Here is a 112298-nt window from a genome sequence, read left to right on the forward strand (position 1 = left end):
GCAATGCGGCACAGCCACGAAACCATCGGGGAAGGGACCGTACTGCGCATTACGTTGGTGGTGGCCGCCCGACGCCATCGTGGCAATGGTTGTGCCGTGATAGTCGCGTTCGCGGAACAGGATCTTGTTCTTTTTCCCGCCATAGCGCTTGTGCGCGATCTGGCGGATCATCTTGTAGGCTTTCTCGTTCGCCTCAGAGCCTGAGTTGGAGAAATAGACGCGGCTCATGCCCGGCATCTTTTCTATCAGGCGGGCGGCAAAGGTCGCCGCCGGGATCGAACCTGCCGCTCCGGCAAAATAGTTCATCTTGACGAGTTGGTCGCGCACGGCATCTGCGATGCGTTCGCGGCCATAGCCGACATTGACGGTCCAGACCCCGCCAGAGACTGCATCAATGTGCTCTTTTCCCTTCTGATCCCACACGCGCATGCCCTTGCCCTCGACGATGATGCGCGGGTCAACCGTTTCGAACGGGGCGTGTTGGATAAGGTGGTGCCAGACATGGGCGCGGTCGTTTTCGACCACATGGCTCAGATCGTTTGCAGGGAAGTTTCCGTCCATCATGGGTCCAGCTCCGGAGAAAAACAGCGTCAATTGAGTCGATGGGAAAGCATAAGCCGGAACATTTCACCAAGCTATAGGGCCAGTGTAAGGGCGCCTGTGTGTCCAATTGTGCCGGATCATTCCCGAAACGCATCTAAGTAGGGCAAACCCGCACAAAAATACGGTCATGGAACAGGCGGTTTCAAAACTCACCAAAATTTGCCCTTTTTCCAAAGCGCCAAACATGCTTGGCTGCGCCGGCACGGCGTCGGGTCTGCACGTCAGGACCGGCAAAGACAGCTGCGGAGCGTGGCAAACACGCACGTAAGAAACGACACGGGAGAAACCAAATGAAAAAACTCATGATGAGCGCAGGCGCGCTTGCTATCACGGCTGGCCAGGCGTTTGCGGGCGGTCACGGCGAGATCACCGTCGGCTATTTCCTTGAGTGGCCGATGCCATTCCAAGCGGCCAAAGTTGCTGGCACCTATGATGAAGAACTGGGCGTCAAGGTGAACTGGGTCGCATTCGACACCGGCACCGCAATGTCGGCTGCGATGGCGTCAGGCGACGTCCAACTGTCGGTAAGCCAAGGTGTGCCACCTTTCGTGGTTGCGACTTCGGCCGGTCAGGACCTGCAAATCGTCGATGTGGCTGTGAGCTACTCGGACAACGACAACTGCGTCGTGAACTCGGCACTTGAGATCGACAAAGACAGCGCAGGCGAACTCGCCGGCAAGACCGTCGCCGTTCCACTCGGCACGGCCGCGCATTACGGCTTCCTCAAGCAGATGGACCACTTTGGCGTGGCTCTGGATAGCTTGACGGTTGTTGACATGGCTCCTGCAGAAGGTCAGGCGGCACTGGCGCAAGGCTCTGTCGACATGGCATGCGGCTGGGGCGGTGCACTGCGCCGCATGAAGGAATCAGGCAACGTTCTGTTGACCGGTGCTGAGAAGGAAGAGCTGGGCATTCTTGTGTTCGACGTGACGTCGGCGCCATCCGACTTCGTGGCCGAAAACGGTGATCTGGTCGCCAAGTTCCTCGAAGTGACCGCAGCGGCCAACGCCCAGTGGGCAGACGGCAACCCAGTCGAAATGCTGGCAGCTATCGCAAAAGATGCCGGCATGAGCGAAGAAGATGCAGCCGGGTCGCTGGCGACATTCGTCTTCCCGACGACCGAAGACCAGCTGTCTGAGAAGTGGCTGGGCGGTGGCGCTCAGGAGTTCATGAAAGGCGTGGCCGACGTGTTCGTTGCAGCCGGTTCGATCGACGCGGCGAAGGCGTCCTATGCGGACAACGTGAACACCGGGCCGCTGGCAACTGCGAACTCGATGTAAGAACTTTGGTGGGTGGACGGGCTGTGCCCGCCCACCCACCCTTCTTTGGGGGGCGTTGCCCCCCTATCCCCCCCCAGAGTTTTTTCGGAAAGATGAAGAAAGAACCTGGGAAACAAGCCAACAGTAGGGGCTTTGGCCCTGAGGGGAGTAAGCGGATTTGTCCGGTCTACTAATCAATGACATTTCAATGCGGTTTGATCTGCCCAACGGTGGACATGTTCAGGCATTGAAGAACGTTTCGCTGGATATCAAATCCGGCGAATTGATGAGCGTGCTTGGCCCGTCGGGCTGCGGGAAAACCACGCTCTTGAATATCGTCGCGGGGTTTCTGGCCCCGACCGAAGGTGAGATCACGCTGAATGGAGACAGGGTTGTCGGCCCCAGCCCAGAACGCGGGATGGTGTTTCAGCAAGGTGCGCTGTTCGAATGGATGAGCGTGCGGGACAACGTGTCCTTTGGCCCTGATATGAAAGGCATGTCGCGCAAAGAAAGCGCTGCAAATGTCGATCACCTGCTTGAGGTCGTCGGCCTGCAGGATTTCAAAGAAAAGGCGGTTTATGAGCTATCTGGCGGGATGCAGCAGCGCGTTGCGCTGGCACGGTGCCTGGCCAATGAGCCGGATGTGATCCTGATGGATGAACCGCTTGGGGCGCTCGATGCGCTGACGCGGGAAAAAATGCAATCGCTGGTGCTCGACCTGTGGAAAGAGACCGGCAAAACAATCATCCTGATCACCCACTCTGTGGAAGAGGCTTTGCTGCTTGGTGAGCGCCTGCTTGTGATGGCGCCGCGTCCGGGCCGGGTTCACAAGGAATACCGTTTGCCTTTTGCCGATCTGGGCGTGGGCAATGACCTGCGTGAGGTCAAAAAACACCCCGAATACAACAGCACACGCGAAGAGATCCTCGAAATGATCTGGAACATGGAAGAGGAGATTATGGGCCGTGCGGAGGAAAACGCATGAGCGGGTTCATGATCCTTGTTCTATATCTTGTTGCGTTCTTCGGAAGCTACCTGATTGCGTCGAACCTGCTTCGCGGGCTGTTTGAGAGCAAGGGCTTCAACAAGCTGAAGACGGTCACTTTCGGCGATGAAAGCGCGGTGGTTGCCAACCGTCTTGCGTCGGTCATCTCGGTTGTGACGGTGTTCTGGTTGTGGGTGGCTTTCACGAACTCCACGATCCCGCTGCCAAAGATGCCGGGGCCTTATCAGGGCGATGTTGAATTCACCTATACGCTGACGTTGCCCGATGGGACCACGGATGATGCGACGGTGGCTGTGCGCGTCTATCGCGAAGATATTCAGCAGACCCGCGATGCCGATGGTAATCCAGGTCGCATCCCGGAAGCGCCAGAGATCGACGAAGGGGATGGCGCGGCGTTGAATGATTCGCTGACGGTCGCGCGCTATGGCTTTAAGGTCATCAACGTCTGGCAGAATGATGCGGTGGCCAAGCGGGACGGGTCGGTTGTGACCCATCTGAATGGCCGACCGGTTGAGCCGGGCGACAAGATCACCATCCCCGAAGGCGAGATTGGCCTGACAGACAAAGGCACGCCGACCTTTGAGCCCAAGACCGGGTTCCGGATGGCCCGGCTGTATTTGCCTGCGCCTGAGGTGGTGCTGGAGCGGTTCTTCCGGCTGAATGAAGAAGGCTATCAGAACTTTACCCTGTGGGAGCATACATGGATTTCGCTGCAGCGGGTCTTGCTTGGCTTTTTCTTTGGTGCGCTTTTGGGCATTCCGATTGGGTATGCGATGGGGCTGACCAATTGGTCGCGCGGGTGGTTTGACCCGATTGTCGAATTCATGCGGCCGGTGCCGCCTCTGGCGCTGATCCCGTTGATGATCATCTGGTTCGGCATCGGGGAATTGTCCAAGGTCATCCTGCTTTTCCTTGCTGCGCTCTGGATCATGATCATTGCAGCGCGGGCGGGTGTGTCCGGTGTGGCCATCACCAAGGTACACGCGGCTTATTCTCTGGGCGCCAGCAAGATGCAGATCCTTTGGAAGGTGATCATCCCGAACTCATTGCCTGAAATCTTTACCGGTGCTCGGGTTGCTATGGGCGTTTGCTGGGGCACGGTTGTGGCGGCGGAACTGGTCGCTGCGGAACGCGGCATCGGCATGATGATCATGGTCGCGTCCAAGTTTCAGCTGACCGACATCATTATCGTTGGGATCATCGTGATCGGGATCATCGGGTTCCTGATCGATATGGGGATCCGGCGGTTGGAGGGCTGGCTGGTGCCGTGGAAAGGCAAAGTCTGATCCAGACTGAAACAGGTCAAAGGCCCCGGCATTGTCCGGGGCCTTTTCGTTTCTAACGCGCCATGAAATCCGTGAGGCGTTTTCGCTGACGTCCGTTCTGGTCGAAGTTGTCCGAGGCTAGCCAGCTTGTGAAAGCGGCCTTGATAAGCGGCCATTCGGCGCGAAGGATGGAAAACCATGCGATATCGCGCTGCCAGCCATCGACGACGGCAGCGTTGCGCCAAGTGCCCTCATGCGTGAAGCCAAGGTTGAGCGCCGCCCGAAAGGACCGTTGGTTTTGAGCCTGACAGCGCCAGACCAGTCGTTCGAAGCCATGGTCGTCCATGCCGAGGCACATCAAAAGAAACAGGGCCTCCCGCGCCGCGCGGGTGCCTTGAAAGCCGGGGGCGAACCAGATGCTGCCAATTTCAAAGGCGCCGTCATCTGGATAGACGTCGCAGATCGAGAGCCACCCCTGTGCGTGTCCGGTCTCATCCGTGGCCATCCAGAAAGGTTGATCAGCGCGTGTGGAAAGGTCTGACAACAGCCGGGCAAGCTGCGATTGGTCTGCAAACGGGCCATATCTGAGATAGGTGAAGCTATCTGCCGCGTCTGACACTACGGGCCAGAGGGCTTCTGCTTGATCGGGCGAAAGTGGGACAAGCTGAGTATATTGGCCCGCCATGATCGCCTTGGGCGGCGTTGACCAGCTCTTGCGCGATATGGGGCGGCCTAGGTCGCGGGACATATGGACAGGTCCTGAGAGTGTGCTCTGACGAGACGTGCGTCGGGTTGCGGCCTAATAACTTGTCTCTTTCAGACGATCCCATGCGGCACGTTCGGCAGGCGATGGCATTTCGTTGAGACGATTGGCCGTCAACTTCATCCGCAGGACCGGCAGATCAGGGAGTTGCACAATCTCGCGCCGTTCCAAGGCACGTTGCGCAAGCGATTGCGGCACCCATGCAAAGCCAACCCCCGCGCGGGCAAGTTCGAGGGCGGCGGTGGTCAACGCCGTCTCGGCCTTGCGTTCGACGGTCAGTCCGGGAAGCAGGTCGCGTTCGCAGAGTTGGCCCAGATAGACGTCCTTAGGATAGGCAATCAGGCCAAGTGGACCGTCTGGCATGGCAGGACTTGCCACCGGGATAAGCTTGTCTGTGCCAAGGTCGGTTGTCTGGAAGAAGTCAGGTTTGCCGGGCATACGGTCCTTGGACGTGCGGAAGGTCAGGGCAAACTCCGCGCCATGCGTCATCAGCATCGCGTAACAGTCATCAAGGTTGGCGGAGCGCAGCCTTACGTTCAGCCCCTCGGACTCGACCAAATCCTCGATCACGCGCGGGGCGAGCGAGGTCGCGATCGCATGTTGCGCGACCAGTGTGATCCGCCGTTCTGCGGTGGCCGACTGCGCACGCAGGTCGTTGACGAGGATCTTGAGGTCCGCCGTGAGGTCGCGAATGCGGCGTTCCTGAGCCGCGGTGGCAGCATTCAGTTGGACGGGCTTGCGTGAGCGATCGAAGAGTTCGACACCGACGTGATCCTCAATCATGCGAATTCGGCGCGAAAAGGCGGATTGAGTCAAAAAGCGCCGCTCGGCGGCCTCGCTGAATGACCCGGTTTCGACAACGGCGAGGATATCTTCGAGCCATTCCAGTCGCATGTGCAGACCCTATTGTGCAATTTCTGCAAGTCATAGCGATGTTTTCGCATTTGCCTAGGCATTTTGGGGTCGCTACGTTTCAGTATCCGCATATTGCGCCCATTCCGAGTCAGGAGCCTTGTCCATGCATCTTGCCCGTTTTCCACGCCTTCATCTGGCGCATTTGCCAACGCCTTTAGAGCCGATGGAGCGGCTTTCGAAAGAACTTGGCGGGCCCAAGCTTTGGATCAAGAGAGACGACTGCACTGGTGTTTCGACGGGCGGGAACAAGACCCGCAAGCTTGAGTTTCTGTTTGCTGAGGCAGAAGCCGAAGGTGCAGATATGGTGATGACGCAGGGCGCGACGCAGTCGAACCATGCGCGGCAGACGGCGGCTTTTGCGGCAAAGCTGGGGATGGAGTGTCATATCCTGCTGGAAGACCGGACCGGCTATAACAATGCGAATTACAACGACAACGGCAACGTATTGCTGGATCACCTGCATGGGGCGACCACGCAGAAATTCCCCGGCGGACATGACATGCCGGGCGAAATGGAACGTGCGGCAGAAGCCAAGCGCGCCGAAGGCAAGAAGGTTTATACCATCCCGGGCGGCGGTTCGAACCCGACAGGTGCGCTGGGCTATGTAAACTGCGCCTTTGAGCTTCTGGGTCAGGCGAATGAACGTTCGCTTAGGATGGATCATATCGTAACCGCCACCGGGTCATCCGGAACGCAGGCGGGGCTTGTCACCGGACTTGCCGCGATGAATGCCAATATCCCTCTGTTGGGCATTGGGACACGTGCGCCGCAACCCAAGCAAGAGCAGATGGTGTTTGATCTGGCGGTTAAGACGGCAGAGAAGATCGGGGCTTCTGGTGCTGTGACACGCGAGATGGTGAAGGCCAACACGGATTACGTGGGCGAGGGCTATGGCCTGCCGACGGAGTCAGGCCTTGAGGCGATCCGGATGTTTGCGGAACTTGAAGGCTTGTTGCTGGATCCGGTGTATTCGGCCAAGGGCGCGGCTGGCCTTATCGATCTGATCCGCAAGGGCCATTTCGACAAGGACAGCAATGTTGTCTTCCTGCATACTGGCGGCTCGGTCGGTTTGTTTGGCTATGACTTTGCCTTTGACCACACGGACCGGCGGGTCAGCATCGGCTAGGAGAGCATCGTGCGCACAATCGGCGTTCTGGGCGGCATGGGGCCAGAGGCGACCATTGCGCTGATGGCGCGTGTGGTAGCGGCAGTGGACGCCAGCGATGACGCCGATCATATTCCGCTGATTGTGGATCAAAACACGCAGGTGCCGTCACGCATCAAGGCGTTGATCGAAGGGACGGGGGAGAGCCCCGGTCCGGTGCTGGGCGAGATGGCTGCACGGTTGGAGGCGGCTGGTGCCGAAGCGCTCGTCATGGCGTGCAACACCGCGCATCACTATGCGGATGCGATCACCAGTCGGGCCGGCATTCCGTTTCTGAACATAGTTGATCTCTCGGTGCGGGCTGCCGTTGCGCGCAGCGACGGGGCGATTGGCGTTCTGGCCTCTCCGGCTGTTGCGCAGGTTGGGTTATATGACGACGTCGTGCAGGCGGCTGGTCGAGAGATTTTGCATCCGGACGGCGATGCCGCCTTGGCGGTGATTAAGGCGGTGAAGGCTGAGGGGCCAACTGCGGATGCTGCGCGGGCGTTGGAAGCTGTGGCGCAGGGCTTGGCGGAGAAAGGCGCTGCGACGCAGATCGTTGCCTGTACCGAGTATTCATTGCTGCTGGAGCAGATTTATGTGCCGGATGTGACGCTGATTGACGCGATGGATGTGCTGGTGGACGAAATCGTCGCGTTTGCCAAAGGCTGAGCCTGTTTGAGAGGGCGTGCCCGCCCGCCTCCCTTCTGCGCGCTTTGCGCTTGAACCCAAGGGGGCGCGCACCTTGCGGTGCGCGTACCTCCGGTGGAAGTTTTTTCAGCAAGAAGAATAGGGGGCGGAGCCGTTCGCCCACTTATATCTTTGATCAGACGTCTTTGTAGCTGACGTCTTTTTCGTCGTAGCCGACGTCGGTTTGTTCGCGGCGTACGATCAGGCGGTTCAGCGCGTTGACGTAGGCTTTGGCGCTGGCGACAACCGTGTCAGTGTCGGCTGACTGACCCGTTGCGATACGGCCTTCTTCGTTCATGCGCACGCTGACGGTGGCTTGGGCATCGGTGCCTTGGGTCACTGCGTGGACCTGATAAAGCTCCAGCCGCGCGTTGTGTGGGAACAGCATCTTGACCGCGTTGAAGGTCGCATCGACTGGGCCGTCGCCGGTGGCGTCGATGGATTTGTCTTCGCCGTCGATTTCGAGCGTCAACTCTGCCTCTTGCGGGCCGTCGGTGCCGCAAACAACGCGCAGGCGTTTGACCTTCAGATACTCGTTTTGATCATCTGCGGCTTCGTCACGCATCAGCGCGATCAGGTCCTCGTCAAAGACTTCCTTTTTGCGGTCGGCCAGAGCCTTCATCCGGACAAAGAGGTCGTTCAACTGGTTGTCGCCCAGATCATAGCCCAACTCGTCCATCTTGGCGCGCAGCGCGGCGCGGCCAGAATGTTTGCCCAAGGGCAGGGAGGTGCCGGACAGACCGATATCCTCTGGGCGCATAATCTCGAAGTTTTCGCGGTTCTTCAGCATCCCGTCTTGGTGGATACCGCTTTCATGGGCAAAGGCGTTCTTGCCGACGATGGCCTTGTTTGGCTGAACGAGGAAGCCAGAGACGGTCGAGACGCGGCGCGAGATTGCCATGATCTTGGTCGTGTCCACGTTGGTGTGGAAAGGCATGATGTCAGAACGCGTTTTCATCGCCATCACGACCTCTTCTAGCGCCGTGTTACCCGCGCGTTCGCCCAGGCCGTTGATCGTACATTCGATCTGACGCGCGCCACCTTCGACAGCGGCGAGGGAGTTGGCCGTCGCCATGCCCAGATCGTTGTGACAGTGGGTGGCAAAGATCACGTCTTCTCCGCCTTCGCATTCCGCGATCAAACGGCGGATCAGGTCTGCGGATTCAACAGGGGCGGTGTAGCCGACGGTGTCCGGGATATTGATGGTGCTCGCGCCTGCCTTGATCGCAATCTCCACCACGCGTTTCAGGTAGTCCCACTCGGTCCGCGTCGCATCCATGGGCGACCACTGCACGTTGTCACACAGGTTGCGGGCGTGAGTGACCGTGTCGTGGATGCGTTCGGCCATTTCGTCCTGTGTCAGGTTCGGGATGGCGCGGTGCAGGGGTGAGGTGCCGATAAAGGTGTGAATGCGGGGCTTGCCTGCGTTCTTCACGGCCTCCCAGCAGCGGTCGATATCTTTGAAATTCGCGCGGGACAGGCCGCAGATCACGGCATCTTTCGATCGGCGGGCAATTTCGGAGACAGCGTTGAAGTCGCCTTCGGAGGCAATGGGAAACCCTGCCTCGATGATGTCGACGCCCATGTCGTCCAGCATTTCGGCGATTTCGAGTTTTTCTTCGTGGGTCATCGTCGCGCCGGGGCTTTGTTCGCCGTCGCGCAGGGTGGTGTCGAAGATGACGACGCGGTCAGTCGTGGTCATGGCATTATTCCTAGATATGGTCTTTGGCGGCGGGTGGTTGTCCGCTGTCGCCTGTATTGGGTTCCCCTGCCGGTTCGATCAGCAGGACATGGCATTCTTCTACCGCGCGCGGACGGTGGACAGCCTGCGCCGGGACAACGCAAAGCTCGCCCGCGCGCACCCGTAGCGGGTCACCATCCTCGCGGTCCATGAACATCTCGCCCTTGAGGACGAGAAAGAAATCGTCGGTGTCGTCGTGTTTGTGGAACGGAAACTCACCTTGGAATTTCACGACCATCACGTCATTGCCATTGTAGCTGGCGACGACCTTTGGGTCCCAGTGGGTATCAAACAAGGCCAGCTTGTCAGCCAGATTGATCGTTTGCATGTCGGGTATCTTTGCTTGGGTCTGTTCGGGTTCGGCGCTGTTCCTGACTGAGCGGACGCGCCGAAGGGCACGCTCAGGAGCGGCTAAGAAGAAGACCCAGTAGGGCGCGGAGTGCAATACGCTGCGTCATGCGGATGTTATTGCGCATGTCGTGGCGTTTGGGAACCGGAAAAATTCGCCGCGCTTGCAGTCTAGAACATGAGGCATGCGTCGCCGGACTCATCAGGCGCGGTTGTGCGGACGCCGGGCAGGTAGTCGAACACAGCCAGAAGCGAGCCTCCGTCAAAGCCCACCCACATGGTGCCTGTGTCGGCCTGAATGGCGATACCCTCTGCGTCGCGACCATAGGCCGACAGAGGCACGATGCTAACCAAGGTACCGTCAGGCGCAAATTCAAAGATCGAGTTGCTGCCCTCGTTATCGTCGACGACATAAAGCGCGCCGGTGCGGCGGTCACGCGCGATGCCCTGTGGTTCGACCATGGGCGGCGACATTTCAAAACCGCGGATTTCCCAGATCAGGTCACCGGTTCGTGTTTCGGCCCAGACGCGGGCGTCGTCATCCTGTGTCATGATCAGCGAACCGTCTGGGCGCGCGATCAGGCCTTCCACATCCCATGTGGGGGTCTTCAGGCGGAATTTGTCGCCGATGGGGTCGCCGTCTTTGGTTAGCCGTTGGAAGCCACCGAACCCGTCCGAGATCAAGAGATTGTCGCCATCGGTGCTTATGGCCTTGGCGGTGAAAAGGTCTGTCTCAAACCTGCGGGTAATGTCGCCGGTCGGACCAAGCAGCGCGATCTCACGGCCTTCATTCACGATCCAGAGGCCGCAGAGGGAGGCGTCGAAGTGAAGTGACGAAGGGCGGTGCATCTGGACCGCGTCGCGCAGGGTCAGTTCAAGCGCTGAACCAAGGGTTGGTATCACGCAGAGCAAGCTTACGATGAGGCGGTAAAAGAAAGCCATCCCACAGAAATGGAGCACGACGCTTTGGCGGCAATAGTCGCGGCGCGCCATTGAGCCGAGCGCGGCTCAGGCTAGGTCGGCGTCAATGAAGAATGTTTTGGTGATCGGCGCGTCGGGTGGAATTGGCTCGGCGTTTGTAGCGGAACTCGGGCGGCGCGGCGCGGCAGTGACCGGTATGTCCCGGTCTGCGGATGGGCTGGATATGGCTGATGCGGCGAGTATTGAGCGCGTTCTGGGCGCCTTGCCGGGCGACTATGACGGTGTGATCGTCGCGACAGGCAAGCTTGATGGCGCGGGCAATGCGCCAGAGAAATCGCTTAAGGCTTTGGAAGCCGAAGCGATGCTGGACCAGTTTCAGATAAACTGCGTGGGGCCTGCGATGGTCCTGAAATTGCTGCCGTCTCTGCTGACGCGGGACGAACCGTCCTGGGTTGGGGTTTTGTCGGCGCGTGTGGGGTCTATCGGGGATAACGGTTTGGGCGGTTGGTATTCTTATCGCACGGCGAAGGCCGCGCTGAACCAGATGGTCCACGGCGCAGCGATTGAAATTGCCCGAACACATCCGCAGGCGATCCTTGCCGCGCTACATCCCGGCACCGTCGCGACGCAATTCACCAGCGGGTTCACAGGGCGGGACAAATTGGAACCGGCGCAATCTGCGGCGCGTTTGATCGACGTGCTTAGCGGGCTTGGACCACAGGACAGCGGCACATTCCGCGATTGGAAAGGGGAGGTTGTGCCATGGTGAAACTGGTTCTGGTGCTGGGGGATCAGCTGTCGCCAAACATCGCCGCGTTGAAGGCTGCGGACAAAGACACCGACGTCGTTGTGATGGCCGAGGTCGGGGATGAGGCATCCTATGTCCCCCATCACCCCAAGAAAATCGCCTTTATCTTTGCTGCCATGCGCAAGTTCGCGCAGCGGCTGCGCGATGATGGCTGGACGGTTGAGTACAAGAAGCTGGATGATGACGGCTCGGACAGCATCTGTGGCGAGCTCATGCGCCACTATAAAACCCATGACGCGGATGGCGTGATCGCCACGGAACCCGGCGAGTTCCGGTTGATCGAAGCGCTGCAGAACTGCCCGGTAAAGGTCGACATCCTTGAAGACGATCGCTTCATCTCCACCCACAAGGAATTCGAGGAGTGGGCCAAGGGGCGCAAGCAGTTGCGGATGGAGTATTTCTATCGCGACATGCGCCGCAAAACCGGGCTGCTGATGGATGGCGACGATCCGGAAGGCGGCAAGTGGAACTTTGACCACGATAATCGAAAGCCTGCCTCAGACGACCTCTTTAAAGAAGGGCCATTGCGGCATGAGCCGGATGAGGTGACGCGCGAGGTGCTGGGTCTTGTGGCCTCACGGTTTGACAACAACTTTGGCGATCTGGAGCCGTTCTGGTTTGCAACGGATGTCGACGGCGCTGAGGCGGTCGCAGACTATTTTGTAGAAAAGCTGCTGCCGACATTTGGTGACTATCAGGATGCGATGGTGGCGAATGATCGGTTCCTCTATCACTCGCTTGTTTCGCTATACATCCACGTTGGGCTGCTGGACCCTTTGGATATCTGCCGTCGCGTGGAAAAAGCTTACAAAGATGGCCACGCGCCAATCAACGCGGCGGAGGGGTATATCCGTCAGATCATTGGATGGCGTGAATACATGCGGGGTATCTATTTCCTCGAAGGGCCGGATTACCCAAACCGCAACGCGCTGAACCATCAACGCAAGCTGCCGGGGTTCTATTGGTCCGGCGAAACCGAAATGGCCTGTCTGAGCCACGCGATCACGGCGACTAAGGAAGAAGGCTATGCCCACCACATCCAACGGCTGATGGTGACGGGGAACTTCGCCTTGTTGGCTGGCATAAACCCCCAAGAGATCGCGGAGTGGTATCTGGCTGTCTATGTCGACGCCTATGAATGGGTCGAGGCACCGAATGTCATTGGCATGAGCCAGTTTGCCGACGGCGGGATCGTTGGCTCAAAACCTTACGTTTCATCGGGCGCGTATATCAATAAGATGAGCGATTACTGCAAAGGCTGCCACTACTCGGTGACAAAGAAGACCGGAGAAAAAGCCTGTCCATTCAATCTGCTCTATTGGCATTTCATGGACCGGCACCGCGAACGGTTTTCCAAGAACCCGCGCATGGCGCAAATGTATGCAACGTGGGATCGGATGGACGAAGACCGCCGCAAAACTGTGCTAAGTGAAGCGGATTCTTTTCTAAACTCTTTGTGAACGCACATTTTTTACGCAACTCGCTTGCCGCACTCCTCTGACGGTTTAATTGTCTCGGCATTGATTTTCTGGCGAAACGGGGAGTGTTCAATGGAAATCACAAACCTCCGGGTTCGCTTGCGCCATGATCTTTCTCAGGCGCATCAGACACTTGATGATCTGGTTTCCACTTTTGACCTCGCAACGTACCAGGGTTTTGCCGCGTTTCTGTTGATGCACGAAGCGGGATTTCGGGCCATTGGCGGCAGCGCAATAGGTCGGGATCGGTCGATGGTGTTTGACCTGCAAGATCGTGCAGCGCGGGACCTCAAGACACTGGGTCTCGCTCCTTTGGCACGTCCCCAAGACACCAAAGCTGAATACGCGCCAGAGGCAGTAACCTATGTGGTCGGCGGCTCGCGTTTGGGTAGCAAGGTCTTGCGCAAACGGTGGGCGCGGTCGGATGACGTGCGTGTGCGCGCGGCGGTGTCATATTTCGCGGCTCCAAGTTACGCGGACACATGGCGTGAATTCGTTGACGTGGCAGGCCGCGAGCCTTCACAAACTGGCCGAGCATCTCGGATCGTGGCCGATGCACAGCGGTTGTTTGAGCTCTTCGCCAGCCTCGCGCGCATCAGTGACCCTACTGGGGGCGTTGAAAGGACGTCGGCATGAATACACCTCAAGCCCTGCTTAAGCCCGGCGAAGACGTAGACCTGACAAGCTGCGATCGCGAACCGATCCATATCTTGGGCAATGTGCAGGACTTTGGGTGCTTGATCGCCATGTCGTCGGACTGGATCGTGGCACATGCTTCAGTGAACTGCGGCGATGTGATCAACCGTCCGGCGTCTGAAATGATCGGTAAACCGGTCTCGGCGGTGTTCGAGGAAGAGACGGTGCATTTCCTGCGAAGCCGTCTTCAGGTGCTGAGCTATCAAGAAGGCGCAGCGCGTGTATTTGGCTTTGATTTGCTCGGGGATGGCCGTCTTTTCGACATTTCCCTGCACCAGATGGGGCGGTTCTTTATCTTTGAGTTCGAACCGGTCGTCGCAGGCGGATCTTCGTCAACCGCATCAGAAGATGCGGCGAGTGTTCAGGCACTTCTGGCGCGGCTCAAGCGTCACGACCAAACCGATAAGATGCTGAACGAAGCCGCGCGATCCATGCGGGCACTGACGGGCATGGACCGTGTCATGGTCTACAAGTTTGCCGAAGACGGCTCCGGCGAGGTTGTGGCCGAAGCACTCGCCTCCGGACAAGAACCCTATCTTGGCCTACGCTATCCGGCGAGCGATATCCCCAAACAGGCGCGGGCGCTCTACGAAAAAAGCGTCCTGAGGATCATTGGCGATATCGACGCGCCGGTACACGCCATCCACCCGGAATTCGGCGCGGATGGAGAACCGCTTGATTTGTCGATGGCAGTGACGCGAGCCGTGTCGCCGATCCACCTTGAGTATCTGCGCAACATGGGCGTGCAGGCTTCGATGTCGGTTTCAATTCTGCGCAAAGGCAAGTTGTGGGGGCTTTTTGCGTGCCATCATCGCACACCGATCAACATCAGCTATCAGCGTCGCAGCGCCGTCGAATTGTTCGTGCAACTCTTCAATTACGAACTTGCTCAAAAAGAGACCGAGACCGAACTGGCGGATCTTGAAAAGTCGCGGCTGGTCCATGACCGGTTGATGTCTCAAATCTCAAGCGGGCGCACGCTGCATGACGTGTTTGAAACGGTGGCCGACGATATCGCCGACATCATCGCCTTTGACGGGATCGCGATCTACTCTGAAGGAACCTATCGTTCGGTTGGGTCTGCGCCGACAGAAGAAGAGTTCCTTGGTCTTGCGAGGTTCCTGAATACTGCTGAAACGTCCAGCGTCGTGGCCATGGATGAACTCAGCGCGCGCTATCCGCCAGCGGCGGATTATCTGGATCGTGCAGCTGGATTGCTGGCCATTCCGATTTCGCGCCGACCGCGCGATTACCTTGTCTTGTTTCGGCGTGAAGTGGCTCGCTCTGTGCGCTGGGCCGGAAACCCGGAAAAGCCTGTTGAAGTTGGGCCAAATGGCATTCGATTAACGCCCCGCAAAAGCTTTGATGCGTGGCGTGAAGTTGTTCATGGCAAATCAGCGCCGTGGCGGAAGGCCGAAATGAAAGCGGCGGATGCTTTGCGTGTGACGCTGCTTGAGGTGGTGCTGAAGCTTGCGGATGAAACCAACGCCACACGCCAGCGGGCGCAAGAACAGCAAGAGTTGCTGATTGCCGAGTTGAACCATCGGGTACGCAATATCCTGAACTTGATTCAGGGACTGATGAACCAAGGACGCGGTGACGCTGTAACGATTGATGATTATTGCCGTGTGCTGGATGATCGCATTCGGTCCATGGCGCGCGCGCATGACCAACTGACCCAGACCGAATGGGGCTGGGTGCCGTTTGAGCGTCTCGTAAAAACAGAAACCGAGGCGTTCATTTCTAGCAAAAACGCGCGTGTGACCTTCGAAGGCGACGCGGTGGCTCTATCGCCCAATGGCTTCACGACCATGGCGCTTGTGGTGCATGAATTGATGACAAACTCAGCCAAGTATGGAGCGTTGAGCGACGGTTCAGGCGGGGTGCAGCTGTCGGTCCGGGCAAATGCGGATGGGTCTGCCAATATCATATGGGCGGAATCCGGCGGCCCGGCGGTGCAGGCCCCTACACGTAAGGGTTTTGGCACCACCATCATCGAACGTTCGATCCCCTTTGAACTCAAGGGAACCGCCAAGGTGAACTATCGAATGACGGGGCTCGAGGCAGAATTCTGGCTGCCGTCGACCCATGTTCGAGAGGTTGAGGAAGAGGAACTGGTGGTGCAAACGACTGCGGAAACCGAAGTGGCCAATGCCCGCACTTTGAAGGGTGAGGCGTTAGCCGCCGAAGACAACATGATCATTTCGATGGATGTGGTTGATATTCTCGAAGAGCTGGGCGCAAGCCGCGTGCATGCCGCTCCAAGCGTTCGAGATGCCCTGCGTATTCTTGAAAACGAAACGATCTCTTTCGCCGTGTTGGACGTCAATCTGGGCACCGAAACCTCGATTGCAATTGCCGAAAAATGCAAGGAGCTTTCGATCCCGTTCATCCTCGCGACGGGCTACAGCGGGACAGGCGGCGTCTTGGATGAATTCCCCAAGGCGAAAGTTATCCAAAAGCCCTATTCCCTTGCTGATGTTCGCGCGGTGTTGCCAGAAGAAGCCTGCACATAGCGTCGCGGTTTCAGGTGCAGGTGGTCATTGATGGGCGGTGATTTGCGCCAATAATTCAGGCGTAGACTGGGCGGCTGATACCCGTAAAAGTCGAAAAATGTTGACATTGGGCGCCTGTGCCAAAACCCTGTAGGTCTGAAACAGCTGCGGGGTAGACTGTGATGAATGCACTGGCGACACGATTTACCGGCCTTGATTTTGTGAATCCATTCGTGCTGGCCTCGGCCCCTCCGACCGAGAGCAAACGCAAGATTTTGCGTGCGTTTGAAGCTGGCTGGGGCGGTGTGGTGACAAAGACGATCGGACTGCATCCGGTTGAAAATGTGGCAGGCCCCAAGACGATCTTTCAACGCACCAGCGACGTGGCCCCTTATGTGTCGCGCAACAAGCGGCCTGACACGGTCTCGCATTCTTCGTGGAACTGGGAGCTAATTTCAGACCAGCCTTTGGACCTGTGGCTCCCGGATCTTGAGGAAATCAAGACAACCTATCCCGACCGGATGCTCATCGCTTCGATCATGGCAGGCGCAGGCGGCGAGGAAGAGATGGAGAACTGGCGCAAGCTGGCGCGCGCCGTGGTGAATGTTGGCTGTGATGCCATTGAGTTGAACATGTCCTGTCCACACATGGATCGGAAGGATATGGGCGCGCATATCGCCAATGACGAAGACATCATTCGTTCGATCCTCAAGGCAGTGAAAAGCGCCGTGGATGTGCCGATCTGGGTCAAGCTGACGCCAGCGACATCGACCTTGGTCGACGCAGCTGGTGCCGCCTACGAGGCGGGGGCAGCATCGATTTCTTTGTGCAATACGTTCCCGTCGCTGCCGCTGATGGACCCTGAGACGATGAAATTCGAAGTCGAGGTCGATGGGCTTGTGACAAGTGGCGGTTTGGGTGGCCTGGCGATCCTGCCTCAGGCGTTGCAACGGGTGTCCGACATTAACAAAGCCTACCCTGACGGGGCCGTCTCGGGGATTGGGGGCATTCGCGGATTTCGCGAGGCGTTCAACTTCATTGTGCATGGCGCGGGCAACCTGCAGGTCTGCACGGCGGCGATGGAGGAGAAAGGCAGCGGTGGTGTGGGCGTGAAGCTCATTCAGGAACTGACTGACGACTTGAAGGACTACATGGAGCGCAAGGGTTTCTCGTCTATCGAGGATTTCCGCGGCATCGCCCGCGACCGCATTGTTGAACACTCTCAAGTTCGCCGCAAAAGCGACGAATACAACGGCGGTTACAAAATTTCGGCTTGATGAGCACGCGCCCGGAACGGACACGCGGATTGAGCGGGCAAGCTGGCTTTCAATCTGTAATTCAGCGCGCTACGTCTGAGACGACTGGGATATCGGACATGAGTTGTGTGTGTCTCTGATCCATTGACGTCAGGGCGTGCTTTCGTTGACCGATGATTTCGACATTCTGATCACCGCAGAACAGGCATGGCCCGCCTTGGAGCGGGCGGTCCTGAAAGCCGAGCATTCGGTGACTGCGGGCTTTCGCATCTTTGACATGGACACGCGCCTGCGCAGTGAAGAAGGCCGCGCCGTGGGAGACACGTGGTTCGACCTCTTGGCGCATGTGCTGGGCAAGGGCGTGCGCGTGACGCTCAGTGTGAGCGACTTTGACCCGGTGATGGCCCCGGATTTGCACAGCCTTTCGATGCGCACTGTGAAGCAAGGAGAGGAACTGGCGGTGGCAGTCAATCCAAAGGCAGATCAGTTGCGCGTCGCCGCGCATTTGCACCCCGCCAAAGCTGGCATGTTGCCTTGGTTGGGGTTTCTGCCTTTCGTGAAAAAGAAACAGCTCGAAGCGCGCAAAAAGATAAAGAAGGCAGGTGCGGACGGTGAACCGTCCAAGCGGCTTTGGCATCGGATGCCCGCCATGAACCCGGCGACGCATCACCAAAAGGTGGCGGTAATAGACGACGATATTCTCTACATTGGCGGCCTGGATTTGAACGAACGACGCTATGACAGCACAAACCACGACCGCCCCGCTGCCGAGACGTGGTCTGATATTCAGGTGCTTCTCCGCGGGCCAGAGGCAAAGGCCGCGAAGCGCCATCTAGATACCTATAGATCGGTCACCGAAGGCCGCGCGGCGGTTCCGGACTGTCCGGGTCTCAAGCGGACGCTCTCTGCCCCGCGACGGTTCCAAATGCCGTTTCTGTCGCCCCGGACGCTCTTGAACGAAATCGAAGAGGCGCATGTCGCAGCGTTCAAACGCGCAAAGAAGCTGATCTATATTGAAACGCAATTTCTACGGTCGTCAGTGATCGCAGAGACTTTGGCCGAAGCCGGGGCGCGGTCGCCAGACCTGACATCTGTGATCGTCTTGCCCGCTTTGCCGGAAGATGTGGCTTTTGATCGGTCGGATAGTCTGGACGCCAAATACGGTCTGTCACTCGCGGAGGATGCGATCCAAACGGTTCAAGAGGCCTTTGGCAGCCGCTTGACGCTCGCTGTGCCCGTGCAGCCGAGACTTGCCGACCGGGACAGCTTTGAAACTCTGGCCGGTTCGCCGGTGATCCACGTCCACAACAAGGTGCTTGTTCAGGATGATGCATACGCGTTGATCGGCTCGGCCAATCTGAACGGACGTTCTATGCGCTGGGATACCGAGCTGGCGGTTGAGATCACTGATCCATCCCGTGTGGACCGGGCGCGTGCGGGTCTGTTGCAGCATTGGTGGCACCAGCCCTTACCAAAAGAGGCCATGGACCCGACAACGCTCCAGCCTTGGTGGGCCGAACGCATCAAACGCAATGGTGTAAGTTTGCCGGAAAACCGCAGCGGTTTCCTTGTCCCGTTCGACGTCGAACAGCACGCGCGTATGGGACAGCCGCTTCCCGGTGTGACAGAGGACGTGGTCTAGACGGCTACGCCGATCAGCCGTCTTCTGACTCAGGAGCTTCTTGTTCGTTCACGACACGGCGGGCTTCGGTCAAAGCGCCATCATCCCAAGTGCCGCTCGCGACCTGACCGTTGGCATAGCGCATGGTGCCGTCTCCCTGACGACGCCCTGCGCGGAATGTGCCTTCGTAGACATCGCCGTTCGCGTAGGTGGCAACGCCGGTCCCTTCAATTTCGCCCACCGCCCATTGGCCTGTGTATTTGAAGCCGTCGGACATCACGATTTCGCCTTGTCCGTGGCGTTGGCCGTTCAGGAATGCACCGGTGTAGACCGTGCCGTCGGCGTAAGTCGCCGTGCCCTGACCCTGACGCTGGCCTTCGAACCACTCACCATCGTAGCGATAGCCGTCTGCATAGGTCATGACACCGCGCCCATGGTTGCGGGCGTCTTTGAACTCGCCCTGGTAGGTCACGCCGTTGGCGTAGGTTGCGATGCCTTCGCCTTCGATGACGCCATCGACCCATTGGCCTTCATAGGTGGACCCGTCCGTGTAGACGATTTTGCCAAAGCCGTTGGCAAGATCATTCGCGAATTGCCCTGTATAGACCGATCCATCTGGGTAGGTGACTTCGCCTGTGCCAGAGACCTGACCGTTTTCCCAGCGACCGACATAGACATAGCCGTCAACGCCGCGGAACGTGCCCTGTCCGTGACGAAGGTCGCTGAGGAACGCGCCTTCGTAGGTGTCGCCGTTGGCATAGGTGACGGTGCCGGTTCCCTCGCGGCGGCCCGCAACCAGCGTGCCCTGATAGACGTCGCCGTTGGGTTGGGTCAGCGTGCCTTCGCCGGCGATCTGGCCGTCTTTCCAATCGCCTTCGTAGATCAGGCCATCGGGCATGGTCAGTTTTCCTTCGCCCTCGCGCACGCCGCGCAGCATCGCGCCTTCGTAGATGGCTCCGTCAGGATAGGTGATGCGGCCGCGACCTTCTTTGACGCCGTTGATCCAGTCTCCGTCATAGACATAGCCGTCAGGTGTCCGCAGGACGCCCGTGCCATGGTGCATGGCGGCGCGGAAGGCGCCCTCGTAAATGATTCCGTTCGCGTAGCGCGCAATGCCTTCGCCGGTGATTTTGCCGTCCGACCATTCACCTTCGTAGGTGCCGCCGTCGGCAAAGGTGATCATGCCGCGACCTTCGGGTTTGCCCTTGGCAAACGCGCCCACGTAGACCGACCCATTGGGGAACTTGGCGGTGCCTTGGCCAAGGATTTCTCCATCGACCCATTCGCCCGTATATTCATACCCGTTTGGAAGGGTGTAGGTCCCCTGACCGTGTTGTTTGCCGTTCTTGAACGCGCCTTTATAGACGCCGCCATCGTCATACTGCTTGGTTGCGACCTGTTGGGCCACAACCGGAGAGGCTGCAAAAAGTGATACACAAAGCGCTGCCGCAAGTGTGCCGCGAACCTGCATGTCGAACCCCCATACCGGCCTTGCCTTGGTTTATCCTGATGGTGGGGTCATGCGGCGGATTGTCGGACTTCCGACTTGTGGCCGACGACTCCCTTGGCCGGGTCACGGAGTAAGCTAATTGAGGTAGGGCACCCGGGCAACATCTATATGTGGTGTTTGAACGGGTGTGAGAGGGTTGTGAACAGGGTTTCGCCTACGGCTGGGTCTGTTAAGGACATGGCTGGTTTCACACCTGAGTACTGAGAAGGTCTGGCATGGCGCGCACTCTTCGTATGACATTGGCGCAATTGAACCCCACCGTGGGTGATCTGGCTGGAAACGTGGCCAAAGCGCATGCCGCGTGGCAAGACGGCAAAGCCGCCGGTGCCGATATCGTCTATCTGCCTGAAATGTTCATCACCGGGTATCAGGTGCAGGACCTGATCATGAAGCCGGTTTTCGCCGAAACGGCGATGCAGGCCGTGCATGATCTTGCCCGAGACTGCGCCGATGGGCCGATGCTTGGCATTGGGGGCCCGATGCGCAGCGAGGCAGGGTTGTTCAACGCCTATTTCATCTGCGACGGCGGCAAGGTCACGGCCACCATACTGAAGCATGAACGTCCCAATGACGGCGTGTTCGACGAGGTCCGCCTGTATGAGCAAGGGCCGATCCACGGACCATACTCTGTCAATGGCGTGCGCGTGGGGACCCCGATCTGCGAGGACGCTTGGCATCCGGATGTGGCCGAAGCGCTGGCTGAAACTGGGGCAGAGGTTCTCTTTGTGCCGAATGGGTCGCCTTATCACCGCAACAAGTTTGACGTGCGGCTGAGCCACATTGTGGCGCGTGTCCGTGAGACGGGGCTACCTGCCGTTTATCTCAACATGGTGGGCGGTCAGGATGATCAGGTCTTTGACGGCGGGTCCTTTGCGCTGAACGCTGATCTGACGATGCCCGTGAAATTGCCTGTCTTTGATGAGGTGATCACCCATATCGACCTGCAAGAAGGCGACGGCGGTTGGCATGTCGTCGCGCTGGATCACGCTGCACACCCGAATGAGTGGGAGCAGGACTATCGCGTGATGGTCGAGGCATTGCGCGATTACATGGGCAAGACCGGGTTCAAGAAGGTGCTTCTTGGTCTGTCCGGGGGTATCGACAGTGCGATTGTTGCGACGATTGCCGTAGATGCTCTAGGGTCTGAGAATGTGCGCTGCGTGATGCTGCCGTCCGAGTACACATCGCAAGCTTCGCTGGATGACGCTGAGGACATCGCCAAGCGGCTCGGGTGTCGGTATGACTATGTGCCAATCTCGGGGCCGCGTGCGGCGGTGACTGAGGCGCTGGGGCCACTCTTTGAGGGGCTTGAGGCAGATATCACCGAAGAGAATATCCAATCGCGCTTGCGCGGGCTGCTCTTGATGGCGCTGTCGAACAAGTTTGGTGAGATGCTGCTGACGACCGGGAACAAGTCCGAGGTCGCGGTAGGCTATGCCACGATTTATGGCGACATGTCAGGCGGCTACAATCCGATCAAGGACATGTACAAAACGCGGGTGTTTGAGCAGTGCCGCTGGCGCAATGCCAATCACCGCGACTGGATGGCGGGGCCAAGCGGCGAAGTGATCCCTGTTTCGATCATCGACAAACCTCCGACTGCCGAGTTGCGCGAAGACCAAAAGGACGAGGACAGCTTGCCGCCTTATGAGCTGCTGGATGGTATCCTGGAAATGCTTGTGGATCGCGAGGCGTCCGTCGCAGATTGCGTTGCCGCTGGTTATGACCGCGAGACGGTCAAGCGGGTCGAGCATCTGATTTACATCAGTGAATATAAGCGGTTCCAGTCTGCGCCCGGTGCGCGGTTGACCGAAAGGGCATTCTGGCTGGATCGTCGTTATCCGATTGTGAACCGCTGGCGCGATCCAAGCTGATCCTCGCCGGGGTTCTGGCACCCAACAGATTGGATGGGTGCCAGTGATTGCTTAGCTTCGCGCAGTCATTTGGTATGTCACCGGAACCCAGCGGAAGCCGTCTTCGCGCGTCTCGACATAGCCTGCGCCGGGGAACGGCATGTGATAGCCCAGCATCGGAATGCGTTCAGACGCCAGCATTCCCAGCACGCGGCGACGGGTGGCTGCTGCGGCGGCTTTGTCCATGTCAAAGCGCACCTCCCAATCGGGGTAGGCCAGCGACCAGACATAGTGGTTGGCCAGGTCGGAGGCGAGGTAAAGCTGCTGTCCGCCGCTATCGATCATAAAGTTCAACAGGCCGGGTGTGTGGCCAAAGGCGGCCATCGCGGTGATGCCGCCGCGTACATCCTGACCGTCTTCGAGGAAGGTCATTTGATCGGCAAACGGGATCACATTGGTCGACATGATGTCGTAGATGCGATTGCCTTCGCCTTGAGCGGCCCAGAAGTCATATTCTGCGCGGCCTGTAACATAGACAGCGTTGGGGAAGGTTGGCGCGCCGTCTGTCACCATGCCATTGATGTGGTCAGGGTGCATGTGGGTGATGACAACGTGGGTCACATCCTCTGGCCGGATGCCTGCTTCGCCCAGCGAAGTGATCAGGCCGCCTTGGCCCAAGCCAGTGTCAAACAGGATCGTCTCACTGCCGGTCTCGACGACAACCGGGGTGAAGAAGCCCTGAAAGCTGTCGGACGGGATGAAGTTCTGTGCGGAGACGTCGGCGAATTCTTCCTCGGAGACATTCATGCCAAAGATACCCTGAGGGTTATCGTTCGCACCGCTTGCGTCGAGCAGGGTCGTGACGTGAAAGTCACCTACCAAAAAGCTGCGCGCGCGCGATGTCACCATGGCGCCATGCCCACCGGCGGAGGCTGTCGAGGCAAGGGTCGGGATCAGTGGCGCGGCAGCCGCGCCGGCGAGAACAGAGCGGCGGGAAAAAGAAGTCATCGGTCAGTCTCCAAGATTATGGTAGTCTGGGACATAGCGCTGTGGGTTCGAAAGCTACTGCTTCCGCGAACACCTCATTGTGCATGAATGGAGACCCGCAATGGCCGAGAACAAGACGAAACCGACCGAAATTGCGGTGTCAGACTTCCTTGCCGGGGTGGATCATCCGACGCGGCGAGCCGACGCGGATCGGTTGATGGAGATATTCGCGGAGGTTACCGGATGGGAGGCCCAGATGTGGGGCCCAAGCATTATCGGCTTTGGTCGATATGATTACACCTACGACTCCGGGCGGTCAGGCAGCATGTGCGCCACCGGCTTTTCCCCGCGCAAATCGAACCTGAGCCTCTATATCATGCCGGGCTATGCAGATTTTGCCGCACTGCTTGATCGCTTGGGAAAGCACAAAACCGGCGCGGCTTGCCTGTACATCAATAAATTAGCGGATGTAGACCACGCTGTCCTGAAAGAGCTTATTTCGGCAGGGCTGACGGATTTGCGCAGCAAGTATCCGGTGTTTGAGGCCTAGACTTCGTGCCGTGGCGGGACAGGTGTGGACAACGGCGCGCGCATTTGGCAATCCGCGCGGGTTGATAGGAAGGCACCGGCCATGACCGTTACACGTTTTGCTCCGTCACCGACGGGTTACCTGCATATCGGGAACTTGCGTCCCGCGCTGATGAACCATCTGATCGCCAAACAGGCGGGTGGGACATTCATCCTGCGCATTGATGACACCGACGCGGAACGGTCCAAGCAGGAGTATATCGACGCCATTCAGGAAGACCTTGATTGGTTGGGCATTGCTTGGGACCGGATCGAGTATCAGTCCAAGCGGCTGGATCGCTATGCAGAGGCTGCCGATAAGATGCGCGCCATGGGCCGCCTCTATGAGGCCTTTGAGACGCCGACCGAGCTGGACCTGAAGCGCAAGAAACAGCTGAATATGGGCAAGCCACCGGTCTACGACCGTTCGGCATTGGAGTTGAGCGACGCCGAAAAAGACGCACTGCGTGCAGATCGCGCGGGCCATTGGCGGTTCAAACTGGATTGGGAACGCATCGAGTGGGCTGATGGAATCGTTGGCGACATCTCGATTGATGCCGCGTCCGTTTCGGACCCGGTTTTGATCCGCGGCGACGGGCAGGTCCTCTACACGCTGGCGTCGGTTGTCGATGACACCGAGATGGGGATCACCCATGTCGTGCGTGGGTCGGACCACGTGACGAACACTGCCACGCAAATTCAGATGATCCGCGCGTTGGGCTTTGAGCCGCCGATCTTTGCACATCACTCGCTGTTGACCGGTCCACAGGGCGAGGCACTGTCGAAACGTCTTGGCACGCTATCGCTTCGCGATTTGCGGGCGTCGGGTGTTAAACCTATGGCGTTGCTGAGCCTGATGGCGAGGCTGGGCTCGTCCGATGGGGTTGAATTGCGGATGGCGATGGACGAATTGGCAGAGCATTTTGATCTGTCCAAGTTTGGCTCTGCGCCGACCAAATTCGACGCGGATGACCTGTATCCGTTGACGGCGCGCTATTTGCAGGCGCTTTCGCTGCAAGATGTGGCAGCCGATGTCGCCGCGGCAGGTGTGCCCGCTGATCAGGCCGAGGCGTTCTGGGACGTTGTGCGCGAGAATATCACCACCCTGAACGATCTTGAGGGATGGTGGTCGCTGATGCGCGACGGGGCGGAGCCTGTGATTGCAGAAGATGACGCAGAGTTCGTTGCGACCGCGCTGGGCATGATGCCTGCGCGGCCATGGACGGACGCGACATGGGGCGAGTGGACATCTGCCGTGAAGGCCGAGACAGGTCGCAAAGGTCGAGGCCTCTTTATGCCGCTGCGCAAGGCCCTGACGGGGATGGATCACGGGCCGGATATGGGGCGTCTGTTGCCGCTGTTGCAGGTCGTCAAAGCCAAGGGCTGAGGCGCAGCCCATTGCCAGACTGCCGATGATCGGCCACGGTCGCCAAAAGATCGGAGGCCCAGATGGCTGAGCAGGCAAAATTTCTAGACGGCAACTTGTTCCGCCACATCAGCGTGATGTCGTTCACGGCTGCCACGGGGCTGATGGCGGTGTTCTTCGTCGATCTGGTCGACATGCTGTTTATCTCGATGCTGGGGAAAGAGGAGCTGGCCGCGGCCGTAGGCTATGCGGGGGCCATCCTGTTTTTCACGTCAAGTTTCGGGATCGGTATGGCGATTGCCTCTGGTGCTTTGGTGGCCAAAGCCTTGGGTGCGGGTGAAGATGATCTGGCGCAGCAGAAGGTTGCGACATCGCTCTTTTGGGGTGTTGTGTTTGGGTCGATCTTTGCCGGCGTGGTCTGGCTGAATATCCCCGCGCTCGCCGCGTTGATGGGGGCGTCGGGCGAGACGCTGGAACTGGCCTCAAGTTACTTGCGGATCATCATCCCGTCGCTGCCGCTCTTGCTGATTGGGATGGTCGGCGGGGCAATCCTGCGGGCGCATGGGGATGCACGACGGTCGATGAATGCGACACTAATGGGAGGCGCCGTGAACGCGGTGCTGGACCCGATCCTGATCTTTGGGCTCGACCTCGAACTGACAGGGGCGGCGATTGCCAGCGTTTGCGCGCGGGTTGCCATTGCGACATGGGCTTTGCTGCCGATAATCCGACATCATTCCGGGATCATTCGGCCCAAGGTGGCGCAGTTGATGGCGGATTTGCATCCGCTTGCCGTGATCGCCTTTCCGGCAATCCTGACCCAGCTCGCGACGCCGATCGGGCAGGCCTATGTCACGCGGTCAATGGCGGCGTTTGGCGAAGAGGCCGTGGCCGGGATGGCGATTGTCGCGCGTATCACGCCGGTGGCTTTCGGCATCATCTTTGCGCTGTCCGGAGCCATCGGGCCGATCATCGGACAGAATTACGGGGCCAAGAAGTTCGACCGGGTCGAACGGGCATTCCGCGACGGTGTTGTCTTTACCGCTCTGGTGGTCGTTGTGATGTCGGCGCTGCTGTTCCTGCTGCGCGGTTTCATTGCCGATGTGTTTTCAGCCGAAGGAATCGCGCGGACGCTGGTGTTCTTGTTCTGTGGACCGCTGGCGCTGATGTGGTTCTTCAACGGGTTGATCTTTGTCACGAATGCTTCGTTCAACAATCTGGGCCATCCGTTCTATTCGACCTGGATCAATTGGGGGCGGCATACTCTGGGTACGATCCCGTTCGTGATCCTAGGTGCGGCGTGGTTTGGCGCGCCGGGGGTGCTGATCGGTCAGGCTTTTGGTGGGATGATCTTTGCAGCCGTGGCTGTGATCATGGCCCGGCGCGTTATGCGGGTGGCGCGGGAAGAGGCGGTCGAAGGACCTGCCGAGTTTCAGAGACAAGCGCGGCTATTGCAACTGTTTCACCATCGGCGATGATCCAACACGCCTGCGGCGGGCGAGTATTTGTGAAACATAGAAGGATGCGCGTCAGCGCCAGTAGGTCGACGTGAGTGCGTTGACCATGGCGATTTCGTCGTCGCTAAGTGACTGTGCGCGCGGATAGCGGGGCACGGCACGATCGTCTGTGATGCCGATCTCCCAGCCGTCGGTCGTCTCCATGAAATGCGCCGGTCCGTCCGGGCCAAAGACGTGCAGATAGCCTTGCAGGACAACGTCTAGGTAGCTGAGCCAGATGCTGTGATCGCTTAAGTCGGTTTTTGAGTGATGCGGCACGGAATAGACCACCGTCTGTGCGGAAAACTGGAGCGAGACGTCGATGCGGTCATAGGCGGCCTCGCGTTGGTCGAGGTCAGCCCAATTGGTGCCGGGCACCGGGGCAGTGACGCCCATGAGCGTGGTATCAGGATCGGGGTCAACGGACAGGAAGGCCGCGTCACGATGCGTCGTGGCGCACCACGTCCTGCGCCACCCGCTCAGGTGGGCTGGAGTCGCTATGAAGTCATGTGTACGGCTGTTGACGAGGGAGCCGTAGCCAAAGAAGGCGCGTGTCATTCCCGATTGCGTAGCACCTGAGCGGGGCGCGCGGCCAGAGGCCCCCAAGAAAATGCGAGGCCCGCCAGAAGCGTTGTCGCGATGCCAGCCGCTATGATGGTGAGCGCCGAAGGCCATATGATCTCGAAGCTGGTATCAAGCACATAGGTGGCGACCGCCCAACCGCCGAGACATCCGGCGAAGAGAGCCACACTTCCTGCCGCGAGCCCCATCAGGGCAGATCTCAAGGCAAAACTGCCAAGGATGGTCCGGCGGGCAGCACCGAGGGTTTTGAGAACGGCGGCTTCATAGGTGCGGGCGCGCTGACCTGCGGCGGCGGCGCCGATTAGGACAAGGAAGCCCGTAAGCAGGGTCGCAGACGCGCCGTATGATGTTGCGGCGGCGAGACCGGACAAGAGGCCCGAGACACGGTCGATTGCGTCGCGCACGCGGATCGCAGTGATGTTCGGGAACTGGTTGGACAGATCGCGGAGGATGGGTGCCTCGGCCTTTTCCTCGGCATAAACGGTCGCAATATGGGTGTGCGGTGCACCTGCGAGTGCGCCGGGATTCATCGACAGGATGAAGCCAATTCCAGCGTTCGAGAAATCCACCTCGCGGAAGCTCGCGATGGTGCCGGTGATGTCACGGCCAAGGATATTGAGCGTGAGTTCATCGCCGATGCTGAGGCCCATTTCGACGGCTTCTTCTGCCGCGAAAGAGATCAGCGGTGGACCTGAATAGTCCGCATCCCACCACTCGCCTTCGGTGACGCTGGTATTGCCGGGGACTTCGGTTGAATAGGTGATGCCCCGGTCCCCTTCGAGCACCCAGTGATCACCGGCCACGTCACGTGCGGGCTGACCGTTGATGCGGGTGATGATCCCGCGCAGCATGGGTGCGGTATCGACCCGGCTGACCTGTGGGTCAGTGTCGAGGCGTTCCCGGAAACCGGGCAGTTGGTCATTCTGGATGTCCACGAAGAAATAGGATGGGGCCACGTCTGGCAATTCGCCGTTGATCGCGCCACGCAGATTGCCGTCGATTTGCCCCACAGCGGCAAGGACGGAGAGACCGAGGCCGAGCGAGAGCACAACAGAGGTGGCTTCTTCGCGCGGGCCGCCGATGGCGCCGAGCGCGAGGCGGAGCGAGGTCTTGCCGCGTGTGGCCTTGAGCCGGGTGGCGCGCGCGGCGAGGAAACGGGTCAGGAGGGCGGCGGCGGCGAGGACCACGAGGCTGCCGATGATGCCCCCTGCGGTCCATAGCGTCAGCATCCATGTTTCAGAGAAAAGAGCGGCGGCTGTGATCAGCAAGGCTGCGAGCGCTATCGTCCCCAACAAGTAGCGCGGAGCAGGCAAGATACGGCCAGCACCAAGAGCATCGCGGAAGAGGGCGGCGGCGCGGACTTCTTCTGCGCGGGCGAGAGGCCAGAGGGTGAAGATGGCTGCGGCAAGGGTGCCGTAGATCGCGGCTTCGACCAGTGGGCCGGGATAGATGCCAAAGGCGGCCGGGATGGGCAGTTGCGCTTCGATGATCGGCGCAAAGAGCAAAGGCAGTGCTGCGCCGAGGACCAGCCCCAAAACGAGGCCGATGGCGGTCAAGACAGCGATCTGGAAGACATAGGTCAGGAAGATCGTGTTGCGGTCTGCTCCGAGTGTCTTCAGCGTGGCGATGACCGACGTTTTGCTTCCAAGGTAGCTGCGCACAGCGGCGCTGACGCCGACACCGCCGACGGCTAGGCCTGATAGGCCAACGAGGATCAGAAACGCGCCAAGTCGGTCGACGAATTCGGCAATGCCGGGCGCGCCGTTGCGGGCATCGGTCCAACGCGCACCGCTTTCGGCGAATTGTGTTGCGACCTCTTGGCGGGTGGCGTCGAGGTCTGCGTCCGTGGGGAGGTCTAGGCGGTATTTCGTGGAAAAGAGCGTGCCGGGTTCCAGCAGGGTGGAGTTTTCGAGATCAACCGTGCGCACGATGGTGCGCGGGCCAAGCCCAAAGCCACCGGCGCTGCTGTCGGGTTCAACCTCAATCAGGGCGGTCAGGGTGAAGTCCTGCGTGCCAAGTCGGAAGGTATCGCCAATGCTCAGGCCCATACGATCCGCCAAGACCTGCTCCATCACGCCTCCGGGGTTTGCGTCACCGGCCAGTGCCTGATCCAGTGGAATATCGGGGCTGAGGACCACGCGCCCGATCAATGGATAAGCGTCGTCGACGGCTTTCACCTGTGTCAGGCCACGTTCGGTGACACCGTCCAATTCGGCCACGGCCATGGAGCGGAAATCAACGATTTCAGAAACGGCCTCCGCCGTTTCGGCCATCCATGCCGCCTCGGCGTCATTGGCAAAACGGTAGGTCAGTTCGAGTTCGGCGTCACCGCCAAGGAGGGCTGCGCCTTCGCGGGCAAGGCCTGCTTCGATGGATGCGCGGACAGAGCCGACGGCAGCAATGGCCGCGACACCGAGGGCAAGGCATGCAAGAAAAATGCCAAAGCCGCGCAATCCAGTGCGCAATTCGCGGCGGGCAAAGCGGGTGGCGAGGGCGATGCTGCTCATGAGCTTACTGCGCCGCTTGCATCTGCGTTTCTTCTGAATCGACGCGTCCGTCGCGCAGGCGGACGACCCGAGAACAGCGCTCGGCCAGTTCCATTGCATGGGTCACGAGGACCAGCGTCGCGCCATGTTTTTCCTGCAGGCCAAACAGAAGGTCTACAACCGCAGCTCCGTTTGAGCCGTCGAGGTTTCCTGTCGGTTCGTCGGCAAGAAGAATCTCGGGTCGTGGGGCCGAGGCGCGAGCAAGTGCAACGCGCTGTTGTTCTCCGCCGGACATTTGGGCCGGGTAGTGGTCCATCCGGTGGCCAAGGCCGACCGTTGTTAATTCTTCGGCTGCACGATCAAAGGCGTCGGCGTCGCCCGCCAATTCCAAAGGAACAGCCACATTTTCCAAGGCCGTCATCGTCGGGATCAGGTGGAAGGATTGGAACACGACCCCCATATGTGCCCTGCGAAAGCGGGCCAGCGCGTCTTCGTTCATCGGGCCTAGGTCCTGCCCAAGGGCTATGATCTGACCGCTGGTGGCGCGTTCAAGCCCGCCCATCAACATAAGGAGCGATGACTTGCCTGATCCCGATGGTCCAACCATCCCAACAGTTTCGCCGGCATGGATATTAAGGTCGATGTCATGCAGGATATCGACAGGTCCGGCGTTGCCCCTGAGCGAGAGTGATACAGATGACAATGACAGGACGGCGGATGTGGACATGGTGGCCTCGGGTGCTTGGTCTGTCTGGCGATATGGGGTGAATGTTATGAGGCGCAACATCTTGGCGGCGGCTTTTTGCGGGTTAGGCAGCATTGCCATTGCCGATACGGTCACAATTGCAGCGCTCGGCGATAGTTTGACGCAAGGCTACGGCCTGCCCGAGGCAGAGGGTTTCGTGCCACAGTTACAGGGCTGGCTGGATGATCAGGGTCTGGCTGTGCGGATGATCAACGCGGGCGTGTCCGGGGATACGACACAAGGCGGGCTGAGCCGCGTTGCGTGGACACTGACGCCCGAGGTGGATGCGATGATCGTGGCTCTGGGCGGCAATGATCTTCTGCGTGGGATCGTTCCAGAGACGTCACGGGCAAACCTGAGGGGTATCCTTGAGGTCGCGGCAACTCAGAATGTTGAGGTCTTGCTCGTAGGGATGGAGGCGCCCGGCAATTATGGCCCTGAGTTCAAGACTACCTTCGACAGCATTTATCCGGATTTGGCCGAAGAATTTGATGTGGCGCTGTATCCATCGTTCTTTCAGGCCTTTGATGGCGAGGCGGACGTGCCGGCGCAATTGGGTGAATTCATTCAGCCGGACGGGATACACCCGTCGGCGTCAGGGGTTGCGCGCATTGTAGAGGCTATGGGGCCGGCCGTAGCAGACCTTGCGGCGCGCGCAAGTGATGAGACAGGGTAATGCCAGGGCGCTATTTTCTGACAACGCCGGTGGGCGAAGTTGCGGCTTGGATGGGGCTCGACACAGGGTCTTGTGATAACCAGCCGCCGCGCAGGAACGTCGCGCCCGGGGAAGAGGTGGTCGTCGGCGTGCCGGAAGGTCTGCGCATGATGCGGTGGGGTATCATCCCGGTTGGCCGCAAGAACGCGCGCGGCAGGCCGGTCATGGAAACGCTGATCAATGCGCGGTCAGAAACTGTGTTCGATAAATCCGCCTATGAAGGTGTGAACAGGGCGCTGATCCCTGCCGATGGCTGGTATGAATGGACCGGCGAAACTCGAAAGAAACAGGCATGGCGTATCACGCCGAAGGATGGCGGGCTGATGGCCTTTGCCGCGATCTATGATGTGTGGCAGGCACCCGGCGGTCTGGAGGTGCCACAGGTGGCATCGGTCACCTGTGAGCCGAATGGCGACGTGCGCGACATTCATCACCGGATGGGGGTGATCCTGTTTCCAGAGCAGTTTGATGTGTGGCTCAACGGGTCACAGGAAGACGCGGCAGCATTGATGCAGCCGTTGACCGATGGGTCATTGCGCGTCGAGGTCGCAGATGATGTGAATTGGACCGCGCCTTAGCTTGGGCCCGATGGTTCAATGCATGCTTGGGCAGGCCGATCTTACTCGGCTTCGTAATCCAGCAAGTCCTGATAGGTATAACTGATCGCGATTTCGCCATCGGCTCCTTCGATAAAGTCAGGGTCTTGTGCCAAACACCCTAGACCGCAGATCTGGCGCACGATCATGTCGGTTGTGTCCACATACCAAAGGCGACCGCCGGGCGTTGCCACAAAGCCGTCGATACCTTCGTCTTCGTCTGTTTCAATATCGCTGACGCTGGGCACCTCAGAGGCGTAGTCCGGATCAAAAGCCGCATGTGTATGGTAGGACAGAACCATGACATAGCCGTCCTCCGGCCCGTCATAGGCGCAACTGTCACGGTCGCCTGTGCTGGCTGGTGTGGCGACCAGATTTTCATCCGCGTCATAGGCAAGATAGCCGCAATATTCGCGGTTTTCCTCAAACGAGGGACCCTGCAACGCACCAAGCGTTGCGCGGGCAATGGCGATTTCCTCCGCCGATTGGGCAAGGGCAGCGGTCGGCAGCAGGGCCAGTAGGGTAAGGGCAAGTCTCATGCGGTGCATGATGTCATAATCGCATCAAAAGAGAAGCACCCCAGATGTGCGTTTGCGCATTTAGATGGGCGGGTGGCGGTGTTAGCCGAACAGATGACCAAGTGTTTACCAAAAGGGGCTGCCATGCGTGCCGTGATCTTTGCCGTTCTGATTGCCTGCGCCAGCCAGACGTCTGCCCAGCAGGCGGCTGTTGCGGATCAAATCGCGAAACCCGTGAACACGATCAACGGCCATGTCCCGCCGGGAATCCTTGCACCATTGGACGATGTCCGGGTGATGATTGATACGATCGACGCGGATGGAAATCGTCTTGTTGTCATGCAGGGCATTCGCCGCGCGGGAACGCGTGTCGGCATCCATGTGCATGAATACGGAGGCCACACCTGTGTGCTGTCCGGCGCGATCACCGACTTTGTCGAGGGACAGGGCGCGATGCGTTTCCCCGCGGGAACATGTTATTACATGCCGCCCGACACACCCATGACGGCGGCCAATCTGGGGACAGAGGACGCGGTACTGATCGACACCTTCATCCTGCCTCCGGGCAGCCCGACCATCACGATCCTTGAGCCGGGATACCCCGGCTACAAGGAATAGCCGGAACTAGGGTTATCTGAGGCATACAGGCGGACTGTCGGATTTCCCGGCGGGATCAGTTCAGCATTGCGGCGATTTGATCCTTGAGCCGGATGCGTGTCTTGCGCAGGTCCAGTTCATTGACGTCCGACATTGGCTCCACATTCGTTTCGGCGCGATGGATGGTGCGGTTCACCTCGTGATATTCGTCAAACAGCTTGGCGAAATGCGTGTCCGAAGTCTTGAGATCGTGAATCCGCTGGACCTTGTCGGGGAATTCTTCGGCCAGTTCATGTGGGGTGTGGGACATCCCTGTGCTCCGTTCTTGGTGAGTATGGAGCAAGTCTAGGGGGACGCGGGTGACCTCGCTTTGACGCAGGTCAAATCGGTGCGTGGTCCTGCAAGTGCAGTTTATCCCAACCCAACCCTGCAAAGATTGGGCCATGACTGGCCTCGGAGAATTTTATGTCGGCGTGTCCCGTATTCGCTTCGAAGAACATGATGCCCTCGTCTTCTGTCACCGCCACGTCCCAGCCCATGTACCTTGAGGATGGGAAATGAGCATGTTCTGTGCGGCAAAGATCGCAGGCCTCAAGGAAAGAAGGAACGCTTCGCCCCTTGAACTCAACCATTGTGTCGGGGTGCCCGCTGACCGGGGTCCAGTTGGCGAGGTAGCCTTCCTCACCTAAAACGCCGGTGTCGAGCGCGACATTGACGCGAACATGGCTCTCGCTTTTCACATGGCCATCTTCGCCGCTGCCAAAGCGCATATAGGCGGCAACCACGCGGCTTTTTTCGGCTATATGGACCGTCGTGATCCGCAGTGTCGGGGTTGCATGAGGGAACACCATGCTCAGGTCCGGATGAATCGTCAGCGGTCGCTGGATGATGCCACCGGTGCAGGTTGCGATTTCTTGCGCGAGCGTGTTTCGGTCGCATCGCAGGACGCCGCGGCCCTGAGAGCTTTGCGTTTTCTTGAGATAGACAAACGGGTGCTCGGACAAAATTTTACCGTTGATGTCATCTGCTGCGATCGGTGTTCCATCAAGGCCGTATGCCTGTCCGTAAAACACGTAGGCGAGATCAGGAAAACGGTCCTGCGAGAAAAGCTTTCCATTGATGGCGCTTGGCAAGCCGTTCAACGCGGCGTTGGCGTGTGGGACGACGTAGAAACGATGATAATTGTCGGGAATCCAGCCTTCGACAAAGGTACCGCGATGGGCGGTGTAGGTTTCCAGCCACGGGCTGAAGAATACGCTTCCGAGCGTATCGGCTGCATATTCGCGGATCATCTTCACCGTGACCCTGTCCAGCGCCCGATCAGGCCGAGCCGTTTCGATGGCGGTTCGAATGCTTGCTGCCTTGCTGTTGCTACGGCGTGATAGGCGTTCAATGCGCCGATCCGTGGGCGTCCAGAATTTGCGCGCGAACCGGTGGCATGTCCGGTCGAACAGGCCCGTTCCGGGGTGAAGATTGCTCCGCATTTGCCAACAATGTCCCTGTGTTTTGCCCGCGACGCGTAGCAGAGGAAACGAGGCCGGGACAGAGGGCTATAGGTGGTTGGAAATCCTTTGAGGTTGGCTGCTGGATTGCGGTTCTCGAAGTCCTGAACGCTGGCGGCGACGCTGGTCATTTTTTGCAGGGGCGAACGCAGAGAAGCATAGGGTCGCCGAGCGGGCGGTGGATTGGCTGTATTCTTCGATCCAATGGGATTGGCGGTTGGGGCGGGGGTAGGCGGTGTGGTGTGGGGAGGTTCAGGCGTTGGAGTTCGGTGAGCCGTAGGGTGCGCATTGCGCACCGCGGTTAGGGATAGGGAATGTTATTGGTGCGCGGTGCGCGCCGTACGCTCGTTTGTTGATCGCTTAAGGATTGTCCCAATACTGCAATACCAGAGGCCGTGTATCTGTTTGGGGGCTGCGCATGATGTCATCGTTGTTTTGGTAGAATTTGGTTGCACTGCGTAACCATCGTTTCTGAGTTTTGCGAGATTGCGAAGGGAGATCTGGAAAAACTGGTTCGTGTCCAACTTCCTGAAGGTGCAGCGGCGAAATTTTCTCGGGATAGAGATCATAATACCAAGCCAGAAAGACTTGTGCAGCCAAAGGAAGACCACGACCGCCGTTCATATAGTCAAACCATACGACAAATAGCATGTGATCGTTTTGCAGATCGTTGAATCCTTCGAGGTCAATAGCAAGCCTTCGCTCTTGCCCGCTGTGATCTTTGGCGTGCTTGATCGGGTTCCAATACTGGTTTCGAATTTTTCGAATGGTCTTCAACTCTCGGTCCGGAAAAACTGCCTGTACGTGATCATTGAAGGTGCGACCGGTTGAAGCTTGCGATATCAGAGCGGCATGTTCGGCGGCGCTGCACGCAAGACAATGAACAGAAACAGGATCTAGGTCCTGAGCAAACAAATGTGTTGCAGTGCCAAGCAATCTTCGCGCGATTTCTGCGTTGGCGTTCAATTCCTTGGTCATTGTGTGCCTTCTGCTAACTTTTCTGCACAGCAAATCACTTCTGAGCGCAGGGACTTGGAAGCCATTCCTGCCTCAGAAAGCAGTGGTGTTCGGCCCGCTCTACAATTCAGCCATTGACCCTTTTCTGGACCGAGTGCTGCTCTCGCCGCATTTCTTCGAAACACAGCAGCCGCGCACGGCCCTAACCCAAACGTAAGCCCTAGAAACCCGCCCTAGCGGATGAATTTCTTGTGCTTCAAACGCTTAGGTTCAGCCGCATCCGCCCCCAACCGTCGCTTCTTATCTTCCTCGTAGTCCTCAAAGTTCCCTTCGAACCACTCGACATGGGCCTCACCCTCAAACGCTAAAATATGCGTACAAATCCGGTCTAGGAAGAAGCGGTCGTGGCTGATGACCACGGCGCAGCCTGCGAAGTCGACGAGGGCGTCTTCAAGGGCGCGGAGGGTTTCGACGTCGAGGTCGTTAGTGGGTTCGTCGAGGAGGAGGACGTTGCCGCCCGAACGAAGCAGTTTGGCCATGTGCACGCGGTTGCGTTCACCGCCCGACAGCATTCCCATTTTCTTTTGCTGGTCGCCGCCTTTGAAGTTGAAGGCCGAGCAGTAGGCGCGGCTGTTCATTTCGGCGTCGCCGAGTTGGATGATGTCGAGGCCGTCTGAGATTTCCTCCCACACGGTTTTGTTGTCATCCAGCGCGTCGCGGGATTGGTCGACATAGGCCAGGTCCACGGTGTCGCCATAGGTGACAGAGCCTTCGTCCGGGGCCTCTTGGCCGGTCAGCATTTTGAACAGCGTCGATTTACCCGCCCCGTTGGGGCCAATGACGCCCACTATGCCGCCCGGGGGCAGGGCAAAGGTCAGGTCTTCGATCAAGAGCTTGTCGCCCATGGCTTTCTTCAGGCCATCGACCTCGATCACTTTCCCACCCAGACGTGGGCCGTTCGGGATGATGATCTGGGCGCGGGACAGTTTCTCGCGCTCGGACTGGTTGGCCAGTTCGTTATAGGCACTGATGCGGGCCTTGGATTTGGCTTGGCGGGCCTTTTGGCCCTGGCGCATCCATTCCAGTTCGCGTTCCAGCGTCTTCTGGCGGCTCTTGTCCTCTTTCGCCTCTTGTTCGAGGCGTTTGGCCTTTTGCTCCAGCCATGAGGAATAGTTGCCCTCGTAGGGGATGCCGCGGCCGCGATCCAACTCAAGGATCCAGCCGGTGATGTCGTCGAGGAAGTAGCGGTCGTGGGTGACGACAAGGATTGTCCCTTTGTAGTCGATCAGGTGCTGCTGCAGCCACGCGATGGTCTCGGCGTCGAGGTGGTTGGTCGGTTCGTCGAGCAGAAGCATGTCAGGCGCTTCGAGCAGGAGTTTGCAGAGCGCGACGCGGCGGGCCTCACCACCAGACAGGTTCTTGACGTCTGCGTCGTCGGGCGGGCAGCGCAGGGCCTCCATCGACACGTCGATTTGCGCGTCGAGGTCCCAAAGGTTCTGGGCGTCGATTTCATCCTGCAGCTTGGCCATTTCGTCGGCAGTTTCGTCCGAATAGTTCATGGCCAGTTCGTTATAGCGGTCGAGGATCGCCTTCTTCTCGGCCACGCCCAGCATGACGTTTTCGCGGACGGTCAAGGTTTCATCCAGCTTGGGCTCCTGCGGCAAGTAGCCGACCTTGGCGCCTTCGGCCGCCCATGCCTCGCCCGAGAAATCCTTGTCGAGGCCGGCCATGATTTTCAGCAGGGTCGATTTACCCGCGCCGTTGACGCCGACAACGCCGATTTTCACACCGGGGAGGAAGGACAGACGGATGTTTTCAAAGGTCTTCTTGCCGCCCGGATAGGTCTTGGACACCCCGTCCATGTGGTAGACATATTGATAAGCGGCCATGGGATCCTCCGATAAGCTGGTGGGTTGGTTTTAGGCAGGCAGCAGGGGGATGCAATAGGCCGATGCATATAGGGGGCTCGAGATGACACCGATGCAAGAGATGATGGCGCGCGTGGCGGGGCCAGGTGTTGTGGAATGGATTGGTCTGCGTCCGGGGCGGCGTGAAGACATGCTCTCAGCGAACCGGGCGCAGGTGGATGAGAGCGGACTTTGGGGCGATCGGTCTGGGGGTGGCAAACGTGCAGTGACCTTGCTGCAGGCCGAGCATTTGCCGGTGATTGCGGCGTTGGCCGGGCTAGAGGCTGTCACGCCGGAGAGGTTGCGTCGGAACGTGGTCGTCCGAGGGATCAATCTATTGGCTCTTAAAGGCCGGCAAGTGCGGATCGGGGATGTGGTCTTAGAGGTGACCGGGCCGTGTCATCCCTGTTCGCGCATGGAAGAGGAACTGGGTCACGGAGGCTACAGTGCCGTGCGCGGGCATGGTGGCATGTGCGCACGGGTCGTTGAGGCTGGGTCAGTCTCGGTCGGGGATCAGGTGGAGCCCGTGTAAGCAGGCAACAGGCACGTTTCGCGTCTATTGCCCCGCTTCACGCAAGCGCGCGCCAAAGACGGAAATGCGAGCCGCATATTCGCGTTCTATACAGGTCGGATCTGTCAGGCATGTGTCGCGGCGTTGGCGCAACCAAGCGATTTGATCGGGGCTTTGCGCTTGGACGCTGCCGTAGAGCGCGGCCATGGCGGCATCAAGATTGGCCAGTTGCGGGATCGCACAGATAGTTTGTTCGGTTGGATTGAGGCTCGCCGCGTCGCACCATGGACGCAAGAGAACGACTGGGACGGCGACCGCAGCCCGCAGTACCGCGATCCGTGACAGGTAGGCGTCCGAGATACAGATGGTATCGCGCCCGCACGCGTTGCGCGCCTGCAGCCACGTGCGCTGCGTGGCACGTTTATTGGCGATGTCGGACGCGCTGTAGGCGTCGGTCAAAAGTGTGTCGAGTTCACCCAGAAACGGGCTGGAGCAGATTGTCTGCTCTGTTGCGTTCAGTGTTGTGGCTCCACACCATGATTGCGCATTCGCCGCGCCGGGCGAGAGGGCATAAAAGGCGGTGACAAGCGCGGTGAAGGCGGCGAAAACAGGGCGCATGAAGAACTCCGATCAATACTGCGTTAGCTTGCCCGATGATTGCCAATCCGTCGAGGGGGCAGGGGATGTCTAGGCCCCATGCCCGAGGGGGTCAGCGGATTGGTCTTTTGGGTGGATCGTTCGACCCGGCGCATTCGGGCCATGTCCACATTACCAAACATGCATTGCTGCGCTTTGGGCTGGATGCGGTGTGGTGGCTGGTGTCGCCGGGTAATCCGTTGAAAGATCGCGGGCCTGCGCCGATGAAGGCGCGGCTAGAGGCGGCGCTGGCTGTGATGGATCATCCGCGCGTCGTGGTGACGGATATCGAGTGTGATTTGGGCACCCGCTACACGGCGGAAACATTGGACGCGTTGTTGCATCGGTATCCTGGGGTGCAGTTCACGTGGCTTATGGGAGCAGATAACCTGTCTCAGTTCCATCAATGGCAGGATTGGCGCGCGATCATGGATGCGGTGCGTGTGGGCGTGATTGCGCGGCCGGGAAAGCGGACGGGTGCGCGGGTGTCCCCGGCGGCGCGGCTTTATCGTGCAGCGCGTTTGTCCGGGCGGCAGTCTCAGCTTTTGGGTGGGGCGGAAGCGCCTGCGTGGTGCTTTATCAACGTGCCGATGAGCGATGTGTCATCCACGGATATTCGCGCGCGTGGAGCGTGGGGCGCGCAGGAACAAAGTGGCGAAGCCTGAGAGCAGGATGACGGCAATTCCAGCGGCGCTAAGCGCATCGGGCAGTTCCGAAAAGATCACCGCGCCCAGAACTGTTGCCGCGACGATCTGAAAATAGACGAACGGGGCCAGTCGGGTGCTGTCGGCCAAAGTGAATGCGTAGATCAACAGCAAGTTGCCGGCCATTGAGAACAGCGATGAAAACACCGTGAACGTGCTGAGTTGGAATGTCAGCGCGGGGATCGCCATAAGACCAAAGGGCGCTGTGAAGACCGCGCTTAGGGCGAGTTGCGAGAAGAGCAGGGTCAGAGGCGGCGCAAGGCCTACCACCCATTTCGACGCGGTGAGGAAAGCCCCGTAGAAACATCCGGCGAGGACCGCGAACAAGAGGCCGGGGCGCATATCGAAGCCCGGCTGCACAACCATCAGAACGCCGACGAAGCCGATCAAGAGCAAAACCGTGCGCAGAGGCGACGCGGTTTCGCCCAAGAGCCACGCGGAGAGAGCGTAGGATACGACTGGGCCAATAAAGAACGCGCCGAATACGTTGGCGATGGGCTCTGTGCTGAGTGCTGTCAGGATTGACGTGATGCCGCCTGTGATCAGCGCTGCGCGCAGCCAGAGTTGCCAGTGGCGCAACGCGGCAAAGGTGCCTTTCGGCAGGAATGGCAACAGTACGAACGACGCAATGGCGAAGCGTGTGAATGCGACAAAGATCGGTGCAACGCCCTGGGATGTGAGCAGTTTGCCAAAGGTATCGCCCGCAGGAATGCAGGACATGGCAATACACATAATCAAGACGGCACGAAGCATGGAACGCGCCTAGCAGTTGGTCGTGTAAGGGAAAAGGGAATTGGTACACTCGCGGCACTCTGTCATTTTGTACCTTGTGCGAAGGAAAGGGGCCGAATGTCGGAGCTCAGGAATTATCAGTCTGCATCGGGTCGGTTGGAACCGGTCTGGACCGTCGAGGTTCAGTGTCTGGAGCAGGATACGGATCGCATTTTGGACGCGGTCATGCAGGTTTTTCCGCTGTCCTATGGGCGCTATCAGCGCAATGCGAGCATATCGGCGACGGGCAAGGAAACGGCCCAGCCTGAGCCTGGATCGACCACGACAACGCATGTGGAAGGATTTCAGGCGGGTCAAACCGAGACCTATCCGATGGTGGAACTCAAGATGACGGTGCCACGTGATCTGGACATTTTGGAGCCTGTGATGCGTCAGATCATCTGGGCGCATCACTATGAGGAACCGGTGATCTTTGTGCGCGAGGATTGGGTCAGCCGCGCGGCCTATGACCCGCACAGCGACAATCCGAACCGTTGGTGGAACAACGGCAAGGGGCTTCCGGAGAGGTTGGAGTAAGCTGGCCAGTCACATCACTGGATTGTGGGCTTGGCCTATTGCGAATGGCCTGCTTATTGTTCGGGCATGGTTCGCGATATTTCGAGACGATTTCTTTTGGCCGGATTGGGCTCTGCCCTGTCTGCGTTGTCTGCGCCTGCATGGGCAAACGCGCCCCTAAGCTCCCCTCGACCGTTTCCGCGACCCGGGTCCGCGCCGCCACCTCCACCGCCGCCATTGGTCAGCGTCGAAGATATTTTGACCAAGGCCAATTTGGGCGGAGTGACGGCTTTTGCGCTGACGCGACTGGATGGAACAGTGGTTGAAGCCCGTGAGGAAACGCGCGCCTTGCCGCCTGCGAGCGTCGCAAAGTCTTTGACGGCGCTCTATGCGTTGGATCATCTGGGACCGGGGGCGTCGTTTGAAACCCGCGTGATTGTGACCGGGCCCATTGTGGATGGCGTCGTGCAGGGTGATCTGATCCTGCAGGGAGAGGGTGATCCGCTGTTGGACACCGATGCGCTGGGTCGGATCGCAGAGGCGATTTCCGATCTTGGTGTCACCGGCGTGACCGGCAAGTTTGGGATCGATCCATCCGCATTGCCCCAGATTGATTTGATTGATCCGAGCCAACCTATACAGGTGGGCTACAATCCAGCGATTTCGGGACTGAATCTGAATTTCAACCGTGTCCATTTCGAGTGGAAGCGGAATGGCGGCAGCTATGACCTGACCATGGATGCGCGTGCTGAACGGTATCAGCCGAGGGTGCGGGGCAGCCGGATGCGTGTCGCCGATCGCAGCCTGCCTGTTTACACGCATGCGCTGGCGGACACACATGAAGACTGGACCGTGGCGCGCAGCGCCTTGGGGAGCGGCGGGGCGCGATGGCTACCCGTGCGGCGCCCTGCGGTCTACGCCGGGGAGGTGTTCCGAACCATCGCCGCGTCCTTGGGGATCAGACTGCCGGTCGCAGAGGTCATGACCGGTGGGACAGGCGCAGTTCTGGTAGCGCGGCGGTCGCCCAATGTGGGGCCGATGATTGGGGGGATGCTGAAGTTTTCGACCAATCTGACCGCCGAGGTGCTGGGCCTGCATGCGTCGCAGGCGCGTGGAGGGGGTCCGCAGGATTTGAAGACGTCGGCCACCACGATGTCAGACTGGGCGCAACAGAGGTTTGGTGCGGGCATGGCCATGCACGATCATAGCGGCCTGATCGACACGTCGCGCATTTCCGCCCTGTCACTTTGCAAGGTGATGGCAGGTGCCGCGCGGGATGATCTGTTCCCGGGACGTTTGCGTGTCTATTCGCTTAAGAACGAGGCGGGTGAGCCGATCCGAAACAATGGCATCCAGATCAGGGCAAAAACGGGCAGCCTGAATTTTGTCAGCACGTTTGCGGGGTATCTGGATCTGCCCGAGCAAGAGCCCCTTTGTTTTGCGATTATGTCAGCTGATCTGCCGCGCCGCGCGGCGCTTGCCCTCGGTGACCGCGAGCGCCCGGCCGGTGGCAAATCCTGGGCAAAGCGGTCACGAACGATGCAGAATGCACTGCTGACGCGCTGGAGCGGGCTGGCCTCGGCTTGATACTTTAAATCTTCATGAACCGCGCACGCGCACCACGCTCAATCGCACCCGCGTGCAGGCGGTCAAGGGCCAGTTCGTACCGGATTTCTTCGAGAAGGCGCAGTTCCGGTTGGTTCAGACTGCCGTCGGCAGCGGCCACATCACAGGCCAAAGCATAGGCAGTTTCATGCAGGTGCTCTGGAAGATCGTCGCGGATCAGGCCAAAGAGCGCGTCCAGGCCTTCGTCGACGCTCAGTAGATCAAAGACGGTACCTGCGATGGTGTTGATCCGATCGGTGTCATACTCCGAAAAGATCGGCAGCGTGTTCACGATAGACTGAATGGTGACGAGTTCGGATGTACGGATTTCCTCGTCCGAGGCCGAAACCGCGATCATGATTGCCACAAGGCAGTCTTGGGGGCTGAGAGGGTGTGGATCGTTGGCCATTGCGGCCTCCTATACGCGTGCTTGTCTTGACCTTCGTTCTATGTGTGCGTACCGCGCCTCGCAAGAGAGCCGGGGCCATTGTGATCGCGGAAAGCCAAGAAAGGATCAGATATGTCGGATATGCGCGAAGCTGCCATGACATCAAAAGCGTGGCCGTTCGAGGAGGCCCGCAAGATCCTGAAACGGTATGAGAAGGCACCACCTGAAAAGGGGTATGTGCTGTTTCAAACCGGGTATGGGCCATCGGGTCTGCCGCATATCGGGACGTTTGGCGAGGTGGCGCGCACGACGATGATCCGCCGCGCGTTTGAAGTGCTGAGCGATATCCCCACGCGGATGATCTGTTTCTCGGACGATCTGGATGGGATGCGCAAGGTTCCGGGCAACGTCCCGAACCAAGAGATGCTCGCCGATTACCTTCAGATGCCACTGACTAAGGTGCCAGACCCGTTTGGCACACATGAAAGCTTTGGCCATCACAACAACGCCATGCTGCGGCGGTTCCTAGATACGTTTGGGTTTGAGTACGAGTTTATCTCGGCAACCGAATTCTATGGGTCGGGTCAGTTCGACGAAGTGCTCTTGCGCGCGGCTGAGAAGTACGACGACATAATGAAAGTGATGTTGAAGTCTCTGCGCGAGGAACGGGCAGAGACCTATTCGATTTTCCTGCCGATCCATCCTGAAACGGGGCGTGTCCTGTATGTGCCTATGAAGCATGTGGATGCGGCGAACGGGACGGTGACCTTCGATGATGAAGATGGCCGCGAGTTCACGGTGCCGGTCACGGGCGGCAATGTAAAACTGCAGTGGAAGCCGGACTTTGGCGCGCGTTGGGCCGCTCTGGGCGTGGATTTTGAAATCTACGGCAAGGACCACGGCACCAATGGCCCGATCTATGACCGCATTTGCACAATCCTGGGGCAAAAGGCGCCAGAGCATTACGTCTATGAGCTGTTCCTTGATGAGAACGGGCAGAAGATTTCCAAGACATCTGGCAATGGCGTGTCGATTGACGAATGGCTGACTTACGCGTCCGACAAATCGCTCAGCTATTTCATGTATCAGAAGCCGCGCACGGCGAAGCGGCTCTTCTTTGATGTGATCCCAAAGGCGGTGGATGAGTATCATCAGCAATTGCGCGCCTACGCGGATCAAGACATCGACAAGAAGCTGGCGAACCCGGTGTTCCATATCCACGGGCACAACGTGCCTGAGTCTACGCTGATCGTTCCGTTTGGGATGCTCTTGAACCTTGCTTCGGTATCCGGGGCCGAGACGAAAGACACGCTTTGGGGCTTCCTGCAACGCTATGCCCCGGATGCCACGCCCGAGACCCATCCTGACATGGATGAAGCCGCCGGATTTGCTGTGCGGTACTACAATGACTTTGTGAAGCCGGCGAAAGTGTTCCGCGCGCCGACGGATCAAGAGCGCGAGGCGCTTGAGGCGTTGCGGGCGGAGCTTGTGGCCTATGACGGGCCGCTGGAGGATGAAGCGCTGCAATCCATTGTTTATGCCATGGGCCGCGATCGCTTTGACCCGCTTCGTAACTGGTTCAAGGCGCTTTACGAAATCCTGCTGGGGGCCTCGCAGGGTCCACGGTTTGGCGGGTTCATCGCGCTTTATGGTGTGGATGAGACCGTTGCGCTCATCGACAAGGGGCTGGCCGGCGAGCTTGGTTAAGTGTGGCGGTGCGTGTGAACACGCACCCTACACCTGCCTATTTGTAGGTGCCCGATGCCTCGCAGCACGAGGCCGTGATTTGACGGATGCAACACACGCGTTAGCCTTCTTGGGATATCCAGGAGGTTCGCCAATGTTACGTTTTGCTCTTTTGATCGCCGTGTTTCTGGGATTTGCCGCGCCTTTGGCCGCGCAAACGCAGTCTGATTCAGACGGGATCCAATCCACGATCACCGCGCAGATGGAGGCGTTCAAGGCCGATGATTTCGCGCAGGCGTTTAGCTATGCCGCCCCGAATATCAAAGGGATGTTCGGCACTGCTGACCGATTTGGCATGATGGTCCGCAATGGCTATCCGATGGTCCATCGCCCGGCGGATGTGCGGTATTTGGAACTGCGCGAGCTGGGCGGGCGGCTTTGGCAAAAGGTCCAAGTACAGGACGCTGACGGCACGTTTCACTATCTGGACTACGGGATGGTTCCCACAGACCAAGGCTGGCAGATCGCTGCCGTTCAATTCCTGCCAGCGCCGGATGTAGGTGTTTGAGGCACATTCAGCGTTACGCACCCCCTACGTGTGATTAACCAATAGGGCGTACCCCTGCGCCCCATCGGCGCGGCGTTTGCTGCGCGACACTCAAAACTGAGCCTCCGTCGGTCGCGGGGGCGGTCCGTCTTGGGGCCGAGAGCGACCGAAGGGGACCTTCATGAGCATTACACTTACCCAAGGCGTGACGATCATGCCGCCAGCGTTCGAGGATGGGCTGGACGTTTGGTCGAGCGGGAACGGGCGGCCATCAGACCCGACCTATGACACGGCCACCAACGCGGCTTTTGTGCCCGCGGATCAGGACTTTGGCGGTTGTCTCGAAATTCAGAAACAGGCAACGACGACCAAGCTGCGCTACACAGGTGAGACGCCCATCCTGCCGGGGTGTTATTTTCAGATCCGGGCGCGGGTTAAGCTCATCAGCGGGATCTTTCCATCCGTACGTGTGGCAGCATGGGCCGGTGCCGCAGGGGGCGCACATGTCGTCAGCGTCGATCAGACAGGGCCGTCTACCTTGCTGAGCACTTATGGAAAGGTGGTTGAGGTCAGCGCGATCGTCGGGACCGGAGATCGACCGGGCGTAGACATGCCGTGGGGGCGCGAGCCTCTCTTTGGTCACTTTGGGATTGATCTGACAGGGCCAAACGGCGGCGTTGTGCGGGTCGATGACCTTGTGATTGAGGATGTGACCAACCTCTTCCAAAATAGCCTTCTGGGGCGGGTCGACGTGTTGGATTACGGCGCCGTACCAGACGGCACCACAGACAGTCGTGATGCGTTCGAGGCGGCCGATCAGGCCGCTGAGGGTCGCGAAGTCTACATTCCTAGCGGCGAATTCTTTATCGGCGATCACCTGACGCTGGACAACAAGGCCGAGTTTCATGGCACGATCACGATGCCAACGGACAAGCGGCTGATCCTGAAAAAGAACTACAACCTTCCTGCTTATATCGACGCTTTTGGCGATGAGGTTCTGGCCTTCAAAAAGGCCTTTCAGGCTCTGATCGGGTTCAACGATCACTCTGCGCTCGACATGGGCGGGCGGCGGATTTTCTTGCAAGAGCCGCTGGATATGCAGGCCGCGGTTGCAACGTCTGATAATTTCACGGTGCGGCGGGCGATCCGGAATGGACAGTTCAGCTGTCAGGCCAGCCCGGCATGGGACACAGATTTGCAGACCTCGCAGGCGACTTACAGCGTGAGTACGCCCAAAAAGCTGACCAATGTGACAAACGTGGCGAACATACCCATCGGGTCACTGGTCGAAGGTGTGGGCGTTGGGCGGGAAGTCTATGTTCAGGACCGCGATTTAAGCAATCAGACGATCACCCTGACGCAAGCGCTCTATGGCGCGGCGGGCACGCAGATATTTACCTTCAAGCGGTTCAAGTATGCTTTGGATTTCAGCGGCTTTGACGAGTTGTCGAAATTCGTGATAGACGAGGTGGACCTGAGCTGCAACTCGACCGCGAGCGGCATCCTTTTGCCGCGCAATGGGTCCGCGTTTCAGCTGGTGAACTCTGCCATGACACGGCCCAAGGACCGGGGCATCACCTCTGCCGGTCGGGGGTGTCAGGGGCTGACGGTGCATTCGACGCGATGGACTTCGTCAGAAGTGAATGTACCGGTACCGGACCGCGTGTCGATCGGTCTGAATGTGAATTCCAACGATGCAATCATCCGCGATAACCTGATCATCCGGTTCAAGCATTTCGCGGTCATTGGCGGCGGCAGTTCGATCATCAATGGCAATCACTGGTTCCAAGGGGACGGGCAGGCCAACGGTGTGCGTGAGGGCGGCATCGTGTTTTGTTCGACGAACATCACGACCTTGGTCACCAGCAATTACATCGACAACAATTTTATCGAGTGGACGAACGAGTACGAAGCCGAACCTGAGAATGCCAACCAGTTCAGTTTCGGTGGGCTGACGATTACGGGTAATTTCTTTGTCTGTAGCGAGGTTGCACCCTGGTTCCGCTTTATCGTGATCAAGCCTTATGGTCCGGGACACCGCATTCGCGGCCTGTCTGTGATCGGCAACGTGTTCCGGGCGATTGGCGGCCGGATTGATCGGGTGGATGGCGTCGATACGACATTCTCTGACCTGAATTATACGGCGATGAAGAACATCACGTTTGAGGGCAATTCCTTTGATAACGTCGATGCGCCGGTGAAGAATCCCTTGCGCGGGTCACATGAGGAAACGTCGGACCAATCCACGTGGCGGATCGGGCTGTCGCCGAACCTGCCTTTTGGCGGGCATGCTCGCTGGGTTGAAAGCCTGCAACCGATTGCGCGGATTTCCAATGGGTCGGGGCAGCGGGTCAAGGAATTGCCCTATGCGTTGACGGGGCAGGGGCCGGATGACGATGAGCTTCACATCAAATGGTCAGAGGCCTGCAAAGGCAAGGTCACCTATGTCGCGCGGATGGATAACCCGGAGTGATCACATCAGGTCTTTGGGGCTGAGGCGGAAGGCCTTGCCAAAGCCGCCATTGAGCATGCCGTGTTGGATCGAAAACTGAACAACACGAAAATCGGTAAAATCATAGTAGAGCTGCGCCTTTGGGCGGTGGGCAAGGTAGGCGTCGCGCAGCGCTGCCTTGTCCGCGACTGTGGCCTGCGCGGACAGGGTGAGCCGCGGGTGGGTCAGCGGGTCACCCTTGTCGCCCGGAACACCGAGCAAGAGCGAACATCTAGGGTCCGCATCAAGAGCCTGAGTGTGATCGGAGAGCGTTGAAATCAGACTATAGGCTGCGCCATCCATCCACAAAAACGCGATCCGGGTCACGTTGGGTGCCCCTGTTTCGTCTAGCACTGCGAGCGCCGCGTGCGTTTCGGTCAGGAGACGGGCGGTCAATTCGCGTGCTTCATCATCGACCGGGCGGAAGGGGGATGTCTTTTCAGCCATGGGTGATGTCCATGCGAACCTGCGCCACGGGTTGTGGAGTGCAGGTGCGGAACGGCTGCATTGGGGCATCCACTGCGCTTAGGTCGAATGGAACTTCGCGCCCGGCGAGAGACGCGATGGCGGTTTCGTTAAATTCCATTCCGTTCAGCACGTTGCCAAAGCCTCGGTCAACGACTGTGACGGCGCGATTGTCATCGCTTAGCACGTGCTGGTTCGTGGTGATACGAAGAGGATTATCGCCAATGAACGCGATTGTGAAAACAGGTCCTTCTGGCCATGGCGTAGGCGTGGTGATGGTGATCGAATAGATCGGGCCCTCTGGATCGTGGGTGAGAGTAACAGCCACCTCTGATTGCTGATCTTCGAGAACGCATATCGGGCCGAGGCTCACATCCCATGCGGCAGCGGGCGTTGCGCAAAGCGCAAAAAGGCAAGCAATCATTCGCATAACCAGAGGGTAGCGTTCGGGATAGCGATGCCAAGACTGATTGGCTGTCTTGATGGCAGCACTACGTTGCTGCGCTCAGTCATCTTCCGATTAAGGATCACGCTCATGAGTTTACCGCCTGAAAACGTGCAGGACTATCCGAGGCCGCCATTGGTTGAGCCGTTTGATGGCCGCATTCAGGTGACCTTGGGTGGTGTTGAGATCGTGTCGACGACTGATGCATGGCGCGTGTGTGAAACGCATCATGCGCCGACCTATTACATCCCGCCGGACGCCTTCGAGAATGTCGAGATGCTACCAGCGCGGGGGCAAAGCTGGTGCGAATGGAAAGGGCAGGCGCGATACGTATCCTTGCGCGCGGGCGGTATCACAGCACAACGGTGCGCGTGGGCCTATGATCGACCGACCCCGCGATTTGCAGGGATTGCTGGATTCTACGCAATTTACCCTGAGACAATGGAGCAATGCCGCGTTGCTGGCGAAATCGCGATGCCGCAACCCGGCAGCTTTTATGGTGGCTGGGTGACGTCGAACCTGATTGGGATTGTGAAGGGCGGGCCCGGAACCGAAGGCTGGTGACCGGGCCCGTCCTGTTCACGCGTCCGCGATAAATCGACTGCGTGCCGCGCTCCAGATCGCAAGGCCGACAAGTGTCAGCGTCGCCCCGGACAGCGCGACCACCAGCACACTAGCCAGCGCCGCCTTTAGACCATAATCGGCCCATTCAGCGGCGCTGTGTGCGCTTACCGGAAGGGCGAACATGATCAGGACCGCCACGACCTGAAGAACGGCGCTACCGCCCAAAAGAAGGGTCGCAGCGCCACGTTTATCCTGCCAACTCAGAATGGCCGAGCCCGCAAGGGCAGCAACGCTGAGCGTGGCCAACGTAGAAAACGCGATCCCACCTGTAGCAGTTTCAATGGCACTGGCAGCCTGCAAGGCAACTTCCGGGTCACCTGACGGCAAACCCACGCCAATGATCCATAACCAAAACAGATTTCCGCCGAACCACACAGCGGCGATCAAAAGAGAAAGCGCCAAAGACAGGCGCAGCAGTATACCCATTAGCTTGGCTCCTTTGATATGTGGGTCGTCGCAGGTTCTGTGCCGGGTTCAATATGAGAGACGCGTATTCGGCGGCATTGCCGTAAATTGTCAGAAAAAACGCCAAAAGATTGCCCGTTGGCTCGGCCTAAGCGCGAAAACTGGTCACCCGGTTAAGCCGAGAGATGCCATGGTGGCCTGCGGGGGGTGATCCCCAACGATACCGTTATGATCAGCGCCCTACTTCCGGTAGCGCTTCTTATTGCCGCCCCTTTGACCGGCCCGGCCAGCGGTGCTGCGCCCGGACGCTTTTTGCGCGTCGTCCACCGCCTTTTCGACGGCGTATTGCCGGGCCAAAGGATCGTCGGCGACGGCGAGGTCGACCGTTTCGAGACGTTTGACTTCGTCTCGCAGGCGCGCGGCCTCTTCGAATTCGAGGTTTTCGGCGGCCTTGCGCATGTCGTCGCGTAGACCGTCAAGCACCGCCTGAAGATTGCCACCGGCCAATTGCGGTTCGATTTTCGCCGTGACGCGGGATTGGTCCGTGTCGCCCTGATAGAGCCCGGCCAGCACGTCCTCGACGTTCTTTTTGACGGTTTCAGGTGTGATCCCGTGTTGTTCGTTATAGGCTAACTGCTTGGCGCGGCGGCGGTTGGTTTCTGCCATCGCGCGTTCCATCGACCCGGTGATCTTGTCCGCGTACATGATCACGCGGCCTTCGGCGTTCCGGGCAGCGCGTCCGATGGTCTGCACAAGTGAGGTTTCCGACCGCAGAAAGCCTTCTTTGTCGGCGTCCAGAATGGCCACCAACCCGCATTCGGGGATGTCTAGGCCCTCTCGCAGCAGGTTGATCCCGACGAGGACATCAAAGGCCCCGAGCCGCAGGTCGCGCAGGATTTCGATCCGCTCGATCGTGTCGATATCGCTGTGCATGTAGCGGACGCGGATGCCCTGTTCGTGAAGGTATTCTGTGAGGTCCTCTGCCATGCGTTTGGTTAGCGTCGTGGCGAGCACACGCATGCCGTTCTCGGCAACGCGGCGGATTTCATCCAGAAGGTCGTCGACCTGCGTATCGACGGGACGGATTTCGACCTCGGGGTCCAAAAGTCCGGTTGGGCGAATGACCTGTTCGGTAAAGACGCCGCCGGTTTGCTCCAACTCCCACGCGGCGGGGGTGGCCGAAACAAAGACGGATTGCGGGCGCATCGCGTCCCATTCCTCGAACTTGAGGGGGCGGTTGTCCATGCAAGAGGGCAGGCGGAAGCCGTGTTCGGCCAGCGTGAACTTGCGTCGGTAGTCGCCCCGATACATCCCGCCGATCTGGGGCACGGAGACGTGGCTTTCATCCGCAAAGACAATCGCGTTGTCTGGGATGAATTCGAACAGCGTTGGCGGCGGTTCGCCCGGCGCGCGGCCGGTCAGGTAGCGTGAGTAGTTTTCGATGCCATTGCAAACACCCGTCGCCTCTAGCATTTCGATGTCAAAATTCGTGCGCTGCTCAAGCCGCTGAGCCTCCAGCAGTTTACCTTCGTTCACCAACTGGTTCAGTCGCTCTTTCAGCTCTTTCTTGATGCTCGTGACCGCCTGATTCATCGTGGGGCGCGGGGTCACATAGTGACTGTTGGCGTATACCCGGATACGTTCGAACGTATCCGATTTCTCGCCAGTGAGCGGGTCAAATTCAGTGATGCCCTCAAGCTCTTCACCAAAGAACGACAGCTTCCAAGCCCGATCTTCAAGGTGGGCGGGCCAGATTTCCAGGCTGTCGCCGCGCACGCGGAAGGTGCCACGTTGGAACGCCTGGTCATTTCGGCGATACTGCTGCGCAATCAAATCGGCCATGACCTTGCGTTGATCATATTCCTTGCCGGCATAGAGATCTTGCGTCATCGCCCCATAGGTTTCCACAGACCCGATACCGTAAATGCACGATACCGACGCCACGATGATCACATCGTCACGCTCCAGCAGCGCCCGAGTGGCCGAGTGGCGCATCCGGTCGATCTGTTCGTTAATCTGGCTTTCTTTTTCGATGTAAGTGTCCGAGCGCGGCACATAGGCCTCGGGTTGGTAGTAGTCGTAGTAGGACACAAAGTATTCGACCGCATTGTCGGGAAAGAAGCCTTTGAATTCACCATATAACTGCGCGGCCAGCGTCTTGTTCGGGGCAAGGATAATCGCCGGGCGCTGGGTTTCTTCGATAATCTTGGCCATCGTGAATGTCTTGCCGGTGCCGGTCGCTCCCAGCAAAACCTGATCGCGTTCACCAGCCAGCACGCCTTGCGACAACTCTTCGATTGCGGTTGGCTGATCGCCCGCGGCCTGAAACTCCGTGTGCATCTTGAACTCGATGCCGCCTTCCAGCTTTTCGCGCGCGCGCACGTCGCCTGACGGGGCATGCGTCAGGGCGGGCATCGACTCGGGGGAATTGTTGTGCATCAGAGCTCTCCTTGCGGATGTCACAATTTGTGAGTCTTTGAGGCGTTTGCAACCCGGAACAAAATTCTCGCTATTTTCGGGGAGGTTGGGCCGGTCGGCGAAACAAGTTTTGTCTATTTCTCAATGACTTGCTGATTTTGGTCGCGGTCGGCCGATGCGGTAAACAACTTTGACGTGCATTTTAGGTTTGTGATTTCTCTTTTTTGGCTTACTACTTGTTGGGCAAGCAGCACTGTAGGTGTCCGATCCTCACGCACCCCACTCCACCACCCTCGCTTCCGGATCGGACACTTGCATCTTTGCACTTCCCGTCATCCTAGATTTGTCCGCAGCCACCTTGGCGCCGGGACAATGTGCCTCTTGAACAAGGCGGCACATTTGCGGATATCACACACAGCAATGATGAGGGTGTGATGCGCGCACGAATTTACCAGCCAGCTCGGACAGCGATGTCCTCGGGGACTGCCAAGACCAAGGAATGGGTGCTGGATTATGCCCCGGCATCAGCACGTGATGTGGACCCATTGATGGGGTGGACATCATCGTCGGACACGCAAAGCCAAGTGCGGTTGAAGTTTCCAACCAAGGAAGCGGCGCTGGACTATGCCAAGGAAAACGGCATCGACGTGATCGTGCAGGAACCAAAGAAGCGCTCGGCCAATATCCGCCCGGGCGGCTACGGTGAAAACTTTGCCACGAACCGCCGTGGAGCGTGGACGCACTAAGCGCTTTCTGTTGCGCCGTCATCGCCTTGGTTGGCGCGGTCCCACATCTACCTGACAAGAAGTGTGGCGAGGTGACACCCCCGCCCGTTTTAGTCCGCGGCCGCGTTGGTCCCGGCGCGGCGTCCGAATACCGCGCCTGAGGTTAGGCCAGAGCCACCGGGATAGCCTGCGAAAAATACGCCGCCGACCAGTTCACCGCACGCAAAAAGGCCGGGGATTGCACCCTGTGATCGGTTCAGGACACGGCCAGCCTCATCAACTTTGAGCCCGCCATAGGTAAAGGTGATGCCGCCCGTGACCGGGTAGGCGCGGAACGGTCCCTGATCAAGCTTTTGTGCCCAATGCGAACGAGGCGGAGTGATCCCGACGGCGGACTTGCCGTCGAGTACGGTTGGATCAAATGGCACGGACTCATCCACGGCATCGTTGAAGGACATGATTGTGCGTTTGGCGGCCTCTGTATCCACGCCGTCCAGCATAGGAATGAGATCGTCCAAGCTGTCGGCCTCGACGAAATGCGCATCGTGGAACCGATATTCCGCGTAGAGCAGGTCGAAGACCTTGCTGTCAAAAATCTGCCAGGCAAACTGTCCGGGTTGTTCAAGGATCGCTGCGCCGTATTGGGCGTAGGTGTAGTTGCGGAAATTCGCGCCTTCGTCGACGAACCGTTCACCCCGTGCGTTGAGCATCACGCCGAGGAAATAACAGATCTTGCGGTAGTTCTTGCGTTCACCGTGCGGCAGGTCGAGGCCGCCGAAATCGGCCATGTGCAAATCCATCGGCGTTGCATGACCCCCGGCATAATACCCATAGTCCATGGCGCCTGCGTCCATTGCCATTTGCAGACCATCGCCAGTGTTGTGGGGCGTACCGCGCACTTTGGCGGCTTTCCATTCCGGGCCCATATGTTTGACGCGCAACTCTTCGTTGGCCTCAAACCCGCCAGACGCCAGAACCACGGCATCAGCGCGCAGCTCTTCGTCGCCGACCCTAACGCCAACGACGGTCTCGCCTTCCATGATCAGCCCCGTGACACCCGCGTTGTAGCGCACGGTGCCGCCGAGGCGTCTCACGGCGGCAAGTTCCATATCAAAGAGACCCACACCTTCGTTCCGCGCCGCTAGCGTCAGCCCGCCCCAAAAGACATGACGCCCGTCCTTTTCGAAACTCTGACGGCTATAGATCGGCTCAAACGTTACATCGTGCGTGGCCAGCCAACGCATCGTGTCGCCAGATTGAGCAATCAGGTCCTGTTGTTCGCGTGATAGCGGGCGTCCGTCGTTGAAGCCGAGCAGGTCATCAGCAAATTTCTGGGACGTGTAGCTGCCAAAATCGGTGTTTTCCAAACGCGGATCATTCGGGTCGCTGAGCAGCGGCAGCAAATCCTCTGCCCCGTCATAGGCAAAGCGCATCGCTCCTGCCGTGTATTTCGTGTTGCCACCGGCCAATGCCTCGTCGGCCTTTTCAAGCATTGTCACCTGCGCACCGTTTTCCAGCGCTGCGATGGCGGCGCATAGCGCGGCATTTCCTGTTCCGACAACGATGACGTGCTTTGGCATTGGCTTTTTCTCCGCATCATGCAATTGTATCCGCGTGGATACAATATGGTGGCAGTACTGTGGTCGCAAAAGAAATGCAAGAGTTGTCACAAGGCGAAGCCGCCTATGCAAAGCTGCTGACCGCGATCCGGGAAGGCACGTATATGCCGGGCGACCGTCTGCGCGAGGTCGAGGTTGCCGGGCGGTTGTCCTTGTCGCGCACGCCCGTGCGTGAGGCACTGCGCAAGCTAGAAAGCGACGGCATCGTGGAGCATCGCCCGCGTATTGGGGCGGTCATCCGCCAGTTGTCACAAGGTGAGGTCGTCGAGCTTTATGAGATGCGGCTCGTGCTGGAACGCACGGCGGCGGAAATGGCGGCCAAACATGCGAGTGCTGCCGAAATCGACGCCCTTGAGGCGCTAAACGAAGAGATCGGCGCAGCCACGGATGATGCCGCTCGGGCGGCGGCATTGAACCAGAAATTTCATCGCGGCATTTACCTGTCCACGCGCAATCGGTTCCTGCTTGAAGCTGCGCGGGCGTTGAACAACGCGCTTTTGTTGCTGGGCCCTACGACGCTGGCCGATGAGGCACGGATCACGGTGGTCTATGATCAGCATCGCGGCATTCTTGCCGCCCTGCAGGAAGGCGATCCGTCCCGTGCCGGCGCTGCCGCTGCCGAACATCTGCAAACGTCGCTGCGGCACCGCTTGAAGGTCATGCAGGCATGATCGCCACTGTCTCGTCCTTTGCTGTTGCGCTCTTGGGGGTGTTGGCCTTTCACATTTTGGCGCTGCCGCTCCCTTGGCTCCTTGGGCCGATCTTTGCGTGTCTCGCAGCGGCTTTGTTGGGCTTGCCCATGCGCGGGATCAAGGTCGTCAACGAAGCAATGCGCACCATCCTTGGCGTTGCTGTCGGGGCAACCTTCACGACCAGCTTGCTGGTCTCGATGGTGGGCATGTGGCCCACGCTTCTGTTGATCCCGCTCATGACGGCCTCGATCGGCGTCGTCGGGCTTTTCTATTTCAGGCGGCTCTGGGGGTTTGACTTTCCCACCAGCTATTACTCGGCCATGCCAGGGGGGCTGCAGGATATGCTGGTGTTCGGCGAAGAGGCCGGGGGCAATGTGCGGACCATGTCGCTGATCCACGCGACCCGTGTCATGGTGATCGTCGTGGCGCTTCCGTTCCTGCTTGTCTGGGTTTGGGACGCCGATTTGACAACCCCGCCCGGTGCGCCCTTGGCGACGCTGGGGTGGGATCAGCTTGCCTTGATGGTGTTTTGCGGGCTTGTCGGTTGGCAGGTCGCCAAGCGGATCGGCATGTTTGGTGCATCCATCCTTGGGCCGCTGCTGCTGGCTGCTGCGCTGGCGTTGCTTGGGGTGCTGGAACATCGTCCCCCGGCCGAGGCGATATGGGCGGCACAGTTCTTTATCGGCATGGGCGTTGGGTGCAAATACGTTGGGGTCACCATGCTCGAAGTGCGGCGTGACCTGACCGCAGGGTTGGGGTTCTGTGTGCTACTATTGATCCTGACGGTGATCTTTGCAGAAGCCATCCATTTGGCAAATCTCGCGCCACCACGCGAAACCATTTTGGCCTTTGCGCCCGGTGGTCAGGCCGAGTTGACAGTGCTGGCGTTGATCGTTGGGGCCGATATGGCCTTTGTGGTGGCGCACCATGTCTTGCGGATATTCGTCGTTATTCTGGGCGCACCACTATTTGCCCGACTGTTTGATCATGAGGATCAGGCATGACAGATGAACTGCGCAGCCTTGCCACCCAAGGGGTGCTCCGTGCCGCCATCAACATCGGTAATCGGGCGCTTGTTCAATATGATGGCACGCACCTGTCTGGTGTGAGTCCGGCATTGGCGCAGCGTCTCGCGCATGAGATTGGCGCGTCTTTCAAGCCGGTGATCTATGACGGTGCAGGCAAGGTCTTTGCCGATGCGCATGCGGATCGGTGGGACGTGGCCTTTCTTGCTGTGGATGCGATGCGCGCCGAAAAGGTCGCGTTCACGCGTCCCTATCACAGCATCGAGGCCACCTTTGCGGTTCGGGCGGGACAACGGATCGAAACGATTGATCAGGTCGATCAGGATGGCGTTCGGGTCCTGACTTCGACAGGGTCCGCATATGACATGCATCTGACTCATAACTTGGCGCACGCCGCGCTGGAACGCTCTGGCGCGCCACGCGAGAGCTTTGTCGAGTTTCAGCATGGACGTTGCGACGCAGTGGCTGGGGTGCGCGCGTCACTTGAGGCCTTTTTTCGGGACGATCCTGATATCCGCATTCTGCCCGGTGCGTTGACGGCTGTGCATCAGGCCATGGTGCTGCCGCGCAAGGATGATCCGCGGATTACAGCACTGGATGCCTTCGTCGCCAAGGCCGTCTCAGACGGGTTTGTCGGCGCCCATTTGTGACAAGACATCCGGGTTGATCATGTGGATCGGATCACCGTCTGCATAGGCGTTGATCTGATCGAAAATGTCCGAGAACTGCAGGTCGAATTCATCTTCGGTGACGTAGCCAATATGCGGCGTGGCGATCACGTTCGGGCTGATCAGAAGTGGGTTCTTGGTATCGGTCAAAGGCTCGGTGTCGAAGACATCGACTGCGGCATGGATGCGGCCTTTAGCAATTTCGGCCTCAAGTACTCCGGGGCTGATCAGGCCTGAGCGTGACGTGTTCACCAGCAAGGACCGAGGCTGCATGGCCGCAAGATCATCGGCGGTGATCAGGCCGCGCGTGGCCGGTTTCAGGCGCACATGAAGGCTGACGATATCAGAGCTGGCAAAGAAATCCTCGCGGGACTCTGGCACGGTTTCGCCTGCCGCCAACGCGCGGAGGCGGCCCTCTTCAGAGCCCCAGAACTGTACCTTCATGCCAATCGCACGCGCGTATTCGGCCACGGCGCCTGCGATACGTCCGTACCCATAAAGCCCAAGCGTTCGGCCCCGCAGGGTCCGGCCCACACCGGCCTGCCAGTTGCCCTCTTTCAGCGACGAGACCTGTTGCGGGATTTGGCGATACGTTGCGAGGATCAGCGCCAATGTATGTTCGGCGGCGGCATAGGACGGCGTGTCGGAATGCATGTTGGAACACAGCAAGACACCATTCGCGGTGCAGGCCGGGACATCGATATGCGGATAGACACTACGCTGCGAAATCAGTCTGAGATTGGGCAAACGCTCTAGCAAGGGCGCGCCAATTGCCGTGCGCTCGCGAAACAGGACGATCGCCTCCGCATCCTGCACGCGCTCTGCCAGTTTCGCGGGGTCGGGTTCGTGATCGGTCCAGACGGTGACGTCATGAGCCGCAAGTTTTTCAAAGCAGGGCAGGCCGCGCAGCGTGTCGAACCAGTCGTCGAGAATGTGAACTTTCATCGCGCACTACCTTCCTGACCAGACAGAGGCCGGAACAAAGACCTTGCCCTCGGCAAGTTTGCGCGCGGTGCGCACCAATCCGGCCGATTTGATTGCAAAGCCGGCCTCGGTCAAATCGTAGTCGACAACCACGTCAATTTGACCCGAGGCGTGCTCCAGTGTGATCTTGGACGGAGCCTGATTGGGACGCGCAACCATGCCATCGGCCACCGAGCCGGGTGTCAAAACGCAGGATGCAAGGCATTGAGCCCCGGTGACCGCCATGGTCGGGTGGCATTTCCACGGCATGAAATAGCGTGTTGCGATGGTCCCGCCGTCGCGCGCCGGTGCCAGAAGGCCGAATTTCGGTGTAACCGACTTGCTGACGTCGCCCATCCCCATCCGCTTGCCTGCCGCGATGCGAATGGCCTCCATGCGGCTGTAGAACTCCGTATTCGCGTCTAGCTCCGCCGCACTTTCATAGCCTGTCAGGCCAAAGCTTTCTGCGCGGGCGATGACAAGCGGCATCGCGACATCCATGCAGGTGACTGTGATGCCGTCTATTTCGTCGATCAGGTTGCCTGTCGGCAAAAATGCTCCGGTGACACCTCCGACGGTTTCCATGAACTGCAGGGCCACGGGTGCGGCGGTGCCGGGCACGCCGTCAATCTGCGCATCGCCCTCATAGGCTACTGCGCCGCCGGGGGTTTGAACGGAGGCGGCGACCTTTGCGCCTGTGTTGACGGCTCGGATATTGACGGGCGTCTCGCCGTTTTGGGCTGGCACCAGACCCATTTCGATGGCGGCAGGCCCAACACCTGACAGGATGTTGCCGCAGGTCGGTTTGAAATCGACCAACTGATCTTCGACGCTGACTTGTGCAAAGAAATAGTCCACGTCCGCCCATGGATCGTCGGACGCAGACAGCATTGCCACCTTTGTTGTGACCGCCGCACCGCCGCCAATCCCGTCGATATTGAGCGGATGACCAGAGCCGACCATCGCAATCAGCACCTTGGCCAGTTGATTGAGATCTTCAGGCAGATCGGCACGGTTCAGGTAAGGGCCGCGCGATGTGCCGCCGCGCATAAAGAGAAAAGGGATCGCAGTCTGGGTCATGTCAGTGGCCATGGTAGGTCAACGTATTCTTGCAAGAGTCCGGGTGGGAAATCGCGGTTCAAGAGCCACGCCATGCCCATCATGAAGCCAATGCCTGCCACCGTGTAAAGCGCGGCGAACGCTGTGCTCACGCCGGCCCGGAGCCGCATGAAGGCAAACAGGAACAGCGCGAGCGCGATGATGAACCCCCATAGCGACGTCAGGATCAAAAGTCCGGCAAACCAAGCCAGCGTCGACCATAGGCTGTGGGTGGCGCTTGCATCATCGCCTTCCCGCTCGCGGTCGGCAAAGATTGTGTCGGTCTCGGGTCGGAGCATCATCCGGATGATCAGAACCGCACATCCGACAAGGCAAACGCCTGCCACGAACATTGGGAATGTCCGATCACGGCTGTAGCTCGGGATCGAAGCGGCATCGTAATAGGCGTAAGCGATGTAGGCAGTGACCGCGAGCATGAAGATGAAAGGCGCGCGTTTCGACCCGGACTGAACATCCCCCTCAGCGAGGATGTTCTTGGCCTGCCGCAGGCCCACGACGACCGACAGGACGGTGATGATCAAAAGTACGATCACAATCGGTGTAAAGATGTATTCCAGCCCTTCGCTCATGCCGCTGCGGAACCGTGACTGCGCGATCTGCACGGCTTGGTTGGCATAGGTCTCGGCAGGATCAGACAGAACAAAGCCGATCAGGAACGCAGGCCGCGACCAGTCGAAGCGACGCATCAGGATGCCAAGCAGGCCGATGGCAAAGAGCGCGACAAGGTCCATCAGGTTTTGCCCCGACTGGAAGGCGGCAAAGCTGATGATCATGAAGAGGAAGGGCGCGAGCAGAGCGAAACGAATTGTCGTCAGCTTGGCGATGCCACCTGACGCCGCGATGCAGATCAGGGTGCCCACGACATTGGCAAGCGCCAGCAGCCAGACGATGGAATAGGTGATGTCGAGGTTGTTTTGCAGCATGGCCGGGCCGACTTCGATCTGACCGGAGCCCAAGAGCGCAATGGCTCCGACGAAGATCGCCATCGAACCTGATCCCGGTATCCCAAAGAGCAAGGTTGGAACAAGGCCGCCGCCTTCTTTGGCGTTGTTCGAGCTTTCTGGCCCGATCACGCCGCGAACCTCGCCGCTGCCAAAGTTTGATTTGTCCTTTGTCGATTGAACAGAGTGACCATAGGCGATCCAGTCGACAACCGAGCCGCCAAGTCCGGGAATGACACCGACGACGACGCCAATGATCGAACAGCGCACCGACAGCCAGATATTGGCAAACCAGTCTTTGACCCCGTCGAGCCACCCGCCACCAAGCTGGGTTGTTTTGCTGATCGCGCGGTCCTGACGGAGCAACGAGATGATTTCAGGGATCGCAAAGATACCCAAACCCACGATCACCAGCTTCAACCCGTCTGTGAGGTAAGGAAAATCGTAGGAGGACATGCGCAGGTCGCCCGAGGACGCGCCTTCGCCGATGGTGCCGATCAGCATGCCCAGACCCGCCGCGACGATCCCTTTGATGGCCACCCGGCCCGCGAGGATACCGACCATCGACAGGCCAAAGATGGTAATCATCAAAAGCTCGGGCGTCCGGAATTCCAAAACGACAGGGCGCGCGACCAGAATGAAGATCGTCAGGAATGATGCACCGACCAACCCGCCAAACAGAGAGGACGCAAAGGCCGCTGACAGCGCGCGCGCGGCCATTCCTTTCTTGGCCATGGGAAATCCATCCAGAACCGTAGCCTGCGATGCGGAGGACCCCGGAATGCCCATCAGTACTGAGGCGAAGGTATCAGATGTAGGTACAACCGCGACCATCCCGACCATCAGCGCAAGGCCAAGGATCGGGTCCATGCCAAACATGAAGGGAAGCAGCAGCGAAAGGCCCGCAATGCCGCCAAGTCCCGGAAAGACGCCGATGCACAGGCCCATGACAACGCCCAGCACCAGATAGCCCAATACGATGGGCTGAAGGATCAGGCCCCACGCATCACCCAGCGCGGGCAATGCCTCGGCTAGAATCTCCATGAACAACTCCCCTTGCTTGACTAAACACCCCGCCCGAATGGACGGGGTGCTCGGAAAACAAGGATCAGTTGTTCAGCGAAACGCCGTACTTTTCCTGCAGCCAGTTCACGACAAAGGCTTTCGCTTCTGGCGAGACGTTTGTTGCGCTCTCAAGTGCGGTTTGCGCGGCTTCGCCGGTCATTTGTGGGTATTTGCCCAGACGCTTTGCCGAAATCTCGGCAAAATCGGCGCGTGCCTGAACCTCTTCGAAGGCTTTCGTGTAGGTCACGATCGCATCATTGGAGGCACCATTTGGCAGGAACACCATCTTTTGTGCTGGGAAACCCGCGATAAAGAAGGCTTTCCAAGCGTCCCATTTCTCGCCCGAGGTTTCGCACCCATCGGTCGCTTCGCAAACTTCCTTGAAGGTCGGCATGTCTGGGAATGTTGGATCGCGTACGATGTTGCCATCATCATCCAGCGAACCCCATGTCATCATCGGCACGGCTGTCCCGGCTTCGACCAGCGGCGTGACGCCGGACAAGAAGGACGAAGAGGTTTGATAGTCGATGTTGGCTTCGCCACGCTCAAACATCAGGCGCCCATCGCCACGGCCTTTGATGCCCATGACGGATTCGACATTCAGGCCCAGCATTTCCCATGCCAGCGTTGGCACGAGGTCCAGACGCGTTGCGCCTTGGTTGCCGTAGATAAAGCTTTCGCTTTGCAGTGGAGCGGCGTTCAGCCCGTCCATCTTGGCGGCCATTTCAGGCGTCAGGTAGGCAACACCACCGGTGCCCGATGCCAGTACGACGTTCCAGTCGGCATAGTCATATTTGACGCGTGGATCACCCAGCAGGAACGGGAACTGCGTGGAGCCCGAGGAGCCGAAGATCAGCGTGCCTTCACTGTCGTCATAGGACTGTTCCTGAAAGAAATTTGCCCCTTTGGTGGAGCCTGCACCTGGCATGAATTTCACGACAACGGTTGGCTGACCGGGCAGGGCTTCGGACAGAAGCGGAGCATAGAAGTTGGCCCATTTGGCCGAGCCGCCGGTTTCCGAGAATGGAATGATCCACTCGACGGTCTTGCCGCTCAGGTCAATGCCATGACCGCCTGCGTTGGCTTGGACTGCAAAGGTGGCAGCGGCTGCGGCCACAAGCCCAGCGGCCACGCGGCGCGTGGTTTTCAGTATCGACATAATTTCCTCCCAAAAGTGCCCCGACACATGCGGGGCGTCGAAACATAAGGGGTTTTCCCCCTGTTGCGGTGGACTGTATGACCTGCGAACCTTGCATGAGACTTGCATGATCAGGAAAAACCTCATGCGCATCGCTTTGATCGAAGACAACAGCAGCCTTGCCAAAGGCATCAGCTACCGGCTTGAGGATGTGGGGCATGCTGTTGACGTCTTGACCGATGGCGATGAAGCGGCGCGTTTTCTGCGCAGCGAAGCTGCCGACCTCATCATTATGGATATCAATCTACCGGGCGTGGACGGCCTGACGATCCTCAGGGATTTGCGCCAACGTGGCGATACGCGCCCGGTCATCCTCTTGACGGCGAAGGCCGAAACACAGGATCGCGTCATCGGGCTTGATGCTGGTGCAGATGACTATCTGATCAAACCCTTTGAAATGGCCGAGCTAGAGGCGCGTGTGCGCGCCCTGTTGCGGCGGCGCGCGCAACCGCATCAGGCCCGCAGGCAATTTGGTCGCCTGACCTATGATCAGGGCACCCGACAGCTTTATGCAGGTGGCGTCGAGATTGATCTGCCACGGCGTGAGATGTCTGCCTTCGAATGTCTCTTGGAAGCCGAAGGTCGTCTTGTGTCGAAATCCGCGCTCTTGGATCACATCTATGGTGTCGGTACGGATGTCGAGGAAACGGTCATCGAGGTCTATATATCGCGCTTGCGTAGCAAGCTGGGCGATTATGGGGTTCAGATCAAAACGCGCCGTGGCTTGGGCTATCACATGACAAGCGAGCCGTCGTGAAGACATCGCAATCGCTCCGCACCCGGCTGACTGTCATCATCCTGGTGCCACTGCTTGCCGTCTCGGTCGTGGCCGGAGCCTGGCAGTTCAGCACAACAGCAGACCGCGCCGAGAGCATCTTTGATCGGGGATTGTTATCCGCCGCGCTTGCGATTTCGCGTGATGTCGCTGTCACGGGTGGTGACGCCCTGTCTCCAACGACCCGCCGTCTGGTAAATGACACCTCCGGCGGCGAACTGTTTTACCATGTGTTTGCGCCTGACGGTGTCTTTGTGACGGGCTACGCCACGCCGCCTGTGCCTGCCGGGAGGCTTCTACCACAAGCCGCTGAACCGATCTATTTCGACGCAACCTACCTGGGCGAGCCGGTCCGGGTTTTGCGATATTCCGACGTCGCGACGGTTGATGGACTTACCGGCACCTTCAACATCACCGTTTGGCAAAGCGCGGATGTGCGAAGCACGTTTGTCCGTGAGGTCGTGTCGCGATCCTTTGCAGTCATTGCATTGCTTGTCGCCTGTGTGGCGTTGATCGTCTGGTTCGGAGTGGGCGTCGGTCTGCGCCCATTGCTGGAGCTTGAGGGTGCCATTGCGCGGAGGTCCTCCACAGACCTGACGCCGATCCGGCGATCCGTGCCTGTCGAAACGAAGGGATTGGTCGAAACCCTCAACCGGCTCTTCGATCAAGTTTCGCGGCGCATCAGCAGCAAGGATGAGTTCATCTCGAACGCCGCGCATCAGCTGCGCAATCCGATTGCGGGCGTTCTGGCCTTGGCCGAAGCGGTGCAATCGGCCCCGAATGAAGGTGCCGCTCGCCGCAGGAGCGGAGAGTTGTTGGACGCCGCGCGGGAAACAAGCCAGTTGGCGAACCAGCTATTGTCGTTTGAACGCGCACGCGGGGCGGATGTGTCGGCCACGGGTCGACCGCTTGATTTGGCGGCGTTGGGCCAAGACGTGGTCGCAGCCTTCTCGCCAGAGGCCGAGGCGCGCGAGGTATCGGTGACCTATGAAGAACCGGGCCATCCGATCCACGTCTTGGGCGATGCGGTCATGCTCAGAGAGGCGGTTCTCAATTTGCTGCGCAACGCGCTTCTCCACGGAGGGAGGGACTTAAGCCGCATCCGATTGATGATCGCCGCCAGTGGCCCAAACGCATCGCTGAGCGTCGAAGATGACGGCGTTGGCATCCCGCCGGAAAAGCATCTTCAGGCTCGTAGCCGCTTTGGTCAGGCCGGTGGCGTAGATGGCAGCGGGCTTGGATTGCCGATTGCTGTAAAGGTAGCGCAGAACCACGGCGGCGAATTGAAGATGGGGTCGGCGGGGCAGGGCCTGACAGTAGAAATCTTAATTCCGCTTCTTGCAGATGCGGACGAGCGAGGGGAGTGAGCAGCCAATCTCTTGGCGTGGCGCGCGATTGAACGCTGCCCTACCTGCCGATCACGGGATGGTCTGCAAGCGACCCTATCGCCCCCAACACCCCTGTCCTCAGATTTGATTGCATCTTGGCAGCTCTGGCCGCTGGACGCACGCTGCGCGGTGACCTATCACGCAACCAAGCGGTCCCTTAGCTCAACTGGATAGAGCAGCTGACTTCTAATCAGCAGGTTGAGGGTTCGAGTCCTTCAGGGATCGCCAACATCACCGCCGTTTCCCTGCCGTCTCCGTGCCTGCGTGAAGGGCGACTGTGCGGTGATCTGCGGTCCTGCGGGCTTGCTTTGTGTCCGGTTTGCGCAAAGCTTGAAGGATGCCCACAGACACAGCCACTGAAGAAAACCAGACCAACGCCGCGCAACGCCGCCAAAGCGGGGAATTTGTGCGCGGTGTCAGTGGCTTTCGCCATGCCATTGGTGACACCGACTTTCCGGCCGAGCCGGGCCGCTATCACCTTTTTGTCGCGCTGAATTGCCCATGGTGCCACCGCGTCACGCTGGCGCGCGCCGTTTTGGGACTTGAGATCAGCATCTCAATGGATGTCGCATTCCCAAACCGGACGAATGACGATGACCCCGCCGGTCCGAACCTTTGGGAGTTCAATCCAGAGCGCATCGCCACGCTCACGGGCGCGGCGCTCCCGGAATGTACCGTTGAAACCGGGACGGGGCAGGGGCTTCGGCTTGCCAAGGAAATCTATCAGTGTGAGGGGTCGGCTGAGCAATCTGTTCCGATCCTCTATGACAAGGTCGCTCAACGCATCGTCAGCAATGAGAGCGCAGATATCATTCGCATGTTGGACCGCAATGCCTCGGCTTTGGGTGGGACACGGCCTGATATGCAGCTGGTCCCGAATGATCCCAAGACCCGCGCCGATGTCGAGGCGCTGAATGAGCAGATTTACGTTGGCATCAATAACGGGGCGTACAAGGCCGGTTTTTCGTCGGATCAGGCCGTCTATGCGGCGGCGTTCGAACGCTACTTTGCTACGCTGGCTGATCTGGAAGAGCGACTTTCAGATGGCAGACCATTCCTCACAGGCAGCCAATTTACCGAAGCCGATCTGCGGCTTTTCCCGACTCTTTTTCGGCACGACCCCGTCTACTACCTGCGCATGAAGCTGAACGGCGCGCGGATGTTGGATTATCCCTACCTCTGGCGCTGGTTGTGCCGTGTTTACGCGATGGAGGGGGTGCCGGAGGCAGGGTCTCTGATCCATTGTCGTCAGGGGTATTTCGGACGGTCATGGAATGGCGTCGTGCCCTTGGGGCCATGCCATCCGTCGACCTACCCGGAAGCCTATTCAAAGCCGGAATTAGCCGATCCAAGGTGATCTGTTGCGTCATCGCGGTCGCGGGATCGTGCTTGGTGTGTGTGTCGGGTCCCGCTTAGGGTGGTGGTGTCATCACAGCCACGGAGCCTGCCATGTTGAGAGCCTTTCTGTTTGTCCTTGCAATGGCTGGCCCTGCCGCCGCGCAGCAGTCCGAGCCACCTATGGACCTGCCCCGCATGGGGGAAATCTTGGCGGCGCTTGATCCCGAGGCCGAGTTCAACGGGCGCGGGTTTGAGCTGACGCTGTCTGACGTGCCGGTGTTGATCATCGTCGATCCCGTGGCAGACCGCATGCGCGCGATGGTTCCGATCCGGTCCGCAGACGGGATGACGCCCGAGGAAATGGAGCGGGTCATGCAGGCGAATTTCGATACCGCGCTGGATGCGCGTTACGCGCTGGCGCGCGGTCGTCTTTGGGCGACCTATATCCACCCGCTTTCGCCGCTGAAAAAGGATCAGTTGATCTCTGGGCTTGGGCAAACGGTCAATGTCGCGCTGACCTATGGCACGCTTTATTCCGGCGGCGCGATGTCCTTTGGCGGCGGCGACAGTCAGGACATCCAGCGTCAGTTGATCGAGGACCTGCTGGAACGCGGTCAGGACATCTAGGCGTCAGGCGCTTGCGAAGATTGGGCGCAAGATCGCGGCCAATTCGTGCCACAGCGCTTCGGATTGGGCGGTGAGCAACCGACCCTTGCGCATACTTGGTGCATACGGCGTTCCATCCAGCAACGCCGCGTGCCCGCCTGCTTCGCGCAGGCACAAGACCCCGGCGGCATGATCCCAGACATTCAGTTGCCGGTTCAATTTGAACGCCGCCTGACCGCGCGACAGCAGGCGATAGTCCATGATGGATGCGTGGCTATCCGATACCCGCAGAAACCTTGGATACAACGCGGCGACTTGCGCCCATTGGTCGAGGTCCATGCCGTAGAACCCGAGCAGGGCCGTCAGTGTCTCAAAAGATCCCGGTGGCGGCAGTTGCAGACGTTCGGTGCCTGACCACGTGCCATCGCCCTTTGCGGCCCAAACCCAGTCATCCAGCATGGGTTCGTAGAGCAGACCAAAAACGGTTTCACCGTCTTCGATGACGGATACCATCGTGCCAAATGTCGGCATGCCTTGGGCAAAATTCCATGTGCCATCAATCGGGTCGATGACGATGACGCGGCCGCCTTTGTTGATCAGATCAAGCTGCGCTGCGTCTTCTGCCACGCCTTCTTCCCCGACGATCGGGGTGTCGGGCATGAGCCCGGCAAAGGCCGTGCGCAGGGCCTTCTCAACGGCCAGATCTGCTGCGGTCACAAGGTCGTCGCGCGCGGATTTCTGGGCCACATCCGCGGCATTGAGGCTGCGGAACCGGGGGCGGATTTCGGTCTTGGCCGCACTTCTGACGGCTTCAATGATCAAGGCGCGGGTCTCGGCGGGAATGGGCATGGCAGGCTCCGGTAGGGTCTCGTCGTGTAGACCCCGAAACGCTCTGATTGCAAAGGGGCAGATACCTTGCCCATCGCTTACATTTGACGCAAAAAAGGCCCCGCGAACGGGGCCTTTCAATATATTGGTTTATGCTGCGCTTAGGCGGCGATCAGGCCCATTTCCTGCAGCTTCAGCAGAACTTGCTGGGCGCAGTAATCGACGTCCGTGCCTTCGGTATCGAGGCGCAGTTCAGGGTTCTCTGGCACGTCATATGGGTCAGAGATACCGGTGAACTCTTTGATCTTGCCTTCACGGGCCAGTTTGTAGAGCCCTTTGCGGTCGCGCTTTTCGCACTCTTCGATCGTAGTCGCGACGTGGACTTCGCAGAAGGCACCGAATTGCTCGATGTCTTCCCGAACCGCGCGGCGCGTCGTTGCGTATGGTGCGATTGGCGCACAGATTGCGATGCCGCCGTTCTTGGTGATTTCCGACGCGACATAGCCGATGCGACGGATGTTCAGGTCACGGTGCTCTTTCGAGAAGCCGAGTTCCGACGACAGGTTCTTACGGACCAGATCACCGTCAAGCAGCGTTGTTGGGCGACCGCCCATCTCCATCAGCTTTACCATCAGGGCGTTGGCGATGGTGGACTTGCCCGAGCCAGAGAAACCGGTGAAGAACACGGTAAAGCCTTGCTTGGCGCGTGGTGGCCGCGAGCGGCGCAGTTCTGCGACAACGGTCGGGAACGAGAACCACTCAGGGATTTCCAGACCTTCGGCCAGACGGCGGCGCAGTTCGGTGCCCGAGATGTTGAGGATCGTGACGTTGTCTTTGTCCGCGATCTCGTCGGCAGGCTCGTACTGGGCGCGCTCTTGCACATAAACCATGTGCTTAAAGTCGACCATTTCGATGCCCATTTCTTCCTGGTGCTCGCGGAACAGGTCCTGAGCGTCATAGGGGCCGTAGAAGTCTTCGCCTGCCGAGTTCTTGCCGGGGCCAGCGTGGTCGCGGCCAACGATGAAGTGGGTGCAGCCGTGGTTTTTGCGGATCAGCCCGTGCCAGACCGCTTCGCGTGGGCCTGCCATGCGCATGGCAAGGTTCAGCAGCGACATGGTCGTGGTCGAGGCTGGGTACTGGTCCAGAACCGCCTCGTAGCAGCGCACGCGGGTGAAGTGGTCGATGTCGCCCGGCTTTGTCAGGCCAACGACAGGGTGGATCAGCAGGTTGGCTTCAGCCTCTTTCGCGGCGCGGAAGGTCAGTTCCTGGTGCGCGCGGTGCAGCGGGTTCCGCGTTTGGAATGCGACGATGCGGCGCCAGCCCAGCTTGCGGAAATAGGCGCGCAGTTCGTTTGGCGTGTCGCGGCGGGCGCGGAAGTCATAGTGGACTGGCTGCTGGATGCCGGTGACCGGGCCGCCCAGATAGACCTTGCCTGCCTGGTTGTGCAGGTAGTTCACGGCTGGATGTGCGTCGTCGTCCGCTCCAAAGACCTTTTCGGCCTCTTTCGCTTTGTTCGGCACCCAGTTGTCGGTGACGGTCATGGTGGCGAGGATCACGCCTTCTTGGTCGCGCAGAGCGATGTCCTGACCGGCTTCCAGTTTGGAGGCGAACTCTTCGGACACGTCGAGCGTGATCGGCATGGGCCACAATTCGCCTGTGGTCAGGCGCATGTTGTCAACGACGCCGTCATAATCTGCTTCGGTCAGGAAGCCTTTGAGCGGGTTGAAGCCGCCGTTCATCAACAGTTCAAGGTCACAGATCTGGCGTGGGGTCAGGTCCCAGGACACCAGGTCGGCGGCTTCCATTTTCATTTTCTGAGCGCTGTCGAAAGAGACATACAGCTCCGGGATCGGGGCGAGATTGGTTTCCATGAGTTTGGTCCTGTTCTGGAATGGGGAGAGGCCAGAGGTGGTGCCGGTCAATTCGGCATGGAGCGCGTCATACTCTGCAAGCTTCCGCGCAAGGAACTGGTTTACGAGGCGGTTCTTTTCGGATCCGCCGCGTGGTGTAAGTGCATAGGCGTAGCGTTGACGTTTGTCGGTGCTGTCGCGGTCGACGACCTTGACGAAGCCACGATCCGTGGCGCTGCGCAAAAGGGTGTTCACACGCCCAAGGGACAAACCAAGGCTTGCCGCCATGGCCCGTTGCGAGGCATCAGGAGCCACGTCAAGCTGGCGCAACAGGCGAAAGAGCTGGTCTTCCTCCTCAAGGCTTGGCTTTTTGACGATTGCTGACATCACGCGACTCAGGGTTTGTTCACGCGTGAACGTATTGCTGAGAAAGTTTGTTCAATCAAGAACAAACTTGTCGCGCCCTGCGCAACACTGGGTTTCCGCGTCAAGATGCAGGCCCGAAGAGCCAATACCTGAGCAAATTTCAGTCTTTGAAAAACTGTTACGGAACCGTCACCAAACTGAATCCTACCCGGTGTTCCTTTCGCGCACGTTTTGCTTTCAGCCAGTTTAGGACACCAGCAAATGACAAAAACTCCGCAACACGACCTGAGCTTTGACGATTGGGACGAGGTGATGTTCCCGCGCGATGAGGTGCAGGATTTCGACCGTGTCGTTGACAGCGCGCTCTCGCGCCGTGGCTTCCTGAGCGGCGCGCTCGCTTTCGGATCGGGCGCTGCCGTGATGGGTACGGGGATGCTGCACGGCTCGACCGCGATGGCCGGTCAGGCGTCGCGCTTTGCGTTTGAACAGTTGGCGCCGCAGACCGATGGCACCGTGCATGTGCCAGAGGGGTATAACTGGGACGTTCTGGTCCGTTGGGGTGATCCGCTGTTTGGCGACGCGCCAGAGTGGAGTGCTGAGACCGGTATCCCGACTGAAGGATCGGACCGCGTGTTCGGCGAAAACACCGACGGGATGGAACTGTTCCACTTGGGCGACACCGAACTGCTCGTCGTGAACAGCGAATACACGAACCGAAAAATCAACCTGCCTGCCGAGCAAGAGGGCATTCCAGCCTCTGCCGATGACGTGCTGCGCCTGCAGAACTTCCAGGGTGTGACGGTGATGGAAGTCACCGAAGGTGACGCAGGTTGGGAGGTTGTCGTCGACAGCCCGTACAACCGCCGCATCACGCACAACACGGAAATGAAGATCGACGGTCCAGCCGCCGGTCACGACCTCCTGAAAACTTCCGCCGATCCAACCGGCACCATGTCGCTGGGAACGCTGAACAACTGTGGCTCGGGCCGCACACCTTGGGGCACCTACCTGACCTGTGAAGAGAACTTTAATGGTTACTTCGGTAGCACCACCGGCAGCCATGACGGCCTGCCAGAGGTCAATGTTGCAGGTTACAAGCGCTACGGCATCGGCACCGACGGCTGGGGCTATGACTATCACAAGTGGGACGCGCGTTTCGACGTCAGCCAGAATCCGAATGAGCCGCACCGCGCAGGATATATCGTCGAAATCGACCCTTGGAACCCAGACGCGACCCCGATCAAGCACACGGCGCTGGGCCGCTTCAAGCATGAGAACGCCGCCTACGCGCTGACGCCCGAAGGTCAGGTTGTCGTCTATATGGGTGACGATGAGCGTGGCGAATACATGTACAAGTGGGTGTCACGTGACATCTTTGTGCCGGGTGGCGACACCTCGACCCTACTATCCGAAGGCCAGCTGTTTGTGGCCAAGTTCAATGACGACCTGACCGGCACTTGGGTTGCCCTGACACCCGAAGATACCGGCATGACCGAAGCCGAGATCGCGATCTTTACCCGTAAAGCGGCGACCGAGGTCAGCGCGACCACGATGGACCGCCCCGAGTGGATTGCCGTGAATCCAACGGCTGTTGAGGCCTATTGCTGCCTGACCAACAACTCGCGTCGCGGGTTGGTCGAGGAAGACGGGTCAATCCGTACGAACGCCGCAGGGGAGCCCATGATCCCGAACGGGCCAAACCCGCGCGAGATCAACCGCTACGGTCAGATCGTCCGCTGGCGTCCGCACAATGACGACCACGGTGCGGCAACCTTTGACTGGGACCTCTATGTCATGGTCGGCAACCCGACCGTGCACGCGGATCAGTATGCCGGTACTGCGAACATGAACGAGGGCAACCTCTTTAACTCACCAGACGGGATGCAGATCGACAGCTCTGGCATCATCTGGATCCAAACCGATGGCGACGATGACAACGAGGGCGATTTCGCAGGCAACGGCAACAACCAGATGCTTGCGGGCGACCCCGTCACCGGCGAGATCCGCCGCTTCCTAACCGGGCCAAACGGCTGTGAAGTCACCGGCCTCACTTGGTCCGCAGACAAGCGCACCATGTTCGTCGGCATCCAGCACCCGGGCGCACCATTCCCGGACGGCGATGGCAGCCTGCCACGCTCCGCGATCGTGACCGTAAAGCGTGACGACAACGCCTTGGTTGGTTGATCCAAAACGGGCGCGTCCCTTCGGGGCGTGCCCCCCTCCCACCTCCTTCTTCGCCAGCCGAGGCTGGCTGCAACCAAGGGGGGCGCGCCTGCGGCGCGATTGGCCGTGCCGACCAATTTGGATTTAAGGCCTGCGGCGCGAGTATTTTCGAAACATAGAAGGCGTGAGGCGGCGCTAGTCGTCGAAACCGTCGAGACGCCCGTCACGGGCGAGACTGGTGATCTCATCAACCAGTTTCTTCTTGTAACGCCGTTGCCTGCGTCGGGCCTTGGCCGGATTGGCGCGCCAGCCTGCGCGTTTGTCCGTGACGACCTCGTCCAGATCGTCAGCCGTTTCTACAAATCGAGCATCTTTTGGCGAGGTTCGCTTGGGCATGGTGCAGAGGTATTGCGTGCCTTGCGCCAGGCAATGGATTGCCTGTTCAACGCTCCGAGATCGGCGGTGCCATCAAGAATGGCCTGCGCGAGCGCTGCGGCGTGCTCGGTCTGCTCTTGGGTCATGTGACGATAGGCAGGGCGCGGGATGTGATCATACCATACGCCGGCACAGATCTGATCCAGGATCACGCGCTGAAAGCAGTGATCATTGCGAATGGGCCAGTTTCCACGCGATGTCGCAGCGGCGGGCAATGTGGTGCGTGTCAGCTCCAGATAGGTGTCGATGGCAGCGCGACGGGCGTCCACGGCTTCAGGTTTATCCGAGACCGTGGTCCTGCCGGTGCGTGCTGCGCTGCCATCTCGCAAGGTCAGAACTCCGCCGAATAACCGATGCTGAGCCGCACGGAGCGCGCGTCCTCGAAGACCTCATTGCCCATGATGTCCATCGTCAGTGCGCCCGCGCCAAGCTCTTGGCTGAAGCCAAAGCCGATGCGGGGGGATGTGCTTGAGGTTTCCGTCGCGCCGTCATCAAAGCGGATAAAGTCGACGCCGAGCACTGCGTAGGGGCTGATGCCGCCCATGTTTGCAAAGTCGAAGCGCGAGCCGAAAGACGCCATGACCTGAGACACATCACGCGCGCCACCGGGTGCTTTGCTTGGCAGGTCTTCTGCAAAGCCCGAGATGCGTGCGTAGGCTGTGCCGTCTGTCGTGCCGATTGCATAGCTCATGTTCAAATCGATCCCTGCCATGATGCGATCGCTGGAGTAGCTGATCGCGCCGACGTCGTAATCTGGTTCGGCATATAGAATATAGGCGTCCGTCGTCAGGGTGTCCGTGATCCGGGCAGAAACGTAGGGGCCGACAGCCAAGGCCGTTGTGTCATATGTGACGCCTGCGACTTCGATCTCGTGATCGCCATAAGAGAGCGCGAGCCCAAGGGCCATCATATCGGTGGAAAAGACATCGATGCCAAAGGTCAGGTCAGCGCCTTGCCCGTCAATATCGCCACCGATGGATTGGTAGGTCAGGCTGCCCCAGATGTTTCGACCAAGATCATTGGATGGAGCCGCAAAGAACATGGCATTGCGCGTCACGCTAAGGGGGGCTCCGCCGTTGCGGGCAGCCATGGCGGCTGTGATGGCCTGTCCTGCCGCGCCCGATGAGGCCGCGCCAGAGGCCGCGGCAGCTTTGGCTGCGGAGGCGTTACTGGGCGTCGGAGTTGCTGGCGACCCGGAGCCACCGCCAGAACCACCGCCAGAGCCACCGCCACCGGTGGCTCCGCCCGTGACCGAATTCACGACACAGCCATTGGCGCCCGTGCTGTTGCATTGGATATAGAAACGGAAGGGTTGATTGCTCCGCGCCTGACCTTGGACGCGGATTGCGACCGGTCCGTCAGAGGCGATTGTCTGGCTGTCGCCGTCGCAGGCCGCATTCTGACATTGGGTGGCCCCATTGATCGTGACGGTCAGGCTTTCCAGTCCGGGGACATTTCCAACACCACCGCCGTCTTGATAGAAAAACTGCAACCGGTCGCCTGTGGCGAGCGTTGTATTATACGTGACATCCATACCGGCGGTGATGTCGATGGTCTGAATGAATGTGGCATTCTGAGCCGCCACAGGGGCGGCACAAAGGCCAAATAAAACCGCGCATGCAGCGCGTATCTTTGAAATCGGCACGTTTGTCTCCTGTCCGTTTCTCGCGGTGTACCGCGCACAGGACAGGATCAGGTATCCCCGGTTCAGGGGATTGCGGCGTCAAAGAGCCATCATATTCGTAGGATTGTGGGGGCCAATACGGCGGCGCGGCAGGCGTTGATTACGCCTGCACCTCTGCGCCGTAGCCAAGTGGCTCTGTCACCTCTTCACGTTCCGCTTCGTCATGTTCTGCAAGAAAGCGCTCGGCTTCGAGCGCGGCCATGCAGCCCATGCCAGCCGATGTGACAGCCTGACGGTATTTGTGGTCGGTCAGGTCGCCTGCGGCGAAAACCCCGGGGATCGATGTTTCGGTGCTGTCTGGTTTGGTCACGACGTAGCCGCCCATGTGGGTCTCCAGCACATCCTTCACCAGCTCGTTGGCTGGCGCATGACCGATGGCAATGAAAACACCCTTTGCAGGGATTTCGGTGATTTCGCCCGTTTGGGTGTGTTTCACCCGGACGCCTTCGACGCCCAGCGGGCTGTCTGTGCCAACGACCTCTTCAATCTCGTGGAACCAGAGCGGCTCGATCTTGGGATTCTTGAAAAGGCGGTCCTGAAGGATTTTCTCGGATCGCAATTCGTCACGGCGGTGGACCAAGGTGACCTTGGACGCAAAGTTCGTGAGGAAGAGTGCCTCTTCCACGGCGGTGTTGCCGCCGCCGACGACAACAATTTCCTGACCCCGGTAGAAGAACCCGTCACAGGTTGCGCAGGCGCTGACGCCAAAGCCCTTGAACTTTTCTTCCGATGGCAGGCCAAGCCATTTCGCGCGCGCGCCAGTGGCGAGGATGATGGCGTCGGCCACGTATTGCGTGCCGCTGTCGGATTGGCAGACAAAGGGGCGCTTGGAAAAATCGACCGATGTGATGATGTCGCCGACGATCTCGCATCCCATGGCTTTGGCATGGGCTTCCATGCGCACCATCAGGTCAGGGCCTTGGACCTCTGTATCGCCCGGCCAGTTTTCGACCTCGGTTGTTGTGGTCAGCTGGCCACCCGGTTCGATCCCCTGTACCAGAATAGGCTCCAGCATGGCGCGGCTTGCATAGACGCCAGCCGTATAGCCCGCAGGACCCGAGCCGATGATCAGTACCTTGGTTTTGCGCGTCTCAGCCATGACATTCCCCACATGCGTTGGGGTTTGATTTAGGCGGGCGCGGGGCCAAGCGCAACCGAGCAGTTGGCGCAGACCGGGCCGCGACAGGGGCGGGCCCTGCCGCAATGCAGAAAAATATTCGGGTTATTTTATTGCTGTTTGCTGAAACATTGTTGCGCATACTGAGCGTGCAAGATAAGGAAACTCCCGACTAGGGAGACTACTGCAGCATGGCCGCGCACCGTTTAGACGATATTGACCGGATGATCCTTGCGGAGCTTCAGGCCGATGGGCGGATGACCAATGTCGAGCTGGCCAAGCGAGTCGGCATATCGGCCCCACCTTGCCTGCGTCGGGTGCGCACGCTGGAGGAAGATGGTTACATCAAAGGGTATCATGCCGAGGTCGATGCGCGCGCGCTGGGCTTTGAGGTGAAGGTGTTTGCCAATGTTGGCCTCGTTTCGCAAGCCGAAGCAGACCTGAGCGCATTTGAACAGCGCTGCAAGTCATGGCCGCTGGTGCGTGAGTGCCACATGCTCAATGGCGAAGTCGATTTTCTGCTGAAATGCGTGGCACCGGATCTGTCGACCTTTCAGTCCTTCCTGACGGAAGACCTGTTGAAGGCCGACAACGTGGCGAGTGTGAAGACATCGCTGGTCATCCGCGGGGCCAAGGACGATCCCGGCGTGCCATTTGACGTGCTTGAGGCGCGCTTGTCCAAGGACGCCTGAAGCACGCGCTCTTCAGCTTAGTACAACACCAGCGGATCGGTCCCCTTGAGGTCATCGACGTCACGCGGATAGGCCATAGGGCCAAATTCCTCGATCGAGCGCACATGCGGAAAGAGCGACAGGTAGAGCGCTTCCAGATCGCTGCGTGCCCGTAGCCCGTTGAGCGCGCCGGGATGAAAGCTTTCGACTTCGACACCGTTTGCGATCAGACGCGCATGTCCCTTCAGCGCAAGGTGGAACACGCGCACAGGCGAGGGCGGATAGATATCGACAGCCGACATCCCGTCGATCAATTCGCTGGCCTTTTTGAAATGACCCATCGGATGGTCGCGGTGCGTCGCGCGGAACAGGCGCGCGCCGTAGCCCAGCATGAGGTCTTGCGTGGGGCGACCGGGGCCGAAGGTTTCTGTTGCGATGCGGGTGAGGCGGGTTGCTGCCTCTGTCTGGCCCGGAGCGCCGGGCACGATGGTTGTGGCACCCATCCACATCAGGGGTTGTGGCCCCTGATCGGCGGTCATGATGTCCATGCCGGGAAACAGGTCTTCGACGGCGACATATCCATCTGAGGTCTGGATCAGCGTACCGCGCGCGAAGGCCATGAAAGCAGTTTCAAAAGTAACCGTCGCAGGAGCGATACGCGCGGCGGTCATGCCATCGCCATTTGAGGCGAGATAGGCGACCTCGTATTTGCGCATAAGAGGCTTGGAGCGCTGAGGTCGCCTGTCTGGACGAGCGAATTGGCCAACTTCGGCCAGAGAGGACGTCTGCGAAGACAGTTGTGACGCCGGCAATCCGGCGGGCAGGGGGCGGTTCATCGTTACAACCTTTCGGCGATGCGATGCTGGCCCCCACGGTCAGTCTCGCGACAATCAATATGAGATCAAAAAGAGCATTTGCGGCGCTTAGGTCAAAAAACAAAAACGATTGGCCCGCAAAGCAGGCCAATCGTTTTAATCTGTTTGGTTTTGTTTCCAGCCGCGCCGCAGCCTTGCCACATTTGGCCTTCCCGGTGGGTCTGGGTCAGATCTCGCGCGGGGGCGTCAGGCCGCCGATTTCTTAACCACGATTCGTGCGGCGCCCGGTTTGGCGGCCCGCGCCTGCCGCGTGAATGGCAAAGCCGGGAGGTCTTTCTTGGCCTCGGCGATCATGGCAGCCATCCATTTTTTACGTCCTGTCATGGCACTGCTCCGTCTTTTGTCTGTGCGTTGGCACGACAATCGCAGTCCATTGGGGCTGGCGTTTGTCCCGATTGGGATAGTTTTCGATGATTTTGTGCCAGATTGTGGCAAATCTGGAAACGCTGCCTGATTTGCCTTGCCTGGCTAAAGCCGGATGACCGAGATCAGGCGACCGTAATCCGCTTCTTTGGCATGGACTGAGCGGCGATAAGAGAAAAAGCGCGCGGGATCGGCATAGGTGCAGTGACGTGTCCATTCCGCGGTCTCGACGCCTGCGTCGCGCAGACATTGCAGTCCATAGCCGGTCAGATCGAATTGGTACCGACCATCCTTGCCGTTGGCAAAAAAGCGCGATGTCTCTGGGTCGTCATCGACAAAGGCTTCAAAGAACTCCGGTCCCACCTCATAGGCGGCCTGCGAGATGGACGGACCAATCGCAGCGCGGATTTGCCCCCGGTCCGCGCCCAACGCCTCCATAGCAGCGACCGTGGTCTCAATCACACCCTGTCGTGCGCCTTTCCATCCGGCATGGGCCGCGCCGACGACACCAGCTTGTGTGTCGGCAAACAGGATTGGCTGGCAATCGGCGGTCAGGATCCCAAGGGCCAAGCCAGGAACATTGGTCACCATGGCATCGGCGGTCTCGTCGCGGTCCTGTGCGCTTCGCACTGTGACGACATCAGCAGAGTGCACCTGATACTGGGTGATGAGATCGCTGTGCGGAACGCCGATCGCCTCGGCGACGCGGGCGCGGTTCATTTGAACGATCTCGGCCTGATCCGATGATCCCATGCCGCAATTTAAAGCGTTGAAGACACCAGAGGATGCGCCGCCACGCCGAGTGAAGAACCCATGGCGTATGCCGTCCAGCCCGTCGGCTGTTATGATCTCAAGAGCCATCGGCCATCCCCGCCTGTTCCTCTGAGCTGCCGTCGAATCCGGGCACCATGGCGGCGCCCGTCGGGACCAGTGCGATCCCCTTAAAGAGGTGGCCCATCTCATCGGGGTGGGTCAAGCGGCGATGCGCTGCAATATGCGCATCAAGCGCTGGTCCTGTCAGTTGGCGGGCAAGTGTTTGCGCACGCGGCGTGATGCCGAGCCGTTCAAGAAAAACCCCCTGCGGCGTCATGCGGCTGACGCGGGTCCCAAGCGCGGCTTCTGACAGCGCGGCGAAATCAACATGCGCCGTCAGGTCGGCGGTGCCGGGCGCGGAAAGCGGGTCGGCTGTTTGGTGGTTCGCCAGGGCCTGAAACGTGTCACCCAAGGAGCGCCAGTCACCGTAGTCGATGATAACCGCGGCACCTGGGCATTGCTGCAGACGCTCCGAGATTTTGGCGGTGATGCGCTGGGCCTCGGGACAGTATTCGACAATATCGCCGTCTTTCGTGTCTGCGAGCCTTGGAGCCAAGGCGCGTTGGCGGGTGGCTTCCGACCAGCCGAATACCAATGCCCCGGCATGAATGCCGACCAGCTTTTCCCGCCACGCCTGTCCGTCCCGACGGAATTGGTGAATGGGAAGGGCATCAAAGAATTCATTGGCAATCAGGAACAGCGGACCATCAGGCAGATCGTCGATGTCCGTCACCCAGTTGGCGTCTGGGACGCGGGTCGCTTGGGCGGTGCGCAACACAGGTGACTGTTCGACAAACGTCACTTGGGCGGCCTTGGCAAACCCCGGCACCGCCGCCGTCGCGCGCAGGATGTCCGCCATCAGCGTGCCGCGCCCGGGGCCAAGCTCTGCGAGCACAAACGGTGACGGTGCGCCCTGATCCAGCCAGGATTGCGCCAGCGCTAGACCAAGCAGTTCCCCGAACATCTGACTGATTTCGGGCGCGGTCGTGAAATCGCCCGCCTGCCCCAAGGGGTCACGGTTGCTGTAATAGCCATGGTCCGGGTCCAACAGCGCCCGCTCCATGAATTGTGCCAGCGTCAATGGCCCATTGGCCGAGATTTCGGAGATCAGGAGGTCGCGCAATGTCATGTGCGGGCCTGCCATTTCAGGCTCCAGATCACCATGACCAAACCGAAAAGGATCATGGGCAGCGACAAAAGCTGGCCCATGGATACGCCCACCGGGCCGGCCTGTAGGACCCAACCCATCGGGTTGTCCGGTGTAATGAATTGCGCGTCGGCTTGCCGGTAGAACTCGACAATAAACCGGGCGACGCCATAGCCACCGACAAACAGGCCCAGCACCAGACCCGTGCGGAAAAAGCCACGCGCGCGGTAGACGACCCAGATCAGCAATAGGCAAAGCACGACGCCTTCGAGAGCCGCCTCATAAAGTTGCGATGGATGGCGCGCGCAGAGCCCGACGATGCCGGGGCAATCCTGCGCCATCGGTCCGGGAAAAACCACACCCCACGGTGCATCGGTCGGGCGGCCCCAAAGCTCGGCATTGATGAAGTTCGAGATACGCCCGAGCGCCAAGGCAGGGGGAGTGCCATAGGCAATCAAGTCGGCCATCTGCGGGATCGGGATTCCATTTTTGCGGCAAAACCAAAGCCCCGCCACGACGACACCCAGAAACCCGCCGTGGAACGCCATGCCGCCCTGCCAGATCTGAGGGATCTGGAGCGGGTTTTGCAGGTAATAGGCAGGCTCGTAAAACAACACAAAGCCCAGACGCCCGCCGACGATGATGCCGATGATGGCCCACGTGACAAAATCCCCGATTTGATCGGCGGTCGCCGGGGCTTGCCCGTTTGGCCAAAGACGCGGCGTGCGTACGGCGCGTGCCATCATCCACCAGGCAATCAGGATACCTACGATATAAGCCAGCGCGTACCAGCGGAGCGCAAACGGCCCAATGCTGAAAATCTCCGGCGAGATGTTTGGAAAGGGGATCGCGAAACTCATGCCCGCATTGAGCGTTGGTGTCCGGCGAAGTCAATCCAATCGCGATCAACTTGGCCCTGCGCGGATTGGCGAACTTGAGATTTGCGCCCGGTGACGCCATATGCCGGTCAACGACATAGGAGAGACCCATGCAGACCCGTTCCAAGATCATGGACGACATCAGCCAATTGATGACAAACGCCATGGGTGTCGCCCAAGGTGCCAAAGATGAAGCCGAAACCGCGATGAAGTCGATGATGGATCGCTGGTTGGCGGACCGCGATTTCGTCACGCGCGAAGAATTCGACGCCGTCCGCGCGATGGCTCAGAAAGCGCGTGAAGAGAACGAAGCGCTCAAGGCACGGCTTGAGGCGCTGGAGGGCAAGTAAACCCTCAGTTGCATTTAACCGAAATCTGGCCAAATTGGACACAAGTCATTTTTTGAGCTGATTTCAAATGCGACCCCAAAGCCGAATTCGATACGACCGACACGTCGTTTTGCAATACGTGGCTGTCCTGCGGTGGCGCGTGATGTGGGCGGCTGGGACTGCGTGCTTTTCGGCTGTGGTTGCCTCGTTCCTGTTCGTTGTGGTGGTGCTTTCGTCACGTAGTGCAAACCTCTTCGGGTTTGATGACCCTGTAGGTGTACTGGGCGCGTTTCAGTTGATTGATGAGGTATTTGACACAGGGACATCCGCTTGGTTCATGCGGGTCATTTCGTCGAATACGTTGCTTTACCTTGGACCAATTGTCTTTCTGGCGGTGTTCTTGATCACCGCGTACTTTCGCTTTTGGCGCACATGGGCAGAAGCTCAAACGTTTATTGCTGCAGCAGAAGTCGCCGACAACACCAGCGGGGCCTTCGTCGGTATTGGCGGTGACCAGATCAGCGCAGCGAATTTGCGGTGGCCGCTTATCCTCGCGGCTGCGTTGGTTGCAACGCTGGTGTCTGGATGGAGCTATTGGTTCTATACGAATATTTACGCGCCGCGGGGGCTCGAGGTGTCACGCATCCTCGCGACCGACGACCCTGAAATCTTTGTCGCGGAACTGACGCACGCGCCGGACAAACTCGCCAGCTTGAAAATATTCCCGTCAGCAGACTCAGATGATCAGGCTTGGTATGAAAGGCCGGACCCCTTTCATTCGGCCTTTTTTCCGGGCATCCGGTCATGTACAGGCCGCTACGCTGTCCTTCATGTCATCGACCCGGACCGGACAGATGTTTATGAAGGCTACAGCCTGAACTGGCGGGGAAGATTGACGAACGACAATACGGAAACCAAGGTCGCCGAGGTGATTGTTCCGTTTCCCGAAAAAAGCGCGAGCCTCGACACAGATGCCCGGGACGCTGTTCAGAAAATCCGCGAGGCATTTTTTGCGAGCAGTAAACCGACGGTTCAGATTGTTGGGAATAATTCAGGTTATACAGAGAACCTTGACGAAGGTAGCGCGCTTGTGCTCCGGGCGGACCGGGCCAAGGCTGTGCTCGATGCATTTGCGGTTGAACCAAATGATGGCTGGACGTTGCAACTCTCGGTAGACGACAGTGCTGGGTATGCTGTCGAGTGTTCCGGAGCGGCTTGTATTGATATGTTCCAGACTGCCCATGTGACTGTATTCGACGATACGCGCCCGAATATTGTTGGTGGAATTCCCTCGGTCGTCAGTTCATCTGGCGGCGTGGATTTTCGCGACCTAAAGCGTGGGTTGGATGGTGAAATCTATGTCCCGGAAAATATCGAAGGTCAGCTCGTCTTCCAGAACCTGAGAGTCGAATGGATTGACCTGTCTGTTCAACTCCAAGAGACTGTGTCGGACGTTGTCGTTGACCCGTCTGATATTCTTGCGGGTGCGCGACCCGAAGCGTTTGAGGATCGCTTGGGCGGTCCTGTTTGTGGTGTTTGATCGAGCACGCAGGCGCACAGAGACCTAGAACACCCGCGCCTGACAACTGCCTATATTTCGCGCGTGACTGGGACTTCTCCACAACATACCGCAGTTGTCCCCAAAATTAGTGCTTTACAGAAATGTCATCCCCGCGCACCATAAGTTGTATGGAGAGGCGGACACCCCGCCCTCTGTAGAGCAGCCAACCAGCCCTTGGGTGCTGTCACATCCAAAGGGCCATAACCCGAAAGGGGCGCGCCATGGCAGTGACTGAAGAGTTCATGCAAATCGAGGACCTTCACCCGATTGATATTGTCGAACACATCGCAAACCATCAGGATTGGGAGTTCGACCGGATTGCCGATGACCAGATCGCAATGGCTGTCGAAGGTCAGTGGCGCACCTACTCAATCACTTTGGCGTGGTCTGGCTATGACGAAACTCTGCGCCTGATCTGCACCTTTGACATGGAGCCGCCAGAGCACCGGATTGGTCATCTGATGGATGCATTGAACCGGGTCAATGACAACTGCTGGGCCGGGGCATTCAGTTATTGGGCGGAACAGAACCTGATGGTCTACCGCTATGGTCTGATCCTCGCCGGGGGGCAGGTGGCCAGCGCCGATCAGATTGACACGATGATCAGCGCCGCCGTCATGAGCGCCGAACGCTACTACCCAGCCTTCCAACTGGTCACATGGGGCGAACGCGAGGTCGAGGACGCGCTTAAGGTTGCCATTGCAGAGGCTTACGGCCGCGCGTAACCCTGTGCCCTGAACCGTCGCAGGGGAGGGGCGCAATTGGATTTCTCTGAAATTGAAGGCCGTGGTCTGGTCCTTTTGGGCTGCGGCAAGATGGGATCGGCGATGTTGGCCGGATGGTTGGCCTCTGGCCTGTCACCGTCATCGGTCTGGATCAACGACCCGAATCCGTCTGAATGGGTGCAGTCCACCGGTGCAACGCTCAACGGCGACATGCCCGCTGCGCCAGCCATCGTGCTGATCGCCGTGAAACCGCAGATGATGGCCGACGCGTTGCCAAGTCTCGCAAGTATGGGCGGCGGCGAGACACTGTTTGTCTCTGTGGCTGCCGGAACGTCCCTGGCGACCTATGCCGAGATTCTTGGGGCAAGCACACCCGTGGTACGCGCAATGCCCAATACGCCTGCGGCAGTCGGTCAGGGGATCACCGCCTTGATCGGCAACGACCGGACCACATCAACGCATTTGGACATGGCCGAAGGTCTGCTCTCCGCCGTAGGCCAGACCGTGCGCCTCAGCGCCGAGGCCCAGATGGATGCCGTCACAGGCGTGTCCGGTTCCGGCCCCGCCTATGTGTTTCACATGATCGAATGCCTCGCCGCTGCTGGCGAGGCGCAGGGCCTGCCACCTGAGTTGTCGATGGAACTGGCCAAGGCCACAGTTGCAGGCGCAGGTGCCTTGGCGATGCAGTCCGAGGACGATCCAACCCAGTTGCGTGTGAATGTCACAAGCCCGAACGGGACGACCCAAGCCGGACTAGAAGTTTTGATGGATGGCACCGACGGGCTAGGTCCGTTGCTCGGGCGCACTGTCGCCGCAGCCACCAACCGATCCAAGGAACTGTCTCAGGATGGATAAGACACCCGAAATCAGCTTTGATGATTTCCTCAAGGTCGACATCCGCGTGGGTCAGATCGTGCAAGCCGAACCTTACCCCGAGGCGCGTAAGCCCGCGATCAAGGTCTGGGTCGATTTCGGCGACGAGCTTGGCGTCAAGAAATCCTCTGCGCAGATTACCAAACACTATGTGCCAGAGGCGTTGATCGGGCGTCGTGTTATGGCGGTTGTGAACTTTCCACCACGGCAAATCGGCAAGTTCATGTCTGAAATTCTGGTTCTGGGGGTGCCGGACGAAGATGGCGAAGTGGTGTTGCTGAAACCTGATCTGGACGTGCCATTGGGCGGGAGACTGTATTGATGAAAGTGCTCGTAACACGACCTCTGCCAAAGCAGGTGATCGAGGGTCTGTCAGGTTTGGATGTGACGGTACGCGACAGCAACGTACCTATGACCGTAGACGAGATCGCGGCGGCGCTGGCTGCGTATGACATTCTGTTGCCGACGCTTGGTGACGCTCTGTCCGCAGAGGCATTCACCGGGTCGATCAGGTGCAAGCTTCTGGCGAACTTTGGTGTTGGTTATAACCATATCGACGTGGCCGCCGCGCAGGCCGCTGGACTGGCTGTGACCAATACGCCTGGCGCCGTAACAGACGCCACGGCGGACATCGCTCTGACGTTAATGCTCATGGCCTGTCGCCGCGCGGGCGAGGGTGAGCGGATGGTTCGCGGCGGTCAATGGGCCGGGTGGCACCCCACGCAGATGCTTGGCATGCATATGTCAGGCAAAACCGTGGGCATCATCGGCATGGGGCGCATCGGTCAGGCTATCGCGCGCCGGTGCCATTTCGGATTTGGAATGCAAGTTGTGTTTCACAACCGATCTCAGAAAGAGGTGGATTTCCCGGCGACGCAGCTGCCCTCGTTGCATGCGGTTATGGGTGCGGCCGATGTGATTGTCCTTGCCATGCCCGGCGGAGCAGAAACGCGCCACATGATTGATGCGAAAGCCTTGGCTGCGATGCAGCCTCATGGCGTATTGGTCAACATCGCGCGCGGCGATGTTATGGACGAGGCCGCTTTGATTGAGGCGTTGCAGGCCGGTCAGTTGGCGGGCGCTGGTCTCGATGTCTATGAACGTGAACCTGACGTGCCACAGGCCCTCATCAATATGGAAAACGTCACGCTGCTGCCGCATCTGGGCACCGCTGCGTTAGAGGTGCGCGTCGACATGGGACTGATGGCGGTGGCAAATATCCGGGCCTTCGCGGCTGGTGAGGAACTGCCAAACGCTGTGTAAGTTTGGTCGTGTAGACCAAGCTTTCGAAGGTTTTTTTGCCCTACAGGTCGCCCATCGCTTCGCGAAAGTGCTTTCGGCATAGCGAGACATACCGTTCGTTTCCGCCGACCTCGACCTGAGCGCCCTCTTTGAGGGCGTTGCCGTTCGCATCGGTGCGGATGACCATGGTGGCCTTTTTCCCGCAATGGCAGATCGTGCGCACTTCGCGCATTTCATCGGCCAGTGCCAAGAGGGCCGATGAACCCGGAAACAACTCGCCGCGGAAATCCACGCGCAGGCCATAACACATGATCGGCACCCGCAGGTCATCCACCGCCCGCGCCAGTTGCCAGACCTGATCCCGGCTCAACCACTGTGCTTCGTCCACCAGAACACAGGCGCAGGGTCCGCGCGACAGGCGATCCGCTATCTTGGTAAACAGGTCCTCGTCCGCCGTATAAGTATCAGCCTCGGCCTCGATCCCGATCCGGCTTCCGATTTTGGCGGTCCCGGAGCGATCATCGAAGCTCGCCGTCAGCAGGTATGTCTCCATCCCGCGCTCGATGTAGTTGTAGGACGCTTGCAGCAGCAGCGTCGATTTTCCAGCATTCATCGTGGAATAGTGAAAATAGAGCTTTGCCATGGCTGCATCCCCCACTCGGCCGATCCAAATGAAATGGCCTGCCGCCCCGGTTTACCCGGTGATCGGCAGGCCAGATGTCCCTACCGCCAGGCCTGGGACGTTGCAAACACGATACTCGGCAACCGGGCCGAAACCCGTACAGCCGCCGGATCTGACCTAAGGCATAGGTCGGACCCGTTGGTTCGGCATCTCCCGGGAAAGGACCCTTGGGGATGGAAGAGACACCTTGTTTAACCAACAGGCCCGCTATGCAGATCCGGATGCCCGGAGACGCCACCCCCCTGCCGACGTCGGCATAACGGACCACTCATTACCGGCCTACGGGGGAGCAGACCAACGCGACCCCAACAACCGGGGTCGATTTCTGAATGACAAATCCTTTGGGGAACATTAATGGGAAAAGACTTTGACGTTTCCCCCATGGAAATCGTACTGGCATATGCCACTGCGCAGGACTTGGGGAATGGGCGGATGATGCGCCTGATAGGAGCGTCGAAACGCTATGTTCGGTGCGAAGTGAGAGGACAAGGCAATGGCTGGTAGCGGGAGCTATCTGAAGAAACATACCGAAGCTTTGGTCAAGGCCGTCGGCATTGAGGCCGCTTGTCAAATCACTGGGAAATCCAAGGCCACCTTGGGCCGGTATTACGCCGATACAGAAGAGCATGCCGACCGGTTCATGCCGGTCGATACTGTCGCCCAGCTTGAGGCGGCGACCAACTATCCGCATGTGACCTCTGCCTTGGCAGAGCTGAACGGCATTTCGGTGTCCTATGACAAGGAACGCCGCAATTCATCCTCTGACGGGGTGAACTCGGATGTGGTGGCTTTGGCGCAGCGCTTTGCCATGCTGATGAGCGAATACCACCAGTCCATCGAAGACGGCATCATCACCGTGAATGAGGCCAAGCGCCTCTTGCGGGAAACGACGGCGCTGCAACAGGTCCTCATCGAAATGAAGCTGCATCTCGAAGAGGAAACCAGCTAGGCCATGGACCTATCTGACCTGCCGAACATCGTTCCGGGACAGCTCCAACCACTTGATATCCCAGCCCTCGTCGGGCCGGGAGATGACGGGCACCCGCCACGTATCTTGCTTTTGTACGGATCACTGCGCAGCAGCAGCTATTCGCGTGGAGCCGCGGAAGAAGGCGCGCGTATCTTGCGGGCGTTGGGCTGTGAGACACGGTTCTTTGACCCCACAGGATTGCCGCTGCCGGATGAAACATCCGACACACACCCAAAGGTGCAGGAACTGCGCGATCTGGTGATGTGGTCTGAGGGCATGGTCTGGTCATCACCCGAACGTCACGGGGCCATGACGGGTGTCATGAAAACCCAGATCGACTGGATACCTTTGGCCCCGATTGGCGGCATCCGCCCCACACAGGGCAAGACCCTGGCGGTGATGCAGGTCTCGGGCGGCTCGCAGAGCTTTAACGCTGTTAACCAGATGCGCATTCTGGGTCGCTGGATGCGCATGGTGACGATCCCAAATCAGTCGAGCGTGCCAAAGGCGTGGTTGGAGTTCGAAAACGGGCGCATGAAACCGTCGCCTCTCTACAATCGCATTGTCGATGTAATGGAGGAACTGGCGCGGTTCACTTTGATGACGCGTGCCCGGACGCCGATGCTGACGGACCGGTATTCTGAACGCGTGGAAAGCCTAGAGGCAGTCCACAAACGCGTCAGCAAAAAGTAGCGGTTAGATCAGCGGCACAAACGGCACACCGCAGGCGGCGAGCGTCAGCAAGGCAGTGATGGCGATAACCCGGCTCATTATGCGCGCTCCAGAATGGCAGAGCCGACCGAATAGCCCGCACCGAACGAGCAGATCAGGCCTTTGTCGCCGGGTTTCATATCGGCGGAATGCTTGGCGAATGCGATGACTGATCCGGCGGAGGACGTGTTGGCATAGTCCTGCAGGATGTTGGGTTGCTCGCCCGGCTCAGGATCACGGCCCAGCACCTTTTTCCCGATATAGTCGTTCATCGTCTTGTTCGCCTGATGCAGCCAGAGGCGTTTGAGGTCCGTATTCGAGACGCCTTCATCGCTTAGATGGTCGGCGATGTGGCGGCTGACCAAAGGCAGTACCTCTTTGAACACCTTGCGCCCATTCTGCATGAACTGCATGTCGCGACGGTCTTCCATTTGGCCGTGGGTGCGCCGCAAATAGCCGTTGTTGTTGCGGATGTTGTTCGAGAACTGCGTGGCACAGCGGGTGGATTTCACGAGGAACTTGTCGCCCTTCGCGTCCTCGTCCCGTTCGATCACCAAGGCCGTGGCCACGTCGCCAAAGATAAAGTGACAATCCCGGTCGCGCCACTCGAGGTGGGCCGAGCAAATCTCGGGGCAGATCACTAGCGCCTTTTTCACGGACCCCGTGCGAACCATGTCGCAGGCCGATTGCAGCCCGAACGTGGCGCTGGAACAGGCAACATTCATGTCATAGGCAAAACCGCCCGCACCCAAAAGCTGCTGGATTTCGACGGCAATCGCCGGATAGGCGCGTTCGTGATTGGAGGCTGCACAAAGAATGCAGTCGATGTCCGCCGCATCTACGCCCGCCATCGCCAGCGCCTTTTGCGCGGCATCCACGCCCATTTCGGCCATGACAGACGGCTCTTCAACGCTGCGCGCGGGCAGAGTAGGGTGCATGATATTCGGGTTCAGGATGCCCGATTTATCAAGGACATAGCGGTTCTCGATGCCCGATGCCGCCACGATAAACTCCGCGCTGGAGTGGGACATCGCCTCAACCTCGCCTGCCTCAATGGCGGCGGCATTTTCTGCGTTCCACTTGTCCGCATAAGCGTTGAAGGCGACGACAAGCTCATCATTGGTGATGACCTGCTCGGGGGTAAAAACACCTGATCCAGTGATTGCGGGTTGGTACATGCGCGGTCCTCCAGTGCCAGATGTTTACGCTCACATGCAGGGTGCGTCTAGCGAGAGTGATGCCCGATGCCGCAGCGAAGGGCAGGCCTCACCCCGCTGCCCCCTTTTGCCCTGCGTTAAGCACGATCCCGCTAGCCTTGTTTTCAGGGCGCGCCGGAATTATTGTATATACAGGAAAACAGTGTTGAGTTTGATGCTGAGAAGCGACGGCTGACGCTAGAGAGGCGCGGATTGGACATGAACCGTGCCAATGAAATTTTTGGCGTAGCGCATCAAAGCGTGCGCGATACGCGAGAGGACTACGGCGAACCCCGTTGGATTACGATGGGATATCTGGATGGCCGGATGGTCGTTCTGGTCTGGACAGAAAGAGGCGACACGGTCCGTGTCATAAGTTTGAGGAAAGCCAATGAACGGGAACAAAAGCGCCACTGTCGAGGAATGGGTTGACCCCGACGACGCCCCTGACATGAGCGAAGAGCCGTGGGCGTCCCCGATCGACGCAACCCCCGTCACACGCGGGCGGCCCAAGCAGTTGCAGACCAAGGTGCCCGTGTCCCTGCGGCTGGACCCGGATGTGGTGGAGGCCTTCAAGGCCGACGGCCCGGGCTGGCAGAGCCGGATGAATGCGGCGTTGAGGAAGGCGGCGGGGGTGTGAAAGGAGATCGAGAAATCACGGCTCAGTAAAAAATTGATTTGGATTTTTTTGATTTTTCCTATTCAATTTAACCAAATAAGTCGAGATTGAGTTGTTACCACTTGAAATTCTCCTGCCGCATATTTCTTATTAAACAAGTGATTGGCTAAACTATCGTTTGGAGAATTAATTATGCCTATAACGGATTGGTTTCCGACGCACAGAGTGTGGAAATCCTTCAGAAACTGTGATTGGTCGAATGAAGTTTACAGTCTAGAAAAAGCGTCATACGCAAGTTTGATGTCCAAGATTGCATATCTGTCAATCCCGGAGTTCGAGAGGCGAAATCTAGATCGCGTCAAGTTGGTACCATGTGAAGCATACCAAGAAATAGTGCGTCAAGGTTTGACGGTTTCCGTTTCTGACCTGACCGCTGGAGCGGACCTGCCAATTGTTTTTGAGATTTCAACCCGACAAGCCGTTGCGGTGGGGTTAATGCAAGACGGAATTCTATTCGTTACAGTCAGAGGAACGCAAAAAGCTTACGATTGGTTAACCAATTTAGATGCAAGGAAAACGCGCTTTTCCACAGCATGCGGTACGAGTGGTGCCGCTCATCAAGGGTTCTTCGCCGCCACAGAAGAAATTCTCGACAGGTTGATTGAGGAAGTTTCATCGACGCTGAATGTTTATCAGTTCAAGAAGATTGTTTTTTCGGGCCATTCGCTTGGCGGAGCAATTGTAATGGCTTTGTCATCCAGGTGTTCTATCTGCACATCGTCCGCCGGAAACGTCTTGGGATCCACGCTTTGGGACGAGATATTGAATAAGGCACGACTTGAGTCTTACACTTTTGGTCAACCTAGGCTTTTTACGGGAGGCTCCACGCGTCACCTAACTTTGCCAAACGTCCTTGTACGCTCAGGAGATATAGTACCAGGCGTCCCGCCGGAGTATCTCGGGTACTGGATGGATGGATACATCAGCACATCTGACAGCAGCGTTGTTTATGAACTGGAGGGCGACACAACAGTGAAAGCAATTCATTGGATTACTGGTTTGTTGTCTCGCAGCGGAGTGAAAGACCACAACATCGAACTTTATATGGAAGATCTATTCGACGCTCTTGGCGAATAGTTTTCTCTACTCCTGCAAGCTCCGAACGCCCAAATCACCCTCAGCCCCGGCTTCCATAGCCTTTGCCGCCGCATGGCTTGCGGCCAGCGTCGTGAAATACGGAATGCGGTCCATCAACGCCACGTTGCGCATCGAGCGTGAGTCCTCGACCGCCTGTGCGCCTTCGGTCGTGTTCATCACCAACGCTATCTCGCCGTCTTTCATGAGGTCGACGATGTTGGGGCGGCCTTCGTAGGCTTTTTTGACGAGTTCGGAGGCGATCCCTGCGTCGGAGAGGTAGGCGGCGGTGCCGGAGGTGGCGACGAGGGTGAAGCCTAGGCTCACCAGTGTTTGGGCGGTGTCGATCAGGGTTGGCGTCTTGTCGGAGGGTTTGATGGACAGGAACACTTTCCCAGAGGTCGGGAAGGTCACGCCCGCGCCCATCTGTGCCTTGAGGAACGCGCGGTGGAAGTTGGGGTCGGAGCCCATGACTTCGCCGGTTGAACGCATCTCTGGCCCGAGCAGCGTGTCGACGCCGGGGAAGCGGGCGAAGGGGAGGACGGCCTCTTTCACGGCGTAGGTGTCGATGTTCGGGTCGACGAGGTCGAAGTTTGATAGTGGCTCACCGGCCATGACGCGGGCAGCGATGGCGGCAATTGGGCTGTCGACCGCTTTGGCCACGAAGGGGACGGTGCGTGAGGCACGTGGGTTCACCTCGATCAGGTAGATCACGCCGTCTTTCACTGCGTATTGCACGTTCATCAGGCCACGCACTTTGAGCGCCAAAGCGAGGGCGCGGGTTTGAGTGTGCAGCTCTGCGATGATGGCGTCAGACAGTGAGTAGGGCGGGAGCGAGCATGCGCTGTCGCCTGAGTGTACGCCGGCCTCTTCGATATGCTGCATGATGCCTGCGATGTGGACGTCTGTGCCGTCGCAGAGGGCGTCCACGTCAATCTCTACCGCGCCGTCGAGGTAGCTGTCGAGCAAGACGGGGCTGTCGCCCGACACAACCACAGCCTCGGAGATATAGCGTTCCAGCTGCGCCTGATCGCGGACAATCTCCATCGCGCGGCCGCCCAGAACGTAAGAGGGGCGAATAACGAGCGGGAAGCCGATGTCGGAGGCGATTTCGAGCGCTTCGGCATCCGAATGGGCGATGCCATTCTTGGGCTGTTTCAGGTCCAGATCATCCACCAGCGCCTGGAACCGTTCGCGATCCTCGGCCCAGTCGATGCTGTCGGGTGATGTACCGAGGATCGGGATGCCAGCCGCCTCAAGATCGTTGGCGAGTTTCAGAGGGGTCTGTCCGCCAAATTGCACGATCACACCGTGCAGCGTGCCGTTTTCCTGCTCAACCCGCAGGATTTCCATCACGTGTTCAAAGGTCAGCGGTTCGAAATAGAGCCGGTCGGAAGTGTCGTAGTCGGTCGACACGGTCTCGGGGTTGCAGTTGACCATGATGGTTTCATAGCCCTGCTCGGTCAGCGCGAAACAGGCGTGGCAGCAGCAATAGTCGAACTCGATCCCTTGTCCGATGCGGTTGGGGCCGCCGCCGAGGATGACGACCTTTTTGGCGTCCGATGGCCGCGCCTCGCATTCGACGTCGCCCATCACGGGTGTCTCGTAGGTCGAGTACATATAGGGGGTTTGAGCCTCGAACTCAGCGGCGCAGGTGTCGATGCGTTTGAAGACGGCGGTGACGCCTGCGGCGTGGCGGGTATTGCGCACGTCGGTTTCCGTTTGGCCGGTCAGCGCGGCGAGGCGGGCATCGGTGAAGCCCAGCATTTTCAGCGCGCGCAGGCCCTTTTCATCGGTGGGCAGACCGTTGGCGAGGATGCCGGCCTCTGCGTCGATGATCTCGCGGATGCGGGCGAGGAACCATGGGTCAAATGCGGTTGCGGCTTGGATTTCATCGTCGGTCAGGCCGTGGCGCATGGCCTGCGCGATCGTGCGCATGCGGTCCGGGGTCTGGACCGAGATGGCTTTGACGATGGCGGCCTTGTCTGGCGCGCCTTCGATTTCCACCTCGTCAAAGCCGGTCAGGCCGGATTCCATCGATGCCAGCGCTTTTTGCACAGACTCGTGGAAGGTGCGGCCGATGGACATGACTTCGCCGACGGATTTCATCGCGGTGGACAGGACCGGCTCGGCTCCCGGGAATTTCTCGAACGCGAATTTCGGGATCTTGGTGACGACGTAGTCGATTGTGGGCTCAAAGGACGCGGGCGTCACCTTGGTGATGTCGTTGTCGAGTTCGTCCAGCGTGTAGCCCACGGCCAGTTTCGCGGCGATCTTGGCGATGGGGAAGCCGGTGGCTTTGGAGGCCAGAGCCGACGAGCGCGACACGCGCGGGTTCATTTCGATCACGACCATGCGGCCATCGGCAGGATTGATCGCCCATTGCACGTTCGACCCGCCGGTTTCGACCCCGATCTCGCGCAGAACGGCGATCGAGCCGTTGCGCATGATTTGGTATTCTTTGTCCGTGAGCGTCAGAGCGGGTGCGACAGTGATCGAGTCGCCCGTATGCACGCCCATCGGGTCCACGTTTTCGATGGAACAGACGATGATGGCGTTGTCCGCGGTGTCGCGGACGACCTCCATCTCGTATTCTTTCCAGCCCAAGAGCGATTCATCGACGAGGATCTGATTGACCGGAGAGGCGTCCATGCCGGTCCGGCAGTAGTATTCGTAGTCTTCGCGGTTATAGGCCACGCCCCCGCCTGTGCCGCCGAGCGTAAAGGCGGGGCGGATGATGGCAGGCAGGCCAATCTCTTCGAGCGCGTCGAGGGCGATTTGCACCCCGGCGTTCAGGTCGGCGGAGCCGTCATCATTGGTTGGTGCTGTGACGATGGTGGCCTTGGGGTTTTCAATACCCAGTCGGTCCATGGCTTCGCGAAAGAGTTTGCGATCTTCTGCCATTTCGATCGCATCACGCTTTGCGCCGATCATCTCGACACCGAATTTCTCAAGCACACCCATTTCTTCGAGCGCGAGCGAGGTGTTCAGGCCGGTTTGGCCACCCATGGTCGGCAAGAGCGCGTCTGGGCGTTCCTTTTCGATGATCTTGGCAACCATCTCGGGCGTGATGGGTTCGATATATGTGGCGTCTGCAAGCCCCGGATCGGTCATGATCGTTGCCGGGTTCGAGTTCACGAGGATGACCCGGTACCCTTCTTCCCGGAGCGCCTTACAGGCTTGCGCGCCAGAGTAGTCGAATTCACATGCCTGCCCGATCACAATGGGACCCGCGCCGATGATCATGATCGACTTGATATCCGTCCGCTTCGGCATGGCCGCGTCCCCTTATTGTATTCCGGCAGTCTTGCGAGAGGTCCAACCGGCCAGAGCAGGTAACCGGGACTGTCCGCGCGCAAATTGTCGTGCGTTATAGGGATGGAAACGCGCGGCGCAAGCCGCTTTTGGTGCTATTTGGACGCAGTGGAATGGCCGGTGGGGCGGGGTGTTCCGCAATCTGGTGGATCAGCCATTTGGCACGGGGTGTTTCGCGTCGTCGCGGCCGGTGTCGTGCCATTCAAAAGTCAGCGTCGAAATTGACATATCTGGCCACGTGAGGATTGGCGCATTGCGCCGGCGTTGGTGATGGCTGTCTTGATCCCTGGCGTTGCGTCACGCGTTGGGTGTGCTGTTTTGGCGTTAGGTAAATCCTCCGAAATGTGTCATAATAAATTGACACTTTTGACCGTCAGATTGCTTTGTCAGCGGTTGCAAGTGCTTCTAGTCTCCGGATCGAGGGTGAGGTCCGCCACTCTCGCGCAAATGTAAGTGAAGGTGACACATGAGCAGGGGCTCCGACGGACCCAGAATGCTCAGGCGGCCAAGTCGCAAAGGCTATATGGGGCCTTTGGCCATTCTGAGTGTGCAAAAGGCCATGACTGAGTTGCAAGGCGCAGACGCAGCCGCGAAGCTGCTTGCCGAAGCAAAAGTCGGCACTCTGCCAGAATTCGACGAACCTGTCCGGGAGGCGCGTGTCGCGGCGTTGCATCATACCGTGCGCGCAAAGCTGGGCAGTGCGGCCCAAGAGGTGTTGACGCGCGCCGGAATCCTCGCAGCCGATGCCGTCATGGATCGGCGTATGTCGCTGCGTGCTCAGACCCTGTTGATGTCATCCCCGTGGCCGGTTTCGGCCTGGTTGCTGGGGCGGTCGACGGCGCAGAATGCATGGACATTTGCGGGCAGTGGCCGCTTTGAGGTGGTAAACAGGCTGACATTTCGGGTCCATGACAATCCACTGATCCGGAAAGAGCACAGCGATCATGCCTTGTGTGACTATCACCGGGCTTTCTTCACCCGATTTTTCAGCGCCTTGGTTCATGACCAACTGACCTGCACGGAGGTCTGCTGTGCCGCGGCCGGTGATCCCTATTGCGAGTTTCGGTTCCATCGGCTTGAGGCAGCAGATCCGCCCAAGGTGTCAGCAGCCTAGGCTGTCCCGTGTAATTCATGGAAGATCTTGCGACGGCGTGTTGCTGTTTACTTTGCGCCTGCAGCATTGCCTTAGTGCGCTTTCGCGCCAGTTCTCATGGCAGACCAGTTGCTGAGAACGAGAGGCCAAGACATGACACACCGCGCCGTTTTCCTTGGCTCAATCGGAGTCCTTGCCGAAACGTCCGAGCTTCAACGCAGGGCGTTCAATCTGGCCTTTCAGGACATGGGGCTGGATTGGCACTGGGAAGGTGCCGCCTATTACGCAATGCTGCGCAAGCCAGGCGGGTTTGGGCGCATCATGGACTATGCCGCAGCGCGCGGAGAGCAGGTCGATGGTGCTGAGGTCCATGCTCGCAAGTTGCAACATTTCCGGGCCTTAGCCATGGAAGAGGGGCTGAGCCTTCGTCCCGGCGTGGCAGAGGTGATCGCGGCGGCGCGAGAGGCGGATATGTCCGTGGGCCTTGTGACGACAACCGTGCCGGAAACGCTTGATCTAATGTTTGATGCTTTCAGATCGGCTTTGACCCGCGAGGCATTTGATGTGGTGATCGACCGGTCGCACGTGGTTGTCGGTAAACCTGCGCCCGATTGTTATCGTTACGCGCTGTCGACACTTGGAGTTGAGGCGCGCGATGCCATGGCTATTGAAGACACACCCGAAAGCCAGCGGGCGGCACTCGGAGCCGGTATCGCCTGTGTGGCGTTTCCGGGCTTTGCGGCCGAAGGCAGGGAGTTTGAGGGTAACGGTCCTGTGGTCTCGGCGCTGACCCCCGAGTTGATCCCGCAGGTCCGCCTGTCGGCCTGAGGCATTTCCCAGATATCAATCGGCCATCGGGTTGACTTTCACCTGAACCTTAGGCCAATCGGCACAACCCGAATTTCAGGCCCGCTGCCCGGGCCAAATTGCAGGAGCTGCGCCGATGCACGCCTACCGTTCGCACACTTGTGCCGATCTGACCGCCGCCAATGTGGGCGACACCATCCGTTTGTCGGGCTGGGTCCACCGTCGGCGCGACCATGGCGGCGTGATCTTTATCGATTTGCGCGACCACTACGGTATCACCCAGGTTCTGTGTGACCCAGACAGCCCCGTTTTCAACGAGGTCGAGAAGCTGCGCAGCGAATGGTGCATCCGTATCGACGGCACGGTAAAGGCGCGCGACCCTGAACTGGTGAACCCCAAGCTGCCAACCGGTGAGATTGAGGTTTTTATCCGTGACATGGAGGTGCTGGGCGGCATCGACGGCGAACTGCCGCTGCAGGTTTTTGGCGATCAGGAGTATCCTGAAGAAACGCGCCTAAGCTACCGCTACCTCGACCTGCGCCGTGAAAAGATGCAGGCGAACATGGCACTGCGCTCGGATGTTGTTGCGTCGATCCGCCGCCGCATGTGGGATCAAAACTTCCGCGAATATCAGACGCCGATCATCACGGCGTCCTCGCCAGAAGGCGCGCGTGATTTCCTCGTTCCATCGCGTCTGCACCCCGGCAAATTCTATGCCCTGCCGCAGGCGCCGCAGCAATTCAAACAGCTGATCATGGTCAGTGGCTTTGACAAATACTTCCAGATCGCGCCGTGTTTCCGCGATGAAGACCCGCGCGCGGACCGCTCGCCCACCGATTTCTATCAACTCGATATGGAAATGTCCTTTGTCGAACAGCAGGACGTGTTCGACACCATCCAGCCGGTTCTGACAGGGATTTTTGAAGAGTTTGGCGGTGGTCGTACTGTGGACCAAGAGTGGCCGCAAATCTCTTACCGCGACGCTGCACTGTGGTACGGCACCGACAAGCCCGACCTACGCAACCCGATCAAGATGCAGGACGTGTCCGAACATTTCCGTGGCTCTGGTTTCGCGATCTTCGCCAAACTGTTGGAGCAGGACGGCACGCAGGTCCGTGCGATCCCGGCACCGAAAGGCGGTAGCCGCAAGTTCTGCGACCGCATGGATAAATTCGCCCGCGCAGAGGGGCTGCCGGGGATGGGGTATATCTTCTGGCGCGATCAAGGCGAAGGCATGGAGGCCGCAGGGCCGCTGGCCAAGAATATCGGCCCTGAGCGGACCGAGGCGATCCGTCAGCAGTTGGGCCTTGAGGTCGGCGATGCGGCGTTCTTCCTCGGTGGGAAGCCGTCCTCGTTTGAAAAGGTCGCCGGCAAGGCCCGCACGGTGATCTGGGAAGAAACGCCCAAAGCGCCAGAGGATGAAAACTGGCGCGACCGCTTTGCCTTTGCGTGGATCGTGGATTTCCCGATTTATGAGAAGGACGAGGAAACCGGCAAAATCGACTTTGAGCACAACCCGTTCTCCATGCCACAAGGCGGGATGGATGCACTGAACGGCGATCCGCTGGACGTACTGGGCTATCAATACGACTTGGCGTGTAACGGCTATGAACTGGTGTCGGGGGCTATCCGGAACCACAAACCCGAGATCATGTTCAAGGCGTTCGAAATTGCAGGTTACGGCAAGGACGAGGTTGAAAAGCGCTTTGGCGGTATGGTCAACGCGTTCCAATACGGTGCGCCACCCCACGGCGGCTGCGCCGCAGGCATCGACCGGATCGTGATGCTGCTGGCTGATCAGGACAACATCCGCGAAGTGATCATGTTCCCGATGAACCAACGCGCGGAAGACCTGATGATGAGCGCGCCGAGCGAGCCGCTGAATGAACAGCTACGAGAGTTGTCGTTGCGGGTGGTGCAAGAGGATTGATGCGTAGGGTGCGTGCCTGCACGCACCTCCTCGCCTGAACGGTATTTGCAGGTCTCAGCACCGAAACGGCAATGATCCGCCGTCGTCGTGGCACGCGTTTCACGATGACAGATGCGATTCCTGTTTTGAGTCCCTATATTAGTGGCCAAGCAGGATCGTAGGGAACCAAACAGGTTACGCATGTCATTTACCCCGCAGCGCGCGGCGCGACGATTTGGTGGCGGGTTGTCGCCACACCATCAACCGCCTCAATCTGTCGAGGCGATGTTGACCACCCTTGCTGCGCCCGACGAGATGGCCGAGCGCTATCCGATCACGGCCTATTCCACGTTTCAGGACATGGATGTGGAATCCCTGCGATTGCGGGGCATCTATAAGAAAAACTTGAATACCGACGTCGGTGAGGCGGCGCGGGCTGGCCTGCGCGAGACCTTGCTGGACGCGCGCAACTTGATGGAGCAGGACAGGCGCGCGCAGGCCGCTCGGTTCGTGGATGCGCCTGATGCCATGCGCGAAGAGCTGACGATTTTTTGGACAGATCATTTCACAACGGTCCGCACCGGGCGGATCGATCAATACACCCAACAGTCCTATGCCGAACAGGCGATACGTCCGCATGTTGCGGGCAAGTTTTCGGATATGTTGCTCGCGGCGGCCAAGCATCCGCGCATGATCTTGTTTCTCAATCAGAACGTGTCGATCGGAGAAAATTCTCCCCTCGGGCGGAATTCCCAGAAGAAACGTGGGATCAATGAAAATCTGGCGCGCGAGATACTTGAGTTGCACACGTTGGGCGCAAACGGCGGCTATACGCAAACGGATGTGCGGAATTTTGCCAAGCTGTTGACGGGCATGGCAATTGACCGCCAGAGGCGGTTTGAATTCAATGCCCGCCGTTCCGAGCCGGGTCAACACGAGGTGTTGGGCAAGACCTATGGGCGGCGTCGGCCGGGGCTCGAAGAGATTGACGAAGCATTGAACGATCTGGCGCGGCATCCCGATACGGCCCGGCATCTCGCTTGGAAGCTGGCGATGCACTACGTGTCTGAGACCCCCGATGACGGCATGATCGAGCAGATGGCGCAGGCTTATCTGGCGGCCGATACGGCCCTGTTGCCGATGTACGAGGCCATGCTCCGGCATCCGGCGGCGTGGGACTTCAGTGGGTTGGGCAATGTGAAATGGCCAGTCCAATACGTGTATTCGGCGGCGCGTGCGCTGGGCATCCGTGGGGCCGATATAATGGCGCTGCCGGAGGGACGCTTTCGCGGGGCATTTGACGGGCGCGTTGCCCGCATGGGCCAACGCCTGAGCCGCGCCAACGGGCCGGACGGTTGGGAAGAGGCCGATACCCATTGGATTACGCCACAGGCTGTCGCGCATCGCATATCATGGGCCATGGTCGAGCCGTCGCGCCTGATGGATATTTTGCCGGATCCACGGGACCTTGTTGACACTGCCATTGGTCCTGATGCGCCCGAAAGCCTGCGCTTTGTCGCCAAGGCGGCATCAAATCAGGTCGAGGGCGTCGGGCTGGTTCTGGCCTCGCCGTCGTTTCAGAGGAGATAGCGGAATGGACCCCAAACTGGATCGTCGCAGCTTTTTGCGCCAGTCGCTGTCGTCCGGGCTTCTGGGCTGTTCCGCAGCCGCAAGCCCTCTGATCACTCCGGTGACTTTTGCCAATTTGCCTGACGGACTTGCTGGTGAAAACCGGTTGGTCGTCATCATTCTGCGCGGAGCGATGGACGGTTTGGATGTGGTGAGACCTGTCGGCGACCCGGATTTTGCAGGGCTGCGCAGTACCATTGATGACGGACAAGAGCGGTTGCCATTGGATGGTTTCTACGACCTGCATCCGGCGTTGAAGCCCCTGATGCCGCTCTGGCAGGCAGGTCAGCTGGGTTTTGCCCATGCCGTCGCGACGCCCTACCGCGACAAGCGATCCCATTTTGATGGGCAAGACATTCTCGAAAGCGGGGTTGCCTCGGTCGACGGTGTCGAAAGCTCTGGCAATGGGTGGCTGAACCGAATGCTGACGCTGATGCCCGGTGCGCGTGCCGAGACGGCCTTTGCCGTGGGACGCAGCCAGATGATGGTGCTTGCCGGGAAGGCCCCGTACCGGACCTGGGTTCCGAATACGAGCCTTGATCTGACGCCACACGCAGAGCGGCTGTTGGAGGTGCTCTACCATGATGATCCTGCCTTCCGGGAGGCCGCGCTATCGGCTGACGCAATCATTGATGCGCTGGCTACCGACGACCCCTCTGACGATGTCGATACCTCGTCCATGATGGCCGAGATGGGCATGGAGATGGGCCGCGGGCGCAGCAACCGCGCGCTGATTGATACGCTCGATTTTACTCTGAATCGGCTGGTCGGAGAGACGCGGATTGCTGCGTTTTCGATCAACGGGTGGGACACCCACGGCAACCAAAGCAACCGGATGCAAAACCTGCTCAGCCAGCTTTCGAACGCCATCCTGACCCTGAAGGCCGGGCTGGGGTCTGCGTGGAATACAACCACCGTTCTGGCAATGACGGAGTTTGGACGCACGGTTCGGGAAAACGGAACCAAGGGCACCGATCACGGCACTGGCGGCGCCATGCTTATGGCGGGTGGAGCGGTGCGCGGCGGGCGCGTTTATGGTGACTGGCCGGGTCTCAGCGAAGCTGATCTTTACGAGCGTCGGGACCTCTTGCCGACGGCGGATGTGCGATCTTATGCAGGCTACGCGATGCAGGGGCTTTACGGCGTGTCCTCCAGCGATCTGGAGCGCGTGGTGTTTCCCGGGCTCGACCTTGGGGTCAATCCGGGCATCATTCTTTAAGCAGGGTTTAGTTCGATCACAGGGCGGCGCGGTCGTGCGCGGCCTGGGTCAGGGCATGGGTTTGCATGTCGCTGGCGGGTGTCAGGAGGGTGCCGACAATGGCCGTCGTCAGCATCACTGCACCCAGAACAAGCACGGCCCAATCGGCAATGGCCGAGACACGATTTCCTTCCAGATGTTGACGCAGGGTAGACAGCATGGAGCCTCTGAGGTTTCTGTGACTCTCTGAATGGCAACTGATTGTGGCCAGACTTGGAACGTAGAAGGGCAATTGCGGGGGCATTGCGATGGAGCAGCCAATCGGAGCTGTGGTCGAAGGGTGGCAAGGGGCGCGCGCGCCGTCGGGTGAGGTGCTGACCGGACGCTGGGTGCGGCTTGAGCCGTTGTCGCCGGAACGGCATGCGGCGCAGTTCCATGACGCCGTCGTCGGTCACCCCCATCTGTGGACCTATATGCCGTGGGGGCCGTTTTCATCGACGGCCGCGTTTCAGAGGGCATTGACGCAACTGGCTGAAAACCCTGCCTATTCCTACTATGCGATTTGTGATGTCGCGACCGGTCGGCCACTGGGCAAGGCGGCTTACATGAACATCTTGCCGGATCATGGCGTTGTCGAGGTTGGTGGGATCGCCTATGCGCCCGCGCTTCAGAAAACGGCAGGCGCAACCGAAGCGATGATCTTGATGATGCGCTGGGCATTTGCGGCGGGCTTTCGCCGTTACGAATGGAAGTGCAACGCGCTGAATGCGCCGTCGCGGCGCGCGGCGCAACGGTTGGGTTTCAGCTTTGAAGGGGTGTTTCGCAACCACATGGTCGTGAAAGGGCGCAGCCGAGATTCCGCGTGGTTTGCGGTGACGGATGCGGATTGGCCCGCCTTGTCCGAAGCGTTCGAATTCTGGCTTTCTCCGCAGAATTTCGATGCTGAAGGTCGGCAGAAGGAAAGCCTGTCGAACCTAACCCGGTTGGTGCGGGTGGCAAGCGACCCGACACAGGCCGACTAAACAGCGATCTTATGCTGTGCGCGGGTGCGGATAAGATCGAGCATCGCGGCAGCCGGACCCGGACGCGCGGGATCAAAGGACGCTGCGCGCGCGGCGGCGAATAGGTCCGCGTCCAGGGCGCAACGGGCGATGCCTAGGACAAAGTTTGCGACATAGGCCACCTGATGGGCATCGCCTGTCTGCCCGTCCAACGCAGCGAGCGCGGCAGATAGATCATCCTGGAATGCAATTCGATCCGGCGAGACCTGTGTCGTGTCAGCAGGCCGGGGGGCATTGGGGCGTCGGTCGCGTGGCATGTGGCGCAGGATTTCGGCTTGAAACGCGGCGATCGAGGTCATGGGTTTATGCAGAAACCCATTGGCCCCAGCAGCCATTGCCGCCTGTTCAAGATCACCATCGCCGCTCGTGCCAAGGACGACGGGAGATTGCGCTGCGCCGTGGCACAGGTCAGCAATCAATTCGGCGCCTGATCCATCTGGCAGGCCCATATCGACGATGGCAACGGCCGGACGATATACGCGTAGATGCCGCCGTGCCGATGCGATGCAGTCCGCGCGTCTGATCCGGGCGCCCGAACGCACGCACATGAGCCGAATGGCTTCGCAGGCAAAACGGCTGTCTTCCACGGCAAGAACTGTCAGACCCAAGAGAGGGCGGGATGCGCTGGGCGGTTGGGTTTGAAAGAAATCGTCGAGCGTGTTCATGGAATCCCCCTTTTGTCGCGTGGCGTCCTGTGAGGACGTGTGGCATGGGATGAGTAAATGCCCCGGACACCTAAGACTTGGTTAAGGTTGCGCGACGGGCTGACAAAAGACTGATCGAAGGAGACCGATGATGATCGGACGTTTGAACCACGTGGCGATTGCCGTACCTGATCTTGAGGCGGCGTCAGCGCAGTATCGCGACACGCTGGGTGCCAATGTGGGTGCGCCTCAGGATGAGCCCGATCATGGCGTCACGGTGGTGTTCATCGAACTTCCGAACACCAAGATCGAATTGCTATATCCGCTGGGCGAAAACTCACCAATTCAGGGGTTCTTGGACAAGAACCCGTCCGGCGGCATCCACCATGTCTGCTATGAGGTCGACGACATTCTCGCGGCGCGGGACAAGCTGAAAGAGCAGGGCGCGCGAGTGCTTGGCACCGGCGAGCCCAAGATTGGCGCGCATGGCAAGCCCGTGCTTTTCCTGCACCCCAAGGATTTTAACGGGTGCCTCGTGGAACTGGAGCAAGTCTGATGGGTGTGACCTCGGCACTGGTTCTGTTTGCCGTGATCTGGTTCATGGTGCTGTTCTGTGTGCTGCCGATCCGGCTTGAGACGCAGGGCGACACGGGTGAGATCGTGCCCGGTACCCATGCTGGGTCACCTACCAACCCTCAGTTGAAAAAGCGGTTTCTGATCACCACGGCGATTTCGGTGGTTTTGTGGATCATCATCGCCGGTACCATCATCAGCGGCCTGATTACCGTGCGGGATCTGGATTGGTTCAACCGGATGGCGACGCCTGACCTCGGCTAGGTCCGCGCGTAAACCAGCATGACGAAGCGGCAGCACGGGCTGCCGCTTTTCGTTTCCGCCGCGCTGTGTCTAAAGCTGGCGCAGTTGATGATAGAGATGTGTAAAGGTTGCCGCGCCGATCACGGGAACCAGCAGGTTGACCAGCGGAATGGTCAGCGGAAAGGCCATCAGGCAGCCCGCGATCCAGATCGTGACGCGAAATTCTTCTCGCATCTTCTTGGCCCCGTCGCGGCCAAGGTGGCGCATGGCAGTGACCTGAAAATATTCGCGTCCCAGCAAAAAGCCGTTCATACCCAGAAAGATAAACGGCGCTGCAGGCGGGAAGAACGCATAAAGGATCAGCGCGGCAAGGTTCGCTCCGATGAGAACGCCGAGGAAATTTACGGTATCGCGCAGGCCATCCCAAAACGACACGCGCCGCGGGCGTGCAACATCACGGTAATGCACGTCTTCTACGGCTTCAGCGACCTCGTCGAGGAAAAGCGATGTGATTGCCGATGCCACCGGAACCATCAGGAAGATCGACAGCAAAAGCATCACAAATATCGATCCGAATGACAGCAGGTCGCCGACCCAAGTCACCTCTCCGATCAGGGGCAGGGTCGTGCCTTCGCCAAAGGCCCATTCGATCAGCCAAAGAAATGCGGCGTAGACCGCGACCAGCAAGACGATGGTAAGCCCGATCCCGCGAAACAGGACGCCGCGAAACCGAGAATCGTTCAACTGGCCAAGAGCAAGAAAGAAGGCGCGCAGGATCATTGGGCGATCCACCGTGTTTTTTGCCCGATATCCGGGCGTGGACGATCGGGCGGCGTGTCCTTTGCTGTGCCGATATGAATGATGCCAGCAACCCGTTCGTGTTGGGCCAGACCCAGACCGGTTTCGACAAACGCTCTGTCATGGCTCGCAAAGCCCGAAAGCCAGTTTGCCCCCCAGCCCGCACCCAAGGCGGCATTCAAAAGAGCAAGGCACACCGCGCCAGCGGAATAGGTCTGTTCGATGGCCGGGATTTTCTCACTTTCGACCGGGCTTTCGACAACCACAATGGCAAATGGAGAGACTTCGAATTGTCCTGCGGCCTTGTCCGGGTCCTGTCCTGTGGCGATGGCACGTTCCCGCGCCAGCGGTGCAAGGCGACGCAGGGCTTTTTCTTCGAGCACAACAAAGCGCCATGGCTCAAGCTTGCCATGGTCAGGTGTGCGGGCGGCGGCGGTCAGAAACGTGGCAACCTCGCCTTTGGACGGCACTGGTTTGCCCAATAGCTTGTAGGGGCGGGACCGGCGGGTCAGCAGGAAAGCAAGGGCAGGAGTGATTTCGGACATAGGCGCGCCTTATGGTTTCCGTTCCATGTCGGTCATTCAGGACAGTGTATCAAGGGCTGGACCGTCAGGTTCGGTGGAACCGAGCCAGATCATCGACCCAATCGCTGAGGAAAGCTTCAAACTTTTCCGACGGTTGGCGCAAGGCAAAGGTCTGTGCCAAAGGGTCGGGGGCATGATGCGGGTGCCCATCTCCTATGCCCAGGAGCGCCTCAATCGTGGCATGCCCGCAAAACGGGACATAAACCTCGGAATAGCCGCCTTCGTGCACAAGAAGCAGCCGACCGTCGCAATGGGCGCGCGCGACGTCCTGAATGCGCAGGGTCATCTGTCGAAAGGTATCTGCCGTGGCCAACATGCGCGACAGTGGGTCCACCGCTGCCGCATCAAAGCCGCAGGCAACGATGATGATGTCGGGTTTGAACCGGTCAATCGCAGGTCGGACGATCCGGTCCATTGCCTGCAAGTAGGTCACATGGCCTGCGCCTGGCGGCAGGGGGATGTTGATGTTGGAATGATTGACGCCCGTGACATCCGCATCACCGGTGTCCATCGGATAGTTATGTTCCTGATGTATGGAGATCGTCAGCGTGTCTGGGTCGTCGAGATAGATCGCCTCTGTTCCGTTCCCGTGATGAACGTCCCAATCCAATATCACCGCTCTGAGCGGTGCGTCTTGCCGCGCGGCCTGAAGCGCGATTGCGATATTGGCCAAAAGGCAGAAGCCATTCGGAAAATCAGGAAGGCAATGGTGGCCCGGTGGGCGTGACAGGGCATAGGCCTGTTGAACCGTCCCGGCCATGACATCGGCCAGCGCCTGTTTGGACAAGCCCGTCGACAACGCAGCCTGCTCATAGCCGCCAGAGCCGAATGGCGCGCGAAGACCAATCTCACCCCCGCCGGCGTCAGACATCTCTTTGAAACGTGTCAGGTAGCTTTCTGGGTGAACGCGCAGAAGGTCATCGCGCGTGGCCTCAGTGGCCGAACGCGTCGTCACATCGCCTATCAGTCCCGTTGCATTCATCAGGTTGACAAGACGGCGCTTGGTTTCTGGGCCTTCTGGCAGCCCGCCAGCGACAAGCGGTTGCATGAGGCCGCCGACCGGGACGGTCAGGGCATAGTTGCCACCACCGAACCAAAACGTCCGTTCGTCGTAATAAAAGCCCGTGCTCATAGGCGCATCACTTGCGCCGAGCGGTGGTGTACACACCCTCTTCCGAATTGAGCGACGCGACGAGGTCCTGAACCTGTTGCAGGGATAGAGTGATTTTCTGCACGCGATCCGTCTGAGGGTCGAGTTGTTCGACTGTCACGCAGTCTTCAAAGGCCGTCAGCGCGACGTCTTCTTGCAAAGCCATATGGCCTTCATCAACCAGCGTAATGACGGTGGCGTCGAATTCATGTTCTACGGTGTACATGTTGTCAGGTTAGCGGGTGCGTTTTTTTGCTCAACCCCCATGTTGGCCACATAAAACCTTTGCGAGGTCTCTGGCCCCGGTCGCATGCTTTGCTATTGTCTTGGGCGAGCAGGAGTTGACGTGATGAAACAGGTCTTTGCGATCCTTTTTGCAGCATTCATGCTGGGGGCGTGTTCGGTTGCCACAGTCGAGCCAACTGTGGACCCATCGCCATCTTTGCCGGTGGTGCCCACAGGCGATCCGGGTCCGGGTTTGTCCAACCCTCAGCGTAGCTTCGTCACGCTCGTGCGTCAGATGGAGCCGGTGGTCGAGCGCGAGTGCCGCCAACGCGCGCCGCGCCTGAATTGTGATTTCCGGATCGTTGTCGATGATCGCCCGAACCAGCCGCCCAACGCGTTTCAGACGCTGGATGAAAACGGACGGCCTATTTTGGGGTTTACCGAGTCCTTGATCGAAGACGTCGCCAATATTGATGAGTTGGCTTTTGTCTTGGGCCACGAGGCCGCACATCACATCGCGGGTCACCTTGCACGACAGCAGCAAAATGCGACGCTGGGGGCAGCTATCTTTGGGGCGCTGGCGTCTCAGACCGGGGCGCAGGGCGGCAGTATTGAGTCAGCGCAGCGTTTGGGTGCCGCCGTAGGGGCGCGAAGTTATTCGAAGGCGTTCGAGCTTGAGGCCGATAGCCTTGGCACCATCCTGACGGCGCGCGCGGGATACGATCCTGTCCGCGGCGCGGCCTATTTCAACCGCATTCCTGATCCAGGGAACCGGTTTCTTGGCACGCATCCACCCAATGCGGAACGCATCGCGACCGTTAGACGGACTGCTGCCGGTCTGTGACTATCGTCCTCAATCAGTTGACCGGTGTCCTGAATGACCGGGGCAGCAAATATGCCGTGTCAGGAGCCGCCGCAGCATCACGGTCCGACATTGATGCCGTTCTCAAAGAGCTGAAGCGCGCCAAGGCGTTTGCCAAGGCAACCCATAATACGTGGGGGGCAGTTCTGTCAGCGAGCGGTCCACTGAAGGGTGATGATGGAGAGGCCGGTGCGGGGCAGGTGATCTTGCGCATGCTGGAGCGCGCGGAGGTGACAGATCACGTGATCATCGTGACGCGATGGTATGGGGGCAAGCATTTGGGTGGCGACCGGTTTCGCCATGTTCAGACCTGTGTAGATGCCTATGTGGCGGAGTTTCTGAATTAGAGCTGCGTGCTAAAAGCGATGGCGATGGCGGCAAAGAAACAAGCCGACGCGGACAGGACAAAGCCATGCCAGATGGCGATGTAATAGCGCAGCGTTTCCCAGTGGATAAACACAGCACCCACCGAATAGAGCAGCCCGCCGCCGATAATCAGGCCCAGCGATAGCGATGGCACGGTCATTGCCAGCGGCCAGATCAGCGCCACGCTGGCCCATCCCAGCGCAAGATAGAGAAAAGTCGAGAGGATGCCGGGCTTTAACCAGCGCATCAGCTTGCCAATGGCTCCGGCCACGGCAACGGTCCAGACCACGGCCAAAACGACATAGGCATACCCTGTGCCAATCAGTACGACGAGCGGCGTATAGGTACCTGCGATTTTCAGGTAGATCGAGGCGTGGTCGATGCGTTGCAGCCAAGGACGCACATCATCCCACGGCGTCATGTGAAACAGCGCAGAGGCCACAAAGGTCAGTAGGGCCGCGCCGACATAGACGCTGATCGCCACCAGTTCCCCGCTGTCCTCAGAGGTTTGCATGAAATGAGCGGCCTGCACGATCAACACTGTTCCCGCAATGATCGTGGCTGCGATGCCAAGGATGTGGATCGCGCCGTCTGCAAGCCGCTCGGGCCGTGAGTAGAGGTACGCCATAGCCACGAATATAGCGCAAAATTGGTTAATACCTAATGGAGCGCGCGGTCACGTTCCCGCGCACAGGCTGTGATCCGCCAAAATCCGCGTGGGAGCGTCGGTGCTTTGCCCCAGTTTCGCCACAATTGATTCACATTTGCACCGCAATGCAGACCTACCTCTGACACCAAACCGGAGGCAGAAAATGTCCCGCCTGGCACGAGCAGCAATTGGCATCATTTTGGTAGGTCAGCCCGTTTTCGCGGGCGAGGTCTATGTGGACCCTAATGCACGTCTTTTGGCGTGCTATCAGGAGGTTGTGAAACCTGCTGAGTACTACGTGACCAAAGAGATCATCAAACCAGCCGAGAAGAAGTACATCCGTCGGAACAACCGTGTTGAGCTGATTGAGAACCCGGCCGTGTTCAAGGAAAACCGGACGCTGAAATCGCCTCGTGCGATCGTGCTTCAGGAGATCCCCTGCGACTAGGCAGGTGTTTGCCACATGCGCACGATTTTGTTGACCAAGCGTCAGGCTGAGTCGGCTTCGATTCGTAGTTCGTCGAAAAACAATTTTCAGGCTGCAATATTCTTTGTTTCGTCGTGGTTAACGGTCCCTGTGGACAATTCTGTTGCTATTTCGTCACGTGAATTTGAGAAGTGTTGAAAATCAATGTGTTAGCTGGCGTCGTTGATTTTGGTAACTCTGGTGAGCGCTTTTCCACTGAGCGAAAAACCGCGCGGCGCAGTAAAAAGAAACTCCATTGAAAACTGGGAGTTAACTCATGTTCAAAACTATCACTGCCGCTGCAGCTGTGGTCGTTGCCTTTGCTGCCCCTGCCGCAGCTTGGGAAGGCCACGTCATCAAGTGCTACGACAAAATCTGGGTGCCTGCTGAATACAAGACCACCAAGATCCCACACACGAAAGCTGTGACCAAGTGGGAGCACTGCGGCGACCAACTGTGCGAAGTGCACTACCCTGCAATGTTCAAAGAAATGAAGACGCTGGTCACTCCTGGCCACTACGTCAAGCGCGAAGCTGCTTGCCGCAACTAATTGCGTCGATTTAAGCGATTATGAGAGGCGTGCCTGCGAGGGCGCGCCTCTCAACTTTTGTGGGTTTCGCAGCACAAGATGAAACGTTTGTCCGTTTCAAGGTCCATCCGGTCGAAATCCATTGTGCGTTTGCGCATCTTATCCCAACCTGTGGCCATGCTAAGCGCATGAAAATATTGCCCTAGGGCGTGGCTTGAGGGTGAGGCGACGGCAGCTGTTGGGGAGGTGGGCGTCCAAATGCAATTGATCTATCGATATCTGCTGCTGTTCGGCGCGTTGGCATTGGTGCCGGGTTTGGCGGATGCGCGCGCGCTTTATCAAATCTCACAGCCCAAGTTTGGGTGTTTCGTTCACACCGCTTCGGAATACAGGGTCGATTGCGAAACGACACCCGGCGGCACGCTGAGCCGGAGCGAGCTGAACCGGAACGTTCATGCCTATGTGGTCATCCTTGGCGGTGCCCCCGCGATCGAGTTTTTGGAAGAGAACGGCTATCTGCGCATGGATGTCACGTTCTGGCTGGATGGCCGCCGTTACGACACGGTGGATTTCGGGATCAAGCCGAACGATTGGCTGAACAAGCGTGGCGGGATCATGCACGAATTTCAGCGCGACGGGTTCTTTACGTGGCGCGTGCGTATTCTGACGCAAAAGACATGGGGCGAAGAGCTGGAACTGGTGTTCGAAGATGAACGCGGCCAGCGCGTCGCGCCTCTTGGCGTCGTCAAAAGCTATTCCGCCGTCATCAACTTTGAGGACTAAACATGAGCTAGGACAAAATTCGCTCGGCGCAACTTCAGATCGACACGCTTCTGGGCCAGCAGGATCTGCCAGCCGAGCAACGCAGGGCGCTGGAAGGGGTGCGTGCCGATCTGGTGACGCCGTTGCAGACGGATGTGTGGATCTACCGCGCCGTGGTCGTGATGCTGGGCATCACGGTCCTCATGACGGTTGCAGGCGGCATCTACCTTGAATTTTTTGGGCAGGGCGATGACGCGATTGAACTGCCGCAGGGTGTCGTCTCGATCGGGTCTGCGGCCATCGGCGCGCTTGCTGGACTGCTCGCCCCGTCGCCCGGAGGTGACTAGGTCGCCGTTGCAGCTCGCGCCTTGCGCCGCAGATGCCAACGGTAGATCACAGGCGCGAGCACGTAATCATAGGCGAGACTTGCAAGCTGTTTCAGGCCCGGCAACGCAACGACCCGCGCCAACCATTTGTAACGCGGCATCTGCCGCCAAAGCTCGATGAACGCCGGGATACCCGACAGCAATTCGCCGTCGTGCAACACGTAAAGCCGCCTCGCCGCCGTATCCGCATCAATCCCCCACGCATCGCGGGCATCCGTGTTCAAATCATCAAACCGGATCGGCAGCCCGTTCTTGCGTGCATAATCTGCATAGTGGTTAATCTCCCACGAGCAGACGGGGCACTCGTCGTTGAAGAGGACTTTGGTTTCGTTGGTCATGCCATAAACATGGGCTTCTTGCCTGTGTTGGACAGTGGCCGGTTGTCGCGCCTTTGGCTGTGTCGTAGCGAGGGGCCAGCCCCTCGCCGCTCCCCGAAGTTTTTGGAGCAAGAAGATTTAGGGCAAGCGCCCCCACAAATCATACTCGCCCGCCTCGTCGACTTCGACGCTCACAATCTGTCCGACTTTCAAACTCTCGGTGTCCTCATCAATAAAGAGGTTTCCGTCGATCTCGGGCGCGTCTGCCTTCGTGCGGCAGGTGGCGATGCCGTCTTCGTCGATGTCGTCAATGATGACGTCCATGGTCTGGCCGACCTTGGCGGCGAGTTTGGCTTCAGAGATGGCTTGCGCCTTTTCCATGAAGCGATCCCAGCGGTCTTGTTTGACCTCAGCAGGCACATGGTCCGGCAGTGCGTTGGAGCGCGCGCCGTCGACGTTTTCGTATTGAAAGCATCCGACGCGGTCGAGTTGGGCCTCGTCCAGCCAGTCGAGCAGGGTCTGGAACTCGTCCTCGGTTTCACCGGGATACCCCACGATGAAGGTTGAGCGTAGTGTAATGTCCGGGCAGATACCGCGCCATTCGGCGATGCGGTCCAGCGTGCGTTCAGCGGCGGCAGGCCGGGCCATGCGGCGGAGTGTGTCGGGATGGGCGTGCTGGAACGGGATGTCGAGGTATGGCAGCACTTTGCCGTCGGCCATCAGCGGGATGACCTCACGCACATGCGGGTAGGGATAGACGTAGTGCAGGCGCACCCAAATCTCACCCGGGGCGCCCAAGCTACCCAGATCGCGGGCCAGATCGGCGAAGTGGGCGCGATGACCACGCTCTTCGGCATGTTTGATGTCGATGCCGTAGGCGGAGGTGTCCTGACTGATGACCAACAGTTCCTTCACGCCTGCCTCAACCAGTTTCTCCGCTTCGCGCATCACCGCATGGGCCGGGCGGCTGACCAGACGACCGCGCATGTCCGGGATGATGCAGAATTTGCACTTGTGGTTACAGCCTTCGGAAATTTTCAGATAGCTGTAGTGGCGCGGGGTCAGCTTGATGCCCGACGCGGGCAGCAGGTCCACGAACGGGTCGGGGCTGGGCGGGACAGCCGCATGTACAGCGTCGAGCACTTGTTCGTATTGATGCGGGCCTGTCACGGCCAGCACCTTGGGATGCGCGCCGGTGATATAGTCAGGCTCTGCCCCCAGACATCCCGTCACGATCACCCGGCCATTGGCGGTCAGCGCCTCTCCAATGGCGTCGAGGCTTTCAGCCTTGGCCGAGTCCAGAAAGCCGCAGGTGTTAACGATCACTGCATCCGCGCCGTCGTAATCGGGGCTGATCTGATAGCCCTCACTCCGCAGCCGCGTGAGGATCCGTTCGCTGTCCACGAGCGCCTTGGGGCAGCCCAACGAGACCATGCCGATGGTCGGCTGGCCGGGGCGGCGCGGGGCAGGGGACAGCCGTGCCGAAGGTGCAAGATCAGGGCGCAGGTTAGGAGGGTTTTGAGCCATGTTCGGCCTATATCACGTTGGACGAGACGTGAAAGAGGCGGGCTGCGTTGCGTGACGTCTCAAGGCGCGCTAGTCGAGCTGCAAAGGAGAAACCCATGGTGCGTTTTCTGGTCCGTTTGATCGTTTTGGTTGTTGTTATGTGTGCCGTTCTGGTCGGGGGGCTTTTTGCCTTGCCCGGTGATCGGCTCGCGCGGATCGCGGGGGATCAGGTGACCGCCGTGCTGGGACGAGATGTCATTCTGTCGGGTGATGTGCGGCCTCAGATCTTTCCAAACCTTGGGGTGCGGACGGGGGCATTTTCGGTTGCAGGCTTCGAAGGCGGGGCACCGTTGATCGAAGGAGAAAGCCTGTCAGTTGCCGTCGATTTGCAGGCTTTGCTGTCGCGCGAGGTGCAGGTGCGCGAGGTGACGCTGATCGACCCGGTTCTGATTTTGGAACAGCGCGCGGATGGGACGGCAAACTGGAGTTTTGGCGGCTCGGATGCCGGGGCAGACGCCTCTGGCGGCGCCTCTTTGACCGATTTGTCGATTGAGGCGTTGTCGATCCAGAACGGGACCGTGCGCTACAGCGACGGGTCCGGCATGGCATATGCCGTTGAGGCCCTGAACCTGACAGCTGCGCTGCCCAATCTGGACGCCGCACTGAACGTGGTTGCCGATCTGCGGTTGAATGGCCAGTCCGTTGATGTAACCGCCGACGTCACTCCAGTGCGTGGATTGCTCGAAGGGTTGCCGGTTACGGTTGCGCTGGATGCTAGCATTGGCGGCAATACGGTGCGCTATGGCGGGAGCCTGTCGCCCGAGGGTGCCTTGGCGGGCGATATCACAGCGGTTCTGCCGAACCCCACGCAACTGGCGGCACTTGCCGGTGCAGATGCGGCGGTGCCGGCAGAGTTCCTGCCGATTGAGGTTGCAGGGGCGTTGGAGGCCACGTCTGAGCGGATAGCGTTGAACGGTGGAACCTATCGTCTGGGTGTGAACCGTCTGACCGGACCCGCCTCGGTTCGGTTAGAGGACGTGCCGTTCGTGTCCGCCAATCTGAGTGCAGGGGCGTTGGACCTGTCGTTCCTGTCTGCTGAGGAAGGCAGCGCCTCGGAGCCTGCTTCTGGGTCAGGGTGGTCGCAGGACCCGATTGATGCCAGCGCCCTGTCTGCGCTGAATGCCGACGTGCAGATTGCGGCGCAGGGGCTGAACCTTGGGGCCACCCAGATGACCGATGCGGCGCTATCCCTGACAGTGGACAATGCCCGTGTGGTGGCCGAAATCACCCGTGCGCAGGCGTTTGGCGGCGCGCTGACCGGGCGGTTTGTTGTCAATAATCGCAATGGGTTGAGTGTAGGTGGCGCAATGGATGGGCGCACCGTGGCCATTCAGGCGCTGTTGACCGACCTTGCGGGGTTCGAGCGGATGCGCGGTGTGGGCAATGCGCAGCTGAGTTTCCTCGGCGTAGGCGGCAATTTGGACCAAATCATGCGGAGCCTGTCGGGCGACGGGCGCCTTGATATCGGCGCGGGCGAGATCACGGGATTTGACCTAGCCGCGTTGTTTCAAGGCCAAGAGGCGGTGAGCGACGCGGCCACGACGATCTTTCGCTCCCTTGGGGCGTCGTTTGCCATCGAGAACGGCGTGTTGCGCAACAGCGATTTGGATGTGCAGGCTCAGATTTTCACGGCCAAAGGGGAAGGGTCGATTGATCTGGGGCGGCAGCGGATGGACTATGTGATCGTCCCGCGTGTCGCGATCGAAGGGCAAGGCGGCATCGCGATCCCGGTCCGGTTCGAAGGCCCTTGGGCCAGCCCGCGCATTTACCCCGACCTTGAATACGCCGCGCAAGAACGCCTGCGGCTTGAGACGGAAAAGCTGGAGGCCGAAGCCAAGGCCCGGCTTGAGGCCGAAAAGGCCAAACTGGAAGAGCGGCTGAAGCAAGAAGAAGCAAAGCTGGAACAGCGCCTGAAAGAGGAACAGAACCGCATCGAGGATGAGGTGAAGGACAAGCTAGAGGACGAGCTGCGCAAGGGGCTCGGCGGGCTGCTGGGCCGGAATTAGGGTGTGACAGCACCGATCAGGATCGCATAGGCGCGGAAGGCGGCGATTATGGCCTCTATGACCGCACCGTGGTTCATCGTGGCGATGGCATAGAGCAGGGCGACAACGGCCCAACCCGCGCAGGACCACAGCGCGCAGTAGGCCGCAACGCCCCACGCCCGGTCGGTTTCGACGTCAGAAGATAGCAAATTCACCAGCCTG

At 59.1% G+C, this 112298-nt stretch carries 115 protein-coding genes and 1 tRNA gene (2 of these 116 cut by a window edge); 63 read left to right on the plus strand and 53 right to left on the minus strand.

Going from position 1 to position 112298, the window contains the following annotated elements; all coding sequences use genetic code 11:
* Positions 1-561, minus strand: the start of a protein-coding gene (locus tag FE702_RS15700) for an aminotransferase family protein (protein ID WP_147127468.1). It extends 819 nt beyond the left edge of the window; the window shows 561 of its 1380 coding nt (coding positions 1-561); its start codon is at positions 559-561; its stop codon lies beyond the left edge, outside the window.
* Between the two features lie 332 nt (positions 562-893).
* Between FE702_RS15700 and FE702_RS15705 the strand changes: the two genes are divergently transcribed.
* From FE702_RS15705 to FE702_RS15715, 3 genes are all read left to right on the plus strand, one after another.
* Positions 894-1883: a taurine ABC transporter substrate-binding protein gene (locus FE702_RS15705; RefSeq protein ID WP_147127262.1), complete on the plus strand. Its 990-nt coding sequence runs from the start codon at positions 894-896 to the stop codon at positions 1881-1883.
* Between the two features lie 157 nt (positions 1884-2040).
* Positions 2041-2847: an ABC transporter ATP-binding protein gene (locus FE702_RS15710; RefSeq protein WP_147127263.1), complete on the plus strand. Its 807-nt coding sequence runs from the start codon at positions 2041-2043 to the stop codon at positions 2845-2847.
* A complete protein-coding gene (locus FE702_RS15715) occupies positions 2844-4154 on the plus strand; it encodes an ABC transporter permease subunit (protein WP_147127264.1) in 1311 nt (436 codons plus the stop codon). The genes FE702_RS15710 and FE702_RS15715 overlap by 4 nt, the downstream gene beginning before the upstream one ends.
* Before the next feature lie 52 nt (positions 4155-4206).
* Here FE702_RS15715 and FE702_RS15720 read toward each other — a convergent pair whose 3' ends face one another.
* Together FE702_RS15720 and FE702_RS15725 are read right to left on the minus strand one after the other, a co-directional pair.
* Positions 4207-4881: a GNAT family N-acetyltransferase gene (locus FE702_RS15720; RefSeq protein ID WP_255449707.1), complete on the minus strand. Its 675-nt coding sequence runs from the start codon at positions 4879-4881 to the stop codon at positions 4207-4209.
* Between the two features lie 51 nt (positions 4882-4932).
* Positions 4933-5790, minus strand: a complete 858-nt coding sequence (locus FE702_RS15725) for a LysR family transcriptional regulator (RefSeq protein ID WP_147127265.1) — start codon at positions 5788-5790, stop codon at positions 4933-4935.
* A gap of 124 nt (positions 5791-5914) precedes the next feature.
* On the opposite strand from FE702_RS15725, the gene cuyA reads away from it, so the two are divergent.
* A complete protein-coding gene (cuyA, locus tag FE702_RS15730) occupies positions 5915-6937 on the plus strand; it encodes a D-cysteate sulfo-lyase (protein ID WP_147127266.1) in 1023 nt (340 codons plus the stop codon).
* Between the two features lie 9 nt (positions 6938-6946).
* The gene (gene cuyB, locus FE702_RS15735; protein WP_222611820.1) at positions 6947-7627 is read left to right on the plus strand and encodes a cysteate racemase; all 681 of its coding nucleotides are present in this window, start codon (positions 6947-6949) and stop codon (positions 7625-7627) included.
* A 154-nt stretch (positions 7628-7781) separates the two neighbouring features.
* On the opposite strand, the gene FE702_RS15740 is transcribed toward cuyB, so the two are convergent.
* The 3 genes from FE702_RS15740 to FE702_RS15750 form a co-directional block, all read right to left on the minus strand.
* Positions 7782-9347 carry a 2-isopropylmalate synthase gene (locus FE702_RS15740; protein WP_147127268.1) on the minus strand — a complete coding sequence of 522 codons (1566 nt, stop codon included), beginning with the start codon at positions 9345-9347 and terminating at the stop codon, positions 7782-7784.
* Positions 9348-9357: 10 nt separating this feature from the next.
* Positions 9358-9714, minus strand: a complete 357-nt coding sequence (locus FE702_RS15745; protein ID WP_147127269.1) for a cupin domain-containing protein — start codon at positions 9712-9714, stop codon at positions 9358-9360.
* 191 nt (positions 9715-9905) lie between these two features.
* Complete coding sequence (locus tag FE702_RS15750) at positions 9906-10727, minus strand: YncE family protein (RefSeq protein WP_147127270.1); 822 nt, start codon at positions 10725-10727, stop codon at positions 9906-9908.
* 34 nt (positions 10728-10761) lie between these two features.
* Between FE702_RS15750 and FE702_RS15755 the strand changes: the two genes are divergently transcribed.
* The 6 genes from FE702_RS15755 (at position 10762) to FE702_RS15780 (ending at position 19030) form a co-directional block, all read left to right on the plus strand.
* On the plus strand, positions 10762-11424 hold the full coding sequence (locus FE702_RS15755; protein ID WP_147127271.1) for an SDR family NAD(P)-dependent oxidoreductase: 663 nt from the start codon (positions 10762-10764) through the stop codon (positions 11422-11424).
* Positions 11418-12923: a cryptochrome/photolyase family protein gene (locus tag FE702_RS15760; protein ID WP_147127272.1), complete on the plus strand. Its 1506-nt coding sequence runs from the start codon at positions 11418-11420 to the stop codon at positions 12921-12923. Before FE702_RS15755 ends, FE702_RS15760 begins: the two co-directional genes overlap by 7 nt.
* A gap of 90 nt (positions 12924-13013) precedes the next feature.
* Positions 13014-13577, plus strand: a complete 564-nt coding sequence (locus FE702_RS15765; RefSeq protein WP_147127273.1) for a biliverdin-producing heme oxygenase — start codon at positions 13014-13016, stop codon at positions 13575-13577.
* Positions 13574-16153, plus strand: a complete 2580-nt coding sequence (locus FE702_RS15770) for an HWE histidine kinase domain-containing protein (RefSeq protein WP_147127274.1) — start codon at positions 13574-13576, stop codon at positions 16151-16153. Before FE702_RS15765 ends, FE702_RS15770 begins: the two co-directional genes overlap by 4 nt.
* A 161-nt stretch (positions 16154-16314) precedes the next feature.
* Complete coding sequence (locus FE702_RS15775; protein ID WP_222611821.1) at positions 16315-17409, plus strand: tRNA-dihydrouridine synthase; 1095 nt, start codon at positions 16315-16317, stop codon at positions 17407-17409.
* A gap of 136 nt (positions 17410-17545) precedes the next feature.
* Positions 17546-19030 carry a phospholipase D family protein gene (locus FE702_RS15780; protein WP_147127276.1) on the plus strand — a complete coding sequence of 495 codons (1485 nt, stop codon included), beginning with the start codon at positions 17546-17548 and terminating at the stop codon, positions 19028-19030.
* Between the two features lie 13 nt (positions 19031-19043).
* Here the strand turns inward: FE702_RS15780 and FE702_RS15785 are convergent, their stop codons facing one another.
* On the minus strand, positions 19044-20480 hold the full coding sequence (locus FE702_RS15785) for an MORN repeat-containing protein (RefSeq protein WP_147127277.1): 1437 nt from the start codon (positions 20478-20480) through the stop codon (positions 19044-19046).
* Between the two features lie 254 nt (positions 20481-20734).
* On the opposite strand from FE702_RS15785, the gene FE702_RS15790 reads away from it, so the two are divergent.
* On the plus strand, positions 20735-22393 hold the full coding sequence (locus FE702_RS15790) for an NAD+ synthase (RefSeq protein WP_147127278.1): 1659 nt from the start codon (positions 20735-20737) through the stop codon (positions 22391-22393).
* Positions 22394-22444: 51 nt separating this feature from the next.
* Here the strand turns inward: FE702_RS15790 and FE702_RS15795 are convergent, their stop codons facing one another.
* Positions 22445-23380, minus strand: a complete 936-nt coding sequence (locus FE702_RS15795; protein WP_147127279.1) for an MBL fold metallo-hydrolase — start codon at positions 23378-23380, stop codon at positions 22445-22447.
* A 100-nt stretch (positions 23381-23480) separates the two neighbouring features.
* On the opposite strand from FE702_RS15795, the gene FE702_RS15800 reads away from it, so the two are divergent.
* The 3 genes from FE702_RS15800 to FE702_RS15810 all read left to right on the plus strand — a co-directional run bounded on the left by FE702_RS15800 (position 23481) and on the right by FE702_RS15810 (position 26770).
* Positions 23481-23909 (plus strand): DUF1801 domain-containing protein, encoded by a 429-nt coding sequence (locus tag FE702_RS15800; protein WP_147127280.1) that lies wholly within the window; start codon positions 23481-23483, stop codon positions 23907-23909.
* An 81-nt stretch (positions 23910-23990) separates the two neighbouring features.
* The gene (gene gltX, locus FE702_RS15805; RefSeq protein WP_147127281.1) at positions 23991-25313 is read left to right on the plus strand and encodes a glutamate--tRNA ligase; all 1323 of its coding nucleotides are present in this window, start codon (positions 23991-23993) and stop codon (positions 25311-25313) included.
* A gap of 62 nt (positions 25314-25375) precedes the next feature.
* The gene (locus FE702_RS15810; protein WP_147127282.1) at positions 25376-26770 is read left to right on the plus strand and encodes an MATE family efflux transporter; all 1395 of its coding nucleotides are present in this window, start codon (positions 25376-25378) and stop codon (positions 26768-26770) included.
* A 51-nt stretch (positions 26771-26821) separates the two neighbouring features.
* Here the strand turns inward: FE702_RS15810 and FE702_RS15815 are convergent, their stop codons facing one another.
* Genes FE702_RS15815 through FE702_RS15825 form a run of 3 tightly spaced genes read right to left on the minus strand, consistent with a single transcriptional unit; the run spans position 26822 to position 30583 of the window.
* A complete protein-coding gene (locus FE702_RS15815) occupies positions 26822-27346 on the minus strand; it encodes a gamma-glutamylcyclotransferase family protein (protein WP_147127283.1) in 525 nt (174 codons plus the stop codon).
* Positions 27343-29877, minus strand: a complete 2535-nt coding sequence (locus tag FE702_RS15820; RefSeq protein ID WP_147127284.1) for an ABC transporter permease — start codon at positions 29875-29877, stop codon at positions 27343-27345. Before FE702_RS15820 ends, FE702_RS15815 begins: the two co-directional genes overlap by 4 nt.
* Before the next feature lie 4 nt (positions 29878-29881).
* Positions 29882-30583: an ABC transporter ATP-binding protein gene (locus FE702_RS15825; RefSeq protein WP_147127285.1), complete on the minus strand. Its 702-nt coding sequence runs from the start codon at positions 30581-30583 to the stop codon at positions 29882-29884.
* Positions 30584-30629: 46 nt separating this feature from the next.
* Here FE702_RS15825 and FE702_RS15830 point away from each other — a divergent pair, with 46 nt between their 5' ends.
* Positions 30630-31277: an arylesterase gene (locus FE702_RS15830; protein WP_147127286.1), complete on the plus strand. Its 648-nt coding sequence runs from the start codon at positions 30630-30632 to the stop codon at positions 31275-31277.
* On the plus strand, positions 31277-31894 hold the full coding sequence (locus tag FE702_RS15835) for an SOS response-associated peptidase (RefSeq protein ID WP_147127287.1): 618 nt from the start codon (positions 31277-31279) through the stop codon (positions 31892-31894). Before FE702_RS15830 ends, FE702_RS15835 begins: the two co-directional genes overlap by 1 nt.
* 41 nt (positions 31895-31935) lie before the next feature.
* On the opposite strand, the gene FE702_RS15840 is transcribed toward FE702_RS15835, so the two are convergent.
* Positions 31936-32451, minus strand: coding sequence for a DUF4329 domain-containing protein (locus FE702_RS15840; protein ID WP_186827117.1), 516 nt, complete (start codon positions 32449-32451; stop codon positions 31936-31938).
* A gap of 123 nt (positions 32452-32574) precedes the next feature.
* On the opposite strand from FE702_RS15840, the gene FE702_RS15845 reads away from it, so the two are divergent.
* Positions 32575-33048 (plus strand): cupin domain-containing protein, encoded by a 474-nt coding sequence (locus FE702_RS15845; protein WP_222611822.1) that lies wholly within the window; start codon positions 32575-32577, stop codon positions 33046-33048.
* A gap of 55 nt (positions 33049-33103) precedes the next feature.
* Here FE702_RS15845 and FE702_RS15850 read toward each other — a convergent pair whose 3' ends face one another.
* From FE702_RS15850 to ettA, 5 genes are all read right to left on the minus strand, one after another.
* Positions 33104-33337 carry an HP1242/YdcH family protein gene (locus FE702_RS15850; protein ID WP_147127289.1) on the minus strand — a complete coding sequence of 78 codons (234 nt, stop codon included), beginning with the start codon at positions 33335-33337 and terminating at the stop codon, positions 33104-33106.
* A gap of 70 nt (positions 33338-33407) precedes the next feature.
* Positions 33408-34319 (minus strand): sugar-transfer associated ATP-grasp domain-containing protein, encoded by a 912-nt coding sequence (locus tag FE702_RS15855; RefSeq protein ID WP_186827118.1) that lies wholly within the window; start codon positions 34317-34319, stop codon positions 33408-33410.
* 2 nt (positions 34320-34321) lie between these two features.
* Positions 34322-34660 (minus strand): hypothetical protein, encoded by a 339-nt coding sequence (locus FE702_RS18655; RefSeq protein ID WP_186827119.1) that lies wholly within the window; start codon positions 34658-34660, stop codon positions 34322-34324.
* A 229-nt stretch (positions 34661-34889) separates the two neighbouring features.
* Positions 34890-35507, minus strand: a complete 618-nt coding sequence (locus FE702_RS15860; RefSeq protein WP_147127291.1) for a hypothetical protein — start codon at positions 35505-35507, stop codon at positions 34890-34892.
* A 212-nt stretch (positions 35508-35719) separates the two neighbouring features.
* A complete protein-coding gene (gene ettA / locus FE702_RS15865; protein WP_147127292.1) occupies positions 35720-37375 on the minus strand; it encodes an energy-dependent translational throttle protein EttA in 1656 nt (551 codons plus the stop codon).
* Positions 37376-37457: 82 nt separating this feature from the next.
* Here ettA and FE702_RS15870 point away from each other — a divergent pair, with 82 nt between their 5' ends.
* Positions 37458-37925, plus strand: a complete 468-nt coding sequence (locus tag FE702_RS15870) for an MOSC domain-containing protein (RefSeq protein ID WP_147127293.1) — start codon at positions 37458-37460, stop codon at positions 37923-37925.
* Between the two features lie 24 nt (positions 37926-37949).
* Here FE702_RS15870 and FE702_RS15875 read toward each other — a convergent pair whose 3' ends face one another.
* Complete coding sequence (locus FE702_RS15875; protein ID WP_147127294.1) at positions 37950-38522, minus strand: lysozyme inhibitor LprI family protein; 573 nt, start codon at positions 38520-38522, stop codon at positions 37950-37952.
* A 65-nt stretch (positions 38523-38587) separates the two neighbouring features.
* Between FE702_RS15875 and FE702_RS15880 the strand changes: the two genes are divergently transcribed.
* Positions 38588-39205: a nicotinate-nucleotide adenylyltransferase gene (locus FE702_RS15880; RefSeq protein ID WP_147127295.1), complete on the plus strand. Its 618-nt coding sequence runs from the start codon at positions 38588-38590 to the stop codon at positions 39203-39205.
* On the opposite strand, the gene FE702_RS15885 is transcribed toward FE702_RS15880, so the two are convergent.
* Positions 39143-39997 (minus strand): DMT family transporter, encoded by an 855-nt coding sequence (locus FE702_RS15885; RefSeq protein WP_147127296.1) that lies wholly within the window; start codon positions 39995-39997, stop codon positions 39143-39145. The two genes, FE702_RS15880 and FE702_RS15885, sit on opposite strands and share 63 nt — an antisense overlap.
* 96 nt (positions 39998-40093) lie before the next feature.
* Here FE702_RS15885 and FE702_RS15890 point away from each other — a divergent pair, with 96 nt between their 5' ends.
* Together FE702_RS15890 and dacB are read left to right on the plus strand one after the other, a co-directional pair.
* Positions 40094-40552, plus strand: coding sequence for a hypothetical protein (locus FE702_RS15890; protein WP_222611823.1), 459 nt, complete (start codon positions 40094-40096; stop codon positions 40550-40552).
* Positions 40553-40618: 66 nt separating this feature from the next.
* Positions 40619-42118 carry a D-alanyl-D-alanine carboxypeptidase/D-alanyl-D-alanine endopeptidase gene (dacB, locus tag FE702_RS15895; RefSeq protein ID WP_147127297.1) on the plus strand — a complete coding sequence of 500 codons (1500 nt, stop codon included), beginning with the start codon at positions 40619-40621 and terminating at the stop codon, positions 42116-42118.
* Positions 42119-42122: 4 nt separating this feature from the next.
* Here the strand turns inward: dacB and FE702_RS15900 are convergent, their stop codons facing one another.
* The gene (locus FE702_RS15900; protein WP_147127298.1) at positions 42123-42545 is read right to left on the minus strand and encodes a tellurite resistance TerB family protein; all 423 of its coding nucleotides are present in this window, start codon (positions 42543-42545) and stop codon (positions 42123-42125) included.
* A 111-nt stretch (positions 42546-42656) separates the two neighbouring features.
* On the opposite strand from FE702_RS15900, the gene FE702_RS15905 reads away from it, so the two are divergent.
* The 3 genes from FE702_RS15905 to FE702_RS15915 all read left to right on the plus strand — a co-directional run bounded on the left by FE702_RS15905 (position 42657) and on the right by FE702_RS15915 (position 47230).
* Complete coding sequence (locus FE702_RS15905) at positions 42657-44231, plus strand: lysine--tRNA ligase (protein WP_147127299.1); 1575 nt, start codon at positions 42657-42659, stop codon at positions 44229-44231.
* A gap of 133 nt (positions 44232-44364) precedes the next feature.
* Positions 44365-44778, plus strand: coding sequence for a DUF4864 domain-containing protein (locus FE702_RS15910; protein ID WP_147127300.1), 414 nt, complete (start codon positions 44365-44367; stop codon positions 44776-44778).
* A gap of 160 nt (positions 44779-44938) precedes the next feature.
* Positions 44939-47230, plus strand: coding sequence for a glycosyl hydrolase family 28-related protein (locus FE702_RS15915; RefSeq protein ID WP_147127301.1), 2292 nt, complete (start codon positions 44939-44941; stop codon positions 47228-47230).
* On the opposite strand, the gene FE702_RS15920 is transcribed toward FE702_RS15915, so the two are convergent.
* Complete coding sequence (locus tag FE702_RS15920) at positions 47231-47695, minus strand: HugZ family pyridoxamine 5'-phosphate oxidase (protein ID WP_147127302.1); 465 nt, start codon at positions 47693-47695, stop codon at positions 47231-47233.
* The gene (locus FE702_RS15925; RefSeq protein ID WP_147127303.1) at positions 47688-48143 is read right to left on the minus strand and encodes an excinuclease ABC subunit B; all 456 of its coding nucleotides are present in this window, start codon (positions 48141-48143) and stop codon (positions 47688-47690) included. The genes FE702_RS15920 and FE702_RS15925 overlap by 8 nt, the downstream gene beginning before the upstream one ends.
* Before the next feature lie 105 nt (positions 48144-48248).
* On the opposite strand from FE702_RS15925, the gene FE702_RS15930 reads away from it, so the two are divergent.
* Positions 48249-48722: a DUF427 domain-containing protein gene (locus tag FE702_RS15930; protein WP_147127304.1), complete on the plus strand. Its 474-nt coding sequence runs from the start codon at positions 48249-48251 to the stop codon at positions 48720-48722.
* 15 nt (positions 48723-48737) lie between these two features.
* Here FE702_RS15930 and FE702_RS15935 read toward each other — a convergent pair whose 3' ends face one another.
* Together FE702_RS15935 and uvrB are read right to left on the minus strand one after the other, a co-directional pair.
* On the minus strand, positions 48738-49208 hold the full coding sequence (locus FE702_RS15935) for a hypothetical protein (RefSeq protein ID WP_147127305.1): 471 nt from the start codon (positions 49206-49208) through the stop codon (positions 48738-48740).
* Positions 49209-49427: 219 nt separating this feature from the next.
* Complete coding sequence (gene uvrB, locus FE702_RS15940; RefSeq protein ID WP_147127306.1) at positions 49428-51626, minus strand: excinuclease ABC subunit UvrB; 2199 nt, start codon at positions 51624-51626, stop codon at positions 49428-49430.
* Positions 51627-52039: 413 nt separating this feature from the next.
* Here uvrB and FE702_RS15945 point away from each other — a divergent pair, with 413 nt between their 5' ends.
* Complete coding sequence (locus tag FE702_RS15945; protein WP_147127307.1) at positions 52040-52351, plus strand: ETC complex I subunit; 312 nt, start codon at positions 52040-52042, stop codon at positions 52349-52351.
* 89 nt (positions 52352-52440) lie between these two features.
* Here the strand turns inward: FE702_RS15945 and tcuA are convergent, their stop codons facing one another.
* On the minus strand, positions 52441-53910 hold the full coding sequence (tcuA, locus tag FE702_RS15950; protein ID WP_147127308.1) for an FAD-dependent tricarballylate dehydrogenase TcuA: 1470 nt from the start codon (positions 53908-53910) through the stop codon (positions 52441-52443).
* Positions 53911-53969: 59 nt separating this feature from the next.
* Between tcuA and FE702_RS15955 the strand changes: the two genes are divergently transcribed.
* Genes FE702_RS15955 through FE702_RS15965 form a run of 3 tightly spaced genes read left to right on the plus strand, consistent with a single transcriptional unit; the run spans position 53970 to position 56316 of the window.
* Entirely contained in the window at positions 53970-54620 is a 651-nt protein-coding gene (locus FE702_RS15955) for a GntR family transcriptional regulator (RefSeq protein WP_255449708.1), read from the plus strand.
* Positions 54617-55645 (plus strand): AbrB family transcriptional regulator, encoded by a 1029-nt coding sequence (locus FE702_RS15960; RefSeq protein ID WP_147127309.1) that lies wholly within the window; start codon positions 54617-54619, stop codon positions 55643-55645. The genes FE702_RS15955 and FE702_RS15960 overlap by 4 nt, the downstream gene beginning before the upstream one ends.
* On the plus strand, positions 55642-56316 hold the full coding sequence (locus FE702_RS15965) for a transporter substrate-binding domain-containing protein (protein ID WP_147127310.1): 675 nt from the start codon (positions 55642-55644) through the stop codon (positions 56314-56316). The genes FE702_RS15960 and FE702_RS15965 overlap by 4 nt, the downstream gene beginning before the upstream one ends.
* Here FE702_RS15965 and FE702_RS15970 read toward each other — a convergent pair.
* From FE702_RS15970 to FE702_RS15985, 4 genes are all read right to left on the minus strand, one after another.
* Complete coding sequence (locus FE702_RS15970) at positions 56287-57279, minus strand: D-2-hydroxyacid dehydrogenase family protein (protein ID WP_147127311.1); 993 nt, start codon at positions 57277-57279, stop codon at positions 56287-56289. The two genes, FE702_RS15965 and FE702_RS15970, sit on opposite strands and share 30 nt — an antisense overlap.
* A 6-nt stretch (positions 57280-57285) precedes the next feature.
* A complete protein-coding gene (locus FE702_RS15975) occupies positions 57286-58377 on the minus strand; it encodes a 4-oxalomesaconate tautomerase (protein WP_147127312.1) in 1092 nt (363 codons plus the stop codon).
* Positions 58374-60401, minus strand: coding sequence for a tripartite tricarboxylate transporter permease (locus tag FE702_RS15980; RefSeq protein ID WP_147127313.1), 2028 nt, complete (start codon positions 60399-60401; stop codon positions 58374-58376). Before FE702_RS15980 ends, FE702_RS15975 begins: the two co-directional genes overlap by 4 nt.
* A gap of 64 nt (positions 60402-60465) precedes the next feature.
* Positions 60466-61581 carry a tricarboxylate transporter gene (locus tag FE702_RS15985; RefSeq protein ID WP_147127314.1) on the minus strand — a complete coding sequence of 372 codons (1116 nt, stop codon included), beginning with the start codon at positions 61579-61581 and terminating at the stop codon, positions 60466-60468.
* A 106-nt stretch (positions 61582-61687) separates the two neighbouring features.
* On the opposite strand from FE702_RS15985, the gene FE702_RS15990 reads away from it, so the two are divergent.
* From FE702_RS15990 to FE702_RS16010, 5 genes are all read left to right on the plus strand, one after another.
* A complete protein-coding gene (locus FE702_RS15990; protein WP_346722168.1) occupies positions 61688-62377 on the plus strand; it encodes a response regulator transcription factor in 690 nt (229 codons plus the stop codon).
* Positions 62374-63762 carry a sensor histidine kinase gene (locus FE702_RS15995; protein WP_147127315.1) on the plus strand — a complete coding sequence of 463 codons (1389 nt, stop codon included), beginning with the start codon at positions 62374-62376 and terminating at the stop codon, positions 63760-63762. Before FE702_RS15990 ends, FE702_RS15995 begins: the two co-directional genes overlap by 4 nt.
* A gap of 172 nt (positions 63763-63934) precedes the next feature.
* Positions 63935-64011, plus strand: a tRNA-Arg gene (locus FE702_RS16000).
* A 109-nt stretch (positions 64012-64120) separates the two neighbouring features.
* Complete coding sequence (locus tag FE702_RS16005) at positions 64121-65140, plus strand: glutathione S-transferase C-terminal domain-containing protein (RefSeq protein ID WP_147127316.1); 1020 nt, start codon at positions 64121-64123, stop codon at positions 65138-65140.
* Positions 65141-65232: 92 nt separating this feature from the next.
* Positions 65233-65748, plus strand: coding sequence for a hypothetical protein (locus FE702_RS16010; protein WP_147127317.1), 516 nt, complete (start codon positions 65233-65235; stop codon positions 65746-65748).
* Positions 65749-65751: 3 nt separating this feature from the next.
* Here FE702_RS16010 and FE702_RS16015 read toward each other — a convergent pair whose 3' ends face one another.
* Positions 65752-66576: an inositol monophosphatase family protein gene (locus FE702_RS16015; protein ID WP_147127318.1), complete on the minus strand. Its 825-nt coding sequence runs from the start codon at positions 66574-66576 to the stop codon at positions 65752-65754.
* Positions 66577-66716: 140 nt separating this feature from the next.
* Positions 66717-68792, minus strand: coding sequence for a bifunctional sulfate adenylyltransferase/adenylylsulfate kinase (locus FE702_RS16020; RefSeq protein ID WP_147127319.1), 2076 nt, complete (start codon positions 68790-68792; stop codon positions 66717-66719).
* A gap of 240 nt (positions 68793-69032) precedes the next feature.
* Here FE702_RS16020 and FE702_RS16025 point away from each other — a divergent pair, with 240 nt between their 5' ends.
* Positions 69033-70955, plus strand: a complete 1923-nt coding sequence (locus tag FE702_RS16025; protein ID WP_147127320.1) for a PhoX family protein — start codon at positions 69033-69035, stop codon at positions 70953-70955.
* Between the two features lie 174 nt (positions 70956-71129).
* On the opposite strand, the gene FE702_RS16030 is transcribed toward FE702_RS16025, so the two are convergent.
* The 4 genes from FE702_RS16030 to trxB all read right to left on the minus strand — a co-directional run bounded on the left by FE702_RS16030 (position 71130) and on the right by trxB (position 74152).
* Entirely contained in the window at positions 71130-71330 is a 201-nt protein-coding gene (locus tag FE702_RS16030) for a hypothetical protein (RefSeq protein WP_147127321.1), read from the minus strand.
* Complete coding sequence (locus FE702_RS18660) at positions 71291-71698, minus strand: hypothetical protein (RefSeq protein WP_186827120.1); 408 nt, start codon at positions 71696-71698, stop codon at positions 71291-71293. Before FE702_RS18660 ends, FE702_RS16030 begins: the two co-directional genes overlap by 40 nt.
* A gap of 2 nt (positions 71699-71700) precedes the next feature.
* The gene (locus tag FE702_RS18665) at positions 71701-73014 is read right to left on the minus strand and encodes a hypothetical protein (protein ID WP_186827121.1); all 1314 of its coding nucleotides are present in this window, start codon (positions 73012-73014) and stop codon (positions 71701-71703) included.
* 139 nt (positions 73015-73153) lie between these two features.
* Entirely contained in the window at positions 73154-74152 is a 999-nt protein-coding gene (gene trxB, locus FE702_RS16055; protein WP_147127324.1) for a thioredoxin-disulfide reductase, read from the minus strand.
* Between the two features lie 209 nt (positions 74153-74361).
* Here trxB and FE702_RS16060 point away from each other — a divergent pair, with 209 nt between their 5' ends.
* Positions 74362-74862 (plus strand): Lrp/AsnC family transcriptional regulator, encoded by a 501-nt coding sequence (locus tag FE702_RS16060; RefSeq protein ID WP_147127325.1) that lies wholly within the window; start codon positions 74362-74364, stop codon positions 74860-74862.
* Positions 74863-74879: 17 nt separating this feature from the next.
* Here FE702_RS16060 and FE702_RS16065 read toward each other — a convergent pair whose 3' ends face one another.
* From FE702_RS16065 to lgt, 5 genes are all read right to left on the minus strand, one after another.
* Positions 74880-75677 carry a Hint domain-containing protein gene (locus FE702_RS16065; RefSeq protein WP_147127326.1) on the minus strand — a complete coding sequence of 266 codons (798 nt, stop codon included), beginning with the start codon at positions 75675-75677 and terminating at the stop codon, positions 74880-74882.
* Between the two features lie 225 nt (positions 75678-75902).
* Complete coding sequence (locus tag FE702_RS18670) at positions 75903-76040, minus strand: hypothetical protein (protein WP_186827122.1); 138 nt, start codon at positions 76038-76040, stop codon at positions 75903-75905.
* Positions 76041-76184: 144 nt separating this feature from the next.
* A complete protein-coding gene (pgeF, locus tag FE702_RS16070) occupies positions 76185-76940 on the minus strand; it encodes a peptidoglycan editing factor PgeF (protein ID WP_147127327.1) in 756 nt (251 codons plus the stop codon).
* The gene (locus FE702_RS16075) at positions 76930-78036 is read right to left on the minus strand and encodes a class I SAM-dependent methyltransferase (RefSeq protein ID WP_255449709.1); all 1107 of its coding nucleotides are present in this window, start codon (positions 78034-78036) and stop codon (positions 76930-76932) included. The genes pgeF and FE702_RS16075 overlap by 11 nt, the downstream gene beginning before the upstream one ends.
* On the minus strand, positions 78018-78899 hold the full coding sequence (gene lgt, locus FE702_RS16080) for a prolipoprotein diacylglyceryl transferase (protein WP_147127328.1): 882 nt from the start codon (positions 78897-78899) through the stop codon (positions 78018-78020). The genes FE702_RS16075 and lgt overlap by 19 nt, the downstream gene beginning before the upstream one ends.
* Positions 78900-79027: 128 nt before the next feature.
* Between lgt and FE702_RS16085 the strand changes: the two genes are divergently transcribed.
* From FE702_RS16085 to FE702_RS16110, 6 genes are all read left to right on the plus strand, one after another.
* The gene (locus FE702_RS16085; RefSeq protein ID WP_147127329.1) at positions 79028-79267 is read left to right on the plus strand and encodes an accessory factor UbiK family protein; all 240 of its coding nucleotides are present in this window, start codon (positions 79028-79030) and stop codon (positions 79265-79267) included.
* Between the two features lie 67 nt (positions 79268-79334).
* Positions 79335-80786, plus strand: coding sequence for a hypothetical protein (locus FE702_RS16090; protein WP_147127330.1), 1452 nt, complete (start codon positions 79335-79337; stop codon positions 80784-80786).
* 242 nt (positions 80787-81028) lie between these two features.
* Positions 81029-81532: a type III secretion system chaperone family protein gene (locus FE702_RS16095; RefSeq protein WP_147127331.1), complete on the plus strand. Its 504-nt coding sequence runs from the start codon at positions 81029-81031 to the stop codon at positions 81530-81532.
* Positions 81533-81568: 36 nt separating this feature from the next.
* A complete protein-coding gene (gene proC / locus FE702_RS16100; protein ID WP_147127332.1) occupies positions 81569-82387 on the plus strand; it encodes a pyrroline-5-carboxylate reductase in 819 nt (272 codons plus the stop codon).
* Entirely contained in the window at positions 82380-82727 is a 348-nt protein-coding gene (locus tag FE702_RS16105; RefSeq protein WP_147127333.1) for a tRNA-binding protein, read from the plus strand. Before proC ends, FE702_RS16105 begins: the two co-directional genes overlap by 8 nt.
* Positions 82724-83668, plus strand: coding sequence for a 2-hydroxyacid dehydrogenase (locus FE702_RS16110; protein WP_147127334.1), 945 nt, complete (start codon positions 82724-82726; stop codon positions 83666-83668). Before FE702_RS16105 ends, FE702_RS16110 begins: the two co-directional genes overlap by 4 nt.
* 40 nt (positions 83669-83708) lie before the next feature.
* On the opposite strand, the gene FE702_RS16115 is transcribed toward FE702_RS16110, so the two are convergent.
* Positions 83709-84290 (minus strand): thymidine kinase, encoded by a 582-nt coding sequence (locus FE702_RS16115; RefSeq protein ID WP_147127335.1) that lies wholly within the window; start codon positions 84288-84290, stop codon positions 83709-83711.
* A gap of 532 nt (positions 84291-84822) precedes the next feature.
* Here FE702_RS16115 and FE702_RS16120 point away from each other — a divergent pair.
* Both FE702_RS16120 and arsH read left to right on the plus strand, forming a co-directional pair.
* Positions 84823-85278 carry a hypothetical protein gene (locus tag FE702_RS16120; protein WP_147127336.1) on the plus strand — a complete coding sequence of 152 codons (456 nt, stop codon included), beginning with the start codon at positions 84823-84825 and terminating at the stop codon, positions 85276-85278.
* 3 nt (positions 85279-85281) lie between these two features.
* Positions 85282-85992 carry an arsenical resistance protein ArsH gene (gene arsH, locus FE702_RS16125; protein WP_147127337.1) on the plus strand — a complete coding sequence of 237 codons (711 nt, stop codon included), beginning with the start codon at positions 85282-85284 and terminating at the stop codon, positions 85990-85992.
* Between the two features lie 77 nt (positions 85993-86069).
* Here arsH and FE702_RS16130 read toward each other — a convergent pair whose 3' ends face one another.
* Complete coding sequence (locus FE702_RS16130; RefSeq protein WP_147127338.1) at positions 86070-87188, minus strand: beta-ketoacyl-ACP synthase III; 1119 nt, start codon at positions 87186-87188, stop codon at positions 86070-86072.
* Between the two features lie 237 nt (positions 87189-87425).
* Between FE702_RS16130 and FE702_RS16135 the strand changes: the two genes are divergently transcribed.
* The 3 genes from FE702_RS16135 (at position 87426) to FE702_RS16145 (ending at position 88962) form a co-directional block, all read left to right on the plus strand.
* A complete protein-coding gene (locus FE702_RS16135) occupies positions 87426-87638 on the plus strand; it encodes a BrnT family toxin (protein WP_255449710.1) in 213 nt (70 codons plus the stop codon).
* Positions 87598-87846 carry a BrnA antitoxin family protein gene (locus FE702_RS16140; RefSeq protein WP_147127339.1) on the plus strand — a complete coding sequence of 83 codons (249 nt, stop codon included), beginning with the start codon at positions 87598-87600 and terminating at the stop codon, positions 87844-87846. The genes FE702_RS16135 and FE702_RS16140 overlap by 41 nt, the downstream gene beginning before the upstream one ends.
* A 279-nt stretch (positions 87847-88125) precedes the next feature.
* The gene (locus FE702_RS16145; RefSeq protein WP_186827124.1) at positions 88126-88962 is read left to right on the plus strand and encodes a lipase family protein; all 837 of its coding nucleotides are present in this window, start codon (positions 88126-88128) and stop codon (positions 88960-88962) included.
* Between the two features lie 6 nt (positions 88963-88968).
* On the opposite strand, the gene carB is transcribed toward FE702_RS16145, so the two are convergent.
* Positions 88969-92235, minus strand: coding sequence for a carbamoyl-phosphate synthase large subunit (gene carB, locus FE702_RS16150; protein ID WP_147127341.1), 3267 nt, complete (start codon positions 92233-92235; stop codon positions 88969-88971).
* A gap of 505 nt (positions 92236-92740) precedes the next feature.
* Between carB and bchJ the strand changes: the two genes are divergently transcribed.
* From bchJ to FE702_RS16175, 5 genes are all read left to right on the plus strand, one after another.
* Complete coding sequence (gene bchJ / locus FE702_RS16155; protein WP_147127342.1) at positions 92741-93388, plus strand: bacteriochlorophyll 4-vinyl reductase; 648 nt, start codon at positions 92741-92743, stop codon at positions 93386-93388.
* A 132-nt stretch (positions 93389-93520) separates the two neighbouring features.
* On the plus strand, positions 93521-94195 hold the full coding sequence (locus FE702_RS16160; RefSeq protein ID WP_186827125.1) for an HAD family hydrolase: 675 nt from the start codon (positions 93521-93523) through the stop codon (positions 94193-94195).
* A 115-nt stretch (positions 94196-94310) separates the two neighbouring features.
* Positions 94311-96104, plus strand: coding sequence for an aspartate--tRNA ligase (aspS, locus tag FE702_RS16165; protein WP_147127344.1), 1794 nt, complete (start codon positions 94311-94313; stop codon positions 96102-96104).
* 180 nt (positions 96105-96284) lie between these two features.
* The gene (locus FE702_RS16170) at positions 96285-97673 is read left to right on the plus strand and encodes a DUF1800 domain-containing protein (RefSeq protein ID WP_147127345.1); all 1389 of its coding nucleotides are present in this window, start codon (positions 96285-96287) and stop codon (positions 97671-97673) included.
* A gap of 4 nt (positions 97674-97677) precedes the next feature.
* On the plus strand, positions 97678-98931 hold the full coding sequence (locus FE702_RS16175) for a DUF1501 domain-containing protein (RefSeq protein ID WP_147127346.1): 1254 nt from the start codon (positions 97678-97680) through the stop codon (positions 98929-98931).
* A gap of 16 nt (positions 98932-98947) precedes the next feature.
* Here FE702_RS16175 and FE702_RS16180 read toward each other — a convergent pair whose 3' ends face one another.
* A complete protein-coding gene (locus FE702_RS16180) occupies positions 98948-99130 on the minus strand; it encodes a hypothetical protein (protein ID WP_147127347.1) in 183 nt (60 codons plus the stop codon).
* A gap of 82 nt (positions 99131-99212) precedes the next feature.
* Between FE702_RS16180 and FE702_RS16185 the strand changes: the two genes are divergently transcribed.
* Complete coding sequence (locus FE702_RS16185) at positions 99213-99932, plus strand: GNAT family N-acetyltransferase (protein WP_186827135.1); 720 nt, start codon at positions 99213-99215, stop codon at positions 99930-99932.
* Here FE702_RS16185 and FE702_RS16190 read toward each other — a convergent pair.
* Complete coding sequence (locus FE702_RS16190) at positions 99929-100636, minus strand: response regulator (protein ID WP_147127349.1); 708 nt, start codon at positions 100634-100636, stop codon at positions 99929-99931. The genes FE702_RS16185 and FE702_RS16190 overlap by 4 nt on opposite strands.
* A 130-nt stretch (positions 100637-100766) precedes the next feature.
* Here FE702_RS16190 and mce point away from each other — a divergent pair, with 130 nt between their 5' ends.
* On the plus strand, positions 100767-101171 hold the full coding sequence (gene mce / locus FE702_RS16195; protein WP_147127350.1) for a methylmalonyl-CoA epimerase: 405 nt from the start codon (positions 100767-100769) through the stop codon (positions 101169-101171).
* Positions 101171-101452 (plus strand): DUF1467 family protein, encoded by a 282-nt coding sequence (locus FE702_RS16200; protein WP_147127351.1) that lies wholly within the window; start codon positions 101171-101173, stop codon positions 101450-101452. Before mce ends, FE702_RS16200 begins: the two co-directional genes overlap by 1 nt.
* Before the next feature lie 69 nt (positions 101453-101521).
* Here FE702_RS16200 and FE702_RS16205 read toward each other — a convergent pair whose 3' ends face one another.
* The 4 genes from FE702_RS16205 to FE702_RS16220 form a co-directional block, all read right to left on the minus strand.
* Positions 101522-102211 (minus strand): EI24 domain-containing protein, encoded by a 690-nt coding sequence (locus FE702_RS16205; protein ID WP_147127352.1) that lies wholly within the window; start codon positions 102209-102211, stop codon positions 101522-101524.
* On the minus strand, positions 102208-102774 hold the full coding sequence (locus FE702_RS16210; protein WP_147127353.1) for a nitroreductase family protein: 567 nt from the start codon (positions 102772-102774) through the stop codon (positions 102208-102210). The genes FE702_RS16205 and FE702_RS16210 overlap by 4 nt, the downstream gene beginning before the upstream one ends.
* A gap of 64 nt (positions 102775-102838) precedes the next feature.
* On the minus strand, positions 102839-103945 hold the full coding sequence (locus FE702_RS16215) for a class II histone deacetylase (protein WP_147127354.1): 1107 nt from the start codon (positions 103943-103945) through the stop codon (positions 102839-102841).
* Between the two features lie 7 nt (positions 103946-103952).
* Positions 103953-104189, minus strand: coding sequence for a hypothetical protein (locus FE702_RS16220; protein WP_147127355.1), 237 nt, complete (start codon positions 104187-104189; stop codon positions 103953-103955).
* Positions 104190-104312: 123 nt separating this feature from the next.
* Between FE702_RS16220 and FE702_RS16225 the strand changes: the two genes are divergently transcribed.
* A complete protein-coding gene (locus FE702_RS16225; RefSeq protein WP_147127356.1) occupies positions 104313-105032 on the plus strand; it encodes a M48 family metallopeptidase in 720 nt (239 codons plus the stop codon).
* Positions 105029-105397, plus strand: a complete 369-nt coding sequence (locus FE702_RS16230; protein ID WP_147127357.1) for a YigZ family protein — start codon at positions 105029-105031, stop codon at positions 105395-105397. The genes FE702_RS16225 and FE702_RS16230 overlap by 4 nt, the downstream gene beginning before the upstream one ends.
* Here FE702_RS16230 and trhA read toward each other — a convergent pair.
* Positions 105394-106044: a PAQR family membrane homeostasis protein TrhA gene (trhA, locus tag FE702_RS16235; protein WP_147127358.1), complete on the minus strand. Its 651-nt coding sequence runs from the start codon at positions 106042-106044 to the stop codon at positions 105394-105396. The two genes, FE702_RS16230 and trhA, sit on opposite strands and share 4 nt — an antisense overlap.
* Before the next feature lie 184 nt (positions 106045-106228).
* Here trhA and FE702_RS16240 point away from each other — a divergent pair, with 184 nt between their 5' ends.
* The 4 genes from FE702_RS16240 to FE702_RS16255 all read left to right on the plus strand — a co-directional run bounded on the left by FE702_RS16240 (position 106229) and on the right by FE702_RS16255 (position 108169).
* Entirely contained in the window at positions 106229-106513 is a 285-nt protein-coding gene (locus FE702_RS16240) for a hypothetical protein (protein ID WP_147127359.1), read from the plus strand.
* A 295-nt stretch (positions 106514-106808) separates the two neighbouring features.
* The gene (locus FE702_RS16245; RefSeq protein WP_147127360.1) at positions 106809-107081 is read left to right on the plus strand and encodes a hypothetical protein; all 273 of its coding nucleotides are present in this window, start codon (positions 106809-106811) and stop codon (positions 107079-107081) included.
* A gap of 237 nt (positions 107082-107318) precedes the next feature.
* On the plus strand, positions 107319-107843 hold the full coding sequence (locus FE702_RS16250) for a hypothetical protein (protein WP_147127361.1): 525 nt from the start codon (positions 107319-107321) through the stop codon (positions 107841-107843).
* Positions 107844-107941: 98 nt separating this feature from the next.
* On the plus strand, positions 107942-108169 hold the full coding sequence (locus tag FE702_RS16255) for a hypothetical protein (RefSeq protein ID WP_147127362.1): 228 nt from the start codon (positions 107942-107944) through the stop codon (positions 108167-108169).
* On the opposite strand, the gene FE702_RS16260 is transcribed toward FE702_RS16255, so the two are convergent.
* Complete coding sequence (locus tag FE702_RS16260; RefSeq protein WP_147127363.1) at positions 108166-108546, minus strand: thiol-disulfide oxidoreductase DCC family protein; 381 nt, start codon at positions 108544-108546, stop codon at positions 108166-108168. The two genes, FE702_RS16255 and FE702_RS16260, sit on opposite strands and share 4 nt — an antisense overlap.
* A 117-nt stretch (positions 108547-108663) precedes the next feature.
* On the minus strand, positions 108664-110052 hold the full coding sequence (rimO, locus tag FE702_RS16265; RefSeq protein ID WP_147127364.1) for a 30S ribosomal protein S12 methylthiotransferase RimO: 1389 nt from the start codon (positions 110050-110052) through the stop codon (positions 108664-108666).
* A 95-nt stretch (positions 110053-110147) separates the two neighbouring features.
* Here rimO and FE702_RS16270 point away from each other — a divergent pair, with 95 nt between their 5' ends.
* Positions 110148-112097 carry an AsmA family protein gene (locus FE702_RS16270; protein WP_147127365.1) on the plus strand — a complete coding sequence of 650 codons (1950 nt, stop codon included), beginning with the start codon at positions 110148-110150 and terminating at the stop codon, positions 112095-112097.
* Here FE702_RS16270 and FE702_RS18675 read toward each other — a convergent pair.
* Positions 112094-112298, minus strand: the end of a protein-coding gene (locus FE702_RS18675; RefSeq protein WP_222611824.1) for a hypothetical protein. Its footprint extends 1292 nt past the window's final position; the window shows 205 of its 1497 coding nt (coding positions 1293-1497); its start codon lies off the right edge, out of view — the gene reads right to left on this strand; the stop codon is at positions 112094-112096. The genes FE702_RS16270 and FE702_RS18675 overlap by 4 nt on opposite strands.

Origin of the sequence: Shimia ponticola (assembly GCF_007995215.1) — a bacterium.
Lineage (GTDB): Bacteria > Pseudomonadota > Alphaproteobacteria > Rhodobacterales > Rhodobacteraceae > Shimia_B > Shimia_B ponticola.

Coding starts and splice junctions, on each gene's coding strand:
- FE702_RS15705 (WP_147127262.1), top strand. CDS start 894: ATGAAAAAACTCATGATGAGCGCAGGCGCGCTTGCTATCACGGCTGGC.
- FE702_RS15715 (WP_147127264.1), top strand. CDS start 2,844: ATGAGCGGGTTCATGATCCTTGTTCTATATCTTGTTGCGTTCTTCGGA.
- FE702_RS15720 (WP_255449707.1), bottom strand. CDS start 4,881: ATGTCCCGCGACCTAGGCCGCCCCATATCGCGCAAGAGCTGGTCAACG.
- FE702_RS15725 (WP_147127265.1), bottom strand. CDS start 5,790: ATGCGACTGGAATGGCTCGAAGATATCCTCGCCGTTGTCGAAACCGGG.
- cuyA (WP_147127266.1), top strand. CDS start 5,915: ATGCATCTTGCCCGTTTTCCACGCCTTCATCTGGCGCATTTGCCAACG.
- FE702_RS15740 (WP_147127268.1), bottom strand. CDS start 9,347: ATGACCACGACTGACCGCGTCGTCATCTTCGACACCACCCTGCGCGAC.
- FE702_RS15745 (WP_147127269.1), bottom strand. CDS start 9,714: ATGCAAACGATCAATCTGGCTGACAAGCTGGCCTTGTTTGATACCCAC.
- FE702_RS15750 (WP_147127270.1), bottom strand. CDS start 10,727: ATGGCGCGCCGCGACTATTGCCGCCAAAGCGTCGTGCTCCATTTCTGT.
- FE702_RS15755 (WP_147127271.1), top strand. CDS start 10,762: ATGAAGAATGTTTTGGTGATCGGCGCGTCGGGTGGAATTGGCTCGGCG.
- FE702_RS15760 (WP_147127272.1), top strand. CDS start 11,418: ATGGTGAAACTGGTTCTGGTGCTGGGGGATCAGCTGTCGCCAAACATC.
- FE702_RS15765 (WP_147127273.1), top strand. CDS start 13,014: ATGGAAATCACAAACCTCCGGGTTCGCTTGCGCCATGATCTTTCTCAG.
- FE702_RS15770 (WP_147127274.1), top strand. CDS start 13,574: ATGAATACACCTCAAGCCCTGCTTAAGCCCGGCGAAGACGTAGACCTG.
- FE702_RS15775 (WP_222611821.1), top strand. CDS start 16,315: ATGAATGCACTGGCGACACGATTTACCGGCCTTGATTTTGTGAATCCA.
- FE702_RS15785 (WP_147127277.1), bottom strand. CDS start 20,480: ATGCAGGTTCGCGGCACACTTGCGGCAGCGCTTTGTGTATCACTTTTT.
- FE702_RS15790 (WP_147127278.1), top strand. CDS start 20,735: ATGGCGCGCACTCTTCGTATGACATTGGCGCAATTGAACCCCACCGTG.
- FE702_RS15795 (WP_147127279.1), bottom strand. CDS start 23,380: ATGACTTCTTTTTCCCGCCGCTCTGTTCTCGCCGGCGCGGCTGCCGCG.
- FE702_RS15800 (WP_147127280.1), top strand. CDS start 23,481: ATGGCCGAGAACAAGACGAAACCGACCGAAATTGCGGTGTCAGACTTC.
- gltX (WP_147127281.1), top strand. CDS start 23,991: ATGACCGTTACACGTTTTGCTCCGTCACCGACGGGTTACCTGCATATC.
- FE702_RS15810 (WP_147127282.1), top strand. CDS start 25,376: ATGGCTGAGCAGGCAAAATTTCTAGACGGCAACTTGTTCCGCCACATC.
- FE702_RS15815 (WP_147127283.1), bottom strand. CDS start 27,346: ATGACACGCGCCTTCTTTGGCTACGGCTCCCTCGTCAACAGCCGTACA.
- FE702_RS15820 (WP_147127284.1), bottom strand. CDS start 29,877: ATGAGCAGCATCGCCCTCGCCACCCGCTTTGCCCGCCGCGAATTGCGC.
- FE702_RS15825 (WP_147127285.1), bottom strand. CDS start 30,583: ATGTCCACATCCGCCGTCCTGTCATTGTCATCTGTATCACTCTCGCTC.
- FE702_RS15830 (WP_147127286.1), top strand. CDS start 30,630: ATGAGGCGCAACATCTTGGCGGCGGCTTTTTGCGGGTTAGGCAGCATT.
- FE702_RS15835 (WP_147127287.1), top strand. CDS start 31,277: ATGCCAGGGCGCTATTTTCTGACAACGCCGGTGGGCGAAGTTGCGGCT.
- FE702_RS15840 (WP_186827117.1), bottom strand. CDS start 32,451: ATGAGACTTGCCCTTACCCTACTGGCCCTGCTGCCGACCGCTGCCCTT.
- FE702_RS15845 (WP_222611822.1), top strand. CDS start 32,575: ATGCGTGCCGTGATCTTTGCCGTTCTGATTGCCTGCGCCAGCCAGACG.
- FE702_RS15850 (WP_147127289.1), bottom strand. CDS start 33,337: ATGTCCCACACCCCACATGAACTGGCCGAAGAATTCCCCGACAAGGTC.
- FE702_RS15855 (WP_186827118.1), bottom strand. CDS start 34,319: ATGATCCGCGAATATGCAGCCGATACGCTCGGAAGCGTATTCTTCAGC.
- FE702_RS18655 (WP_186827119.1), bottom strand. CDS start 34,660: ATGACCAGCGTCGCCGCCAGCGTTCAGGACTTCGAGAACCGCAATCCA.
- FE702_RS15860 (WP_147127291.1), bottom strand. CDS start 35,507: ATGACCAAGGAATTGAACGCCAACGCAGAAATCGCGCGAAGATTGCTT.
- ettA (WP_147127292.1), bottom strand. CDS start 37,375: ATGGCCGCTTATCAATATGTCTACCACATGGACGGGGTGTCCAAGACC.
- FE702_RS15870 (WP_147127293.1), top strand. CDS start 37,458: ATGACACCGATGCAAGAGATGATGGCGCGCGTGGCGGGGCCAGGTGTT.
- FE702_RS15875 (WP_147127294.1), bottom strand. CDS start 38,522: ATGCGCCCTGTTTTCGCCGCCTTCACCGCGCTTGTCACCGCCTTTTAT.
- FE702_RS15880 (WP_147127295.1), top strand. CDS start 38,588: ATGTCTAGGCCCCATGCCCGAGGGGGTCAGCGGATTGGTCTTTTGGGT.
- FE702_RS15885 (WP_147127296.1), bottom strand. CDS start 39,997: ATGCTTCGTGCCGTCTTGATTATGTGTATTGCCATGTCCTGCATTCCT.
- FE702_RS15890 (WP_222611823.1), top strand. CDS start 40,094: ATGTCGGAGCTCAGGAATTATCAGTCTGCATCGGGTCGGTTGGAACCG.
- dacB (WP_147127297.1), top strand. CDS start 40,619: ATGGTTCGCGATATTTCGAGACGATTTCTTTTGGCCGGATTGGGCTCT.
- FE702_RS15900 (WP_147127298.1), bottom strand. CDS start 42,545: ATGGCCAACGATCCACACCCTCTCAGCCCCCAAGACTGCCTTGTGGCA.
- FE702_RS15905 (WP_147127299.1), top strand. CDS start 42,657: ATGTCGGATATGCGCGAAGCTGCCATGACATCAAAAGCGTGGCCGTTC.
- FE702_RS15910 (WP_147127300.1), top strand. CDS start 44,365: ATGTTACGTTTTGCTCTTTTGATCGCCGTGTTTCTGGGATTTGCCGCG.
- FE702_RS15915 (WP_147127301.1), top strand. CDS start 44,939: ATGAGCATTACACTTACCCAAGGCGTGACGATCATGCCGCCAGCGTTC.
- FE702_RS15920 (WP_147127302.1), bottom strand. CDS start 47,695: ATGGCTGAAAAGACATCCCCCTTCCGCCCGGTCGATGATGAAGCACGC.
- FE702_RS15925 (WP_147127303.1), bottom strand. CDS start 48,143: ATGCGAATGATTGCTTGCCTTTTTGCGCTTTGCGCAACGCCCGCTGCC.
- FE702_RS15930 (WP_147127304.1), top strand. CDS start 48,249: ATGAGTTTACCGCCTGAAAACGTGCAGGACTATCCGAGGCCGCCATTG.
- FE702_RS15935 (WP_147127305.1), bottom strand. CDS start 49,208: ATGGGTATACTGCTGCGCCTGTCTTTGGCGCTTTCTCTTTTGATCGCC.
- uvrB (WP_147127306.1), bottom strand. CDS start 51,626: ATGCACAACAATTCCCCCGAGTCGATGCCCGCCCTGACGCATGCCCCG.
- FE702_RS15945 (WP_147127307.1), top strand. CDS start 52,040: ATGCGCGCACGAATTTACCAGCCAGCTCGGACAGCGATGTCCTCGGGG.
- tcuA (WP_147127308.1), bottom strand. CDS start 53,910: ATGCCAAAGCACGTCATCGTTGTCGGAACAGGAAATGCCGCGCTATGC.
- FE702_RS15960 (WP_147127309.1), top strand. CDS start 54,617: ATGATCGCCACTGTCTCGTCCTTTGCTGTTGCGCTCTTGGGGGTGTTG.
- FE702_RS15965 (WP_147127310.1), top strand. CDS start 55,642: ATGACAGATGAACTGCGCAGCCTTGCCACCCAAGGGGTGCTCCGTGCC.
- FE702_RS15970 (WP_147127311.1), bottom strand. CDS start 57,279: ATGAAAGTTCACATTCTCGACGACTGGTTCGACACGCTGCGCGGCCTG.
- FE702_RS15975 (WP_147127312.1), bottom strand. CDS start 58,377: ATGACCCAGACTGCGATCCCTTTTCTCTTTATGCGCGGCGGCACATCG.
- FE702_RS15980 (WP_147127313.1), bottom strand. CDS start 60,401: ATGGAGATTCTAGCCGAGGCATTGCCCGCGCTGGGTGATGCGTGGGGC.
- FE702_RS15985 (WP_147127314.1), bottom strand. CDS start 61,581: ATGTCGATACTGAAAACCACGCGCCGCGTGGCCGCTGGGCTTGTGGCC.
- FE702_RS15990 (WP_346722168.1), top strand. CDS start 61,688: ATGATCAGGAAAAACCTCATGCGCATCGCTTTGATCGAAGACAACAGC.
- FE702_RS16005 (WP_147127316.1), top strand. CDS start 64,121: ATGCCCACAGACACAGCCACTGAAGAAAACCAGACCAACGCCGCGCAA.
- FE702_RS16010 (WP_147127317.1), top strand. CDS start 65,233: ATGTTGAGAGCCTTTCTGTTTGTCCTTGCAATGGCTGGCCCTGCCGCC.
- FE702_RS16015 (WP_147127318.1), bottom strand. CDS start 66,576: ATGCCCATTCCCGCCGAGACCCGCGCCTTGATCATTGAAGCCGTCAGA.
- FE702_RS16020 (WP_147127319.1), bottom strand. CDS start 68,792: ATGTCAGCAATCGTCAAAAAGCCAAGCCTTGAGGAGGAAGACCAGCTC.
- FE702_RS16025 (WP_147127320.1), top strand. CDS start 69,033: ATGACAAAAACTCCGCAACACGACCTGAGCTTTGACGATTGGGACGAG.
- FE702_RS16030 (WP_147127321.1), bottom strand. CDS start 71,330: ATGCCCAAGCGAACCTCGCCAAAAGATGCTCGATTTGTAGAAACGGCT.
- trxB (WP_147127324.1), bottom strand. CDS start 74,152: ATGGCTGAGACGCGCAAAACCAAGGTACTGATCATCGGCTCGGGTCCT.
- FE702_RS16060 (WP_147127325.1), top strand. CDS start 74,362: ATGGCCGCGCACCGTTTAGACGATATTGACCGGATGATCCTTGCGGAG.
- FE702_RS16065 (WP_147127326.1), bottom strand. CDS start 75,677: ATGAACCGCCCCCTGCCCGCCGGATTGCCGGCGTCACAACTGTCTTCG.
- FE702_RS18670 (WP_186827122.1), bottom strand. CDS start 76,040: ATGACAGGACGTAAAAAATGGATGGCTGCCATGATCGCCGAGGCCAAG.
- pgeF (WP_147127327.1), bottom strand. CDS start 76,940: ATGGCTCTTGAGATCATAACAGCCGACGGGCTGGACGGCATACGCCAT.
- FE702_RS16075 (WP_255449709.1), bottom strand. CDS start 78,036: ATGGCAGGCCCGCACATGACATTGCGCGACCTCCTGATCTCCGAAATC.
- lgt (WP_147127328.1), bottom strand. CDS start 78,899: ATGAGTTTCGCGATCCCCTTTCCAAACATCTCGCCGGAGATTTTCAGC.
- FE702_RS16085 (WP_147127329.1), top strand. CDS start 79,028: ATGCAGACCCGTTCCAAGATCATGGACGACATCAGCCAATTGATGACA.
- FE702_RS16090 (WP_147127330.1), top strand. CDS start 79,335: ATGCGACCCCAAAGCCGAATTCGATACGACCGACACGTCGTTTTGCAA.
- FE702_RS16095 (WP_147127331.1), top strand. CDS start 81,029: ATGGCAGTGACTGAAGAGTTCATGCAAATCGAGGACCTTCACCCGATT.
- FE702_RS16105 (WP_147127333.1), top strand. CDS start 82,380: ATGGATAAGACACCCGAAATCAGCTTTGATGATTTCCTCAAGGTCGAC.
- FE702_RS16115 (WP_147127335.1), bottom strand. CDS start 84,290: ATGGCAAAGCTCTATTTTCACTATTCCACGATGAATGCTGGAAAATCG.
- FE702_RS16120 (WP_147127336.1), top strand. CDS start 84,823: ATGGCTGGTAGCGGGAGCTATCTGAAGAAACATACCGAAGCTTTGGTC.
- arsH (WP_147127337.1), top strand. CDS start 85,282: ATGGACCTATCTGACCTGCCGAACATCGTTCCGGGACAGCTCCAACCA.
- FE702_RS16130 (WP_147127338.1), bottom strand. CDS start 87,188: ATGTACCAACCCGCAATCACTGGATCAGGTGTTTTTACCCCCGAGCAG.
- FE702_RS16135 (WP_255449710.1), top strand. CDS start 87,426: ATGAACCGTGCCAATGAAATTTTTGGCGTAGCGCATCAAAGCGTGCGC.
- FE702_RS16140 (WP_147127339.1), top strand. CDS start 87,598: ATGAACGGGAACAAAAGCGCCACTGTCGAGGAATGGGTTGACCCCGAC.
- FE702_RS16145 (WP_186827124.1), top strand. CDS start 88,126: ATGTCCAAGATTGCATATCTGTCAATCCCGGAGTTCGAGAGGCGAAAT.
- carB (WP_147127341.1), bottom strand. CDS start 92,235: ATGCCGAAGCGGACGGATATCAAGTCGATCATGATCATCGGCGCGGGT.
- bchJ (WP_147127342.1), top strand. CDS start 92,741: ATGAGCAGGGGCTCCGACGGACCCAGAATGCTCAGGCGGCCAAGTCGC.
- FE702_RS16160 (WP_186827125.1), top strand. CDS start 93,521: ATGACACACCGCGCCGTTTTCCTTGGCTCAATCGGAGTCCTTGCCGAA.
- aspS (WP_147127344.1), top strand. CDS start 94,311: ATGCACGCCTACCGTTCGCACACTTGTGCCGATCTGACCGCCGCCAAT.
- FE702_RS16170 (WP_147127345.1), top strand. CDS start 96,285: ATGTCATTTACCCCGCAGCGCGCGGCGCGACGATTTGGTGGCGGGTTG.
- FE702_RS16175 (WP_147127346.1), top strand. CDS start 97,678: ATGGACCCCAAACTGGATCGTCGCAGCTTTTTGCGCCAGTCGCTGTCG.
- FE702_RS16180 (WP_147127347.1), bottom strand. CDS start 99,130: ATGCTGTCTACCCTGCGTCAACATCTGGAAGGAAATCGTGTCTCGGCC.
- FE702_RS16190 (WP_147127349.1), bottom strand. CDS start 100,636: ATGAACACGCTCGACGATTTCTTTCAAACCCAACCGCCCAGCGCATCC.
- mce (WP_147127350.1), top strand. CDS start 100,767: ATGATCGGACGTTTGAACCACGTGGCGATTGCCGTACCTGATCTTGAG.
- FE702_RS16200 (WP_147127351.1), top strand. CDS start 101,171: ATGGGTGTGACCTCGGCACTGGTTCTGTTTGCCGTGATCTGGTTCATG.
- FE702_RS16205 (WP_147127352.1), bottom strand. CDS start 102,211: ATGATCCTGCGCGCCTTCTTTCTTGCTCTTGGCCAGTTGAACGATTCT.
- FE702_RS16210 (WP_147127353.1), bottom strand. CDS start 102,774: ATGTCCGAAATCACTCCTGCCCTTGCTTTCCTGCTGACCCGCCGGTCC.
- FE702_RS16215 (WP_147127354.1), bottom strand. CDS start 103,945: ATGAGCACGGGCTTTTATTACGACGAACGGACGTTTTGGTTCGGTGGT.
- FE702_RS16220 (WP_147127355.1), bottom strand. CDS start 104,189: ATGTACACCGTAGAACATGAATTCGACGCCACCGTCATTACGCTGGTT.
- FE702_RS16225 (WP_147127356.1), top strand. CDS start 104,313: ATGAAACAGGTCTTTGCGATCCTTTTTGCAGCATTCATGCTGGGGGCG.
- trhA (WP_147127358.1), bottom strand. CDS start 106,044: ATGGCGTACCTCTACTCACGGCCCGAGCGGCTTGCAGACGGCGCGATC.
- FE702_RS16240 (WP_147127359.1), top strand. CDS start 106,229: ATGTCCCGCCTGGCACGAGCAGCAATTGGCATCATTTTGGTAGGTCAG.
- FE702_RS16245 (WP_147127360.1), top strand. CDS start 106,809: ATGTTCAAAACTATCACTGCCGCTGCAGCTGTGGTCGTTGCCTTTGCT.
- FE702_RS16250 (WP_147127361.1), top strand. CDS start 107,319: ATGCAATTGATCTATCGATATCTGCTGCTGTTCGGCGCGTTGGCATTG.
- FE702_RS16260 (WP_147127363.1), bottom strand. CDS start 108,546: ATGACCAACGAAACCAAAGTCCTCTTCAACGACGAGTGCCCCGTCTGC.
- rimO (WP_147127364.1), bottom strand. CDS start 110,052: ATGGCTCAAAACCCTCCTAACCTGCGCCCTGATCTTGCACCTTCGGCA.
- FE702_RS16270 (WP_147127365.1), top strand. CDS start 110,148: ATGGTGCGTTTTCTGGTCCGTTTGATCGTTTTGGTTGTTGTTATGTGT.